The sequence below is a fragment of the Thalassospira sp. A3_1 genome, assembly GCF_017744215.1.
Lineage (GTDB): Bacteria > Pseudomonadota > Alphaproteobacteria > Rhodospirillales > Thalassospiraceae > Thalassospira > Thalassospira lucentensis_A.
This window is the reverse complement of record NZ_JAGHQQ010000001.1, coordinates 1,152,731-1,268,073: the sequence shown is the minus strand read 5'-3', so window position 1 is coordinate 1,268,073 and position 115,343 is coordinate 1,152,731. Positions and strand designations below refer to the sequence as shown.

The 115,343-nt window shown below is 51.7% G+C and carries 111 protein-coding genes and 2 pseudogenes (1 of these 113 cut by a window edge); 68 read left to right on the top strand and 45 right to left on the bottom strand.

What is annotated here, in order from left to right:
* The 3 genes from dut to J7395_RS05680 form a co-directional block, all read right to left on the bottom strand.
* Positions 1-474 (bottom strand): dUTP diphosphatase, encoded by a 474-nt coding sequence (gene dut / locus J7395_RS05690; protein ID WP_209220804.1) that lies wholly within the window; start codon positions 472-474, stop codon positions 1-3.
* 69 nt (positions 475-543) lie between these two features.
* Positions 544-1,761: a bifunctional phosphopantothenoylcysteine decarboxylase/phosphopantothenate--cysteine ligase CoaBC gene (gene coaBC / locus J7395_RS05685; RefSeq protein WP_209220803.1), complete on the bottom strand. Its 1,218-nt coding sequence runs from the start codon at positions 1,759-1,761 to the stop codon at positions 544-546.
* A gap of 145 nt (positions 1,762-1,906) precedes the next feature.
* Positions 1,907-3,025: a polysaccharide deacetylase family protein gene (locus J7395_RS05680; protein WP_209220802.1), complete on the bottom strand. Its 1,119-nt coding sequence runs from the start codon at positions 3,023-3,025 to the stop codon at positions 1,907-1,909.
* Between the two features lie 213 nt (positions 3,026-3,238).
* On the opposite strand from J7395_RS05680, the gene J7395_RS05675 reads away from it, so the two are divergent.
* Both J7395_RS05675 and J7395_RS05670 read left to right on the top strand, forming a co-directional pair.
* Positions 3,239-3,820, top strand: coding sequence for a malonic semialdehyde reductase (locus J7395_RS05675; protein ID WP_209220799.1), 582 nt, complete (start codon positions 3,239-3,241; stop codon positions 3,818-3,820).
* Between the two features lie 246 nt (positions 3,821-4,066).
* Positions 4,067-5,476, top strand: coding sequence for an ATP-binding protein (locus tag J7395_RS05670; RefSeq protein ID WP_209220798.1), 1,410 nt, complete (start codon positions 4,067-4,069; stop codon positions 5,474-5,476).
* 84 nt (positions 5,477-5,560) lie between these two features.
* Here J7395_RS05670 and hslU read toward each other — a convergent pair whose 3' ends face one another.
* Both hslU and hslV read right to left on the bottom strand, forming a co-directional pair.
* Positions 5,561-6,871, bottom strand: a complete 1,311-nt coding sequence (hslU, locus tag J7395_RS05665) for an ATP-dependent protease ATPase subunit HslU (RefSeq protein ID WP_209220796.1) — start codon at positions 6,869-6,871, stop codon at positions 5,561-5,563.
* A gap of 58 nt (positions 6,872-6,929) precedes the next feature.
* Entirely contained in the window at positions 6,930-7,490 is a 561-nt protein-coding gene (gene hslV / locus J7395_RS05660) for an ATP-dependent protease subunit HslV (RefSeq protein ID WP_062960281.1), read from the bottom strand.
* 207 nt (positions 7,491-7,697) lie between these two features.
* On the opposite strand from hslV, the gene ade reads away from it, so the two are divergent.
* From ade to J7395_RS05595, 13 genes are all read left to right on the top strand, one after another.
* The gene (ade, locus tag J7395_RS05655) at positions 7,698-9,428 is read left to right on the top strand and encodes an adenine deaminase (RefSeq protein ID WP_209220791.1); all 1,731 of its coding nucleotides are present in this window, start codon (positions 7,698-7,700) and stop codon (positions 9,426-9,428) included.
* Between the two features lie 122 nt (positions 9,429-9,550).
* Positions 9,551-11,683 (top strand): adenylate/guanylate cyclase domain-containing protein, encoded by a 2,133-nt coding sequence (locus J7395_RS05650; RefSeq protein WP_209220790.1) that lies wholly within the window; start codon positions 9,551-9,553, stop codon positions 11,681-11,683.
* 148 nt (positions 11,684-11,831) lie between these two features.
* Positions 11,832-12,431, top strand: a complete 600-nt coding sequence (gene hisB / locus J7395_RS05645) for an imidazoleglycerol-phosphate dehydratase HisB (RefSeq protein WP_062960284.1) — start codon at positions 11,832-11,834, stop codon at positions 12,429-12,431.
* A gap of 71 nt (positions 12,432-12,502) precedes the next feature.
* Positions 12,503-12,934, top strand: coding sequence for a DUF2628 domain-containing protein (locus J7395_RS05640; RefSeq protein WP_209220789.1), 432 nt, complete (start codon positions 12,503-12,505; stop codon positions 12,932-12,934).
* Positions 12,935-12,939: 5 nt separating this feature from the next.
* A complete protein-coding gene (gene hisH, locus J7395_RS05635; RefSeq protein ID WP_209220788.1) occupies positions 12,940-13,590 on the top strand; it encodes an imidazole glycerol phosphate synthase subunit HisH in 651 nt (216 codons plus the stop codon).
* The gene (locus J7395_RS05630) at positions 13,587-14,141 is read left to right on the top strand and encodes a GNAT family N-acetyltransferase (RefSeq protein WP_247741967.1); all 555 of its coding nucleotides are present in this window, start codon (positions 13,587-13,589) and stop codon (positions 14,139-14,141) included. The genes hisH and J7395_RS05630 overlap by 4 nt, the downstream gene beginning before the upstream one ends.
* Positions 14,138-14,866, top strand: coding sequence for a 1-(5-phosphoribosyl)-5-[(5-phosphoribosylamino)methylideneamino]imidazole-4-carboxamide isomerase (hisA, locus tag J7395_RS05625; protein WP_209220786.1), 729 nt, complete (start codon positions 14,138-14,140; stop codon positions 14,864-14,866). Before J7395_RS05630 ends, hisA begins: the two co-directional genes overlap by 4 nt.
* A 25-nt stretch (positions 14,867-14,891) precedes the next feature.
* Positions 14,892-15,653, top strand: coding sequence for an imidazole glycerol phosphate synthase subunit HisF (gene hisF, locus J7395_RS05620; RefSeq protein WP_209220785.1), 762 nt, complete (start codon positions 14,892-14,894; stop codon positions 15,651-15,653).
* A 2-nt stretch (positions 15,654-15,655) separates the two neighbouring features.
* Positions 15,656-15,982, top strand: a complete 327-nt coding sequence (locus J7395_RS05615) for a phosphoribosyl-ATP diphosphatase (protein WP_209220783.1) — start codon at positions 15,656-15,658, stop codon at positions 15,980-15,982.
* Positions 15,983-16,014: 32 nt separating this feature from the next.
* Positions 16,015-16,386, top strand: coding sequence for an HIT domain-containing protein (locus tag J7395_RS05610; RefSeq protein ID WP_062949974.1), 372 nt, complete (start codon positions 16,015-16,017; stop codon positions 16,384-16,386).
* 57 nt (positions 16,387-16,443) lie between these two features.
* Positions 16,444-16,938, top strand: coding sequence for a DUF6314 family protein (locus J7395_RS05605; protein WP_247741966.1), 495 nt, complete (start codon positions 16,444-16,446; stop codon positions 16,936-16,938).
* A 15-nt stretch (positions 16,939-16,953) separates the two neighbouring features.
* The gene (locus tag J7395_RS05600) at positions 16,954-17,373 is read left to right on the top strand and encodes a VOC family protein (protein WP_062949976.1); all 420 of its coding nucleotides are present in this window, start codon (positions 16,954-16,956) and stop codon (positions 17,371-17,373) included.
* Positions 17,374-17,551: 178 nt separating this feature from the next.
* Positions 17,552-18,511, top strand: coding sequence for a glyoxylate/hydroxypyruvate reductase A (locus J7395_RS05595; protein WP_062960292.1), 960 nt, complete (start codon positions 17,552-17,554; stop codon positions 18,509-18,511).
* An 84-nt stretch (positions 18,512-18,595) separates the two neighbouring features.
* On the opposite strand, the gene J7395_RS05590 is transcribed toward J7395_RS05595, so the two are convergent.
* On the bottom strand, positions 18,596-19,510 hold the full coding sequence (locus J7395_RS05590) for a LysR family transcriptional regulator (protein WP_209220781.1): 915 nt from the start codon (positions 19,508-19,510) through the stop codon (positions 18,596-18,598).
* Between the two features lie 123 nt (positions 19,511-19,633).
* Here J7395_RS05590 and J7395_RS05585 point away from each other — a divergent pair, with 123 nt between their 5' ends.
* The 5 genes from J7395_RS05585 (at position 19,634) to J7395_RS05565 (ending at position 22,528) form a co-directional block, all read left to right on the top strand.
* A complete protein-coding gene (locus tag J7395_RS05585; protein ID WP_209220780.1) occupies positions 19,634-20,377 on the top strand; it encodes an SDR family oxidoreductase in 744 nt (247 codons plus the stop codon).
* 221 nt (positions 20,378-20,598) lie between these two features.
* On the top strand, positions 20,599-21,069 hold the full coding sequence (locus J7395_RS05580) for a GNAT family N-acetyltransferase (RefSeq protein WP_209220779.1): 471 nt from the start codon (positions 20,599-20,601) through the stop codon (positions 21,067-21,069).
* 88 nt (positions 21,070-21,157) lie between these two features.
* A complete protein-coding gene (locus J7395_RS05575) occupies positions 21,158-21,451 on the top strand; it encodes a hypothetical protein (protein WP_062949982.1) in 294 nt (97 codons plus the stop codon).
* Positions 21,452-21,519: 68 nt separating this feature from the next.
* Positions 21,520-21,813 (top strand): phosphoribosylpyrophosphate synthetase, encoded by a 294-nt coding sequence (locus J7395_RS05570; protein WP_209220777.1) that lies wholly within the window; start codon positions 21,520-21,522, stop codon positions 21,811-21,813.
* 151 nt (positions 21,814-21,964) lie between these two features.
* Positions 21,965-22,528, top strand: coding sequence for an SAM-dependent methyltransferase (locus J7395_RS05565; RefSeq protein ID WP_209220775.1), 564 nt, complete (start codon positions 21,965-21,967; stop codon positions 22,526-22,528).
* Here J7395_RS05565 and J7395_RS05560 read toward each other — a convergent pair.
* Positions 22,529-23,200 (bottom strand): annotated as a pseudogene (locus J7395_RS05560) (ATP-binding protein); the annotation flags it as partial.
* Between the two features lie 33 nt (positions 23,201-23,233).
* Here J7395_RS05560 and J7395_RS05555 point away from each other — a divergent pair.
* From J7395_RS05555 to J7395_RS05540, 4 genes are read left to right on the top strand one after another with little or no spacing between them, the layout of a single operon-like run.
* Positions 23,234-24,028: a TnsA endonuclease N-terminal domain-containing protein gene (locus J7395_RS05555; RefSeq protein ID WP_168173392.1), complete on the top strand. Its 795-nt coding sequence runs from the start codon at positions 23,234-23,236 to the stop codon at positions 24,026-24,028.
* A 39-nt stretch (positions 24,029-24,067) separates the two neighbouring features.
* On the top strand, positions 24,068-25,768 hold the full coding sequence (locus J7395_RS05550; RefSeq protein ID WP_083952718.1) for a Mu transposase C-terminal domain-containing protein: 1,701 nt from the start codon (positions 24,068-24,070) through the stop codon (positions 25,766-25,768).
* Positions 25,765-26,658 (top strand): TniB family NTP-binding protein, encoded by an 894-nt coding sequence (locus J7395_RS05545; protein WP_083952717.1) that lies wholly within the window; start codon positions 25,765-25,767, stop codon positions 26,656-26,658. The genes J7395_RS05550 and J7395_RS05545 overlap by 4 nt, the downstream gene beginning before the upstream one ends.
* A gap of 6 nt (positions 26,659-26,664) precedes the next feature.
* A complete protein-coding gene (locus J7395_RS05540; protein ID WP_168173391.1) occupies positions 26,665-27,624 on the top strand; it encodes a TniQ family protein in 960 nt (319 codons plus the stop codon).
* Here J7395_RS05540 and J7395_RS05535 read toward each other — a convergent pair.
* On the bottom strand, positions 27,621-29,618 hold the full coding sequence (locus J7395_RS05535) for a hypothetical protein (protein WP_143588684.1): 1,998 nt from the start codon (positions 29,616-29,618) through the stop codon (positions 27,621-27,623). The two genes, J7395_RS05540 and J7395_RS05535, sit on opposite strands and share 4 nt — an antisense overlap.
* 92 nt (positions 29,619-29,710) lie before the next feature.
* Positions 29,711-30,622 (bottom strand): tyrosine-type recombinase/integrase, encoded by a 912-nt coding sequence (locus J7395_RS05530; RefSeq protein ID WP_063086209.1) that lies wholly within the window; start codon positions 30,620-30,622, stop codon positions 29,711-29,713.
* A 315-nt stretch (positions 30,623-30,937) separates the two neighbouring features.
* Between J7395_RS05530 and J7395_RS05525 the strand changes: the two genes are divergently transcribed.
* Positions 30,938-32,311: a hypothetical protein gene (locus J7395_RS05525; RefSeq protein ID WP_143588683.1), complete on the top strand. Its 1,374-nt coding sequence runs from the start codon at positions 30,938-30,940 to the stop codon at positions 32,309-32,311.
* A 25-nt stretch (positions 32,312-32,336) separates the two neighbouring features.
* Here J7395_RS05525 and J7395_RS05520 read toward each other — a convergent pair whose 3' ends face one another.
* The 4 genes from J7395_RS05520 to J7395_RS05505 form a co-directional block, all read right to left on the bottom strand.
* Complete coding sequence (locus J7395_RS05520; protein WP_063086213.1) at positions 32,337-33,335, bottom strand: Wadjet anti-phage system protein JetD domain-containing protein; 999 nt, start codon at positions 33,333-33,335, stop codon at positions 32,337-32,339.
* A gap of 119 nt (positions 33,336-33,454) precedes the next feature.
* The gene (locus tag J7395_RS05515; protein WP_209220773.1) at positions 33,455-38,176 is read right to left on the bottom strand and encodes a hypothetical protein; all 4,722 of its coding nucleotides are present in this window, start codon (positions 38,174-38,176) and stop codon (positions 33,455-33,457) included.
* Positions 38,176-38,979, bottom strand: coding sequence for a hypothetical protein (locus tag J7395_RS05510; RefSeq protein ID WP_063086218.1), 804 nt, complete (start codon positions 38,977-38,979; stop codon positions 38,176-38,178). The genes J7395_RS05515 and J7395_RS05510 overlap by 1 nt, the downstream gene beginning before the upstream one ends.
* On the bottom strand, positions 38,969-40,381 hold the full coding sequence (locus tag J7395_RS05505; protein WP_063086219.1) for a hypothetical protein: 1,413 nt from the start codon (positions 40,379-40,381) through the stop codon (positions 38,969-38,971). The genes J7395_RS05510 and J7395_RS05505 overlap by 11 nt, the downstream gene beginning before the upstream one ends.
* 165 nt (positions 40,382-40,546) lie before the next feature.
* Here J7395_RS05505 and J7395_RS05500 point away from each other — a divergent pair, with 165 nt between their 5' ends.
* A complete protein-coding gene (locus tag J7395_RS05500) occupies positions 40,547-41,773 on the top strand; it encodes a DUF2235 domain-containing protein (RefSeq protein WP_083952713.1) in 1,227 nt (408 codons plus the stop codon).
* 86 nt (positions 41,774-41,859) lie between these two features.
* On the opposite strand, the gene J7395_RS05495 is transcribed toward J7395_RS05500, so the two are convergent.
* From J7395_RS05495 to J7395_RS05485, 3 genes are all read right to left on the bottom strand, one after another.
* Positions 41,860-43,407, bottom strand: a complete 1,548-nt coding sequence (locus J7395_RS05495; protein WP_063086220.1) for a hypothetical protein — start codon at positions 43,405-43,407, stop codon at positions 41,860-41,862.
* A 69-nt stretch (positions 43,408-43,476) separates the two neighbouring features.
* Positions 43,477-45,465 carry an AAA family ATPase gene (locus J7395_RS05490; protein WP_209220771.1) on the bottom strand — a complete coding sequence of 663 codons (1,989 nt, stop codon included), beginning with the start codon at positions 45,463-45,465 and terminating at the stop codon, positions 43,477-43,479.
* 262 nt (positions 45,466-45,727) lie between these two features.
* Positions 45,728-45,937, bottom strand: a complete 210-nt coding sequence (locus tag J7395_RS05485) for a DUF3892 domain-containing protein (RefSeq protein WP_209220769.1) — start codon at positions 45,935-45,937, stop codon at positions 45,728-45,730.
* A 723-nt stretch (positions 45,938-46,660) separates the two neighbouring features.
* Here J7395_RS05485 and J7395_RS05480 point away from each other — a divergent pair.
* The 3 genes from J7395_RS05480 to J7395_RS05470 all read left to right on the top strand — a co-directional run bounded on the left by J7395_RS05480 (position 46,661) and on the right by J7395_RS05470 (position 49,941).
* The gene (locus J7395_RS05480; RefSeq protein ID WP_198155600.1) at positions 46,661-46,963 is read left to right on the top strand and encodes a hypothetical protein; all 303 of its coding nucleotides are present in this window, start codon (positions 46,661-46,663) and stop codon (positions 46,961-46,963) included.
* Positions 46,964-47,539: 576 nt separating this feature from the next.
* On the top strand, positions 47,540-49,315 hold the full coding sequence (locus J7395_RS05475) for a thiamine pyrophosphate-binding protein (protein WP_063086225.1): 1,776 nt from the start codon (positions 47,540-47,542) through the stop codon (positions 49,313-49,315).
* A gap of 122 nt (positions 49,316-49,437) precedes the next feature.
* Complete coding sequence (locus J7395_RS05470; RefSeq protein ID WP_063086228.1) at positions 49,438-49,941, top strand: MarR family transcriptional regulator; 504 nt, start codon at positions 49,438-49,440, stop codon at positions 49,939-49,941.
* A gap of 15 nt (positions 49,942-49,956) precedes the next feature.
* Here J7395_RS05470 and J7395_RS05465 read toward each other — a convergent pair whose 3' ends face one another.
* From J7395_RS05465 to J7395_RS05445, 5 genes are read right to left on the bottom strand one after another with little or no spacing between them, the layout of a single operon-like run.
* Positions 49,957-50,406, bottom strand: a complete 450-nt coding sequence (locus J7395_RS05465) for a hypothetical protein (protein WP_063086230.1) — start codon at positions 50,404-50,406, stop codon at positions 49,957-49,959.
* A gap of 4 nt (positions 50,407-50,410) precedes the next feature.
* A complete protein-coding gene (gene nadC / locus J7395_RS05460; RefSeq protein ID WP_196871246.1) occupies positions 50,411-51,259 on the bottom strand; it encodes a carboxylating nicotinate-nucleotide diphosphorylase in 849 nt (282 codons plus the stop codon).
* A 29-nt stretch (positions 51,260-51,288) separates the two neighbouring features.
* Positions 51,289-52,281: an ABC transporter substrate-binding protein gene (locus J7395_RS05455; protein WP_175494872.1), complete on the bottom strand. Its 993-nt coding sequence runs from the start codon at positions 52,279-52,281 to the stop codon at positions 51,289-51,291.
* Positions 52,278-53,501, bottom strand: a complete 1,224-nt coding sequence (locus J7395_RS05450) for a Gfo/Idh/MocA family oxidoreductase (protein ID WP_223304935.1) — start codon at positions 53,499-53,501, stop codon at positions 52,278-52,280. The genes J7395_RS05455 and J7395_RS05450 overlap by 4 nt, the downstream gene beginning before the upstream one ends.
* Entirely contained in the window at positions 53,485-54,579 is a 1,095-nt protein-coding gene (locus tag J7395_RS05445; RefSeq protein ID WP_223304934.1) for a PDR/VanB family oxidoreductase, read from the bottom strand. The genes J7395_RS05450 and J7395_RS05445 overlap by 17 nt, the downstream gene beginning before the upstream one ends.
* On the opposite strand from J7395_RS05445, the gene J7395_RS05440 reads away from it, so the two are divergent.
* The 5 genes from J7395_RS05440 to J7395_RS05420 all read left to right on the top strand — a co-directional run bounded on the left by J7395_RS05440 (position 54,568) and on the right by J7395_RS05420 (position 62,601).
* The gene (locus J7395_RS05440) at positions 54,568-55,845 is read left to right on the top strand and encodes a Rieske 2Fe-2S domain-containing protein (RefSeq protein WP_063086236.1); all 1,278 of its coding nucleotides are present in this window, start codon (positions 54,568-54,570) and stop codon (positions 55,843-55,845) included. The genes J7395_RS05445 and J7395_RS05440 overlap by 12 nt on opposite strands.
* Positions 55,846-56,031: 186 nt before the next feature.
* Positions 56,032-57,513, top strand: a complete 1,482-nt coding sequence (locus J7395_RS05435) for an aldehyde dehydrogenase family protein (RefSeq protein WP_063086238.1) — start codon at positions 56,032-56,034, stop codon at positions 57,511-57,513.
* A gap of 88 nt (positions 57,514-57,601) precedes the next feature.
* The gene (locus tag J7395_RS05430; RefSeq protein WP_063086240.1) at positions 57,602-58,585 is read left to right on the top strand and encodes a TAXI family TRAP transporter solute-binding subunit; all 984 of its coding nucleotides are present in this window, start codon (positions 57,602-57,604) and stop codon (positions 58,583-58,585) included.
* The gene (locus J7395_RS05425; protein ID WP_063086242.1) at positions 58,582-60,504 is read left to right on the top strand and encodes a TRAP transporter fused permease subunit; all 1,923 of its coding nucleotides are present in this window, start codon (positions 58,582-58,584) and stop codon (positions 60,502-60,504) included. The genes J7395_RS05430 and J7395_RS05425 overlap by 4 nt, the downstream gene beginning before the upstream one ends.
* A 426-nt stretch (positions 60,505-60,930) precedes the next feature.
* Positions 60,931-62,601 (top strand): HAMP domain-containing methyl-accepting chemotaxis protein, encoded by a 1,671-nt coding sequence (locus J7395_RS05420; protein ID WP_063086832.1) that lies wholly within the window; start codon positions 60,931-60,933, stop codon positions 62,599-62,601.
* 83 nt (positions 62,602-62,684) lie between these two features.
* On the opposite strand, the gene J7395_RS05415 is transcribed toward J7395_RS05420, so the two are convergent.
* Positions 62,685-63,011, bottom strand: coding sequence for a TRAP transporter small permease subunit (locus tag J7395_RS05415; RefSeq protein WP_223305230.1), 327 nt, complete (start codon positions 63,009-63,011; stop codon positions 62,685-62,687).
* 658 nt (positions 63,012-63,669) lie between these two features.
* Between J7395_RS05415 and J7395_RS05410 the strand changes: the two genes are divergently transcribed.
* A complete protein-coding gene (locus J7395_RS05410; RefSeq protein ID WP_223304932.1) occupies positions 63,670-64,170 on the top strand; it encodes a helix-turn-helix domain-containing protein in 501 nt (166 codons plus the stop codon).
* 364 nt (positions 64,171-64,534) lie between these two features.
* Here J7395_RS05410 and J7395_RS05405 read toward each other — a convergent pair.
* The 4 genes and pseudogenes from J7395_RS05405 to J7395_RS05390 all read right to left on the bottom strand — a co-directional run.
* Positions 64,535-65,383 (bottom strand): annotated as a pseudogene (locus tag J7395_RS05405) (magnesium chelatase domain-containing protein); the annotation flags it as partial.
* Positions 65,384-65,471: 88 nt separating this feature from the next.
* Positions 65,472-65,897, bottom strand: coding sequence for a VOC family protein (locus J7395_RS05400; protein ID WP_209220767.1), 426 nt, complete (start codon positions 65,895-65,897; stop codon positions 65,472-65,474).
* Between the two features lie 43 nt (positions 65,898-65,940).
* A complete protein-coding gene (locus tag J7395_RS05395; RefSeq protein ID WP_062960351.1) occupies positions 65,941-66,378 on the bottom strand; it encodes an SgcJ/EcaC family oxidoreductase in 438 nt (145 codons plus the stop codon).
* Between the two features lie 58 nt (positions 66,379-66,436).
* On the bottom strand, positions 66,437-66,910 hold the full coding sequence (locus tag J7395_RS05390; RefSeq protein ID WP_062949992.1) for a VOC family protein: 474 nt from the start codon (positions 66,908-66,910) through the stop codon (positions 66,437-66,439).
* A gap of 133 nt (positions 66,911-67,043) precedes the next feature.
* Here J7395_RS05390 and J7395_RS05385 point away from each other — a divergent pair, with 133 nt between their 5' ends.
* Complete coding sequence (locus J7395_RS05385; protein ID WP_209220765.1) at positions 67,044-67,520, top strand: MarR family transcriptional regulator; 477 nt, start codon at positions 67,044-67,046, stop codon at positions 67,518-67,520.
* A gap of 30 nt (positions 67,521-67,550) precedes the next feature.
* Here J7395_RS05385 and J7395_RS05380 read toward each other — a convergent pair whose 3' ends face one another.
* The 4 genes from J7395_RS05380 to gshB all read right to left on the bottom strand — a co-directional run bounded on the left by J7395_RS05380 (position 67,551) and on the right by gshB (position 71,217).
* The gene (locus J7395_RS05380; RefSeq protein WP_181850483.1) at positions 67,551-67,814 is read right to left on the bottom strand and encodes a hypothetical protein; all 264 of its coding nucleotides are present in this window, start codon (positions 67,812-67,814) and stop codon (positions 67,551-67,553) included.
* A 117-nt stretch (positions 67,815-67,931) separates the two neighbouring features.
* The gene (locus J7395_RS05375; protein ID WP_097051884.1) at positions 67,932-68,552 is read right to left on the bottom strand and encodes a glutathione S-transferase; all 621 of its coding nucleotides are present in this window, start codon (positions 68,550-68,552) and stop codon (positions 67,932-67,934) included.
* Between the two features lie 22 nt (positions 68,553-68,574).
* Positions 68,575-70,032, bottom strand: coding sequence for an alkaline phosphatase D family protein (locus J7395_RS05370; protein ID WP_097051883.1), 1,458 nt, complete (start codon positions 70,030-70,032; stop codon positions 68,575-68,577).
* A 240-nt stretch (positions 70,033-70,272) separates the two neighbouring features.
* Positions 70,273-71,217 carry a glutathione synthase gene (gshB, locus tag J7395_RS05365; RefSeq protein WP_209220763.1) on the bottom strand — a complete coding sequence of 315 codons (945 nt, stop codon included), beginning with the start codon at positions 71,215-71,217 and terminating at the stop codon, positions 70,273-70,275.
* A 232-nt stretch (positions 71,218-71,449) separates the two neighbouring features.
* Here gshB and J7395_RS05360 point away from each other — a divergent pair, with 232 nt between their 5' ends.
* The 6 genes from J7395_RS05360 (at position 71,450) to rlmN (ending at position 77,027) form a co-directional block, all read left to right on the top strand.
* Positions 71,450-72,145: an outer membrane lipoprotein carrier protein LolA gene (locus tag J7395_RS05360; RefSeq protein WP_062960357.1), complete on the top strand. Its 696-nt coding sequence runs from the start codon at positions 71,450-71,452 to the stop codon at positions 72,143-72,145.
* A 481-nt stretch (positions 72,146-72,626) separates the two neighbouring features.
* Positions 72,627-73,307 carry an EI24 domain-containing protein gene (locus J7395_RS05355; RefSeq protein ID WP_209220762.1) on the top strand — a complete coding sequence of 227 codons (681 nt, stop codon included), beginning with the start codon at positions 72,627-72,629 and terminating at the stop codon, positions 73,305-73,307.
* A gap of 303 nt (positions 73,308-73,610) precedes the next feature.
* The gene (locus J7395_RS05350) at positions 73,611-74,108 is read left to right on the top strand and encodes a polymer-forming cytoskeletal protein (protein WP_231858178.1); all 498 of its coding nucleotides are present in this window, start codon (positions 73,611-73,613) and stop codon (positions 74,106-74,108) included.
* Positions 74,109-74,489: 381 nt separating this feature from the next.
* Positions 74,490-74,747: a hypothetical protein gene (locus tag J7395_RS05345; RefSeq protein WP_147253485.1), complete on the top strand. Its 258-nt coding sequence runs from the start codon at positions 74,490-74,492 to the stop codon at positions 74,745-74,747.
* 197 nt (positions 74,748-74,944) lie between these two features.
* Complete coding sequence (locus tag J7395_RS05340; protein ID WP_062950014.1) at positions 74,945-75,493, top strand: invasion associated locus B family protein; 549 nt, start codon at positions 74,945-74,947, stop codon at positions 75,491-75,493.
* A 289-nt stretch (positions 75,494-75,782) separates the two neighbouring features.
* On the top strand, positions 75,783-77,027 hold the full coding sequence (gene rlmN / locus J7395_RS05335) for a 23S rRNA (adenine(2503)-C(2))-methyltransferase RlmN (RefSeq protein ID WP_209220760.1): 1,245 nt from the start codon (positions 75,783-75,785) through the stop codon (positions 77,025-77,027).
* Between the two features lie 153 nt (positions 77,028-77,180).
* Here rlmN and J7395_RS05330 read toward each other — a convergent pair whose 3' ends face one another.
* From J7395_RS05330 to J7395_RS05320, 3 genes are all read right to left on the bottom strand, one after another.
* Entirely contained in the window at positions 77,181-77,546 is a 366-nt protein-coding gene (locus tag J7395_RS05330; RefSeq protein ID WP_062960362.1) for a Dabb family protein, read from the bottom strand.
* Positions 77,546-78,817 (bottom strand): murein transglycosylase A, encoded by a 1,272-nt coding sequence (locus J7395_RS05325; RefSeq protein WP_062960363.1) that lies wholly within the window; start codon positions 78,815-78,817, stop codon positions 77,546-77,548. Before J7395_RS05325 ends, J7395_RS05330 begins: the two co-directional genes overlap by 1 nt.
* Positions 78,818-79,053: 236 nt before the next feature.
* Entirely contained in the window at positions 79,054-79,770 is a 717-nt protein-coding gene (locus tag J7395_RS05320; RefSeq protein WP_209220759.1) for a Tim44/TimA family putative adaptor protein, read from the bottom strand.
* A 382-nt stretch (positions 79,771-80,152) separates the two neighbouring features.
* Here J7395_RS05320 and J7395_RS05315 point away from each other — a divergent pair, with 382 nt between their 5' ends.
* Both J7395_RS05315 and secB read left to right on the top strand, forming a co-directional pair.
* Positions 80,153-80,731 (top strand): FxsA family protein, encoded by a 579-nt coding sequence (locus J7395_RS05315; protein ID WP_209220758.1) that lies wholly within the window; start codon positions 80,153-80,155, stop codon positions 80,729-80,731.
* Positions 80,732-81,120: 389 nt separating this feature from the next.
* Positions 81,121-81,615 carry a protein-export chaperone SecB gene (secB, locus tag J7395_RS05310; RefSeq protein WP_062950026.1) on the top strand — a complete coding sequence of 165 codons (495 nt, stop codon included), beginning with the start codon at positions 81,121-81,123 and terminating at the stop codon, positions 81,613-81,615.
* Between the two features lie 113 nt (positions 81,616-81,728).
* Here the strand turns inward: secB and hemJ are convergent, their stop codons facing one another.
* The 3 genes from hemJ to hemE form a co-directional block, all read right to left on the bottom strand.
* Positions 81,729-82,157: a protoporphyrinogen oxidase HemJ gene (gene hemJ / locus J7395_RS05305; RefSeq protein ID WP_209220757.1), complete on the bottom strand. Its 429-nt coding sequence runs from the start codon at positions 82,155-82,157 to the stop codon at positions 81,729-81,731.
* A gap of 130 nt (positions 82,158-82,287) precedes the next feature.
* The gene (hemH, locus tag J7395_RS05300; protein ID WP_247741965.1) at positions 82,288-83,400 is read right to left on the bottom strand and encodes a ferrochelatase; all 1,113 of its coding nucleotides are present in this window, start codon (positions 83,398-83,400) and stop codon (positions 82,288-82,290) included.
* 176 nt (positions 83,401-83,576) lie between these two features.
* On the bottom strand, positions 83,577-84,614 hold the full coding sequence (hemE, locus tag J7395_RS05295) for a uroporphyrinogen decarboxylase (protein ID WP_209220755.1): 1,038 nt from the start codon (positions 84,612-84,614) through the stop codon (positions 83,577-83,579).
* 667 nt (positions 84,615-85,281) lie between these two features.
* Here hemE and J7395_RS05290 point away from each other — a divergent pair.
* The 12 genes from J7395_RS05290 to J7395_RS05235 all read left to right on the top strand — a co-directional run bounded on the left by J7395_RS05290 (position 85,282) and on the right by J7395_RS05235 (position 94,363).
* Complete coding sequence (locus J7395_RS05290) at positions 85,282-86,106, top strand: pyruvate, water dikinase regulatory protein (protein WP_209220754.1); 825 nt, start codon at positions 85,282-85,284, stop codon at positions 86,104-86,106.
* 33 nt (positions 86,107-86,139) lie between these two features.
* Positions 86,140-86,736: a Maf family protein gene (locus J7395_RS05285; protein ID WP_209220753.1), complete on the top strand. Its 597-nt coding sequence runs from the start codon at positions 86,140-86,142 to the stop codon at positions 86,734-86,736.
* 30 nt (positions 86,737-86,766) lie between these two features.
* A complete protein-coding gene (locus J7395_RS05280) occupies positions 86,767-87,633 on the top strand; it encodes a shikimate dehydrogenase (RefSeq protein WP_209220752.1) in 867 nt (288 codons plus the stop codon).
* A gap of 31 nt (positions 87,634-87,664) precedes the next feature.
* Positions 87,665-88,258, top strand: coding sequence for a dephospho-CoA kinase (coaE, locus tag J7395_RS05275; protein ID WP_209220751.1), 594 nt, complete (start codon positions 87,665-87,667; stop codon positions 88,256-88,258).
* Position 88,259: 1 nt separating this feature from the next.
* Positions 88,260-88,964, top strand: coding sequence for a DNA polymerase III subunit epsilon (dnaQ, locus tag J7395_RS05270; protein ID WP_209220750.1), 705 nt, complete (start codon positions 88,260-88,262; stop codon positions 88,962-88,964).
* Entirely contained in the window at positions 88,888-89,970 is a 1,083-nt protein-coding gene (locus J7395_RS05265; RefSeq protein ID WP_247742039.1) for a transporter substrate-binding domain-containing protein, read from the top strand. The genes dnaQ and J7395_RS05265 overlap by 77 nt, the downstream gene beginning before the upstream one ends.
* An 8-nt stretch (positions 89,971-89,978) precedes the next feature.
* Positions 89,979-90,236 carry an LUD domain-containing protein gene (locus tag J7395_RS05260; RefSeq protein WP_348541208.1) on the top strand — a complete coding sequence of 86 codons (258 nt, stop codon included), beginning with the start codon at positions 89,979-89,981 and terminating at the stop codon, positions 90,234-90,236.
* A complete protein-coding gene (locus tag J7395_RS05255) occupies positions 90,214-90,861 on the top strand; it encodes a Smr/MutS family protein (RefSeq protein ID WP_209220749.1) in 648 nt (215 codons plus the stop codon). The genes J7395_RS05260 and J7395_RS05255 overlap by 23 nt, the downstream gene beginning before the upstream one ends.
* Positions 90,858-91,217 carry a helix-turn-helix domain-containing protein gene (locus tag J7395_RS05250; protein WP_062950047.1) on the top strand — a complete coding sequence of 120 codons (360 nt, stop codon included), beginning with the start codon at positions 90,858-90,860 and terminating at the stop codon, positions 91,215-91,217. Before J7395_RS05255 ends, J7395_RS05250 begins: the two co-directional genes overlap by 4 nt.
* Before the next feature lie 335 nt (positions 91,218-91,552).
* A complete protein-coding gene (gene rho / locus J7395_RS05245; protein ID WP_007088512.1) occupies positions 91,553-92,815 on the top strand; it encodes a transcription termination factor Rho in 1,263 nt (420 codons plus the stop codon).
* Positions 92,816-93,030: 215 nt separating this feature from the next.
* Complete coding sequence (locus tag J7395_RS05240) at positions 93,031-93,606, top strand: GNAT family protein (protein WP_209220748.1); 576 nt, start codon at positions 93,031-93,033, stop codon at positions 93,604-93,606.
* Positions 93,607-93,709: 103 nt separating this feature from the next.
* Positions 93,710-94,363, top strand: coding sequence for a LysE family translocator (locus tag J7395_RS05235; RefSeq protein ID WP_062960378.1), 654 nt, complete (start codon positions 93,710-93,712; stop codon positions 94,361-94,363).
* Between the two features lie 14 nt (positions 94,364-94,377).
* On the opposite strand, the gene J7395_RS05230 is transcribed toward J7395_RS05235, so the two are convergent.
* Positions 94,378-94,680 (bottom strand): hypothetical protein, encoded by a 303-nt coding sequence (locus tag J7395_RS05230; RefSeq protein WP_062950053.1) that lies wholly within the window; start codon positions 94,678-94,680, stop codon positions 94,378-94,380.
* Positions 94,681-94,817: 137 nt separating this feature from the next.
* On the opposite strand from J7395_RS05230, the gene J7395_RS05225 reads away from it, so the two are divergent.
* Entirely contained in the window at positions 94,818-95,369 is a 552-nt protein-coding gene (locus J7395_RS05225) for an HD domain-containing protein (protein WP_209220747.1), read from the top strand.
* Between the two features lie 68 nt (positions 95,370-95,437).
* Here the strand turns inward: J7395_RS05225 and J7395_RS05220 are convergent, their stop codons facing one another.
* From J7395_RS05220 to J7395_RS05210, 3 genes are all read right to left on the bottom strand, one after another.
* Positions 95,438-96,412, bottom strand: coding sequence for a quinone oxidoreductase (locus tag J7395_RS05220; RefSeq protein WP_209220746.1), 975 nt, complete (start codon positions 96,410-96,412; stop codon positions 95,438-95,440).
* Between the two features lie 175 nt (positions 96,413-96,587).
* Positions 96,588-97,073: a methylated-DNA--[protein]-cysteine S-methyltransferase gene (locus tag J7395_RS05215; protein WP_209220745.1), complete on the bottom strand. Its 486-nt coding sequence runs from the start codon at positions 97,071-97,073 to the stop codon at positions 96,588-96,590.
* Between the two features lie 136 nt (positions 97,074-97,209).
* Positions 97,210-99,261, bottom strand: coding sequence for a thioredoxin domain-containing protein (locus tag J7395_RS05210; RefSeq protein ID WP_209220744.1), 2,052 nt, complete (start codon positions 99,259-99,261; stop codon positions 97,210-97,212).
* 287 nt (positions 99,262-99,548) lie between these two features.
* Here J7395_RS05210 and J7395_RS05205 point away from each other — a divergent pair, with 287 nt between their 5' ends.
* From J7395_RS05205 to J7395_RS05175, 7 genes are all read left to right on the top strand, one after another.
* Positions 99,549-99,809, top strand: a complete 261-nt coding sequence (locus tag J7395_RS05205) for a DUF6489 family protein (protein ID WP_062950063.1) — start codon at positions 99,549-99,551, stop codon at positions 99,807-99,809.
* 5 nt (positions 99,810-99,814) lie between these two features.
* A complete protein-coding gene (locus J7395_RS05200; RefSeq protein ID WP_209220743.1) occupies positions 99,815-100,144 on the top strand; it encodes a (2Fe-2S) ferredoxin domain-containing protein in 330 nt (109 codons plus the stop codon).
* A gap of 250 nt (positions 100,145-100,394) precedes the next feature.
* A complete protein-coding gene (gene mnmE / locus J7395_RS05195; protein WP_209220742.1) occupies positions 100,395-101,804 on the top strand; it encodes a tRNA uridine-5-carboxymethylaminomethyl(34) synthesis GTPase MnmE in 1,410 nt (469 codons plus the stop codon).
* A 145-nt stretch (positions 101,805-101,949) separates the two neighbouring features.
* A complete protein-coding gene (mnmG, locus tag J7395_RS05190; RefSeq protein ID WP_209220741.1) occupies positions 101,950-103,848 on the top strand; it encodes a tRNA uridine-5-carboxymethylaminomethyl(34) synthesis enzyme MnmG in 1,899 nt (632 codons plus the stop codon).
* A gap of 50 nt (positions 103,849-103,898) precedes the next feature.
* Positions 103,899-104,693: a 16S rRNA (guanine(527)-N(7))-methyltransferase RsmG gene (gene rsmG / locus J7395_RS05185; RefSeq protein WP_247741964.1), complete on the top strand. Its 795-nt coding sequence runs from the start codon at positions 103,899-103,901 to the stop codon at positions 104,691-104,693.
* On the top strand, positions 104,690-105,514 hold the full coding sequence (locus J7395_RS05180) for a ParA family protein (protein ID WP_062950071.1): 825 nt from the start codon (positions 104,690-104,692) through the stop codon (positions 105,512-105,514). Before rsmG ends, J7395_RS05180 begins: the two co-directional genes overlap by 4 nt.
* Positions 105,511-106,755 (top strand): ParB/RepB/Spo0J family partition protein, encoded by a 1,245-nt coding sequence (locus J7395_RS05175; protein ID WP_209220740.1) that lies wholly within the window; start codon positions 105,511-105,513, stop codon positions 106,753-106,755. The genes J7395_RS05180 and J7395_RS05175 overlap by 4 nt, the downstream gene beginning before the upstream one ends.
* 89 nt (positions 106,756-106,844) lie before the next feature.
* Here J7395_RS05175 and holA read toward each other — a convergent pair whose 3' ends face one another.
* Genes holA through J7395_RS05155 form a run of 4 tightly spaced genes read right to left on the bottom strand, consistent with a single transcriptional unit; the run spans position 106,845 to position 109,666 of the window.
* The gene (holA, locus tag J7395_RS05170) at positions 106,845-107,876 is read right to left on the bottom strand and encodes a DNA polymerase III subunit delta (RefSeq protein WP_209220739.1); all 1,032 of its coding nucleotides are present in this window, start codon (positions 107,874-107,876) and stop codon (positions 106,845-106,847) included.
* A gap of 13 nt (positions 107,877-107,889) precedes the next feature.
* A complete protein-coding gene (locus J7395_RS05165; RefSeq protein WP_114109255.1) occupies positions 107,890-108,399 on the bottom strand; it encodes a hypothetical protein in 510 nt (169 codons plus the stop codon).
* Positions 108,396-109,064 (bottom strand): hypothetical protein, encoded by a 669-nt coding sequence (locus J7395_RS05160; RefSeq protein ID WP_209220738.1) that lies wholly within the window; start codon positions 109,062-109,064, stop codon positions 108,396-108,398. Before J7395_RS05160 ends, J7395_RS05165 begins: the two co-directional genes overlap by 4 nt.
* Positions 109,065-109,096: 32 nt before the next feature.
* The gene (locus J7395_RS05155) at positions 109,097-109,666 is read right to left on the bottom strand and encodes a DUF3576 domain-containing protein (RefSeq protein ID WP_247741963.1); all 570 of its coding nucleotides are present in this window, start codon (positions 109,664-109,666) and stop codon (positions 109,097-109,099) included.
* A 254-nt stretch (positions 109,667-109,920) separates the two neighbouring features.
* Here J7395_RS05155 and J7395_RS05150 point away from each other — a divergent pair, with 254 nt between their 5' ends.
* The 4 genes from J7395_RS05150 to J7395_RS05135 all read left to right on the top strand — a co-directional run bounded on the left by J7395_RS05150 (position 109,921) and on the right by J7395_RS05135 (position 115,230).
* Positions 109,921-110,919, top strand: a complete 999-nt coding sequence (locus J7395_RS05150; protein WP_209220737.1) for a porin — start codon at positions 109,921-109,923, stop codon at positions 110,917-110,919.
* A gap of 433 nt (positions 110,920-111,352) precedes the next feature.
* Entirely contained in the window at positions 111,353-112,378 is a 1,026-nt protein-coding gene (locus J7395_RS05145; RefSeq protein WP_062960392.1) for a porin, read from the top strand.
* A gap of 513 nt (positions 112,379-112,891) precedes the next feature.
* Positions 112,892-113,914, top strand: coding sequence for a porin (locus J7395_RS05140; RefSeq protein WP_209220736.1), 1,023 nt, complete (start codon positions 112,892-112,894; stop codon positions 113,912-113,914).
* A gap of 311 nt (positions 113,915-114,225) precedes the next feature.
* The gene (locus J7395_RS05135; RefSeq protein ID WP_209220735.1) at positions 114,226-115,230 is read left to right on the top strand and encodes a porin; all 1,005 of its coding nucleotides are present in this window, start codon (positions 114,226-114,228) and stop codon (positions 115,228-115,230) included.
* A gap of 74 nt (positions 115,231-115,304) precedes the next feature.
* Here the strand turns inward: J7395_RS05135 and J7395_RS05130 are convergent, their stop codons facing one another.
* On the bottom strand, positions 115,305-115,343 hold the final stretch of the coding sequence (locus tag J7395_RS05130) for a glycosyltransferase family 9 protein (protein ID WP_209220734.1). Its footprint extends 1,182 nt past the window's final position; 39 of the gene's 1,221 nt are visible here — the last part of the coding sequence; its start codon lies beyond the right edge, outside the window; its stop codon occupies positions 115,305-115,307.

Below are 115,343 nucleotides of genomic sequence, written 5' to 3'. Positions count from 1 at the left end.
TCAGTCCGTTCTACCTGCCGGTGCGGCAACACCGGTCGATCCGAAACCACCGGCACCACGCGCCGTTTCATCCAGATCGGCAACCGCATTCCATGCCACCTGCGTCACCGGCGCGACCACAAGCTGGGCAATGCGCATACCACGTTCGATGGTAAAAGCCTCATCCCCGTGATTGATCAGGATCACTTTGATTTCGCCGCGGTAATCAGCGTCAATCGTTCCTGGGCTATTGAGAACCGTCACACCGTTCTTCGCCGCCAACCCCGAACGCGGACGAACTTGCGCTTCAAACCCGGCTGGCAGGGCAATCGCGATTCCGGTTTCGACCATGGCCCGTTTACCCGGCGCGATCACAAGCGTATCGTCAATCGCCGCCTGCAGATCGACGGCCGCCGACTGTGCGGTGGCATAGTCAGGCAGCGGGAAATCTGCACCATGGGGCAACTGTTTCAGATCGACAGTCAAACGCGTCATAAAAGTTCCTTGTCTTCATATTTCTGGCTGCACGCCTTGGACATGCAGCGGGTTATCAAGTTATTCAAATCAGGCAAAATGCCGGGAAATTCGTTGCACAAGCGCACGTGCGACACCGGCCTTGCCCTGCCGGGGCCAGACCTCGTCACTGGCACCATCCGCGCCGGAAATCAGGAAAACTTCATTGTAATCACCACCAAAGGTGCCCGTACCCGGCGTCACATCATTGGCAAGAATCCAGTCGCATCCCTTGCGCGCCCGCTTGGCGCGGGCATGTTCGATGACATTTTCTGTTTCGGCTGCGAAACCAACAACCAAATCCGGGCGTTTTGGCCCTTTCTGGCTGATGGTCGCCAAAATATCCGGATTTTCCGAAAGCTTCAGGTCCGGAATCACACCCGACCCATCTTTTTTCAGTTTCTGACCGGCTTCTGCGGCCACACGCCAATCGGCAACCGCGGCGGCACATACCGCAATATCGGCGGGCAGGGCAGCCTGCACAGCATCCAGCATCTGCCGGGCCGTTTCGATCCGCACAACCTTTACCCCCGTCGGATCAGGCAAGCTGACCGGTCCGCTCACCAGCGTCACATCGGCTCCTGCAACAGCAAGTGCCGCGGCTATTGCATGACCCTGCTTGCCCGACGACCGGTTGGCGATGTATCGCACCGGATCAATCGGTTCGTGTGTCGGACCGCTGGTCACAACTGCCTTTCTCCCAGCAAGCGGCTTTCTGGCTGGCTGACCTTCCAGAAAATCAACAACCGCCGCAATAATTTCGGCAGGTTCCGCCAGACGGCCCGATCCGGTTTCACCGCATGCCAAATCACCCGTCGCCGGACCAACCCGCATTACACCGCGTCCTTCAAGAGTCGCGATATTTGCCTGTGTTGCTGCGTGATTCCACATTTCGACATTCATCGCTGGTACAACCATCACCGGCTTGTTGGTCGCAAGCAGGGCCGTCGTCGCCAGATCGCCCGCCTGTCCAGTCGCCATTTTGGCAAGAATATCCGCACTTGCCGGGGCGACCAGCACAAGGTCAGCCTCACGCGACAGGCGGATATGGCCCATTTCGGCCTCATCGGTCAGGGAAAAAAGATCCTGATAAACCTTGTTCTCGGTCAGGGCGGCCACCGAAAGCGGGGTTACGAATTCCGCACCACCTTTGGTCAGGATCGCTCGGATATTGATCTCCCGGTCGCGCAAGCGTCGGATCACCTCAAGAACCTTGTAGGCAGCAATGCCGCCCGAGATGATCAGAAGGATATTTTTTCCTGCTAGCACTGTGGTTACCAACTATTTACGTTGAAGAAGTGTGGTTAACCTACCTTCTCCGTTGATCCCGTGCAAGCGTCCAAAATGATCAGAAAAAACGCCACAGGTTCGTAAAACCTATGGCGTTGTTTTACTATTTATTTTCAACAATCTATCACGGAACGGTATAAAGCATTCCGAACCAGCGCCACCGGCCATTCGGCCCCATCGAGGTGCAATTGATCCGCCACCGTCCTGACGAAACCGTGGCATCCAGCCGAATTTCAACCCGTTCCTCGCCCAGCCGGTTCATGGTCGGTTCACCCTCCGACGGATAGCAGGCGACATCACCTGTCTTTTCCTTCAACGTGAATCCGAACGCTGGCGGGTTACGTTCAAGCGTATAATTTGGCGGGGTGACATCGCTGACCGGTAGTGGCAATGAATTGGCTGCCAGCGTAAAGCGGTCCATCTCGCCATAATTCTCGTTCATCGCAAAACGCGGCAGATACATTATGTCCGATTCTGTGCTCATGGCACCGCTTTGCTGGCCAAATGCCGCCTTGTAACCGGCCTCCTTGACCGCCGCGATCACATCATCACTGGCTTCCCCGTAAGGATACGCAAAAATGTCCGGAACAAAGCCCAGTTCTTCCTTGAAGCGCCGGGCAGAATGCGCAAGTTCCGCTTTCACTTCCTCGATCGACAAGCTCGGCAAATGCGAATGATGCTGGCTGTGGCCGCCAATGGTAACCCCGTCTTTGACCATCTCGCGCAACATGTCCCAGGTCATGTAGTTCTCGTACCCGGCATCGACCTGCTCGCTCGAAACAAATATTGTCATCGGCAGGTTGTGCTTTTTAAACGCTGGCCACGCAACATCATACACAGACCGGTAGGCATCATCGACGGTGATACCGATAGCGTAATCAGGCAATCCTTTGCCGTTTTGCATGGCATCGATGATTTCGGGGACACCCATCACCGTGTATTTTCCGTTTGTCAGCTCGCGAATATGTGCTTCAAATTGCGGCCCGCGAATATTGGTCGACGGGTAATCGGTTTCCGCAAACCGGTGATACATGAAGACAACGGCCGAGTTTGCATTACCTGACGGTGATTCTGCGGACGTGGTTGCACCACTTGTGCTGGCTTCCTGCGCAATCCCGGGCGAAACTCCAGCCGTCAGGCCAATCGCAAAGGCCGCACCAAATACCATGCAACGAAACATATTCACGCCATTGGCGCACACAACAGCGTCAGAATTTTGCTGCACATTAGTCTGTGATTGCATTGCCACATCCATCTTTATTTGCGACCCCACTCATTGGTCACTGCAGCCCCCAAAACCACAGCCTTGATTTCATGGTTTCCGGTAATTGTGTTTTTTGTGAACGTACCAGCGAACCAATTGTTTTTCCACAATTTCGTCACTGCGCTTGTGTATAGTCCTCCGTAGCCTAACTTCAGGATACCTGTTTCAACCGCAGCATTAACGGAGATTCGCATGCTTGATTCCGACGCACTCGACATCCTTTTCAACAAAGCCCGAACCCACAATTGCTGGCAGGATCGTGACGTCGATACGGCTCTGCTAAAAAAGGCATGGGACCTTACCGTCATGGGTCCGACCAGTGCGAACTGCGAGCCGATGCGGATTAAGTTCGTCAAATCACCCGAAGCCAAGGAACGGCTGAAACCTGCACTTTCTGAAGGAAATCTTGAAAAAACCATAGCAGCACCGGTGACTGCCATTATCGCCCATGACATGGAATTCTATGAAAAACTGCCGCAACTCTTCCCGCATACAGATGCGAGATCGTGGTTTGTCGGCAAGGATGACGCAATTGCCGCTACCGCATTTCGCAATGGTACGCTACAGGCCGGTTATTTCATTATTGCGTTGCGGGCTATGGGCCTTGATTGCGGCCCGATGTCAGGTTTTGACAATGCCAAGGTCGATGCCGAATTTTTTGCCGGTACCCCGGTCAAAAGCAATTTCCTGATCAATATCGGCTATGGTGATGCGTCAAAACTGTTTGCCCGCAGCCCACGTCTTACGTTTGACGAAGGAGCCGAAATTCTCTGATTTGTCATCGAAGGTCATAACCGACGCGGGACAACGGCGTTAACGCATTTGCATATTTATTGGCAAACTCGGCTTATACGCATGTATGATCACAGTTCAGACGACGTATTTTTTCAAGCTTTTCTGATGCTTGAAAACTGTCATCTAACTTTTATTTGATCTTTACTGGCGCATAATCATTTTAGTCCAAATTTTTTGCATGCGTTAACGCGTACCGGCACAGATCCCCGACATCAGGAGCATCCGTTGGGCTTTCGCCAATTGTTAATGACCGCATTTGCGGTTGGATTCCCGACTGCCACGATATTTATCATTCTGGCGGCGATGGAATTGCTTGGCTGGGGCACGGCGATCCTGTGTGCAACGCTGGCATGGCTTGGCATTGCCGGGGTCTTGCGCATCTATTTTGGCGATTTACGCCGTGTAGCACGCTACGCTATGGCTTTGCGTGACAAGTTCCGTGGCACACCGCCCCAGCATCTCTCTTTCGGTGCCGCGTCCGAACTATCGTCTCTTTATACCCAGATCGCCAGCACGTTTCGCGAACGCATCGCCCATCTCGAAGCGCAAACCAGTACGGATGCCGAAATTCTCGACCACCTGCCAAACCCGGTGGTGATGGTGAACCGGCAACGCGTTGTTACCGGCTTTAACCAGGCAGCGCGTGGCCTGTTCCACAATTTGGAAATCGGTCGTGATCTGACACGCTATATCCGCGATCCGATCCTGCTGGACGCCTTTGATGATGTCGCGGGCGAACGCGAGCAGATGAAACATGCCGAATTTATACTGGCAAGTGATGCCCATCGTCATTTCGATGTGCTAACCGCACGGTTGCCCGCAGCAACCGGCGACCGGAACTTTGTTCTGTCCTTCTCGGACCTGACCGAACTTCGCAAGCTTGAACAAATGCGTGCCGATTTCGCAACCGATGCCGGGCATGAATTGCGCACACCACTTTCAGTTTTGCTGGGCTTTATCGAAACGCTTGAAGGCCCGGCCAAAGATGATCCCGACGCCCTGAACCAGTTCCTGCCGGTCATGCGTGATCAGGGACAGCGCATGCAGCATCTGATCGAAGATTTGCTGTCACTCGCCCGGATTGAGTTGAACGAACATACTCCGCCATCCGATGACTGCGATATCGGCAGGATCATCGACAAAGTCGCACAGACTCTCGCCATGAAAGCCGAAGCGAAAGGCATGGAAATCAAGGTTTCCTGCGAACTCGACAACACGGAAATTGTTGGCGAGGAAAAGGAAATGACGCAGGTTTTCGTCAATCTGGTCGAAAATGCCATCAAATACAGTCACCCGAAAACCAGTATTGATGTCTCGATCACATTGGCCAAAAACACCCCCGGTGCATTAGCCCGTTACCGGCATGACCGTGTTCTGGCAGTCGCCATTCGGGATCATTCAGACGGGATCGCACGCGAACATCTGCCACGCCTGACCGAACGGTTTTACCGAGTGGATACAGCGCGGTCGCGGGCCGTTGGCGGCACCGGTCTTGGTCTTGCCATCGTTAAACATCTGGTGCAGCGCCACCGCGGCACAATGACTATCGACAGCGAACAGGGTGTCGGATCGGTCTTTACGGTCTATCTGCCTGCCAAGGCCAGCGATAATATCCGAACCTTGCATCGAGCCTGATTAAGGGAAGACCTGAATATCTCGCATGAAATAAAAAGACCGGCATCAAAATGCCGGTCTTTTGCTTTTCGCTATCGCCAAGGATCAAAGAATGAATTTCGAAAGATCCGCATCCTTGGCAAGCCCATCGACCTGTTCGCGGACGTAATTCGCATCAATCTTGACCGTCTCACCACCCCGGTCGGTCGCGGTAAAGCTGATGTCATCCAAAAGCTTTTCCAACACCGTATGCAGTCGACGTGCGCCGATATTTTCCACGGTTTCATTGACGCTGGCCGAAATGCGGGCAAGTTCATCAACTGCATCGTCGGTAAATTCCAGCGTAACATCCTCGGTTTTCAACAGTGCGACATACTGTTTGATCAGGGACGCTTCCGGTTCGAGCAGGATACGGCGGAAATCTTCCTCGGTCAGGGCTTTCAGCTCGACCCGGATCGGCAACCGGCCTTGCAGTTCCGGCAGCAGGTCAGAAGGCTTTGCCAGATGGAATGCGCCCGAACAGATAAACAGGATATGATCGGTCTTGACCGTGCCATGCTTGGTCGAAACGCTTGTACCTTCGATCAGCGGCAGCAAATCACGCTGGACACCTTCGCGCGATACATCGCCACCGCGTTCGGATCGTGCAGTGATCTTGTCGATCTCGTCAAGGAACACGATGCCGTTCTGCTCGACATTCTCGATCGCCTCGGCAGTAACCTTGTCCATATCCAGAAGCTTGTCGCCTTCCTCGTCGATCAAACGTTCAAACGCTTCCTCGACGGTCATGCGTTTTGGTTTGGTCTGACCGCCGAATGCCTTGCCAAACACGTCCGACAGGTTAAGCATCCCCATCTGTGCGCCCGGCATACCAGGGATATCAATGGTCGGCATCGAGGATGAACTGCTTTCCTGGACATGGATTTCAATCTCCTTGTCCTGCAATTCGCCTTCACGCAGCATCTTGCGGAATTTCTGGCGGGTATCGGCCGATGCATTTTCACCAACCAGACCATCCAGAATGCGTTCTTCTGCCTGCATTTCCGCCTTGGCATGGACTTTCTTACGCATACTTTCGCGCGTAAGGTCCAACGACACTTCCAGAAGGTCGCGAACGATCTGTTCGACATCACGGCCGACATAACCGACTTCGGTGAATTTGGTGGCTTCGATCTTGATGAACGGGGCTTCTGCCAGTTTGGCAAGACGCCGGGCAATTTCGGTTTTGCCGACGCCGGTCGGGCCGATCATCAGAATGTTTTTGGGCAGCACTTCATTGCGCATATTGTCGTCAAGTTGTTGACGCCGCCAGCGGTTGCGCAAGGCAATGGCGACCGCGCGCTTGGCATCTTTCTGGCCGATAATATGGCGATCAAGTTCGGATACGATCTCGCGCGGGCTGAAATGTTGGGTCATTAAATTTATCCGTTAGTTCTTGCGACGGAAATGCGATGTCAGGCCCGAAACGGCACCCTTATTTCGCATCCTCGATCTTTTCCAGCGTAACGCTGTCATTGGTGTAAACACAGATATCACCGGCAATCGCCATGGCTTTGCGGGCAATTTCCTCGGCACTCAGATCCAGATCAATCAGGGCCCGTGCGGCGGCAAGGGCATAGTTCCCACCCGATCCGATGGCGATAATGCCGTCTTCAGGTTCAAGCACATCCCCCATCCCGGTCAGGACCAGCGATACATCCTTGTCGGCCACCGCCATCATGGCTTCAAGCTTGCGCAGATAACGGTCCGTGCGCCAGTCCTTGGCCAGTTCGACACAGGCGCGCATGGTCTGGCCCGGATGACGATCCAGTTTGGCTTCAAGACGTTCCAGCAGGGTAAAGGCATCCGCCGTTGCCCCGGCAAATCCGACGATGATCTCGCCTTTCTGGCCGATACGGCGCACTTTGCGGGCGTTGCCCTTGATTACGGTCTGGCCCAAAGAAACCTGACCATCACCGGCAACCACCACTTCATTGCCCTTGCGCACCGACAGGATCGTCGTGCCATGCCAGCTCGGCTGCGATTGTTCGCTCATAAATAATCCCTAGATTTTCATCCAATGTGTTCGATCAAGAGTTAGCACGCACAACCGCCCGGTCAAGGGCCAAGCCCCGCGAACCACAATTGCCGATTCACAAACACTGTTTCAAAGCGAAAGAGGTTAAAAAATTCAGGGCGTATCGCCGCCACATGCTTTACCCTTGGTCGATAAAAGAATTTCAAAGAATGAAGGACGATAGTCATGAGCAATCCCGACCTTGCCCACACCCATCTTGGCAAATGCATTATGGCCGGTCAGGGCAGGATCAAGGCCGATCTGGTCCTGCGCAATGTCAGATTGCTTGATGTCATCACCGGCAAAGTAACTGAAACCGACATTGCCATTGTCGGCGACCGGATTGTCGGCACCCACGCCAAATACGAAGGTGATCGCGAAATTGACTGTACCGGCAAATTCGCCGTTCCGGGCTTCATCGACACGCATCTGCATATCGAAAGCTCGCTCGTCACACCGCTTGAATTTGATCGCTGCGTCTTACCGCATGGTGTGACCACGGTCCTGTGTGATCCCCATGAAATTGCCAATGTTCTGGGCGCAGACGGAATCAGATACTTTCTGGATTGCGCCGAACGGTCCGTGATGGATATCCGCGTCAATCTGTCTTCCTGCGTTCCTGCTACCGGTTTTGAAACATCGGGTGCGCAGCTTGAAATCAATGATCTTCTGCCTTTCCGAAACCATCCCAAGGTTGTAGGGCTGGCAGAAATGATGAATTATCCCGGTGTGCTGAACCTTGATCCCGGCATCATGGCAAAACTTGAAGCCTTTCAGGATGGGCATATTGATGGGCACGCACCACTGGTTCTGGGCACTGCACTGAACGGCTATATGGCCGCGGGCATTCGCACCGATCACGAGGCAACATCCGCCGCCGAAGCGCGCGAAAAGCTTGCCAAAGGCATGGCGATCCTGATCCGCGAAGGATCGGTTTCCAAGGATCTTGAGGCACTGGCCGAAATCCTTGATGAAAACACTTCAAGCTTCGTTGCACTGTGTACGGACGACCGCAATCCGCTTGATATCGGCGAAGAAGGTCATCTTGATAGCCTTATTGAAAGATTAATCGGTCATTTAAAGGCACGTAATTGCCCAATCCATCATGTCTATCGCGCGGCATCGCATTCGGCGGCCCGTATTTTCGGGCTACGTGACCGCGGCCTGATCGGGCCCGGTTGGCGGGCCGATATCGCGATCCTTGATGATCTGGAAACCTGTGCGGTCAGCGACGTGATTGCCGGTGGACGACTGGTCACCAACGGTCTGTTTGACGCCCGCGAAACCGTTGCGCCAATTGGTTTAACATCAATGAAGGCCAAACCGGTCAACGTCGAGGCCTTCATAACTAAGCCCAAACCGGGTCAGAATCAGACCCCGGTGATCAAGGTCAAACCCGGTCTGATCCTGACCTTCCGAGATGAAGCCACCCTCGAAATTGGTGAAAACGGCCTGACGCCCGATCTTGAAAACGATGTGATCAAGGTGGCCGTCGTCGAACGCCATGGCAAGAACGGAAATATCGGGCGCAGTTTCGTCCGTGGTTTTGGTCTGAAACGCGGGGCAATTGCATCTTCGGTCGGCCATGACAGCCACAATATCACCGTGGTCGGTGCCAATGACGCGGATATGGCCACCGCCGTCAATCGCCTGATCGAATTGGGTGGCGGCTTTGCCGTTGCAGATGGCGGCAGGATCACGGCCGAACTGGCGTTACCGGTCGCCGGACTAATGAGCAGGGAACCGTTTGAGGTCGTCGAAAACGACCTGATCACACTGCGCGCTGCGGCCAAGGATCTTGGCTGTGTTTTGCCCGAACCGTTCCTTCAAGTCGCCTTCCTGGCCTTGCCGGTAATCCCGCATCTGAAAATGACCGACAAAGGCCTGTTTGACGTCGACAAGTTTGACTTTGTCTGACCTTTTGGCACCTTTAGCCTGTTCTAATGGATGGGTTTTCATCCTAATGCGCAATACCACATACCAATCTTCAACCCGGAAAAGAAATATCTGATCCCGGGAATTGACGATGGGGTGAACAGGTGAAGATCAGACTGCAAATAGGTGTGACCACCGCGTTCACAGCAATCGCGGTATTCATGATCGGGATCACTGTTGCCATTCTTTACCAAAGTAATCACCAGCTTGCATTGGAAACAGCGCGATCCGAGATGACCTCCGCGCGGGAAAATACGGTTGAAAACCTGATAAATGTGATCGTCCCGGTCGGGCAAGTGGTTGAAACAACCGTTGATTTTATCAAAACCTTCCCAGAAGCCATAACCGAACCGCGTAGCGGGGCTGTCATGGCAAGCCAGATCAAACCCTATTCCTATATTTACGGCTTGTTCTTTGGCCTTGAGGATCAAGGGCAATTTTATCAGGTCGTACAAGTCCCTGTCGGCGTTGCGGAATTTGGTCCGAACAAGAGCCCGTTACCCGCAAATACCAAAATCATCTATCGCACAATCGACGGACCGACCAATGATATGATCGAAACGTTCCTGTATCAGTCATCTTGGGGAACGGTTACAGGGCGCGAAAAGATCAACGTTGAATATGATCCCAGAACCCGCCCTTGGTACGAAGGTGCACGTAAGCAAGACGAGATTTTCGTAAGTAGCTTCTACATTTTTAATAGCACCGGAAAACCTGGGGTTACCTTTGCCAAACGGGTGACAGATACCGACGGAAAACTCTTGGGTGTTGTCGGCGCGGACCTGACAATGGACAAGATCACAAACATCCTGAACGACATCCGGATAGGCAACGAAGGCCGCGTCTTTCTGCTTGATAGGGAGGATGGTGTCATCGCCTATAGCGGGACACGTGACGATGCCACCGATCTGAAATTTACCGAAGCCGGCAATCGTAAAATTGATGATTCCATTGTCGAAACGGCGATTACGCAATGGATAAAAAGTCGCGAGACTTTCTTCGATTTCACAGGAACCAAAGATGGGCGTAGATACCTGGCATCCGCAGCGCCCATTCCCGAATTATTTGGTATTTCCCCAACACTTGGCTTCATCGTACCCGAAGATGAATTTGTCGGTGCCATCAAGGAAACCACCCGAAACGTTTTGCAGATTGCGGCAATCATCATCGTTGTTACCGTTATTCTGATCGTTATCATATCGCGCATGCTAAGCCGCCAGCTTAATGCCGTAGCGTTGGAGGCCGAGAAAGTCGGCCATTTCGATCTTGAAGGCGACTTTCAGATGTCGTCCCATATTTACGAAGTCAGTGCGCTGGCCAATGCGGTATCGAATATGAAAGTAAGTCTGAAGAACTTTGGCTCTTACGTACCTGTTGATCTGGTGAAGTCGATTGTTGCCTCTGGCCACCCCGTCGAAATCGGAGGTACATCGCGCGAATTGTCGATCATGTTTACCGATATTGAGGGCTTTACCGGCAAGACCGAAAGCTATGCGCCAACGGCATTGATGCTTGAACTGTCAAACTACTTTGCGGCCATGGAAAAGGAAATCACCGCCAATGGCAACGGCACGATCGACAAATATATTGGCGATGCGATCATGGCTTTCTGGAACGCCCCGACAACGGACCCGGATCATGCCGTTCATGCCTGCCGGGCTGCATTGGCCTGCCGACATGCCGGACGGCAATTGAATTCGATTTCCAGCCAGTCGGAACTGTTTCCCCTACGTACACGGTTCGGTCTGCATTGCGATCAGGTCGTGGTTGGCAATGTTGGGTCGAAAAGTCGCATTCAATATACCGCATTGGGTGCAGCGGTTAATCTTGCCTCCCGGATAGAGGGGCTGAACAAAATTTATGGCACCCGCATTCTCGCCAGCGGCACCATCGCCCGAAAAGCACAGGAAAACTTCCTGTTTCGTTTTGTGGACCGCGTTTCCCCGGTTGGCACAACCCTTCCAGTCGATATTTTTGAGCTGTTGGGCGAAAAGGACGAAGCAAATAGTGACCTCTCTGCCACCAAAGAACAATATGACGAGGTCTCCAAGTGGAACGCATGCATGACGCTTTATCGAAACCGCAACTGGCAAGAGTCTCTGGAAGCCTTTAATGCCCTGAAAACGCACGCGAGCGTGGACAAACTTGTTTCGATCTATATCAAACGTTGCCGACAATTCATAAAGTCACCGCCACCTAGCGACTGGGGTGGCGTTTCCCATATCGAAACCAAATAAACCTCCCGCTAAGCAACCCGACCCGGCCAACTGCAGGCTCCGGACATATTTGCGGCCAATGCGTAGCCGGTTAAACTGGCTTTTCGCTGCTGTTATTGCTAAATACGACCCAACAGATGCATCGATACCTGCAGGAAAGGAGCTTTGCATGCGCAAGGCCCGCGTAGAGCGCAATACCAACGAAACACAGATCACGGTCGAGCTTAATCTTGACGGAACCGGCATCTATGATGTCGAGACCGGGGTTGGCTTCCTTGATCACATGCTCGAACAGCTTTCACGCCATAGCCTGATGGACCTTAAAGTCCGGGCCAAGGGCGACCTGCATATCGATTTCCATCACACCACCGAAGATACCGGTATCGCCATTGGTCAGGCCTTCTCTCAGGCACTGGGCGACAAAAAGGGCATCAATCGTTACGGCAGCTGCCTGCTTCCGATGGACGAGGCACTGACACGTGTCGCGCTGGATTGTTCAAACCGCCCCTATCTGATCTGGAATGTCGAATTTACCCGCGACAAACTTGGCGATATGGACACCGAACTGTTCCGCGAATGGTTCCAGGGCTTTGCCCAGGCCGCAGGTCTGACGCTGCATGTCGAAAACCTGTATGGCGATAACAACCATCATATCGTCGAAAGTGCCTTTAAGGCGCTGGCGCGGTCCCTGCGCAGTGCGATCGAAATCGATCCGCGCAAATCCGATGCCATTCCCTCGACCAAGGGTGTTCTCGGCGGGTCGCTTTAACCCGCCAGATGCCCCTGATCTGATCCGAATGACCGGGTGACGCATCACCCGGAACAGGAAGTCGGTTTTCGATGAAGGTTTACACAGTTCATACCCATCCCGGCGATGCCGATCCGATGGAAAATGCGATCCTGATCCGCGAAGGTTTCAATTTCTGGGCCTTTATTTTTAGCGGTATATGGGCGCTTTATCACCGTTTGTGGGCCGCTTTTTTTGGCCTGCTTGGCGTATCGCTGATTTGCAATCTGCTGATCTATGTGTTTGACGGCGGACCGGAAATGGATTTTGCCCTCGCCCTTGCGACCGGCATCGGTTTTGGCCTGATTGCCAATGACTTGCGCCGCAAGAAGCTTACGGCCCGTGGCTGGAAGCTTGTCGAAATTGTCGCTGGCCCCAACGAAAACGCCGCCGAACATCGCTTCTTTGATCGTCTGCGTAGCGGTCAGGCGTCTTACAATAACCCGCAAATTGCTGCACCCACCCCCTTATCCGGGAGCACCTAATACCCATGAGTGTTGCGATTATTGATTACGGCTCAGGCAACCTGCGTTCTGCTGCTAAGGCGTTTGAACGCGCGGCCCGCGAAAACGGCATTTCCACCGATATCATTGTCACCGATGATCCGGAAAAGGTCCGCAATGCCAGCCATATCGTCCTGCCCGGTGTTGGTGCCTATGCTGATTGCCGGGCCGGACTTGATGCCGTTACCGGTATGGTCGAAGTTCTGAACGAACAGGTCATCAAGGGCGGCAAGCCATTCTTTGGCATTTGTGTCGGCATGCAGTTGATGTCATCCGTCGGGCGTGAATTTGCCGATACCCGGGGTCTTGACTGGATCAAGGGCGAAGTGGTTGCGATTGAACCCGCCGACCCGTCGCTTAAAATACCGCATATGGGCTGGAACGAGCTGGTGCTTGATCCGTCGGGCAGGAAACATGCCGTACTATCGGGTGTTTCGGATGGTGATCACGCCTATTTTGTACACAGCTATCACATGCATGTGCAAAACCCGGACGAGCGTCTGGCATCGGTCGAATATGGCGGGGCGCTGACCGCAATGATCGGGCGTGACAACATGATCGGCACGCAATTCCACCCGGAAAAAAGCCAGAAAACGGGACTTACCATCATTGGTAACTTCCTGGGATGGAAACCATGACCGCACCCAGCAATACGATCGAACCCGGTGTTACCGCCGAACGCGTTACGGAACTTAGTGCGGGCGACCTTTCCGACATCGTTGATGCCTGTACCCAGGCAATCATCGAAGGCGGTGGGTTTGGCTGGTTAACACCGCCGGATCGTCCGGATATGGAAAAATACTGGCGCGGCGTTTTGCTGATGCCGGGACGTCATCTGTTTGTATCACGCGTTGACGGTGTGATTTCCGGGGCCGCACAGCTTCTTGAAACACCTTCCAACCTTGAAGCACAGCGCCATTCGGCCCAGATCACCGGCCATTTCGTGGCACCGTGGGCGCGCGGGCGCGGCAATGGAAAGGCCATCGTGCGCAGCATCGAATTTTATGCGCGCGAACGCGGTTACTCTGTTTTGAAACTTGATCTTCGTGAAACCCAGACTGCTGCCATCGCACTTTATAATGGGCTGGGTTATGTCCGCTGGGGTATCAATCCTTATTATGCGATGGTCGACGACAAAATGGTCGAAGGTTACTACTACACCAAGAAAATACAGGACACTGACCAGTGAATCTCTATCCGGCAATCGACCTTAAAGATGGTGCCTGCGTTCGCCTGCTGCGCGGTGATATGGACAAGGCCACCGTATTCAACAACGATCCCGGCGCGCAGGCCGGTGAATTTGTTGCTGCTGGTTGCCATTGGGTCCATATCGTTGATCTGAACGGTGCCTTTGCCGGAGAACCGGTCAATGGGGCGGCTGTCGACAGCATCCTTGCCGCCGTTTCGGACAAGGCCAAAACACAGCTTGGCGGCGGTATTCGCACGATGGAAACGGTTGATTACTGGCTTAACAAGGGTATTACCCGTGTGATCCTTGGCACTTTGGCCCTGCGTAACCCCGAATTCGTCAAGGAAGCCTGTGCAAAATGGCCGGGCCGGATTGCGGTTGGTATTGATGCGCGCAATGGCTATGTCGCGGTCGAAGGCTGGGCCGAAACATCCGAAGTCACCGCCCTTGAACTGGCGCAAAAGTTCGAGGATTGCGGTGTCACCGCGATCATCTTTACCGATATTGACCGCGATGGTGCGATGGGCGGTCCGAATATTGAAAGCACAGTGGCTCTTGCCAGTGCGATTTCGACCCCGGTCATCGTATCAGGCGGAGTTTCATCCCTGGATGATCTGATAGCGGTTGCCAAACATACTGATGCCGGGATTGACGGCGCGATTTCCGGACGTGCGCTTTATGACGGCCGTATTGATCTGGCAGATGCCATCAGGGCATTGTCCTGAACGGACCCAAACAGGATAACCGACCATGTTGAAAACCCGTGTCATTCCCTGTCTCGACGTTAAGGACGGTCGTGTCGTCAAAGGGGTCAATTTCGTTGATCTGGTAGATGCCGGCGATCCGGTAGAACAGGCGCGCATCTACGACGCCGAAGGCGCTGACGAGCTTTGCTTCCTTGATATCACCGCATCAAGCGACAATCGCGATACAATTTTCGACGTCGTCGCTCGCACGGCAGAAGCCTGCTTTATGCCTGTCACCGTCGGCGGTGGCGTACGCACGCTTGAAGACATTCGCAAGCTGCTTCTGGCCGGTGCGGATAAGGTTTCGATCAACACGGCTGCGGTCAATAACCCCGATTTCGTGCGCGAAGCAGCACGCAAGTTCGGGTCACAGTGCATTGTGGTTTCGATTGACGCCAAATCAACCGGCCCGGACAAGTTTGAAATCTTTACCCATGGCGGCCGAAAACCAACCGGAATTGATGCTGTTTCGTTTGCAAAACAAATGACCGAATATGGTGCCGGGGAACTTCTGGTCACCTCTATGGATCGGGATGGCACCAAGTCGGGCTTTAACCTGCCCTTGACGCGATCAATTGCGGATGCCGTACATGTCCCGGTGATTGCATCGGGCGGGGTCGGAACACTGGACCATATGGTCGAAGGTGTTACCGAAGGCCACGCATCTGCGGTTCTGGCCGCATCAATCTTCCATTTCGGGACCTATCGCATCCGCGAGGTCAAAGACCACATGAAAGCAGCCGGTATCCCGGTCCGCGAGGGGTGATTATGACCGATCAACATATCCTTGATCAGCTTTACAATGTGGTCTCGGCCCGAAAGGGCGCAGATCCCGAAACCAGCTATACCGCCAGACTTTTTGCCAAAGGCACGGCAAAAATCGCCCAGAAAGTTGGCGAAGAAGGCGTTGAAACCGTGATCGCGGCCCTTGCCGAAACCCCGGAAAAAGTCGCATCGGAAAGTGCCGATCTGCTTTATCACCTGACCGTGCTTTGGGCCGATCAGGGAATAAATCCGGAAGACGTGTGGAACATTCTGGCCGAACGCCAGGGTATTTCCGGTATTGCCGAAAAGGCATCCCGCACAGATAAGTAGGGTCATATCCCGTCAAGACCAGGAGCATCCCCATGGCCGTCTCTGCCTATGATCCGCAAAACATCTTTGCCAAAATTCTTCGTGGTGAAATCCCGTGTAACAAGGTTTTTGAGGACGATCATGTCCTTGCATTTCACGACATCGCCCCGCAGGCCCCGACCCATATCCTTGTGATCCCAAAGGGTACCTATACCAGCTATGACGACTTTGCGACCAACGCATCGGACGCGGAAATCATCGCCTATACCCGCGCAATCGGCAAAATTGCCGCCGCGGCAGGCGTTGTCGAGGACGGTTACCGTCTGATCGCGAATACCCGCGATCATGGCCGTCAGGACGTCCCGCATCTGCATGTCCATATCATTGGCGGCAAGAAGCTGGGCCTGATGTTGCCAAAAGACTAAGGTTAACGCCCGCGAAACCAGAATTCAGGGCAGGGCAACCAAGGCGTCCCTGCCTTTTTGCTTTATTGGAATGTCATGATCCAACCTGTCCCATCCACCGCAACGATTTTCCAAAACCTCCCGGGTCACTGGACGCTTGAGCGCGACCTTGGTCCCACAGGAAAGTTCAGCGGCAATGTGACCTTCCACATGGTAGAACCGGAAAAGGCAGGTTTTCTGCGCTATCGAGAGGAAGGGATTCTTGAACGCGGCGATGGCAAACGCTTTGACGGTTATCGCGAATATGACTTCGTCCTGCATGAAGACCTACCCGCGATCGAGATGCTGTTTCGTGATCCATTAAGCTTTGGCAATCGCTATGTGCTGCTGCAATTTGATGAGGATACTGCCGACGAAGGATACAGCGCACGCGACATTCACCCCTGTGGGGAGGATTTTTATCATCATTGCATGATCTGGTATGATAAAAATCATTTCGAAATGAAAATAAAAATAATAGGCCCAAAGAAAGATCATTTGTTGCACAGCATTTATCGCAGAAATTTTCCCTAACGTTATGAGGTTCCCATGTCGCTACCCCCGTTCCATCTGGCGTTTCCGATTAAATCGATTGCCGATACCCGCGCGTTTTACATCGACATCCTTGGTTGTGACGAAGGCCGTTCAACCGAGGCGTGGATTGATTTCGATTTCTTTGGTCATCAGCTTTCCGCGCATGTTCGCCCCGAAGCAGGGCAAAATGCCGGTGCCGGAAATGTCGATGGTGACGCGGTACCCATCCCGCATTTCGGCGCAGTTCTGGAATGGGAGAAATGGCATGATCTGGCAGATCGCCTGAAAGCTTCCGGGGCCAAATTCCTGCTAGAACCGAAAATCCGATTTAAAGATGAACCGGGCGAACAGGGAACTTTTTTTGTCGAAGATCCGGCTGGCAATGGCCTTGAATTCAAGACATTCCGCGATCCGGCGATGATTTTTGCGCACTGATTTACCTTATCATGCCGCCTTTGGGCGAGCTGCCAACCGACTTTGATCACAGTGCCGGAACGCTTTGCTCTGCAATGCGTTATATGATCAGGTAATATTAGCGATACTGGTCCCAACCGATATCCGCGACACCCCAAAATCATCGACCCATTTCATCCGCCCGTCAGGAGAATTACCCATGTCTGCCGCCAGCTCCACCGCCAATGCCAACCCGAAAATCCTGATTGCCGCAGCGGGCGTGGACGAAAAATGGAAAGAGGCAATGGTTTCCAGACTGCCGGATGCAAATATCGTCACCCAACACGAAAATTACGATCCCGCAACGATTGACTTTACCCTGTTGTGGAAACAGCCGCAGGGGCTGCTTAAAAGTCTGACGGGGCTTCAGGCTATCTTCTCGCTTGGCGCGGGCGTGGATCATGTGCTTTCGGCCCCCAGTCTTCCGACGGATGTGCCGGTCATTCGTCTTGAAGATGCCGGTATGGCCGATCAGATGGTGCAATATCATCTATATGCTGCCCTGCATTTTATGCGTGATTTCGATATTTACGCCCGCCAGCAAGCCAAGGCCGACTGGACCCAGCATGATGTTGCCCGTATTTCCAAATGCCGGGTTGGCGTGATGGGGCTGGGGGCACTTGGTGCTGCGGTTGCCAGCGCATTGACGCAGCTAGGCTTTGCCGTATCAGGCTGGAGCCGCACGATGAAGGCGATTGACGGCATTACGACCTATGCCGGGTCCGAAACCCTGAGCGAGTTCCTGTCACAGTCTGACATCCTGATTTGCATGTTGCCGCGCACCGCCGAAACCGAAGGCGTTTTGAATGGCAAGACCCTGTCACACCTGCCAAAAGATGCCGCTGTCATCAATGCCGCACGTGGCGCGATGATTGTCGAGGCTGATTTGCTACGCCTGCTTGACACTGGTCATCTGCGCGGCGCGTTCCTTGATGTTGCGGTCACCGAACCGCTACCCGAAAGCCATCCGTTCTGGGATCATCCAAAAATCCGCATCACGCCGCATATCGCGGCCGCGACCCGGATTGAGGAATCGGTCGATCAGATCGCCGAAAATATTGATCGCATCACCCGCGGCGAAACCCCGCGCGGCCTTGTTGATCGTAAAACCGGATACTAAGCCGTAACGACAACACGGAAGGGAAGGGATGAGATGGTATCACTAGCCATTCTGGAGGCCAGTGTTATTCACGGCAAATCTCAATCAGCCTGCCATTAGCCCTTCGACCCCATTGGCAAAAAGCTGCCCCAACCAGTCGGTAAACACACGAACGCGCGGTGAAAGTTGCCTGTTCTGTGGATAAAGCACCGATACAGGCATCGGTTCCGGTGGATATTGCGGCAGGATTTCGACCAGCCGACCGGCCTTCAGATCGGCCACCGCACGGTAATGCGGGACCTGAATGATTCCAAGTCCTGCAATAGCTGCCGCCATATACAGATCCGCACCGGTCACGGAAATATTGGCCGGAATCTCCACCTGCCGCACAAGACCGTTAATTGTGAAATCAAGTGGCATCGGCTTGGCATCCGCCCCGGAAAGGAAGGAAACAACCCGGTGCCCCTGGCCTTCAAAATCCTCGATCCGTTCGGGCATGCCATATTTTTCAAGATAACCCGGGCTTGCAACCGTCACCTCGGGCATTGTTGCCAAACGACGACCGATCATGGATGAATCGACCAACTCCCCACTGCGCAACACACAATCATATCCTTCATGAACCAGATCGACATAGCGGTCACCATCCGCCACCACAAGCGTGATATCGGGATATTCATCCATGAATGCGGGCAGGGCAGGAATGACAAACATCCGGGCTAGTGTCCCCTGAAGATTGACGCGCAAAAGCCCTTTGGGCGCACACGGTCGAAAAAGGCCATCGGCTTCCTCCAGTTCGCCCAGTATCCGGATACAGCGCTTGTAATAGGCTTCACCATCCAGGGTTGGCCGAACCTGTCGGGTGGTCCGGTTCAGAAGCCGCGTGCCCAACCGTTCTTCAAGGCGCTGAATGGTATTGGTCATGGTGGCACGCGGGATCTGAAGATCCGTCGCTGCCTTGGTAAAGCTGCTGCGCTCGACAATGCGAACGAAGTTCCGCATCTCCTCGAACCGGTCCATCGTATTTCCAATTGTTGTAGATAATCGAACAGTATTGTCGATTATGGCGTAATTATCCCAAATGTCATCCGGTTCATACTCCGCCTATCAAAATTGGTTCATCACCAAACAGGAGAACCCGACATGACAAACGCGAATGAAACCAGAACCGCCATCATCACCGGTGCCGCACGCGGCATTGGTGTCGCCCTCGCCAAACGTCTGGCACAGGATGGCTTTGCGGTTGTTATCAACTATGCCAACAGCGCTACCAGCGCGGACGCCCTCGTTGACGAACTGACGGCAGGCGGCCATCAGGCGATGGCAATCAAGGCCGACATCACCAATGCAGATACCGTCAAACAGATGTTTGATCATGCCGAAACCCGTTTTGGCGGGGTTGACGTCATTGTCAATAATGCCGGTATCATGACAACACAGCCAATCTCAGAAATGAGTGATGCGGTCTATGACGCGATGATGGATACCAATGTACGCGGCACCTTCAACATGCTGCGCGAGGGGGCCAAGCGCCTGCGTAACGACGGACGTGTCATCAATATTTCGACCACCGCCCTGCATCTGAAATTGCCGGGTTATGCTGTTTACAACGCAACCAAGGCAGCGGTTGAAGCGATGACAGGTGTTTATGCCAAGGAACTGCGTGGTCGTAACATTACGGTAAATGCCGTTGCCCCCGGCCCGGTTGCAACCGAACTGTTTCTGAACGGCAAGACAGATGAACAAATCGCGCAGTTTTCGAAAATGCCGCCGATTGAACGTCTTGGTCAGCCCGAAGACATCTCTGGCGTCGTTTCCTTTCTGGCCGGACCGGATTCCGGTTGGGTCAACGGACAGACGCTACGCGCCAATGGCGGGCTTGCCTGATCCAAATGCCAAATTGATTGCCTTGCCGCCTTTCCACCGATCCCGCGCGTCAAGGAAATTTAACATGGGTGTCGTCCTGAATAAGGACGGCACCTTTGCCGTATCACGAAAACCCTATTGCCAAAACAGGGACGAGGAACTCGCAAAAACACCGGCATGCAAATTGGCAAGCATCCGATTTTGCCCCATGATGGCGCCCAGCCCCAAGCAAGGATGCCTTTATGACCAATACTACCTTCCGCTATGCCACCCGCGAAGATTTGTCTGCCATCGTTACCCTTCTCGCCGATGACGAAAAGGGTAAAACCCGCGAAGAACTGCGCGATCCGCTACCCGATGTCTATTATGCTGCGTTCGATGCCATGCAAAGCCAAAGCAGCGAAGCACTTCCCAACAAATATCTGCTGGCGTGTCGCGGTAACGACGTTGTCGGTTGCCTGCAACTGACCCTCATTGCCGGACTTTCGCGCAAAGGCCGTCTGCGCGCCCAGATCGAAGGTGTACGGGTATCGTCGAAATGCCGGGGTCAGAAAGTAGGCGAAAAATTGATCATCGAATCCATTTCGATTTCGAAATTACTTGGCGCATCGCTTGTGCAGTTCACCACCGACAAAACCCGCAAGGATGCCCATCGCTTCTACGAACGGCTTGGTTTTGTTGCCAGCCACGAAGGTATGAAAAAGGAAATCTGAGGTTTTCTGCCATAGTGATGGCAATATTTCCCAGCCTTATAGTGCGATGATCGAGATCCCGGAAACACCAGCAAACGGAGCTTAAGCTATGAACCTCTCCGAACTGCAGGAAATTGCCACACTAAAGGGCTTCACCCATCATTTCAGTGCGACCGGAAATCATGTCACCTGCGATGGCAAGGAAGTCAGCTATTCCGCCAATGATCTGACCATTATCGATAGTCGATCCGTCGATAGCGGCACCGATCCTGGGGATGACGCCACGCTTTATATGATTGAAGCCCGCGACGGTACACGTGGCACCCTGATCGTGCCCAGCAGCTTTTACACCGAGCACGACAAGGCGGAACTGATCGATCATCTGCGCAGTCAGTCCCGATAGAATCGGAACAGTCGCATCGCTTCCGCGTTTCAGGAACAGGTATCCCGTAACCAGCAGGAGAGACGACAATGACTTTGGCCGAACTTCAGGAAAATGCCATCCGTCATGGCTTTTCACATCATTTTGTCTACGAGGCAGGCGGCGTACGCTGCGACGGCAGCGGTCCGGTTTATGCTGCTGCCGATCTAAAAATCGTTCATAGCAACAGTGTCGATGCCGGCACCGATCCGGGGGATGACGCCACCCTTTACATGATAGAGGCCCGTGATGGCACGAAAGGCATGATGATCATTCCGTCAAGTTTCCATGCCGACCCCGACAAGGCACAGCTGATCGACGAGCTGCGCAAGAACATCCACTGAACCACACAAAAAGAACACAAACCCGCACCTGTAACGACATGATGAGGATCGATATTTCGTGACAACACGTTGCACTGCACATCTTCCCATCCCCATATAGTGCACCAGTCGGGGAAAATATCGTCATTCGTGGTCAGTACAGGGAACCGCCATGTCAGATCTTTTGCCGTTCTTCCGGGCCTGGGTAGCCGACCCCAGACGCGTTTCGGCCATATCGCCTTCCAGCCCGGCTCTGGCAGAAATGATTACGTCTGAAATTTCCCCCACGACCGGATCGGTATTGGAGCTTGGACCGGGAACCGGTGTTTTTACCCGGGCTCTGATTGCGCGCGGTCTTGATGAAGGTGATCTGACCCTGATTGAAGCCGGGGCGGAATTCGCGCGCCTGTTGGCAGATCGCTATCCGCGCGCCCGTGTTTTTCACACAGATGCCACCCGGCTTGCCCGTAGTGATTTGTATCCTGCTCACGGCCTTGGTGCCGCCATCAGCGGACTTCCTTTGCTGTCAATGCGCCCGCGTCAGGTGATGGGAGTATTGAACGGTGCATTCCGTTATCTCGGATCCGATGGGGCATTTTATCAGTTTACCTATGGCCCGCGCTGCCCGGTACCCTCCGCCATTCTGGAACGGATGGGTCTTAAATCCGTACGAATTGGCACCATTGTTCGCAATGTGCCACCATCGTCGGTTTATCGTATTTCACGCATGTCCTGATTATCGCCGATACACCATATGCCGATAGCCAAGAGCTTCGGCAACATGGCTACGCTTGACGCCATCCATGCCTGCCAAGTCGGCAATTGTGCGCGCAACGCGCAAAACACGATGATACCCGCGTGCCGACAGCCTCATCTGACGCGCGGCATCCTGCAAAAGACCGCGGCCATCAGTATCAAGTGCCACAGCAGTCTGCAGCACTTCACCATCTGCCTCGGCATTAGTTGAAATATGATCATTTTTATATCGTAATGACTGAATGGCACGCGCGGCCAGAACCCGGTCCCGCACGGTTTGCGTCATCTCGCCACCTGAGGGAAGGTCAAGCTCTTCAGGACGGACGGCCGGAACGTCGATCTGAATGTCAAACCGATCCAGCAGGGGCCCTGATATTCGGGCCTGATAGTCCTCGCCACAACGCGGTGCCCGCGTACAGGCAAGGTCATTGTCGCCCAAGTATCCGCACCGGCAAGGGTTCATCGCCGCGACCAGTTGGACGCGCGCGGGGTAAGTCACATGGGCATTGGCGCGTGCCACAGATACCTGCCCGGTTTCAAGTGGCTGGCGTAACGCATCAAGGACATTGCGCTGAAATTCCGGTAATTCATCCAAAAACAGCACACCATTATGCGCCAGCGAAATCTCGCCCGGGCGCACCCTGTGTCCCCCTGTAAAGAAACATAAAATATGAGACTTACAGGTATGAGTAAAAACAAAGGCTTATGGGTGGATTGGCTCACTAAATATGAGACTGAAACACAAAATATGAGACTCGGCAAAAATTACAGCCTTGCTGAGAGTCTTTTTGAAATCCTTGATGACATCTCCGCTGAAACACGCGGCGCACGTGAAATTCGGCCAACCGACCGATCAATAACGGGTTTACTAAAAGTAGCCCCTGACCAACCACAAATACCCTTCGAATCGTCACTGGAACGCGATTTTGCTATCTTGATGACCGGAAGAAGGGGTGTTTTTTCAATCGAAGCTCAGCCGGTCACCATCAGATATCTGGATGACCTGGGCAAAGAACGAACCTACACGCCCGACTTTCTAATCACGCGTTATCGTCATGAGTTGGAGCGGCCGGAATCTGGCCTGCACACCATGCTGGTGGAAATCAAATACACTTCCGACCTTGATGGTAAAAATCAGCCAACCCTTTTGCAAAAATTCAAGCACGCAAAACAATGGACCGAGTTCAAAGGCTGGTCCTTTAGCGTCTTCACCGAAAAAGAAATCCGAACATCAGAACTTGAACGTGCTCGTGAGCTCCTGCCCTATCGCTTTCTGGATTCTGATACTCCGGTAGAATCTGCAATTGACCTGTTTGTCCAGCAGCACAAAGTTGCGACAATCCGGCAAATCACAGATGCTCTTCACAATTTTTCTGAGGAACAAGTTCACACAGAAGTTCTCAAGATGCTTGCGACACATCAGCTTTTTGCCGATGATGAAAGTAGATTAGATGCTGATTTATCGATCTATTTATTATAGTTTCGATATCGTTATGTTTCTTTTGCGTAGGCTAGGAATTTGACATTCCAAAACACTCAGCCAGACAAAATTGACGACGAGCGTTGGGATAGCGCGCTCGAACGTCGGCAAGTTATTGAACGATGGCTTGAAATTGCCAGCCCGACCAAAGAACTGGCTGCAGATTTTGCTGCTAAATTGAATTGCAGTGTCCCGACGTTTTACCGCTGGGTAAAAAATTTCAGGAAGGATCATCAGACTTCGAGTCTTGTGGTTGGCCTTAACAGAGGCAACAAGACCAAACAACGCCTCCATCCCGACGTCGAAAAAATTATCTCTGATGTAATTAAAAACCTTTATCTGACAAAAGAGCGTCCGATACGGGCACGTGTTGTCGAAGAAGTCGAGTTGCAGTGTTTCAAAGCCAAACTTTCACCTCCTTCAAAACCTACCATTTATCGTCGAATTGCAGACGTCCCGGCTTTCATAGCGACAGAACATCGCTATTCTAAAAAGAAAGCGAAACATCTTTTTGAGCCACACAAGGGTTCTGCAACCACGGCAACTCGTCCTCTCGAACAAGCCCAAATCGACCACACCCCGACCGATATTACTCTTGTTGACCCTAATGAACGCGAAGGAATTGATAGAGCCTGGATCACGTCGGCCGTCGATTCATACAGCCGCGCCTGCACGGGCTTTTATCTTTCTTTCGGAGCGCCAAGCTCACTATCTACCGCCCTCTGTCTGACACAAGCTGTCCTACCCAAAGAGCAACTGCTGCGTGAACATAAAATCTCGGGCAATTGGTCAATGCAGGGACTTCCGGAGAAAATTTTCGTCGATAACGGCTCAGATTTCCATAGCGCAGCCTTCAAACGAGGCTGCGATCAACACGGTATTTCCCTTGACTATCGTCCTAAAGGAGCACCGCAATTTGGTGCTGTGATTGAGCGTTTCATCAAAACGCTGAACCATAGATCCCATAATATTCCCGGTACGACTTTCTCCAGCAGTCATCATCGGGGCGAGTACGACTCCCAGGGACGAGCCTGTATGACCCTCAAGGAGTTGGAAGGTTACCTTCTGGAGTTTATTGTTAACGTCTACAATCAGAGGCTCCACCAAGGTATTGGCATGCCTCCCGCTGCAAAGTTCGAACAGGGTTTTGGTGAAAATGATCCCCGTTCAATTGTCCGGCGCCCACGTTTGCCCAGCAATCAAAAAACATTCCTGATCGATTTTCTACCTGTCATGACACGCACCGTTCAGCGATATGGCGTACGTGTTGACGGCATCAACTACTATTCTGACATTCTGGGACAGATATTGTTTGATGGGGACAAGCGGAAGTTTGAACTTCGACGCGACCCTAGAGATATTTCGACGCTGTATCTCTATCACCCAGAAGACAAGACATACTATGAGCTTCCCTATCGCGACCCGAGCCAGCCTCCCATGAGCATTTGGGAGCTCAGACATATCAAGGATAGGATGCGGCGAGAGGGTAAAGACCAGGTCGATGAAGGGCGTATTTTTGCCGGTTATGAAGCTATGCAGAACCGCATCGCAGAGTCAGTGGCTTCCACTCAGAAGGCAAAAAAGCAGCGTAGAACCGAAAAGCGCCGCATGAATCCTCATGCGTCGCAAACGCACGCGGCCAAGCCTGCTCCGACCGAGCCTCGGGAGACGCTATCCGATGACGATCTGGAATTTGAATTCGATCCCTCAATGATTGAATCGGAGATCAAAATTCGATGACTGAGCACCTTCATAGTGAAGCGGCAAAATATCTGGAGGCATCACGGGACGAACAGATTCATTGGCTGAACACCCCTAAATGGTTCCCTTACGATACTGGCAATCGAATGCTTGAAAAGATCGAAGCAATGATCAAGCACCCGCCAACGCACCGCATGCCATCCATGATGCTGGTCGGCGAAACCAATAATGGGAAAACCATGATTTTGGAGGAAGCTCTGAGCCGTCATCCGCGTCGCTCAATTCCAGAGGAAGAAGCTGACCAAATCCCGGTTATTTTTATCACGATGCCACCAGGGCCTGAACTTCGACGATTCTACAAACAGGTCCTCGATAAAGTTGGAGCTGTTCACCGACCCAGCGATACAACAGCAAATCTCGAAAGCCAGGTACTGCACGTTCTTAAGGGCGTCGGTACGCGCCTCATCATTATTGATGAACTTCATAACATCTCGGAGGGCAAATTTACCCAGCAGCGTCAGTTCCTCAATATGCTGCGCTTTCTGAGCAATGAGCTTAGGCTTTCCTTTATCTGTGCCGGCACCAAGAAAGCCATCCGGACCATCCAAACCGATGATCAGCTGGCTAATCGCTTCAAGCCATATAACCTTCCTGAATGGAAAGACGGAAAGGATTATCGAAGGTTTCTCTATTTTCTCGAATCTACTTTGCCACTTCCAGAGCCATCGAACCTGCATAAATCTGAACTGGCGAGGACCATTCTAACAATTTCAGAACGGACCGTTGGAGAGATGGTTTCGTATGTGAAAGAAGCGACTTTCATTGCGCTTGATGAAAGTTCCGCTCATCTCAAACCACATCATTTTGAAATTGCGGACTATACATCACCTTCACGCCGCAAAGCAGAAGCCGAACAAATTGCCGGGTAAATGACCATGTTACCGGTTCGCCCAAAGCCTCAAGTCGATGAGTCTTTCACAAGCTGGCTGATCCGCGTCGCGAACGCAAACGGCATACCTGTCGGTACCTTCTGCCATTTCCTGTCAAAGCATCAGCATTTTTTTACACGGGATACTGACCGACCAACAGATAAACAGATTGTCTGCGACCTTGCCCGTCTGACAGGCACGCCAATTTCAGCGGCCGCCGAAACAACCATCCATCTTTTGGAACGACGCGTGTTTCCCATGCTGAAGCCGAACAATGTGCAGCAGATGATTACAGTTCTGGGAGTTTATCACAGAACCCATCGTAAATATGGCCAAGCCTTCTGCCCTCAATGTTTGGCTGATGAGGGTTACTACCGATTGTCGTGGCGGCTTGTGTTCATTACTCAATGCACAATCCATTCTCAAAGACTGCATGATCGATGTTGGCAGTGCGGCGAGCCTGTATGTCTTCATCGCAGTCCTTGGCATACCTGTCATTCTTGCGGGTTTGATCGCCGGGAAGCTGAAGCTTTACCAATAGACAGTCATGCAGAAAGACTGCAGAAAAGGCTCGAACAGGGTTTTCGTACAGGAACACTTTTCTGGGATGTACCGATGCCATCCCCTCAATCGTATGCCAAACTCGTTTATGACCTCATGAGCATATTGCATCATCGAGCACCTCGTGTCGCAAGGTTACGGGAAGTCATACGAGAAATGTCAGGCGGCCCCGAATTTAGCTTTGAAGGGGAACAAAAATCGCAAAGGCTGGAGAGCCTCAGTTGTGAAGATAGACACAAACTCATGGCCATCGTCGGCCGGGCACTTCAAGACTGGCCATGGCGGCTTATTGCATATGCGATGCGTGCAGATTGCTGGCATTCGTTCCTGCTTAAAGATTTAAAAAATCCGCATCCGGCACTTAGCGAAACCGCCACACGTTACCTGACATTTTCTCCAAACTAGGATAGCTGCAAAAGTTCTTCAATGATCAGGGGCATGTTTTCAGGCTTGGGATCGTCACGTTCCAATCTTTTGGCGTAGCAGTTCACGGTACTCAACAAATCTAACGTGGTAGGCCAACCGTTCATCCCGTCTACTTCGTGGTCCGCCCGCATCGTGAAATACAGAATATCCCTAATCAAACGGACAGGAAGCTTCAACAAAGTGACTGGATGAGCGACAAATGCTGGGCGTCCTTCATAGAGGCCGTTGCGCAATCTTCGCTCAATAAACATCAAATAACTAAATTTTCCGCGGTTGGGCACCCGACAAACCATCACCAGTAAATTTCGGCCGTTGCCAGCCTTTCTGAGTGGAATACATCCCGGCCATTCGCGTGTACTCGGAAACTCAATTACAGCAAATTTACCGTCAGCTACAGGAATCCAATCATCTCCGAGTGTTGCGATTCGATTTCCGGTTTTTCTCTGGAGAGTTGCCAAAGCTCTTGCCAAATCAGGTAACGGGTAATCGATCGGATCCCCACCTGGCTCTGGCCGCAGCTCTTCACTTTGACCATCGTCCACCAATTCAACGAGGTGAAAAGGTAAAGGGATTTTCGGTGAACAACCGAACAGGTCACGCGCGACCGTCGCTTTTCGTTTGCGTAACTGCTGCGCTATTTCGATGTCTACATCTGGAGAAAACTCCAGTGTTGAGTGCAAAGTCCCGCTCGAGAAGGGCTCCGCAAATGACCCGCTTGCAACATCACCCTCAACAAACTGGTATTTTGGACCTATCTGGTTTTGCTCCAGCTCTTCCAAGTGCTTTTCAATGCGAATGTCTGCGTTTGGCGGAACAAAGTCACTGGCTTCCAGATTCAGAGTTTCCCCATCAAACCCCAGATCAGCCGGCTCGGACGTTACACCGATGATCTCTTGCCCACCGGCTCTCGTGACTGAAAATACTCCATCTTCCGTTTCAAACGCCATTTTCTCAGGCTTTGCCGGAACAACGACCTGAATCGTAGATGCCAAGCGCAACGCTCTAATTCTCTGAATTTGAAGAACGTTAATCGCATGGGAGCTTTCGGTGATGTCATATTCCAGAGGTAGGCGAATGTCAGATGTAAGGCCTGCTGAGAAGCCCGCGAACTTGATTTCAAACGGATCGCTAAATGGCAAAATCAATCTTGGTGGACAAATTGGCCAACGATACGGGCTTAACCCCTTCAAAATCAGCGAACCACATTGCCCCAAAAATGCTTCCGCATTCTTTCCCATTGATAAAATGTTAGCCAACTCAATCGCCGCCGCAAATTTGGCGCCAGCGTTGTAGTTTTTTGGATAGATTCGAATATGCCCATGCTCAAGCTCAAATGGCTCACGGTAAAACCGTTCGACAACGGGCTGCGTTTTCCCGTTCATCAGGCCAACTAACAGCTCAGAACAATATCCAGTCAGATACCAGAGAAAATCTGCACAACTCATAATGAATTGTGTTTGGTGATCTGCCCCCTTTAGCCGACCGGAAACGAGTAATCGGGGAGAGGGAAGTTCTAATGGACCAAACTTCTCCAGATTGTCTGGAATATTGATCCACTGATAGTGGTCTATACTATGGGTGAGCCACTCAAGCCGCGCAGTCTTGGGATCAAGAGTCGCATGGAAGACTTCCAGATCAGGAATAGGTGAGTGAATGCGATTATTCCAAACACGCCCCTCTCTCATCAATCCGAATTCTCGCACTGGAAACTTGCGGTAAACCCAGCTCTCGGTTTGCGCCCGAGCAGCCAGATACGTAACAACATCAATTCCCGATTTATTCTTCGATGTCGGAAAAACGTCCTCACAAGGCGCAAATTTGGCGAGACCCCAAATCTGGTCTGCACGATAGCCAAGATTTGGAGATTCTATGGGATCATGTGTGAAACCGACGACATCGAGAAGAATGTGGGGGGTTCTAAAAGGAGCAGTACGCAGTTGCGGTGTTTCAATAGACGGGATGCGATCAGACATGGACCCCCAACATGTGTGTTTTACCAAATTCATCAGGTGTCCCGTGTCTGAAAGCAACACCAGACGACAGAATATATTGTGCGCTTAACAAACTATTTTCTCGATCCTGCGCGTCCTCCTTCATTATCGAAAGATCGAAAAATCTGTTCATGCAACAGGCCATCTTTGGGCTGCAGATAAGGTAAAAGGCCACCGGTACTTTTGTGGCGGGTAATCTTGCGGATATCCGCATCCGAGAGACCCTCCCAATGCGCAGTTGTTGCTATTCCGCTTCGTAGTGAGTGTGCGCCGAACTCTTGGGGAACCTTGTCACACAACAACAGCAATCGCTTTACCAGACGATTTATGTAGCGGTCAGAAACCGCTCTTTTTTGAATTTTTCCATCGCGGATTGCAGGAAAACAGGGACCATCAATGGGTCTGTTACTCAACTGGTACCAGTGTTCCATCGCATTAAAGGCGCAAAGCGACGACGGCACTTTGGGTATCCACTGGAAGACGGCATCGCTGTGGTTCTTTGATGGCTTCAGACGTACGATCAGGTGAGCATCTTCAAAAACAATGTCATCCCAACCGATTGCAACAATCTCGGAGCGCCTTAATGCCAGAGAGAATCCGATCAGCAAAGCGGCCCTATCCCGGGACGCCTTTGGACCGTTCTCTGGCAAATGATCCAGCATTTGCCCCAATAACACGGGAGCGATCATGCGTTTGCGTTTGGGATCATGACCTCGCTCCCGGCGAATACCTCGCATGAAACGACGCAAATAGTTTCGAGGATCCTTAAACTCCAGACCGTTCATCGCACACATAAAGTGGATGGCCGCGAGATCTTGTTCGAGAGCACTTTGTCCCACTTTGGCTGAGCGCTCTGTCAGAAAGAGCGTAATCGTCTTAGGGTCGGAATTTGGCTTTTCAATGCCCTTGGCCGCACACCAGGCTTCGTATCGTCGCCAGGATGCGAGATACCGTGTGCGCGTTGAAGGTGCCAGCGCCTGATCCATAATGCGTCCCGCCCGGTTGGCGAGTTCGAGAAAGGAGTTACCTGATTCGATCGTTCCGAATCCTGTATTAAGAGCAAATCGTTAGAAAAAGACGGTAACAGAAAAAACAAACCAAGAACAATTGATAATTTTTGACCTAAAATCAAAACTTCAATGGGAAAATGAAACGATAATCTGTTTATGAACTCTGACCAATGACGTCAGACTTTATGTCCTCATTGATCTATTATCCTGTTACAAAATATACACCAATAGTTGCATAATTAAATTAGATGCATCAAATTAACAACCGTATCCAAGGTTGGGAGGCTAACCGTGTTCAACAACTTTTTTTCAGGGGATCCGGTTATTGAAAAACCGAGAGCCGTTTACGCAAAACTCGATAAAATTGAGTCTCTCGACGGGGTAGGCTCACAATCCGACTCATATGTATATTTTGATACTGTTGACGCAGACTGGTTCAACCGTACTTGGAAAAAATATCGTTCTGAACGAAAACACCAAGATGCTTCAATAAACTGGTTTAAGGTAGCGCCCATATCGATCATTGTGGGAAAAAGAAGCCTGCTCTTTGGAAAATATGTCTCAACAGATGAGCTAGATTCACTGAGACATGAAATAGATGCCCCAACAGATGAAATAGAGGAGAGAGGTAACTGGTATCTTCTAGAATTTGCGAACGATGGCATCCCTGTTGATCAATATTTTGGCCTGTTCTCTCCTCCAGTTTCAAGGGTGATAGCGTCACCTCAAAGAGTATCTGCTGAGTTTGAAAAAAGTCTCGGAGACTGCTTTGACCTCGATGACATTAAAGATGCGACGGTGAGTGATATAAAGAAGACCCTCAATCCCTCGTGCAACTCGGTTGAAGGTGTAGCGGTCTACGATGTTGGTCAGGGTAACTGTAATGCACTGCTTAGAAACGTGTATTCCCCAGCTCCAACATTGTACTTTGACTTTGGAGGAGGAGCTCTGGCTAACCAATCGACCTTTCCGACCAAACTGCGTCACTTCTGCAAATCACTTAAGCAGCCAGTAATTCTATCTCACTGGGATTGGGATCACTGGTCATCGGCTCAGAGAGACTCAGGCATTCTTCAACATACTTGGATTGTACCACGCCAAACATTAGGAGCTGTGCATCGCACATTAGCCGCCAACATAGACAGCAAAGGAAAATTACTGATTTATCCAAATAATATAGGAAGCATACGTGTAGGTTCTGTAGAATTGATCAAATGCCAGGGGCGAGGACGGAATCATTCTGGGCTAGCTTTGATCGCAACTCATCAAATTCTGGATAGGCGTATATTGCTCCCGGGCGATGCCAGATACAACGTTATACCCAATTGTCTGAGTAGAGCTATTACAGCTTTTACTGCACTTGTAGCACCACATCACGGTGCAGATATGCGATTTAGGCGAGTTCCAGGCCCAGACTACTGCGGCTTTAATCGCATTGTTTATTCTTATGGTCCCCAAAACACTTTTTATCATCCGCGACAAATCACTATCGACCGCCATAAAGATGAAGATTGGGATCACAAGCTGGAGACTGCTGAAGCGCGTAAACGCTCTCCCACTCAACTTGGGCATTTGCTACTGACATTTGATAATAGCTATGTGCCAAACACAAGACTGTTTCCTCCATGCGGGGGCAACTGCCAACTAGATCTTGTTGAAGGATAAATTCTTTTCTCGGAAACCTGTCGGCTCATTCCCAAACGTCACCAACAATGTCCCCTAACCAAGGATCACACACGGCTTCTTGATCAAATGCGCGAGATCTAACAAGGTCCATAATCAAACGGAGCTTATCTGAGGCATCTGATGCGGTCCGCTGCTGGCCGCTTTTTCCTGAGAACGCTCCATAGGGGTGACCACCACGGCGCTCAAATTCCTCGATCATATAGCCGTAAGCAGCAGACAATCTCAGCTCGGGAATCCTGTATCTAAGCTTCTCAAAGATTCTGAGCGCTTCTCGATCCAAGTCCCCCCAGAATAGTTTGGTCTTATCGCTTTTGATGAGGGTGGACAACTCTTGGCGCGTATTGTCCACAGGACAAGACACGACCTTACCCATCAGCAATCTCTCGCCAAGATTTTCCAACGAGATGCCGTACCCGAATGAACAGATTCCAATGATCGAACGTTTAGACGGAGACTGAGAAAAGGCAGTAAATGCGGCCATATTTTCTATGAAAACGATAGCATCTGCATCTTCTAGTCTTGGACCTGCTGTCAGGACATATTGAACCCGATTATATCCGGCGTCTTTGGCAACCCCAAAGGCCTCAGCCACTGGCGCACCCAGTGTGTCCAAAGCCTTGGACGAGCCAAGCAAGTGTTTCGCCGAAGTGATATATGGATCTCGGTGACTTACCCCTTTATCGTTGAAAATTGCAATCAAGCCTTCGAGTATTGATATTTGATCAGCTTCGGACAGTTCCAACACTGAGGATGAGACACGCTGTAGTGCCGCTTTTTGTGGAACATTCAGTTTATCTTGGTACTTCGCAATAACCTCTTGCCATCGGGCATACTCGGCAGGGATGTCTTCTCGTTTGAGATCAAGTTGGACGTTGCGCAGGGGCCTCATACCATGGCTGAACACGCCCCGAAGCTCACCCAACGCTTGGAGCTCTCGCAATGACTCTATGATCATTGGTGTATCAAAGCGCTCAGGTAACCTCTCTTCGAGAAGTACCCACAATCTCGACTTCCTTATAGTTCCGGTTCTTGTGCCTGATCGCAGTGCGGCACGCACAATATCGAGATCACCATCTTGCAACAGAATACTCATATCAGCCCTAAAGCCCCAAAGAATTGAGTTTAATGCGTTGCCGATTGATCATCGAAAAGGTCGTCGATAACCTGATTCCTGTTTTGCGTAGCGTCTTTCTGTCTTCGTTGGCCCTGCATATTTGCCATCACCACTTCCCCTGGCCTGATTTTCAATTTGGCCCCGTTTCCGAGCTCAATATCGACATTCGTCCATACGTGCTCACCGTCCTCGCCGATGCCACCTGCCGGCTTACCAACGATAAAACGAGGGAAAATGTCGAAATTGTTCCGGTAGTGAGGAGGGTGAATAAAGCCGATAATCTGAAGGTTACTTTGGAGTTCCAGACTACCTCCGAGAGACAGATCAATTAAGCTTTCATCTGACAAATTGGAGAACAGACCATCAATTATCAAAATGCCCTGCGCCGCATTTTCAGCTTTCCTTCTTAGAATCGGTGACAGCCCTAGCGCCGAGCCCTTTTCTAACGCGTCTCTCTTAAAGGCAAATTCAGCGAGCTTTACAGTCCACAACAATTCCAACGCCGCATATTGACCTTCACTCACACCCTCCCGGTCAAAAGGAAAGGGCCTTCCCCCAATCGAGTTGTGTTGCACCGCAATTTTTGCTTCTGGAAACAGCCGCGGATAAATGATTTTTGCAATTCGATCACGTGCTTGAGCTCTGTTACGTGTCAATTCCGCGGAAGTTGGTTCGCTCTTGGTATTAGCTTCCCGCTCTTCGGTTATCTCAATCTCTTCAAGAACCTGCTCAAGAATACTCTCCCATAGCTCGGGAGCAGCGGTTTCAATCTCGATCTTGAACGTTGCATCTGGCGTTTTTGCGAGGACTTCTTTGAGATATCCAAGATGTACATTTACGCCGTCATCAAGAAGCGTTTTCCACACCTTCATCAAGCTGTCTTTATTCTTTTTGACGTCCCGCTGGATTGCTTCGAGAAGCTCCCTTTGATCATCGATTTTCCCCTTTATCTCGTCAACCAGAGTCCTTACATCAGATGGTTCGGCGCGTGCGATACGTCTAAAAATAGGACCTTTGATATCGTCATCTGCTTCACCAGTGTTGGAGAGCTTTTCCTTTTCCGTCATGAAAGCCTTACGTGCCGATTCCACGGCCTTTAACGCGTCTCTAGCCAAACGCTCGGCCTCACTTCGTTTAGTTCCAAGCTCGTCGCAAATCATGCTGACATGCTCAATAAAGCCCTCTTCTTCGATAAAATATCTATCTTTATCAACAAGGTATCTTCTTATGAATTCGAACCTCTGGAACAAGGGGTCCTGTGCCAGCCTCCCATCTGATGCACCTTCTTTGTCCTTGAAATTCTGCACGAAGCCATAGGCGTCCACATAACGGTAGCAGATTGCGGACACCAGCTGATCGAGCCGCCCTTCCAAAACTAGCGCGCGCTCAATCTTTGCCCGCAGGAGGTTTACATCTCCTTTTGCCTGAGAAACTGCACCACTCAGTTCTTCGTGTTTTGCCTGCGTTGCCTCAAGCTCGTCCTTGATGTTTTCAATGTCCTGTTGACAATCTACATATTTCTGGGCTTTTTCGAAATTAATGCCACGCAACCGATCTCGGTTTTCCTTTAGAATCGCCTTTTGCGCTGCAATTTCAGCCTCAGCATGCTTGAGCCACTCAAATTCCCCTTGATCAAGTAAACGCTGCCATTCTTTCAGAACTTCAATCATTGCCAACTGTGAGGTGAATCCTAACAGTTTCTCTTCAGCGGCAGTCTTTTGGACAGACCTGTGTTCGACGGTTTCACCCAGGTGCTCACGCTGGGCTTCTAACTCTTCAATCTGATTCGTAAGTGATAGGTAATCTCTCTTCAAGATCGTCAGGTTTTCAGCTCCGCCCGCTTTGAGGAATTCCCGTCGATTGGAGATAAGTGTAAATGCTCGTCTTGTGATCCGCTGCTTTGCCAGAGCGGACGCCTCTTCCAAACCGACGATGGAACTCTCAAGTGAGGCCATCGCTTGATCACCACCGGCGTTTTTAAAACCTGATAAAGCAACTGCTGACAAAGATAATGAGCTTTGCTCACCTATGCGCTCAAGCTCTTCTCTAGTATGCTCAAGCCTTGCTTCACTTGACTTAATGTCTGCACGCAATTGCTTTTTCCGACGCTCAAGTGCTTCCGGTTCAACGAGCGCTGCGATCACATCGTTATACTCTCCCAACATCAAACCTGACGAGACACCGCCTTCCCAGGATATCCCGTTTGTTTCCCTGTTCAGAAAGTCTTTGAGGCCTTCCTCAAGAAAAACAGGAACCTGCAAATCTTCTCTATCCAATGCCTGGCGCATAGCCAATGCATCTTTAGGATTCTTGAAAACGGGAACAGCAAGGAACGCCCCGAATTGGCTCGCGAGCTTTTTGCGTTCCGTGTCACTGGAGATACATTCAAGGATCACATCGCTCACCGATTTGTAGCTTTGATCCTCAGTTAGAAGCGAGAACGCACGTAAAACGTCGCCAGATGGGGACACACATGCGTGTTCGAGGCTTCTGAGTTGGAGATGTAAAGTGGTCTGAGTTTCCTGTTCGTGACCGATATCGACGATCAACTGGCCACGTTGGTTACGGGCCCATTCCAACCAGGTATCTGGCTCTGCCTCTGGGCATTCTATCTCAAAGAGCGAACTCGATTGTTTAAGACCAGAAAGGTCATGATGGTTTCGCCGTGCGTCATCTAGTGCTTTGTTACTCTTGAACGAAGCGTCAAGTAGTTGATCTTCAAACGAGTCATTGGGCTCAAGGTCGCCAAACAGAGCTGTGTATTCGCTGTCTTCTGACGCAAAAGTTTCAAGCCTCTTCAACTCAGTATGAAGCTGGTCGATCTGCTTCCTATAGGCATTTAATTTGTCCTCGCTCGACTTAAGCAACTGTTCGCTTTCGCTGAGATCGCGCTTGCACTGCTCCAGTCTTTTCCCCTCCGCATCACAGTTCTTTTGAATCTGATCCGCATGTTCAATTGGAGACCAAGAGAGACCTTTTTCGTGTTTTCTTCCAAACTGATGGAATGCCTCAAAAGACTTGGACAGTTCTGCTTTTCTGCCGACCTTATCTTCGACTTCAGCGTCCAGGCGATCATTTTCGTTCAGGATTTTCTCTTCAGTCCGGATCGGCGCAGACAGTTCTTCAGCAGAGAATCCTCGCTCAACCATGTCATTGTAAGACCGGCGTAAATCCTCAGATTCTTTATGTTCGAGTTTTCGGCGATCGAGACGCTGCTGGGTGTCTGCCAACTCTTGCGCGAGCAGAATTGATTTTTCCGACAGATGATGTGCATCTGCTTCCATTTCAGATCTGTGTTTGCGTAGAGGGTTGGAGTCCATCTGGCTGGAAAGAATATCAAACGCATGATTGATCGCCTCGATCAGTGCGGCTTTTGAAATGCTCCAGCTATCATGTCGCTCTATCACTTTGAGCAGATCACCTAAAACCAACCATGTCGGCTCTTTACCGCCACTATGTTTGACAGGTTTTCCCGAGTCGACCCCAATGTACAGTGTACTTTCAATAACTTGCCGCGCCTTCTTCCCATAATTCACGCCAAGCACATTTTCTAGGAATCGTCTATAATTAAATTCGGGATCGGTGGCGAACTTTTTAAACAGATATGCTCCCCATAGGGCGGGTGCACCTTCGGTATTTGAGCCCTCAAGGGCTGGTACCCAGACGACATTGGCGAGTACCTCTCGCACCAGTTCATTCTCAATAGTCGTTGTTGGTGAACGCAACAAACCTGGCAGCGGATTTTCGTCAACGAGATCACGTAGCAAGACTACAGTTTGCGCCACAACAGACATACGTTCATTCAGCTGTCTTTCCGCTTTTTGTAGAGCGTCCCCCATATCAGCCAGAGGCTGTAAGTCTTTGAGCGTTGCCTCTTGCTCCTTTAGTTCCGTCTCGCGCAACCGCTGCTGTCGCTTTGTACGGCTGAGCTTTCTACCCGAGGCACTGACGTTATCTTCGAAGTATGGGCTTTCTTGGCTCCAATCCCCGTCTGCCCCATTGATGATTTCTCGAATGCGCGGACCCGCCATGAGCTCGGGCGCTATATTTTGCCAGAAGAAGCTGGTGCCAAAGTCCCTGCCCTTAACTCTTTCCGTTTTAAATAACGGCTCGGAATGATCGCCAGCTCCACGCAAAATATGATTGACGTTTCGCTCGAGAACATTTTTGGGCATATAAGCGTAAACTAGGGATCGCCACTCAATGCGATCCTTCCTTGGGCGCACATTCCATTTACTGCCAGGGATAGCTTTTATCGCAGCCTCGACTTCAGAATTTGCATATAGCTCTTCTGCCCCATCGTCTAACAGGCGAGAAATCGGTACCGCATCCAAATCACGGGGGTAGTAGTAGTATATGACGTCTCCGTTGGCATACCCGCACGCGCCAAATGTGACTCTTTTTCCCGGTAAATCCTCTCCAAATGCGCGATGCATATAGACCGGCTGATGAATATCCACCTCAATGAATTCAACACGAACATGGCTCCAGACACCCGCACTTTCCGGTGCCATCCGTTCCTTCATGCGTTTGCATAGACGAGCGTCCAAAGAGAGAATACCCAGCACACTTGACACGATAGAGGTCTTGCCTTTCCCGTTTGTCATCTGGACGGCTGTGTTAAATCCTCCAAATCGAAAACGCGTTGCGCGAAACCTTGGCCTCCATGGCTTCCCGGCCTTTTTGATATTCAGGAAATTTGACGTCTCAAACGCACCAATCAAAGCCATCAATCAAACTCCTCGGAATCCGATTGGCCCACAATATTGGCATTTGGATCCTGCACTGTCGCAAGGTTCAGGGTTCCTTCAACTGGGTCTTCTAGCGGGATTTCAAACAAGTCACCCAAACCGATTTCGACAGAATGTGCGGCTTCTTTAGCCGCAAGGAGAGTTTGCCGAAAAACATCATCACCAACTTGCTCTAGCAATCCCGCTTCCGTCATGGTCATTAAAAATGAGTCGACCCTGATCTGAACTTCTCGATGCGGATCCACCTCAAGGAGTATTTGTGCAAAGATCGCCCGTTTGTCCGGGGCGACGTCAATTCTCGACAAAGTGTCAATGCCTGACATAACCAATCCAACCAGATGCTCTCTTCTAAAATCCGCCCCGGTAAAGCGGGAAACCTCAGTTAGAGATCTTCCATCATAAAGTAGGGCCATGTGATGCGACCAAATGAATATCCACCACGTCCTCGCCGTCTGTTGGGTTTCGTTCTTTTGACGCTTCATCGCCTCCAGCGCGCTATGGCTCCCACCAAACTCCGGCATTCCTGATTGCGGGTTGCGCAAGAACAGGAATGTACGCTCGCCGATTTCCGGGCGTCCCGGACCACCTTCAACAATTTCAAGTTTAAACCCAAATGCCTCAGCGAGTTTTCCAAGAACATCCCATTGCTGAATGTCCAGATCGTCTAACGCCTTTGCAACATCCAGCTCCCCCGGGTGGCTTTTCCGTGTTCCTGAGCCAAGACGCGCCTCTCTGTGACGCAACATAAATGTCAGCAAATGCCCGAGGTTATCATCGATCACTCGGCACCTCTTCGCACTTTACAAGAACGATATCGTTACCTCTGAAATCACCATCGACGAGCGACAACTTCACTTGATCATGAAGCGCTACCGCTACACGAACTTGTCCAATTTGAAAGAAGGGTGGAGCACTAAAATCTGATATCAACTCCTCAACTAAGCGTATCGAGCTCTCTTCAACCCAACCATTCATAATAATCTCGGATAACGGCAGAGGTCCTTCTGCAAGTCGCTGTTCGAAGCGCTTGGCATAAGCATCGATACACTTGAGTTCTTTAAGTGAGAGATTTTCGTCTGCGGGCGGTAGGAGAACTCGGTTGGATTCAGTCTTGGTTGTCCGGCTGATGATAAAGTTTCTAAAATCCACCGGATGAGGTGCAACCGTCCGCGGCAATTGCGGCATCAGCAAATCAACCATGCCCATCATTTCTGCTTCGCTTAAAGGGTCATACGCAAAACGTAGTGCCAGCCTTGAAAAGTCAACGTGGCGTGCAATAACCGCGCCGCGGTCTTGCATTCTGTCAATACATTCAAGAAAGCGCTTCAAGAACCCCTCGAGTGACTGCGCCAGTTCACGCGGTGCACGACGGATCTGGTCCCACAGCACAGCACCCTCGCCATATTTTTCGGTATATTGTTGAAATCGTTCTGCGCAGGATGTCGTGGCAAGGTGTTCGCGCACCTCAAGAAGCGTCTTGAGTGCTCCTTCTATGGTTTCCTGATAGGCACCTCGGTTCTCAAGATAGTAACGCCGCAGTTGCCCAAAACCCGGTTGCTCGGTTGCTGCAACCAGCTGTTCAGCTTCACGATTAATACTACGGACCATCTGGCCGCAAAGGGCGATCATTTTACCAAAATCGCCCAACCTCAACGCTTTGACGACACCATCACTAAGATCTCCAGTATAAATCCATTCTTTGGCGGACTTAGCGATCTGAACAGTTTGATGCCCTCGCGCACTGAGCCTCACGAGCCCGCCAGACCTCGAACGCTCCAACAGTGCGGTATCTTTGGTAACGAATGATTTTGGATTGATTTCTTCCTCTCGCCCCGAGAGGAAATGCACCTCTGTCGGTCGTGCCAAGACCCTTACGACATACTGCACATCCGTCACGCCGAGTTCAGGATGGCGCTGCTGGATTTGATCAATGAAGGGATCTATCGGAATAAATGCCCCTGGCGATTCAAAATCTGAAACGGTTAAATAGTTAAAGAGCTCTAATGCGACATCAAGCCAAAGTCCGCGCAACTCACGGCCAGGGCGTGCTAGTACGACATCTTGCGCAGGTACTCCCACAGCATGCGCTGAGTCATGCAAGTCTACCAACCGGAATGCGCCCAACAACCACTCTAGGTCTTCGGGAATCTCGTGGTCAGAATTCTGCGAGAGGTCGTGCGGCATCTTCACAGCTCAGTGCAAGTTTTATGTGAATTCCGAAGTATAAATAGTTGCAACCAAAGATAGAATATACTTTCATAATTAACACATAGGAACAACTTGAAACTGTTCGAGATCCTATCGGAGCTCCCACGTTTCAGAAAAATCGCCACAGCGTCAGGTTAGGCCATGACAGATACCCCATCCAAAACGCGCATGTCGCGCTCCAGCGTCGGCCCAGGCAGGAATCTTGTTGTCTGTTGCGATGGCACCACCAACGAAATTGGCAAGCAGCTTTCCAATGTGCTTAAGCTCTATCGGATCGCAGAAAAGAGTGAACAGCAGCTGGTCTTTTACCAACCGGGAATTGGCACTGTTGCAATGCCAGACAGTTGGGGAAAGTGGCGGCAAAAGGCCCATGCCACTTTTGAAATGGCGACCGGGAAAGGTCTGGATCGCGACGTATTGGCAGCATACCGCTTTCTGGTAGAAAACTACCGTGAGGGCGACCGAATATATCTGTTTGGCTTTAGCAGAGGCGCATATACGGTTCGCGTATTGGCTGGCATGATCTATCTTGTAGGTTTGTTACGCCAACATCAGGCTAATTTTGCAGGCTATGCGCTTAAAGCCTACAAAAATGCCAAAGAGGATAGTAATTATGCTACCGCCCATGAGTTTCGCGAGATCGTGCGTCCCTATGCTCAGGTTCCGATCGAGTTTCTTGGCGTTTGGGATACGGTGTCCTCAGTCATCGTTCCGGTATGGCTCAGCATCTTTCCAAAGTTCCACCTTGAAGAACTACCATTCGCCTCGATAAATCCGGCAGTCAAGGTGGTTCGCCATGCCGTGGCTATTCATGAATACCGCCGGATGTTCCGCCTGAAAAACTGGGCGAACAGTCAGAAGTTCCAACCGAACCGATATTCACAGGCCACTAATCACACAAAGCAAGACCTGCGCGAGGTCTGGTTCAACGGTTGTCATTCAGATATCGGCGGCGGCTTTGTCGAAGAAGAAAGTGCGCTGTCCAAGTTCCCGTTACGATGGATGCTAGCGCAAGCACGAAACAGGGGCCTGAGAATTCGCACACAAATGGTCAACCATATCGTACTTGGCCACCCAAGGGTCAATGCGCGCCAATACACCAAACCATCGGCTGATGGCCTTTTACACACATCCCTCACGACCGGCTGGAGACTTCTGGAATTTCTGCCCAAGAACGCACATCGCCAAGAATGGCATGAACGAAAAATCTGGTGGAAACGGTTTTATTTTCCTAGGGGGGAGCCCCGCCATATTCCACCAGATAGCCTCATACATATATCCGCCATCGAGCGCTTCAAAGACAATGAAAAGGAACGCCCAAGAAATTGGCCTGCTTCATACGTTATTGAAAAGGCGGAAGGCCCGTGAATAATCCCAAGACTGTCGGTGCCATGAGTCCTCGCGGCCATTCTGCAGCATCCCTTGAGATCGCGCAATTTAAGCAGTTGGCTTCTTTAACGTGATTTACTCGGGCTTCGTGCAACACACCGAAACACAATCACTACGATACACGTTGGATACATAGCGTCTTCGGGATATCGACGTTCAAGAGTGGTCACGCAGTTCTCCAAACTTACCACCGATGCATCCTCCTCAGGGAGATCAAGAACCAAGACGAATCCCAAACGCGAGATGGCGGCATAAGATGCAGCTTGCCCACCTGGAGGGAAAGCTTTCTCAATATCGGCCAAATCTATTGGTTTTTTGCGTCCGCGACGTACTTTCAGTTCAATGGGGATTGAATCATCAAACAGTATGTCTGCCTCTCCACCGAAGCGTTCCGGCTTTTTGACGACGCGTGCGCCAAATTCACTCCGCAGGCGCTCATAGATAAATGGTAGAAAAAACTTGTCTTCAATCTGAAGAGTTTTTTCGTCTTTATGCTGCTCCAGCCAAACTTCGGCTAGCTCTCTCATGAGACTCGGTTCTTCGATACAAAACGAGGCTCTTCGAAGAAGCCCTGAGCATATTGCACCAAACGACTGCTCAAGTTCGGCTTTCCCACCAAACACTAATCCCTGACGTACGTGCTGATGTAAACGATGATACAGAACGAGCTCAGTTTCATTCAGCAAAGATCTCGTTTGGGGACTAAGTCCCGCATCCACAGCACCAAAGATATTTTGTTTTGCTGGCCGCCGAACAAAATAGCGAACAACAACATCGTTTCGCTCGCGGGGATCACTCTCCAAATCAAGGTCAATCAGATCAAGATAACCGTTCACTTCTAGGAACAATGGTAGAAGAATTTTATCCTCTAACCCCGAAGTGCCAATTCCAAGCATTGTTAAATCCATGTTGTCAAAAACTTGGATCGCCCACCTAAAGGGAATTCTATTAGACAGCAGGGTGAATTCCGTTTCTCCCGTCGTATCAAACCGTTCGTCTAATTGATTTACGAGAAGCTCCACCTGCTTTCTGAAATCTATACGCGGCCCAGAATCTCCGGGTCGATTCTGGGCTGTCGCAAGGAGCATGAGGAGTTTTGAAGAAAGCTCCAAAGCAAAAGGGATACGTTTGGAAACCTCTTCACATAGAACTTTCGGGCAGACCGCTATGTCAAAGACTTGCAGTCCATCAACTTCCGCACATGAAACACGCTCTACACACGGAGCAAGCTCATCAACCTCGCTACCTGTTTCCAGCCATTTGAGTCGAGTTGCGATATGATCTTGGTAATGCTCAAGAAGGGTTTTCTCTTCTCCTGTGGGGCTCATTTCAACTCCAGTCAGAGCTGACAGAGCATCACCGACAAGTTCTGACATTTTATGCGTATGCCTAATCGTTTCAGCTGCGAGACTAGACACCAACGCTTCTTTGCTGACCTTTCGAAAGAAATCGCAGAGAGATAGCTGAACAGTTATTGTTCGCTCAAGTTTAGGGTCTGGGCATTTCATCAAAACGAGCCGTGCAAAGAAGGTCTCACAAAGTTCGGTAAAGCGGAGCTTATGATGCTCGCGGGCAATGAAGCCCCCCATTTTCTCCGTATCATTTTCGGTCATCAGATTGCCTCTAAGGCTTGTGTCGTCACCAATTTTGTTTGCAAGAAACTAGAAGAGTTGTTGATCGTGTCACCCTGCTGATTGAGCTTGGGGACTCCCCGTTAATCTCACATTCCCATCTTCCCCATGTTGCGCTGCCCACTCCGACAACTGCTCGAGCAACTGGTCAAGATGTGGTTTCTGCGAATCGTAACCATCTGGATCCGGTGAGCCTTCAACGTATAACTCAATCATTCGGTCAAGAACCATTTCGCCAACTGCTTTGTCAGATGTCACAGCCTTGTAGGCTTCATAGGGTTTGTCTTTGCCAAGCTCCTCTCCACCAAGAAACCGTTCAAAGTCGGGAATACTCCAACGATGTCGAACATTGATACCGTCTTGACGACACGCGATAACAGCTTCGCGAATAGAGTTGTTAATTGTCCACATGGGGTTGTGGCTCTCGCCAGACTTGGAGAAAGGCCAATCAACATCATGAACAATCCCAAAGTCTGTCTTGAAATGATGCAAGATCTTCATGAGCGGTATCAGTATCGCTTTGCCTCGTGCTCGAATGATGCTGGCACTCCGCTTCAAATTGGAGTCTTCATTCTGAACAGAGCCAAGGAACGCAGCCTGTTCGGTATCTCCCTCCACCAGGATAGGATAACTGCCAAAAAAAACTTCAGCCAAACTGACATCCGTCAATTGCAGTGCCTTCAGGTTTTCTTTCTCATCAGGGGAGAACGACACCTGGTCTGCTACATAGATAAGCGGCGAGATCGATTTTCCGTCGACAGACCGCTCCAATCTTGCGATCGTCGTGTGATCTTCCAACGGGTTGATGAAATAAGGCGAGTGCGTTGTGATAAGCACTTGCCAATCTGGATGATTGGCGAGTGCATAGAGATGCGTTTGAGCCAAACGGGCCGCCATCGGATGCAACGCATTTTCCGGCTCGTCCATGAGCAATATATAGCCGGGCAATGCAGGGTCTTCCGCGTCGGCAGGAAAATCTCCGGTACCGTCTAAGGCAGCAAGTGTCGCAGCTAACTGTTCTATTTTGGCCTCATCTCTTGTTTTCTTCTTTTCTTCGCTGATCAAAGCCTTCTCAACAGCGGTACGACGCTCCTTGTCACGCTCCATCTCGTTATGGACCTGTAGCATCGACCAAAAAAGTGCTCGGCGCGCTCCCGTGCCTTGCTGGGTAAGCTGAGACTTTCCACTTGCCTCCTCGATCCTTATTCCTGATCCCTGTTTAAGTAAGGTCTCAATTTTCAAATCTGGTGGTGGCATTTCCACTTGCAGCTTTACCCCGAGATCAGGAAATACAGCTTGCAAGCTCCCCATCACTTTTTCTGAGATTTCATTTATCCGTGCTTCGTGCGGTACAGCCACTTTATTCACTGTATCGGCAAGTGCCAGTCTTGCTTTAAACAGATCCGAATTCTCGTCCTTCGCGGACGCCTTTAACTCGGTCACGATGGGGCTCAAAGCCAAAGTGAGGAGCACTTCTTCCGTTTTGATCGCGTCATCTAGAGAACCGACACGCATTGGCTTTGGTAAACGAGACTTGAATACATTGTCGGCCCCGCCGGCCTTACCATCACTTGCCCAGTCCTCGACCTCTGGATCCCAAGTCTCACGCGTAATGCCTTCACGATCTGCAGGCCATATCCAGCGACTTCGTACGATGCGCAGACCGTTGCCGTCATCAAATTTCCATTTCTCGTCAACATTGCCCATACCCTCAGGGATATGCACATCAAGTTGAATTTCCGACGCTTCACCTTCGGGAGCCCAATTGCAACGATCCTTGGCATAATCGAATGAACTCGGCGTGTGCGCCAGCTCGTAGGCTCTCAGGATTGTAGTCTTTCCGGCGTTGTTTGCACCAACCAGGCAAAGAATATTGTCCAGCTTAACGGTCAATGTCTCGCTGCCAATACATCCGACATTCTTTACGGAAATACTTACTAGTTTTGATCTCATCTCTCCCCCCATTTGCCAAAGGAACGTCCCAATCAGAAGGTATGAAAAAACCTTCCAGATCGATTTGTGCAATTTGATGGGAGCCATTCTAGACCAGAAGCAAACGTCAATGCTTGATCAACCACGCCCCAATTAAGAGTAGGGGGGCTATGCAAAGGTGGTTAATGGTTTGCTGGAAAGTGCCAAAACTATTGGTATCACAAAATCCGCTTCAACTGGGTTATCCCACTACATATTTTGTCATGGGTAGCACTCCTGCCCTCAATTCGGCCAACATCTCGGAAGAATAGCAGAGTTTAAACGGCAGCAATTTCGCCTTTAGTACTCGTGTCAGAATGTGCAATGAGACTTAACGGTTCACATTGTCTTTTTTCGAGCGATCAGGATTGTCGCGCGCGTATTCCCGACCATTGATCTTCACAACATGGGCGTCAGGATGCTGACCTTTTTTAATCTCGTTCACTATTTGCTTACGCGGAACATTCTTACGAGGTCCAACGTCGTAGTGCTCGTTGCGCCCACCGGGACCGTCGTTCTTTCCTTTGATCTTGGTCATCATCAAGCTCCTTGGAAATCTACTGAAAGCACAGAATAAAACAACTTCAGCGAATCTTCACTTAAAAATAATCAACCAAAAGACACTATTCACCTATTTGCGCCACCGATGATCGAAACAGGGCCCTGCCATCTGCCTTTTCTTCTTGGCCGAACAGTAGATGAATTTGTCCGTTAAAAGACCTTAACGGACAAATTCACAGCCGAAACGATTGCCCGCCTGCTTGACAGGGTATCCTCTCCACCCAACATCTCAATTCTGGGCTGTCGGCACCGTTTGGCTCTAAGCCTCCCCCGACAGACAATGGCCAAAGCTCGCCAATCTCCGGCGGGCTTTGGCTTCTCCGAAACGATCGGCTCGCCGAGAGGCCAGGCCGCACCGCGCCGCCTATCTTTCGCCCAGGGAAAAGGGTCAGTCCGGCTTCGGGTGCTTTTCCAGATATTCGCCGATCTTTATGCCAATGAGCAGCAGGACGAAAAAGGCCCCGGTGCCGAAGAGAAAAAGATTGATGCTGGTGGAATCCATAGGGACCTCCCTTGTCATGCATCCAACTCTCGACCCATGTCACCCTTGTATGATGGGCGAAACGGGACGACATTTCCAGCTTGTTGACGGGCAGAAGAGATAAAACGGGAGGCACGGACCACGGCAGCGCACTTCAGCCAGAACCCCAGAGCGACTGCGGTCGCGCTCAAGGCCTATCGCAATATTGCACACAACTGGGCATTGTCCGCCCGTCAGGCGGCAGCCCTTGCCGATATGTCCCCGGGCAAATGGCGCGGCGCGCGCCGCCCGAATTATCGCGGCCGGATCAATGTCGATCAGATGCTCAGGCTGAGCGCACTGATCGGCATCTATCGCAGCCTTGAGCTGTATTTTAACACGCCGATCGCCCGCTCCTGGATATTGCTGCCCAATCAGGGGCCGCTGTTTCTTGGGGCGAAACCCCTTGATGTCATGATCGCAGATGGATTGCCAGCTCTGCTTACAACCCGGCAATATCTAGACAACTGTCTGGACGGACAGTGATAGCGCGTATCGGTTTCAGATCAGATACCGGCAATAGCCAAGATTGCTTTGAAACTGTTGACCAAGGTGAGTCATCTGCCATCGAGGCGAAATGACTCTCCGAACCGAGATACTGGCTGGTCGACTCCCTCTCCTGCATGTCAGACTGCTCTTAGAGTTTATTCCTCAAACAGTGCCACGCATTCGTAGCATTGAGCACGATTGCGGATACGGAGTTTGGTCAAGGGTGGAGCCGCCATTGGTCCAGTAAAGGGACAGGGTTTTGCGGCGTGTAAGAGCAGGTCTGTTTATCGTCTAGGGCAGCACGTCGCAGTGACATCACGAACCGCGCATTTATCGACCACCTCTTTCCAGTGCACATTCAAGTGCCCGGCGACGGCCTCACCATCCGCTCCCAAACAAGCAGGAAGTCCCGCTTAGCTACCCAGACGGAAAAACAGAAGCAGATTGCTCCGTCACGAGGATCAGAGCCGCAGATAGCATCGGAAAACCCGTTTGACATGATATTAGATATCGAAGTACTTAAATGGGAGACTATAAAGAACACCAACTAAAGTAAAAAATCGGGAGGAAGAGATGGAAAAGGTCGAGCGGCCTGTCATATCCGAGACAACAGGCTTGTGGGGGAGCGATCTGATCGCGGAGATGCTGCGTGCTCTCGATGTCGAATATGTAGCGCTTAATCCCGGTTCCAGTTTTCGTGGGCTGCATGACAGCCTTGTTAATCATCTGGGCAACGAAAATCCTCAAATGCTGTTGTGCCTTCATGAAGAACATACCGTCGCAATTGCACATGGCTGGGCGAAGGTAACCGGACGGCCTATGGCCGCGATTGTGCATGCAAATGTCGGTTTAATGCATGCGACAATGTCTATCTACAATGCCTGGTGTGACCGAGTCCCTGTTATGGTCTTTGGGGCAACCGGTCCTGTCGATGCGACGGAACGACGACCTTGGATAGATTGGATCCACACGTCGCGCGATCAGGCGGCGATTGTTCGGCCATATGTCAAATGGGATGATCAACCTGCATCGTTATCTGCTTCGCTTGAGGCCATGATTCGCGGCGCTTTAATTGCAAAAACAGCACCCATGGCTCCTGTGTATATTTGTTTTGATGTTGCAGTACAGGAAGAGGCTGTCACAGCCCCGATCAAGACACCCGATCCAAGGCGTTTTAAGTTGCCTATGTCACAGGGATTATTGCCCGACGCGCTTGCGGAACTTCACACGCGGCTAAAAGAGTCCCGGTCCCCAGTATTTCTTATGGGCCGAGTTTCTCGGTCTGCAGATGACTGGGCATACCGAGTGGCTTTGGCAGAGCATTTCAATGCTCGCGTTCTCACCGATATCAAACTGGGTGCGGCCTTTCCGACAGACCATTCTCTTCATTCCGGAACGCCAGGATTTTTCCTTTCCCCTGATGGTGCAAAAGTCCTCAACGAAGCTGATTTGATTGTCAGTTTTGACTGGGTAGACGTTGCGGGCACACTCAAACAGGCTGGCGCTCAGGCCGAGAATGCACCACTCGTTCAGCTATCGGTTGATCACCAACTTCACAATGGCTGGAGCCTTGATCATCAGGCCGCGGTTCGAGCTGATCTGCATATTGCGGCTGAGCCCGACATCGTCATACGTACACTATGTAAAGAGGTCGGTTTAACACCCCAATTGAAACCGCAGAACTTGCCGGCTTTCAGTACCGGAAAGTTGACAGATGATTTGGGACCTATGGATGTAGATACCCTTGCTGCGGCCCTCGGCGATGGGCTTAAAAACGAGGTTGTGTCTCTTGTTCGTCTGCCATTGAGTTGGGGCGGGGATTTGTGGCATTTCCGTCATCCACTTGACTATCTTGGCTATGACGGTGGCGCAGGTATTGCCTCAGGGCCGGGTATGCTGGTCGGGGCAGCACTGGCACTGAAGGGTACAGATCGGCTACCCGTTGCCGTGTTGGGGGATGGCGATTACCTTATGGGTGTTTCGGCCTTCTGGACCGCGGCCCGTTACGGTATCCCTTTCCTCGCGATCATTGCCAATAATCGATCTTTCTATAATGACGAAATCCATCAGGAAAAAGTTGCCGTCAGCCGTGAACGTCCAGTTGAAAACAAATGGATCGGTCAGCATATTGGAGGACCTGATATCGATCTTGCCGCCATGGCCCGCGCGCAAGGGGTAAAGGCCATTGGTCCCGTGACCAATGCGCGTGATTTGAAATCGGCAATTGAGGTGGCACTCGAGGATGTCAGACAGGGCAATGCTGTCGTTATCGATGCACGCATCACCCCAGGTTACAGCAAAGCAATGTCTGCGGGAATGACCCGCACGGCGGATGAAACAGCAGAGTAAATATGGCATGTGTCAACCATGCTTGATATGCTGTGTATCAAGCATGTTTGACTCCTCTATACGACGACTGTATCAGTCAAACGCAAAATATTTCAGTTGGCTTTAAGGGCGTCGTTTTGTTCATGACCGATAAAGAAAACAGAGTTCCCAATTCGCGAGAGCGTCTTGCTCATATTATCCGGTTGGCAACTCGGGGTTTTAACCGGTCTTTGCAAATACGTTTGGCCTCTCATCATGTTACGTTCGGGCAGTGGATATTTTTACGCATCCTGTGGGAGCAGGAAGGTCTGACACAACGTGAGTTGAGTGAAGAAGCCGGATTAACTGAACCCACAACCCACACGGCTCTGCAGCGGCTTGAAGCGCTTGGTTTTCTTGAAAAAAGAACGCTAGCCGGAAACAAGCGAAAACAGCATGTGTTTCTGACCAAGCGTGGCAAAGAACTGCGCATCGAACTTGAACCGCTTGCCGTAGAGGTGAACGAGGTTGCGCTGGCAGGATTGTCATCTTCCGAGTTGGATATAATCCGTAAGGGGATGCTTCTGATTCTGGATAATCTTGAAGAGGATGAGCGAAAAGCAGGTGAAGAGGGGCGAAAGGTCCCTCCTACCCGCATTCCGACTTAAGTTTTTTTCAGGTATTTAACACGGCGCGGTCGCAGAAAGCCTCTCGATAAAGGTATCGGTCGTGGTTATTTCGCGAAGCGGCATGTTTTCGCTTCCGGCATCTGGATTTGCATCATAATTCAGTCCTTCACCATCCCAGAACCACCAATAGACAACATTTCCTTGTCGGTCCCTGATGGGAATACGGAATGTCGGGAAGGTGCTGTCACTGGAGGGGACCTTCGTGCTTGTCACTTTTCGCCCTTCAAGCATGCCTCGCTCGATTGCGGAAAATAACGGCAGCATAACCGTGAAGACTGATTGACCTGATGCGAGTTCGAGAATGTTTTCCGGAGGTTTTTTGTAGTAACCCGGCAATGCACGAATGACTTCTGGATAGGCCGGGTGATTATGTGTGATCTGTACATAGGCAAAACCACCCGGAAGTTTGACCTCAATCACATCGCCTGGCTGAAACTGTTTCATTTTCCTATCCCAGTGTTACGTCGAGGCCAATATCAAGGGTTGGTGCCGAGATCGTGATTTTCGAGCTTGAGATATAATCAACCCCGGTTTCAGCAACGTCCTTGATGGTGTCGATATTGATGCCACCGGATGCTTCGATCCGCGCACGGCCGGCATTAAGGGCAACCGCCTCTTTCAGACCGTTGATGCCGAAATTATCAACCAGCACCGTTGATGCGCCCGCTGCAAGGGCTTCTTCAAGCTGTATCAGCGTGTCGACTTCGATCTCGATTACGACAAGATGGCCGACATAATTGCGGGCAGCTTCAATTGCGTTGGTGATAGATCCGCAAACGGCAATGTGGTTGTCTTTGATCAGGACGGCATCATCAAGACCAAAGCGATGGTTGGCACCGCCCCCACAGCGCACCGCATACTTTTCAAATGCGCGCAGGCCCGGTGTGGTTTTCCGCGTACAGCAAATGCGTGCCTTTGTATGAGCAATTAGATCTGCGAACTTTGCGGTTGTCGTTGCGATGCCTGACAGATGGCACAGGTAGTTTAGCGCAACGCGTTCCGATGACAGTATGGCACGTGCATTGCCGGTCACCCGGGCGATTTCATCACCCGGGGCCAGAACATCTCCATCCTTCTTGAATGCCTCAAACGCCAGCCCCGCACCGGCAAGTGCAAAGGAACTTCGTGCGAAATCGACACCACATAAACGCCCGGCTTCACGCGAGACCAAAGATACTTTTGCACTGAGATCAGGACCAATTGTTGCATCCGTGGTCAGGTCGCCGGCGCGTCCAAGATCCTCCTTAAGGGCGGCGCGAACGCCTTCCTCGATCAGAATGTGCGGCAAGGAGGGCATGACTGCAGATGTTTTTGCGATGGTATTGGTCATAGGCTGAAGACCTCACGCGTGGAGGGGTGGAAAAGCTCGTCGATCGAAAGTTTGCGCGGTGAAAGTCCTTGGCGGTAGTGATAGTCAAGGAACGTCTCGATGACTTTGCGGTTTGGCGCAACGCCATAGGGCCAAAGATCATCACCCAGAAGGTTTTTCGCGCGATCAAGCGTGTCTTCGACAAACGGCATCGTGACCTTCGTCGCGGACGTGTCGCTCAGCGCATCAAGCGCCATCTTCTTTGATTGCGAGAACGCCTTAAGCAGCGCCCCGGGAAGCCATGGATGCTGCTCAGCCAAGCTTTTGCGGACACCCAACACATGCATGATCGGGAAGATCGATGTACGTTTATAGTGGTCTTCTGCCGCTGAAATGCTGTCAGTGAACAGGCGCCCGACATGCGGGTGACCTTCGTTAAAGCATTTTGGCCAACGCGGACCAATGAAACCATCAATCTCACCGTCCATCAGCATCTGATTAAGCGTCGCACCGTCTGGCGCCTGGGTCATTTTGACATCATCGGGCAGATCAACCTTGATCTTTTCCGGCCGACCCGGCGTGTCCATGCCACCACGTACCCAATGGATGTCGGATGGTTTTACCCCATAGTCATCCTCAAGAATGCCTCTCACCCAGACATTTGCCGTCAGCTGATATTCCGCAATACCGATGCGGCGTCCTTTGAGGTCTTCGGGGCTATTGATGCCTTTGTCCGTCCGGATGTAAACCGACGTGTGGCGGAAGGCGCGCGACAGGAAGACCGGAATTGCCACATAGTGAGATTCTTCTCGTGCGAGTTTTACGCAGTAGGACGAAAATGAAAGCTCGCTGACATCGAAATCTTCGTTACGGAATGCCCGGAAGAACATTTCTTCCGGGGACAGCAGCATTGATACGGGATCTACGCCATCAATTTTGACGCGTCCATCAAAAATCGGCCTGGTGCGATCATAGTCTCCGTAGGCAAGTGAAAGTGTCAGATTACTCACGAGTTTCCTCCAATATTTGTTTTTTGTGTCTGTATTTGATGAAGCAGCTTGACCGGTGCTGCCGCTTCTGCGGATTGCAAAATCGCGTGGCACGCTTCAAGCGTGGCAAGGCCCCAGCGCCCGGTTTGTGATGGCGGAGCGTTAAAGCGGACAGCTTTAATCAAGGCGGAGTTAACGCCGGCGCGTGGGCCCATCTCCAGCGGTGCAGGAATGTATTTCTGTTCGAAATGGCCGTGCAGCCAAACCCCGTTGGGCGTAATCCGCAGATCGCCGCCGTCACACGAGACAATGATCGGGCCAAAATGTTCGTGGTTTGGCGCGGGTGGTCGTGCCGGGGTTTCGCCATATGTTCGACCGGATTTCAGGGCGGATTCTTCTTCCGGGCTTGAAACCTTGGTCAAGGCTTTGCGGGCTTGACCGTAGCTTTCAGGGTCCTTCGGATAGCCAAGTTCGCCAACCCAGCCTTGCCATACATCGGAATCAAAATGCGCGTAGCCCGAATAGGTCAAAGAGGCAAAGGCACCGCCTTCAAATGTAGCCAATGCGCTATATGCGCCTTCAGTCGGGCGGGCCGGATCCCAGTTCCCGGTGGCCGCAGTGATGGTTTTCATCATGCCGCCACCCAGAAGCCTAACAATATCAAGCTGGTGGACAGCCTGACTGAAAATCACTCCGCCGCCTTCTTCTGTGACGAGTTCCTCCGGTCGACGCGGACGATATAGGAAGTCGGTATAGTTCATTGCATGAATCATGCGGACGTTGCCGACATCGCCAGACTGAATGATCTTATGGGCCAACATTACAGCCCCATCAAAGCTGTGGCTGGGGCCCACAATCAGTTGCACGCCCGCTTTCTCACAGGCTTCGACCATTTTGATGCCGTCTTCAAGATGGATCGCAAGTGGCTTCTCAACCAAAACATGCTTTCCGGCTTTCGCAGCAATTTCCACGTGATCGACATGCATTTGATGCGGTGTGGCGATATAGACGGCTTCGACGTCCGGATCGGCGCAAATATCCTCGACGTTCTGATAGGTGCGCCCGCCAAACTCCTGCTCGAACGCCGCACGTGAAGATTCCCGCGGTGCGCATGCCGCAACAAGTTGCACCCGATCATCTGCATTGATGCTTGGCAATGTCAGCATGAACCCGCGACCAAGCCCGATGACGCCAAGGCGCAAGGGCGCCTCAAGCTTCGGCTGATTAGAGTTCGATGACAAGATTTCCCTCCCTTGCGCGGGAGACACAAATCATGATCTGGCTGTCTTTTTCTTCATCCATCAGGACCATGTCGCGATGGTCAACATCCCCTTCGATCAGCTTGCAGCGGCAAGTGCCACAGGTGCCGCTTTCACAAGAGCTTACCGTTTTGATGCCATTATCACGAAGTGCTTCGAGAACGGACCTGTCAGCAGGAACCGTGATGGTGGTATCGAGATTGGCGACTTTCACTTCAAACGGTTTATCGTCTTCGCGCACGGCATCGACGGCTTTGAAGTCTTCGAAATGCACACGCCCTTCCGGCCAATGGCCTGAGATGGCTTTGATTTCTTCCATCAAGGGGGATGGACCGCAGCAATAGACATGCCCGGCACCGGGCTCTTCGAAGTGATCCCAGAAATCATAAACCTGATTGAGATCGCCATTGTCGTGATGAAACTTAACGCGTGATCCGAATGCGTTTTTGATATCATCCAGATATGCAGTTTCCTCGGCAGATCGGGTGCAGTAGATCATCTCGAACGGCTTGCCCTGCGCAGACAGGTGATTGGCCATTGCGTAAATTGGAGTGACCCCGATTCCGCCTGCAATCAGCAAATATTTCGGTGCATTTTTGAGTGCGAACGAGTTCTCGGGTGCCTGAATTGTAATCTCGCTACCTTCAGTAGCTGACTCGTGCATTGAGGATGATCCGCCACGCGATTCAGGCTCGCGTTTCACGGCAATCACGTAGGTTTCCGGAAATTCCCCATCATTAACAAGCGAATAGCGGCGCATCGCGCCGGATGGCGTTTCGACGGTGATATGCGATCCCGGCGCAAAGGCAGGGAGTTCGATCTCATCCACGGGGGAAAGCGTAAACTCGCAAATATAAGGCGTTAGCTGACGCCGTGCCTCTACGCGCATTTTTATGCTTTCTAATTCTGTTGACATTTTTTCCTCCCGAAGTAACTTTGATGAATAAATTAGATATCTAATAATTCTTGTCAAGTCACTAGATGCCTGTAATGATGTGATATTGATTCTTTGATATCTAAGAAAACACAAAGGAGGAGAGTTCACGTTATGCTCAGCCATGAAGAGAATGACCTGTTAACCCGCGTCTCGGGTGATGCGCCAATGGGGAAGCTGATGCGCCAGCACTGGACGCCGGTTTGCCTCATTGAAGAAGTTGCCGAAGCGGATGGCAAACCGCTGCTGGTGGAGGCGATTGGCAATCGCTATGTCGCCTTTCGGGATTCAAACGGAAAGCTTGGTCTTCTTGATGAGCTCTGCCCGCACAGACGTGCATCTCTGGTTTTTGGTCGTAACGAAGATTGCGGACTGCGGTGCCTCTATCACGGCTGGAAGTTCGATGTTGAAGGCAACTGTGTTGCCATGTCGTCCGAACCCGAAGGCAGTCCGCTACATGAGAAGGTAAAGCACAAGTCTTACAAGACCGTCGAATGGGGGGGCTTTGTTTGGGCATGGCTTGGCGAAGAAGAAGACATGTATCCGTTTTCGCCACCTGCATTTGCCCCGACCGAAGATACCCAGGTTTCAATCCTGAAAATCAGGATTCCGGCCAACTGGGCGCAGATTACCGAAGGGCAGATCGATTCCGCACATTCGTCCAGTTTGCATTCATCGGATATGAAGCCGGCCCGCGTTGAAGGCGCTTCCGCGGATGATCAGGCATGGTACCGCCCTTCGACGGATAAATCTCCGCGCATGCAGACCCAAACGACCAGCTACGGCTTCCACTATGCTGCGATCCGTAAGCCGATCAAAAATCCTAGTACCCATAACTATCTTCGTATTACCGAGTATATTGCACCCTATACATCTCTGATCCCGCCGAATAACAATTATAATGTTGCGAGTGTTATCGTTCCTATTGACGATGAAACCACTCATTTCCATTTCATTGCCTGGGGTGGAAAGGCCTGTCCGACAACCGAAGAGTGGCGAAAATTCAATCACGCACAAAAAGGCATTCACCTTGATGATCGTTGGGTCTCCCAGCGTCAATTGCACAATAATTTCCTGCAGGATCGCCAGGCTATGAAGCTCGGGAGTTTCACGGGTGTTAAGGGTATTCCCAATCAGGATATTGTGATGTGGGTATCTATGGGTGCCATTGTTGATCGATCGGTAGATATTCTTGGGGCTTCCGATCTCGCGATTGTCGAGTTTCGCCGCTTGATGGTTGATGCAGCCAGAAAAGTTGCTGCCGGTGGCGATGCGATCGGTACCGTCGAGCCAAGAATTCCGCATGCAGACATCGCTTCGCGCGAGGGGGTCTATCCGCAGACAGTGGATTGGCGAACTCTTGTGGAAGAGAAAAGTGTCGCTGCCGAATAAGGTTTTGATAGCAGGTTCGTTTGTGAGCCTGCTATTTTTTTCGAACAAAACTAAGATATCTAATTTTATGGTTGACTGATCTCCTTTGCTGCCATTTAATTTAGATATCTTATAAAAAAGACCAGAGAGACCTTTCCGTGATTACAAAAAATAATAAACACGGAAATTCCCGGGAGGAAAAATCACATGAAGCAGGTAGTCGCCGCTTCTGCAGCCCTGGGCACATTGCCCAACAAACTCCCCCAAGGGGTTTATTATGGTGGAGCTTGGCATAGAAGTTCTAGCCAGCAGATACCGGTTTATTCCCCATCGACCGGACAAGAAGTTGCCAAAGTTGACAGTGCCGGCGAGGAAGAACTTGAAGCCGCTGTAAAAGCTGCAACTGCAGGTCAGAAAATTTGGGCGAAGACGATCCCTTTGGAACGGTCGCGTGTTATGCGCGAAGCTGCAAGCAAGATCAAGGAGCACAAGGAAGAACTCGCGCGACTTGACGCTCTCGACAGCGGTAACTCGTTGCGGGGGATGCTGTTTGACGTGGATATCGCAGTTACCTTGATGGAATTCTTTGCGGGCTTGGCCACGGAGATTAAAGGTGAGACCGTCCCGGTTGGGGCGGGGAAAGTGAACTATGTTGTGCGAGAGCCTGTTGGTGTCGTGGCACGCATCGTCCCATTTAATCACCCGCTGATGTTCGCCTGCGCAAAGCTTGCGCCGCCAATCATGGCTGGCAACAGTGTGATCATCAAACCATCGGAAGAAACACCGCTTTCAAGCCTAAAGGTTGCCGAACTTATTGGCGGACTTTTCCCACCAGGCGTTTTGAATGTGCTGAATGGCGGCCCTGATCTGGGGGCAGGACTTTCAACCCATCCCGGTATCGCCAGCGTCAGCGTTGTCGGCAGTGCCGCAACCGGGCGTGCCGTCATGCGTCAGGCTGCCGATACACTTAAACATGTGTCATTGGAACTGGGCGGAAAGAACGCACTCGTCATGTTCCCGGATGCGGATGTTGAAAAGGCTGTTCAAAGCGCGGTCAAGGGCATGAACCTGCCATGGACAGCAGGACAGTCTTGTGGCTCGACCAGTCGGGTATTCGTCCATGAAAGCCTATATGATCCCGTCGTTGATCAGTTGGCCGCCGCATTTGATGCAGTAAAGCCGGGCGATCCACTCTCACCTAGTACCGAAATGGGCTGTCTCTCGACGCGCGGTCAGTATGACAAGGTCCGCGGTTACATAGAAATAGCGCAGAATGAAGGTGCCAGGATGGTGGCGGGCGGCGATGTACCCGAAGAGCTGTCTCATGGCTTCTTTGTTCGACCGACTGTATTTGCTGACGTCACCCCCGATATGCGCATTGCGCAAGAAGAAGTGTTCGGACCGGTGCTGAGCGTCCTCAAATGGAGTGACTATGACTCCCTGATCGAAGCGGTAAATGGGGTTGATTACGGGCTCACTGCCTCGGTTTGGACGCGCGATATCTCACAAGCTATGCGTGCAGTTGATGACATTTGCGCCGGGTATGTCTGGGTCAACAATTCCAGCGACCATTTCCTTGGCACACCGTATGGCGGGATGAAGCAATCCGGCATCGGACGCGAAGAATGCTTGGGCGAGATGCTGTCTTACACCGAGCAAAAGAACGTCAATATCACTTTCGAGGCCTGATGCCGTTCCAGTGGGACCTTTGACGGTCGGCATCCAATAAAAATAACAGAAATTATAAATTGAGATCTTACCCATTAGGGAGGAAAGAATGAGGCTTTTGACTCTTGCCGCGGCTATTGGACTGGCCTTCGGCGTTAACACTGCACAGGCTGAACCGGTAAACCTGACGCTCTCAGGTGGCAATCCGGGTGGCTTGTGGTCCCTTCTCGGCGCAGGTATCGACCGTGCCGTAAAACAATCAGACCCAAATTCCGTTGTAACATATCAGGCAACTGGTGGTGGATTTGCAAATATTGGTTTGCTGGGAGCAAACCGGACGGATACGGGATTAGTTCACAACGCTGAAGTGAAGATTGCTCTGGCAGGTGAAGAACCCTTCAAGGCTCCTGTAAACAACATGCGTGCAATTGGTTACATGTATAATTGGGCGCCGATGCATTTCTTCTTGGCGAAGTCGATTGCCGACGAATACAACATCGATAGCCTCGACGATCTTGCAACAGCAAAAGCACCGGTGCGTATTGGTGTAAACCGTTCGGGTAACATTACGTCCAACGTAGCGTTGTTCATGCTCGAACAAGCTGGGTTAACCACGGAAGCTGTTGAGGCAAATGGTGGACGCATTGTTCAGGCCGGGGCAAACGACCAGGCAGAACTGCTGAAGGATGGTCGTATCGACATTGTTACCAATGGTGTCTTTGTTCTTCATTCCTCATTCCGCGCAATTGACGAAAACAATGAAGTCATTGTCCTCGACATTCCCCAGAATGTAATTGATGCCACGAATGCCCGTTTCGGAACTCAAACTTATACAATCCCCGGAGGAAGTTATTCCAATCAGCCAAATGATGTCGAAACGTCGGCCCTTGGTGCTCTTCTGGTGGCGACGGATCAGATGGAGGAAGAAACTGCATATGACCTTACCAAGGCTTTGATTGCAAATGTTGACGAGATCAAGGCGGTTCACGGTTCTATGAAGGCGCTGACCCCGGAGCTTATGGCTGATCAGGATGTTCTGCCGTTCCATCCCGGTGCAGAACGGGCATATCGCGAGGCAGGACTTCTCAAATGATGAAGTCACTTGTAAACACAGGCCGCAAACGTACGTTTGCGGCCCTACCCCACAAAGTTCTGATCAGCTTGGCGGCGCTATTTGCGATCGGGGTTATTTACGGCAACCTCTTCGTTATCTCGGACCCGCTTATAATTGGCATTCTGTTTCTTAGCGCCTTGTTCTCGATGCTCTTCTTGGTGGTCGGTGCAACAACTAATGCACGGGACAAACCGACCATTATTGATTGGGTGTTAAGTGTACTGAGCCTCGCTACCGGAGTGTTTTTCCTTGTGAATGCAAGTGTGATTTCAAGCCGGATTACTTTGCTTGAAGAGCTTACACCTGCTCAACTTTTCTTCGGGTCGTCACTTCTATTCTTGTCACTTGAAGCGACGCGTCGCACGACGGGTGCAGGTCTTACGATCGTTGTTCTCGGTTTTATGGCCTACAACCTGTTCGGTCACTTGCTACCCCCGCCCTTTGGGCACGGAGTGATCGAATACACCTACCTGCTGGATGCGCTAATCTTTACAACGGACGGTGTCTTTGGTGTCCCGATCCAGGTTGTCGCTAGCTATGTTTTCCTATTTGTTCTGTTCGGGACGTTGCTGTCATTTGCTGGCGGAGGGGACTTCTTCTTTAACCTTGCTGCCTCGCTGACTGGAAAGAGCCCCGGTGGTCCAGCAAAGGTCGCTGTTATCTCATCAGGCATGTATGGAACGATTTCAGGCAGTCCCGTATCTGATGTCGTCGCGACGGGCTCGATAACGATCCCAATCATGAAGCGCCTTGGCTATTCATCGCGTTTCGCCGGCGCAGTTGAAGTTGCTGCATCCACAGGTGGCAGCGCCATGCCGCCTATCATGGGCTCAGCCGCGTTCATTCTTGCTGAGTACACAGGGTTTGCGTATCGCGAAGTCGTCTACGCCGCGATTATTCCAGCGATCCTTTACTATCTTGGCGTTTTCTCGCAGGTTCACTTGCGCGCGGTCAAACGCGATCTGCGCTCCTATCCAGATGATGTCCCTACGCTTAAGGCAACCCTCATTAATGGCTGGATGTTTATTGTCCCGATCGCGGTGATCATACTCGCACTGTCGCTTGGTTATTCGCCAACCATGACGGCAGGCTTGGGAGCTGCTTCTGTCGTCATTGCAGCGGCTTGCTCTGCGCGAACCCGCATGAGCGTTTGGCGTGTAGTTGAAGGCCTTGGTGAAACCACACTGCGCATCCTCCCCGTTGCTGGCGCGTGCGCGGCTGCGGGACTTGTAATCGGAGGTCTGTCTATGACGGGCCTTGGCATGAAAGCGGCAAACGTGATCATGACAATCAGTGGTGCGGATCCGGTTATCACCTTGATGATTTCCGCTGTGGTGACCATCATTCTCGGTTTAGGGATGCCAACACCAAGTGCTTACATTCTTGCAGCAGTTCTCGTTGGGCCAGCACTTTCAAAGTTGGGATATCCGCTTCTTGAGTCTCATATGTTCTTGCTTTACTACGCGATCCTGTCGGCCTTGACGCCACCGATTGCGGTTGCGGCGCTGGCGGCAGCGGCCATTGCAGAAGAGGATCCATTCAAGATTGCGTTTGATGCAGTCAAACTTGCCGCAGTCGGCTTTCTGCTGCCATTCGTCTTTATTTGGAATCCTGCTATCATCGGTTCCGGTTCATCCATTGAGATTGGGCTTGCCGTGATCGGCGGTGTTATCGGAACGATTTCACTGGCGGCTGCAATAGAGGGCTATATGAATGGCACTCTGTCGCGGCTAATGAGAAGCCTGTTCATTTGCGTCGCTGTTGGCAGTGTCGCGCCGTACATGCTCGTATCTTTGGGTGCGATTGTTGTGGGCAGTGCACTACTTGCACGAAACTACTTCTCAACGTCACCCTCCTCAGCGAAAGAGGCGAAGGATCAAAAAGTTCCTGGAGCTTGATGCGTTCCAGTTGTGCAAGGGAGGTGTGCGCATATGCTTCATGCCTCCCTTTTTTTCGCGATGTCATAGGGCTGTTTGATATTGCATTTTCCCGAGATTGGACTTTTTACCGGCAGCTTTATGCTGCGGAGCTCATGGTCACTGCATTTTACCGATCCCGTTTCGTCTATAGTTATCCCAGTGCTGCATCCCGACCGTCGATTAGGGTAAGCGTCGCGGTTAGTTTTGTGCGTAGCGGATTACTCGCGTGCGCATGTCTATTTCCAGCCTCAGGAGATGTTTATCCTGGCTGACGCGACTTCATTTACTGAAATAAAATGGCATAATATCTTCGATCTCTAATTATAAAAGGGCCAATGACACATCTGGCTTAGAATAACAATTGGAAGCAGCAGCCAGCGAATGCTGGCCGTTCGGAGGAAAGCGATGACTAATCTAATGCGTAACTTAAAAATCTCGACAAAAGTTTTCGGAGGCTTTGCGCTCATCCTGTTGCTTCTGGCAACCGTTGCCGTGTTAGGCGTCGTTTCCATGAGTAGTGTGGGGACAGACTTTACGCGTTACAGAGAAGTTGTTCTCCAATCAAATCAAGCGGTCCGTGTGCAGGAGAAGCTGTTGGAGGCACGGGTGGCAGTTAAAGATTATCTATTAAGCAATAGCCCTGAAGATGCCCAAATAGTACTTGATATGCTCGACACGACTAAGCTGTTGAATCAAGAACTAGGGTCTTTACTGTCCGAAGGAAACCGAAAAGAGGCCTCGAGAGTAGTTTCAGATAACTTGACAGCATATTCTGAATCTTTTGAAGAAATCGTTTCGCTCTCGGTTTTTGATCCAGTACGTGGCGATTTGGTTTCCAATGAGTTAGAGCGTATCGGGCCGATTGTTGCCAGTGAGTTAGAAGACCTCAAGCTTGACGTAAAAGCAGAGCAAGATGAGATCGGCCCGCGCGCTGCTGCTGCATCTAAAAGATCTGTTTTGATCAGCGAGATACTAGCGGGTGCTGCAATCATCATTGGTGTAATTTTCGCGTGGTTAATTGGGAGGGGCATCTCTCAACCTATCGTGCAAATTACTGAAGTGATGAAAAAGTTAGCTGCGGGGGACAAAGAAGCAAATGTTCCAGGTGAGCATCGTGGAGATGAAATTGGAGAAATGTCTCAAGCAGTATTGGTGTTCAAAGAAAACATGATTCGTGCTGATCAGCTTGCCACGAAAGAAGCTGAAGCGCTAAAATTAAGAGAAAAACGAGCCGAGAAGATAAGCGAACTTACCGCCGAGTTTGACAGTGAAATGGCTTTTGTGCTCAAAGCCCTCGTAACTGCGGCCAAGGAAATGCAATCGACTGCGACTGGAATGACCAATACTGCAGAAGAGACAAGTCGGCAAGCTGGGATAGTTGCGACAGCGGCCGAACAGGCCTCGACTAACGTTCAAACAGTAGCGAGTGCAACTGAAGAGTTAAGCGCTTCGATTAGCGAAATAAATCAACAGGTGGGGCAGTCATCCACGGTTGCAGCTCGAGCCGTTGTAAATGCGGAAGAAACGAATGTCCGGGTACGTGGGTTGGCGGATGCAGCGCAAAAGATTGGTGACGTTGTTGGACTGATTAGCGATATTGCCGAGAAAACTAACCTTCTTGCTCTAAATGCGACGATTGAGGCTGCTCGTGCTGGTGACGCGGGTAAGGGTTTCGCTGTGGTGGCTGCAGAAGTCAAGAATTTGGCGACAGCGACATCAAAAGCAACTGATGAGATTACTGCGCAGGTTTCAAATATCCAAAGTGAGACTGATGGTGCGGTTGAGGCAATCGCTGCAATCTCTTCCACTATCTCGGAGATTAGTGAAGTTTCGGCAGCAATTGCAAGCGCTGTTGAGCAACAGGGAGCTGCTACACTCGAGATCACTCGCAACGTCCAAGAAGCCGCTGGGGGTACCACCGAAGTCACTAGTAGTATTATTAGTGTGAATGAAGCTGCGGTTTCGACAGGTGGAGCAGCTGAACAAGTATTAGATGCTTCGGGCAGTTTATTACATGAAACAGACAAATTGCGTGAGAAAGTGCAAGCATTCCTGAGTTCTGTTCGAGCAGTCTAACTGTCAAACATCCTTTCGAAGTGTCAGGGCCGAGATAAAAGTTATTTGAGTGATATCCGTTGCTTGTGATTCATTTGTCTTTGTCATGGAAATGGCGGGGTGAGCGCCCTCGACTTACCTTCAATCAGTTCAGTGCGCAGTGCTGTCAGTAATGATAAAATCAGTCTCCGGATCATGCTGTAAGAGGCGGGGATAACTGACCGCGCCCAAGGGGGCAGGAAGAGTTTTCCTCCATAATAGATTAGCGCAATGGCAAATATAATCCCGAGGGCCATGGCAATCGCATGTAACGCCGGAACGTATTTTTCCGGGACAAAAGCATCAAGGAGATCGACCGAAATATGACTTCCGAGCCGGATGCCGATACTGATACCCACGAAGCTCACGACAATGATTGCATAGCCAACAATTGTTTCAATCTAGAGACGGAGCATTATACCGGTTATGAATGATACCCGATGTTCAACCTGATTTTCTTTTTTGTTTCATGATGAGAGTGACTGCATGTCAGTCTGATTTCAAAGGTGTTGTTTTGAGCACGCTTAATGGGCGATTTATTGATTGTACAGACCTCATACCTGGGGTGTTTTGTGATCGGGGATTTATTGACAATACCGTCAATAAATCACACATTGGTTCAGCTGATACCGAGTTGGTTCTATCTAAAGCAATCACCTCTCAATTAGAGAAGCCGCCTTTGATCCAGACTAACCACCTGGTAGGCGGCTTCTTGCGTTTTAGAAAGGTCAGCGCGCCAACGGATTTTCTGCAGTAGCCTATCTAATTGTCAGCAGATAACCGAGACGAAAAGCTTTGCAATCCTCCACGCAAAACGTCCGATAGTTTCTCCCACACCCCGTTTGAGGAAGGATGATTGAGAGCTCCATTCTCAGAAAATTTGAAAGGCAGCACAATGTAGATAAGCTGATTGCGCTTTAATAGTGCAGAAGAGAGCTGATCACTTACATTTCTTCACTATCAAAATGCTCAAACATGAATAGCAACAGCTCCCGAATTTGCATTATTTAGAATATTATTCTCTCAATGCGTCCGCGGAATCAGACAAGCATGCCTTCTAAACAGCCAGACGATAATCGCCGTCGCAAACCAATGCGTAACGGACGGCGAAAAACAAAAACAGTAGGACCTCACCCAATTGATCTTCATGTCGGTAGAAGATTGCGCGAGCTCCGCATGCTTAACGGTTTCGGGCAGACAGAAATTGCTAAACTTTTGGGTATTACTTTCCAGCAGGTTCAAAAGTATGAGCGGGGAACCAATCGAGTAAGTGCATCAAGGCTATATGATATTGCCCAAGCACTCAAAGTTCCGGTCAGTTATTTCTACGATGACATACCACGCGATCTTACTGACAAGTCTATTGCTCAACGCAACAAGATTGTTACTCAACTCTTCGTTTCTCGTGAGGACCCTATGCAGCGGCGAGAAACTTTAGAACTTGTACGCAGTTATTACGGTGTTGAGGATGATGTGTTGCGTGAACGGATATTTGAACTGATAAAATCGATCTCGAAATACAACAGCAGCAAAACAGACAGGGGTATCTGAATAGCTAGCCGATACGACGGAGTTCTCAACGGATCAAAGCGATCCCGAAAACTCCGTTTGATACGATCACTAGGGCGTCCGCATCGGATAAATCAAGTTAAATAAAAAAAGCGGCGCAACCTAAGTCACCCGCTCCAATTCTCTTGCTGCAGGGTTTTCTCGCTAGCACGAGGGAACTGATCCCGCAACTCACACTATGACTAATATAAAAATTATATAGTGCTGTTCAATTAAATTCGTATGTGAAACTGAATACTGTCTTCACAACGAAAATTTGAGATTCACCCGTACCATTTTGGCATTCTCATATTTTCCGACACAAGTTCTCATATTTAATTTTACAGTCTCATATTTTGTGTTCATTTACACCCCCACCAACAAGTGCTGGCATGGATGCTGAATGGTGCGGCGAACGAAAGGGACGGGTACGAATAAGCCCGCCTTCAGGCAACATACCGGAAACCGAATGGATTACTGTGGTTTCAAGTGCCTGTCTGGCATCCAGTTCTGGCAAAAGCCCCGGCAACCTTGCCGCCAGCATCGATTTCCCCGAACCGGGAGGACCGCTCATCAGTAAATTATGCCCTCCGGCCGCGGCAATCTCAAGCGCGCGTTTGGCGCTTTCCTGCCCTTTGATATCGCGAAGATCGGGCAGGGAGATGGGCGATGGTTCAGTCTTGGGCATCTTTGGTCGCGGGAGGATTTGTGTGCCCTTGAAATGATTGATCAAGGTGGTCAGGCATGATGGTGCGAGAATTTCAAGCTCCCCGGCCCAAAGGGCCTCCGTACCATTGTCAACGGGGCAGATAATTCCCCTCTCCATGCTGTTCGCCTGCATGGCTGCTGGCAAAACCCCACCAACACCTGTAACGCTGCCATCAAGTCCCAGCTCACCCAGCACGACAAAACTGGCGATATCCTCGTGCCCTATCACATCCATTTCGGCCAAAAGGCCAAGTGCAATCGGCAGATCGAAATGCGATCCTTCTTTCAGCAAATCAGCCGGGGCCAGATTAATCGTTATGCGTTTGGGCGGCAATGCCAGCCCCATCGCCGAAAGTGCCGACCGTACACGTTCGCGTGCCTCGGAAACTGCCTTGTCAGGCAAACCAACCACGGTAAAGGCCGGTAAACCGCTTGCCATCTGGACCTGCACATCGACCGGAATTGTATCAATCCCGGCAAAGGCGACGGTCGTAACCCGTGCTGTCATATGGTGCTGATCCCCGTAACCCCAAGTTCTATATACCACTTTGGCGGGAAACGGGGATCAAGGCAACAAGTCGTTTATCCGCGACAGATCAGGCGTAACCAGCGCCGCCTTCCGGCGACATATCAGTATTGATCATCCAGGGTGTACCGAACTTATCGGTAAACATGCCATAGCCCGGCGACCAGAAGGTTTCTTCGAACGGCATGGTCACCTGGCCGTCTTTGGAAAGGGCATCGAACATCTTTCTGGCATCGGTCGCATTTTCAAAATGCAGGGATGCAGTCATACCCTGCATCTTGGTGAAATATTCCGATGGGCAGTCGGATGCCATTAAATGCCAGCCATCGCCCATCAGGCATGCATGAGCAATTTTGTCATTATGCTCAGGCGAGTCAGCAGCCATCGGTGTATCGCCGAACGGCATCACAATCAGTTCACCACCCAGGATGGATTTATAGAATTCAAATGCCTGGCGGCAGTTCCCATCGAAATTCAGATAGGTGATCAGTTTCATCGGAGCGTTCCTTTATGTGTAAAAATCTGGTTGGTTTGGAGATTTACGGCTGCAGCCCGAACTGGGCGGCACCGTTTTCAAAATCAAAGGGCACGGAAAAATGTTCATGCGCGATGCGCCATTCACCACCCTGCTTTTCAAGGTGATAGCTTGACCGCATCCAGCTTGCCTGCTCGGTTCCGTCTTCCTTGCGCATGCCGCACCGGATCAGGAACCGTGCAACCGCCAGATGACCGGAAACACGAATAGTCGGTTGCTGCGGTTCCATGATGAATTCATCATCAAATGCCATGCAGCGGTCCCAATGGGCACGGTAGTCTTCCCGGCCACTGAATTGCAGCGGACCGACTGCGTCATAGGAGCAGATATCATCGCTATATAACGCCATGATACCGTCGAGATCCTTGTTGCGCGCTGCCTTTGACCAACGGGTGAAAATCTCACGAATGGCCGCTTGATCTTTAATTTGTTTATCAGTCATGGGGGAATTTCCTTGCCTTGGTGGTGCGAGGGACAGGCTAAAGTTTTGTGTGGAGTTTTCAGATGCCTTTGGCGGCACGTTCAATCCCGGCGATGTCGAATTTGTCCATCGACATCATGGTTGTTGCGACCCGGGCGGCTATGTCGGGATCCGGATCGTTCATTAGTTCGATAAGGCGGACCGGGGTGATCTGCCAGAAAAGGCCAAATCTGTCTTTTACCCATCCACACTGTCTGGGTTCCCCATCTTCGGAAAGGCAGTCCCAGTAATAATCAACTTCTGCCTGGTCATTGCAGGATACGGTGAAGGAAACAGCTTCGGTAAACCTGAACTGCGACCCGCCATTAAGAGCCGTGAACTGCAGACCTCCCAACTCGAAACTTACGGTTAAAACATTGCCTTCTGGTCCGGGTCCTGCCTTGCTGCTGCGCAGGATTTTGCCGATCTTGGCATTTGGAAAAACGGACACATAAAAATTGACGGCCTCTTCGGCGTTGCCGTCAAACCACAAAAAGGGGCTTATCTTCTGCATTGGGCTTCCTCCTTGCCTCTCAGAAGGTTGTCGTAAAGATCAAAGGCGTGGTGGCGCTTTTGAACCAAAGGGTTGATCAGTTTTTTCTTATTTTCCCGTTTGACAAATACGTTGATATCAACATAATTAATTCATGTCAAAGAAAGATTTCAACCAGAACGATAAAGTCCCGTTTTCATCGACATTGATGGTGCGTGACAGTTGTCTATGCCTGCATGTCCGCCGGGCCGCGCGCACGATTGCGCGACGGTTTGACGATGCATTTCGTTCACTTGATCTGACCAGCGGGCAATTTTCCCTGCTGATGTCACTTAACCGACCCGAACCACCGCATATGCAGGATGTCGCCAATTTGCTGGCAATGGATCGAACGACACTAACGGCCAATCTCAAACCGCTGGAACGACGTGGATTGGTTAATATTCAGCCGGACCCGAAGGACAAACGCGGTCGCCTTCTGACCCTGACCGACCCGGGCATGGCGCTTCTGATGCGCGCCTTTCCGATCTGGCAAAAAACCCAGGCTGAACTTGAAAGCATGGTTGCCGGTCCGGATTCGTCACAGCTTCTGGCTGATCTGGTCAGCTTGTCACGGGAACATGCCGGCTAATCCGGTAAAGTGCGTCAAGCCAATCACAGCTTAATCTTCGGACGCTGCCTTATCTTCATCAGGATTTTCGCCAACATCCACGTTTTCATCGCGTGGTGGCAGGAATTCCTTGCGGCATGGGACGGCAACGCCATCGACCACGGTCCAGCCAAAATTGCGGAACTTGCCAAAACTTTCCTTTTTCATCGTGATGCCGCTCGCACGGTGCTTGCGCACTTCGGCGGAATCCTCGCCCTGGATTTTACCGGCCCTGGCCCAGGCCCGTTCACGCATGGATTTGGTAATTTCGGTCATGAAACCCGTTTCATCTGAAAAGTTGCTGCCCGGCATCATAGCACATTTGGCAGCCGGGCCACGCTATAGCCGGTATAAACTGCGCGGGCAATATTGCATCCATGCAGGTCAGGTCTGTCAAACCGGCAAAAGATGATACCGCGTGGCGATCATTGATGGACGATCTGCTAGTGCCGCCATCCAGTGACGCAGATCATCCGAAATGGCAAAGCGCCCGTCTGGCCAGCGAAAATCGACATATTCAAGGGCGGCTGCGACGGACAGAGTGCCGATATCGGGCCGGTCTGCTGCAAGACTGAGGATGCCGCCTTCTATGGCGTCAATGCTTTTTTGGACTGCTGCATGCTGCCGATCCATTACGAAATCGGAACGTTCATTTTCCGGTCGTCTGCTATCGGCAAAAAGTCGACCGGTTGCCGCCATCATGCCGTCAGATAATCCCTGCCACTGCAGGGCATTAAGCCGTTCGGAGCCTTCCTGCGGAATGATGCCGGTCCCATCACTATTCGCACGGGCAACTTCATCAAGGTAGTCACAAATCACCGCAGACTCGAACACCGCCATCCCGTTTTCAAGTACCAGAGTCGGTACCTTCGCCAGCGGATTGTGTTCGCGTAACGCCGCATCGGTCCAAGGATCGATCATGATTTCGGCGATCTTGCCTTCAAGACCCAATTCACGCGCAATAATCCGGACCTTGCGCGAAAATGGCGAAGTCGGTGCGTAATAAAGCTGCATGGTGGGTACTATGCGATCCTCCCTAAATCTTTAAATCCGGCGTCCAGCCGATATTTTCCAGATGCCAGTTGGCCCGCCAGTTTTCATCCTCGCGGTCCAGTGTCAGGTAATTGCGCGCCGCGCAATAGGTGCCAAATCGCCCCGGAAGCGGTTTAAGCTTGGTCGGGCGACCGGGCAGGGGATTGTCGCCAATCCACGCCAAAAGGCCAAGAGCCCTTGCGAATGCCACCGGCGGAGCCGTATGTGAGATGCCCGAGGCCACCAGCTGATGGATGGTTTTGCCGCGCGTTTCAAATGTGCCGCGTGTTGCCACATGAATTTCCCCCGACAGCAGAGTGATATCGTGATTGCGATCATTCGCAACGTCTTCAAGCGTTTCCAGAAAACGGCACCATTCCTTGCGATGCCAGCGGCTTTGCCACTGATCGCGCAGGTCATCTTCGTATTTCTGGGCACTGGGCATCAGGTGCAAAATCGCCTCGACCAGCGACAGGCGCGGGCCGATCACTGGCACACTCGACATCAACAAAATACGATTATGTTCCGGAACAGTATCGAGTGTCGCAATCATGTCCCGCCAGCCATGTTCGCCCATGATCTCATGCGGGGTCCGTTCCGACCGGAGGTCGGGCGCAATCACCGAAAATCGCGGAAAATCCGTCCGCCAGCCAAGGCTTTCCCCACTGCGATCAATAATCTTGCCAGCCAGATCGTCGGGTGCCGTGCAAAGCTGCATCAAACAGAATGCCTCGCGCGCGCAGTCAAACATGCCCTTGGCAACCATACTGTCATGGAACCATTTCTTGTGGCTGCCCCAACCATCGAAAATATCGTGATCATCCCACATCATTAAAGACGGCACGCGCGCCAGCATATGGCTGATCTGCGGCTGGCCATAAATTTCAAGATAATGTTCAAGATAGAACTTCAGAACGCCGTCATGCATGTCCGGCGTGAAATCTGTCGCCAGTTTCTGGCGTTTTTGCACCTTTTGCCACGCGACAATATCTGGATGGCATTCCCAAACACCATCGGCATAAATCTGGTCCCCGCCATGCAAAAGCAGCGAAAAGGGCCGTTTCTCATGCTCGTGACCAAGATCAATCCAAAGCGCGTTGCGATCCGTCAAAGGCCGGTCCAAATCGCCATCTTCCTGCCCGTTGCACGAAACAAACCCGATCCGAAGGTCATGCGTCATATCGGTATTCACATGATATGTTTCGGTATCGAAACTGTAACGCGCATCCGATGCAACCGGCAGCTCGAAATCATAGCGCCAGTAATCGCGTCCAAACCGCGTCGCGAGCTTTGCCGGGGTCACAATGTCCTGATCCATGATGCGAAACTCGGCCGGATCGTCCCCTTCCTGCGTCACCACAAGGGCGGCCAGACGGGCTGTTTTATCGTCGCTGCCACGCGCAAACAGAAACGGACCAAAGGTGCCATTCGTTGAAATTGCGCTGTTTTGCTTATCCGCCATGCAATCGGATTCCGCTTTGTTGATGATTGATCCCCAAAATCATACGCAGAAACAGGCATTTGGTTCCAGCCTGCGGGCATGAATTCGGTCACATCAACCGATATGGGCAGAAAACTGGTGCAGAATTGATGATAAAATCCGGCCATTTCACGGCTATCCGTTTCAACCAGACCGAAAAACCAGAAAAAAGGCCAAGTGGTTAAACCACTTGGCCCCAAATCGTACCGTCCTGAAATCCGTTCAGGATAGGCGGGTTTCAATCGCATCCCAGATCAGGGATTCCAGTTTCGATCCATCAAACCGGTTCACTTCCTGGAGTCCGGTAGGAGAGGTAACGTTGATTTCCGTCATATAGTCACCAATCACATCAATCCCGACAAAGATCAGATCGCGCTTTTTCAGTTCCGGCCCGATGCGTTCACAAATCTCAATCTCACGCGGGGTCAGCATGGATTTTTCGGCAACCCCGCCGACATGCATGTTCGACCGTGCCTCGCCCTCTGCCGGAACGCGATTGATCGCACCGACCGGTTTGCCATCGACCAGTATGATGCGCTTGTCGCCTTTGCGCACGTCCGGCAAATAGGCTTGGACCATCAGCGGTTCGCGCGACTGGACGGCAAACAGTTCCAACAGCGAATTAAGGTTCTCATCCCCCGGTTTCAGGTGAAACACGCCAGCCCCGCCGTTGCCAAACAGCGGCTTGACAATGATATCCTTGAATTCCTCGCGGAAATCGCGAATGCGCGCAGCTGACCGGGTAATCAGGGTCGGCGGCATCAGGTCGGGGAACTCGGTGACAAAAATCTTTTCCGGTGCGTTGCGCACATGGCCGGGATGGTTAACCACGAAACTTTCCGGATGAACAGCTTCAAGCAGATGGGTTGCCGTTATGTAATTCATGTCAAACGGCGGGTCCTGACGCATCAGGATCACATCGGTTTCCTTTGCAAGATCAATGATCTTTGCATCACCAAGATCGTAATGGTTGCCCTTTTCGTAACGAAGCTTCATCGGGCGGACTTCGGCCTTTATCCGGCCACGATCATAAAACATGTCATCAGGATGATAATGCAGAAGGTCATAACCGCGTGCTTGGGCTTCGAGCCCCATGACAAAGGTTGAATCCCCTTTGATATCGATCGATGCGATCGGATCCATCTGAATGGCGACGGTGCGACTCATGAAACGCTTTCTCCTGTTGCCGGAAAGCCGGTCACTGCTGCAAATGCGGCCAAACCCGGCCAATTGTGATCATTTGCGGGCGCGACTTGACCCGGCTGGCCTTCCCGGCCAAATGATGCGATATGTTGTACATATTGTGGTTGGTTACAATTTGGCTGAATTTTTATCATTCGCCATTCGGGTTTCGCAATCGCGATCACAGAATTTCTTAAACGGGTAAACAGGCTGTCAAATGGCGTTCTTCAGCAAATTCGGCAAATTCCGCATCAAACAGATGGGCGCGCGCTTCCGCACCATGACGGCGGCATCGGTCTTTGCGACCGCCTTTGCGATTGCCGCACCGGCTTCAATTAGCCTGACCCCGGCAAATGCACTTGCACAATCGGGAGCGATTGATCAAGCAACCATCGACAAGATCGAAAACTATCTCGAAGACATCACCACGCTGAAAGCAGATTTTGTCCAGATTTCGTCGGATGGTGGTGCTGCCGAGGGGAAGCTTTATATGGAGCGCCCCGGCAAGATGCGATTTGAATATAATCCGCCGGCCCAGATTCTACTGGTCTCGACCGGATCCGATTTCATCTATTATGACAAGGAAATCAACGCTCCAACCTATTTTGACATCGACGAAACCCCAGCCGGAATCATTCTGGCAAAAGACGTCTCGCTAACGCGCGAAGTCAAGGTTGTCGATTTCAAACGGACTGCAGAAACCATGCGCGTCGAAATGGTCCGCAAATCCGATCAGGGTGCTGGCAGTGTCACGCTTGTATTCCAGGAAAACCCGATGCAGTTGCGCCAGTGGATTGTCACCGACCCCGCCGGGATCGAAACGACAGTGACCCTGTTCAATACAGAAGAAGGTGTCACGCTCGACCCGGAATTATTCAAGTTCGAACGTATCTGGCCCAACCAGCGCGGCTGATTTCAAGATTTCCCATCGACTTCACGAAATTGTCAAAACCGTCTGACAGAACGGTTAAGCATTCCGATTCAAGCTCTTGCAAATATTGTCGTTTCGCAACGATCAATCAGATTGTAATTTTTCACCTGCATGCATGAAATTTATGGCCGATATGCGGCTCTGATCTATGGCAGATGCAGCTTTCAGTCCCTATATAAAAATCTGTCACAAGGTTCCCGAATTTTGATGTGGGAGCCAAGTGTGAGGAACAGGTCTCCCCTACCTTTCCTCACGCTCCAGATCATCGGAGCGCTGGCGTCCGGTTCTCCCCCCTGGCCGGACGCCTTTTTTCTGCCTAAAGCGTGGGTTATCCGACGCTTCGGGCTAAAAATCTGTCAAATTCTCCTCTGATTTCACGGCCTGTTAATTTTGATTGCCTAGTAATGTTTGACATGATTCCCTTGTGCGCAATCGTGACCGTGCCAGCAGGATAAAACCGCCAATGATCAATGATTTTCTGAAATCCGTTTCCCAGTTTTCCGACCCGCGATTTCGCAAGGTTGTGTTGATCGGTGTTGCCGGCGCCCTAGCGATAATAGTCGGGCTTTGGATGCTGATCGGATTCGGGTTGAACTCGATCACCTTCTTTGCCGATGGTGGCTGGATGGAAACGGCGGCTGACTGGCTGCTTGGCGTGGGTCTTGCGTTTCTGGTGCTGCTAATGTTTCCGGCTACCACTGTCCTGATCTCGAGCCTGCTGCTTGATCAGATCGCCGATGCGGTCGAAGACAAATATTACCCGACCCTGCCTGAAACACGCCCGCAACCGATTTCCGAGGCCCTGATCAGTGGCCTTAAATTTGCGCTGACGGCGCTGGCCCTTAACATCCTGATCCTGCCGCTTCTTTTAGCAGGTCCAGTATATGTTATCGCGTTTTATGCGATGAATGGCTATCTGCTGTCGCGCGAATATTTTGAACTGGTCGCCGCACGTCGTTATGATGTTCGCACGGTGAATGCCATTCGCAAAAGTTGCCAGACGAAACTTTGGTTTGCCGGAATCGGCCTGACATTCCTGATGACCGTGCCGCTGGTCAACCTTGTGGCGCCGATTATCGCGACTGCCTTTATGGTGCATTACTCCGTCCGTCTGGGTGCATTCGAAAACCGGATCACCGTCTGACGCCATTCCGGTGGGCATCGGATAGAATGGCGGAAACCTGAAACGAAACTGCAAGACAAGGATTTGGTCATCCCCATGTTCGGAAAGAAAAAAGCCAACAAAACAGTCGACAGCAGCCCGACTTCGTCAGATACATCTTCTTCCAGATTGAATTCCGGCGGTCTTTCCGACAGCGCAGCTTCCTCGCCGATCAAACAGGCTTCGAGCGAAAGTGCGAGTGCCAGCAACGATACCGCCACAAAAACAGAAAAACGTAGTGAGCCGCAGCTGTTTACTCAGCCGCGCACAAAGGAAGAACCGAAAATGTCCAGCAAACCGCATTCCACCAGCTTCCGTCCGGAAATCCCGAAGCGCCCGCTTGAAATTCCGACCCGCGGCAGTGCTGGTCGTCCGAGTGCCACCCCAAGCCACACCGAGGGCAAAAAACTGACGGTTGGCCGCGATATTCGTCTGGCTGGTGAAATCGGTTCCTGCGACGTCCTCGTCGTTGAGGGCCATGTCGAAGCCCAGATCAAGGAATGCACCCGTCTTGAAGTTTCCCAAGGCGGCACCTTCGTTGGTACCGCGCAGGTCGACGAAGCCGAAATCAGCGGCACTTTCGAAGGCGACCTGACGGCACGTCGTGTCATTGTCATCGGCTCGGCAGATATCAATGGCAAGATCACCTATGGTGCGCTTCAGATTGAAAACGGTGCCCGCATCAAGGGCTCGCTGGAATATGTTGAAGGCAGCGACGACGGTACCAGCCGTACCGGCCATTCAGCTGCAATCACCATTCCACGCAAAAGCGACGATATCTGATCCGTGACCGGCATAAACCGCTCACTGACCCAAACAACCCCGATACAGCCCCGGCGCGGTAAACTCCCCGCCGGGCTTCTCTGCGCGATGATACTGATCGCGACGTCGCTGGTGGCATGTGGTGGGAATGCTGTCCCGCCTGGCAGCACAAATCAGAACTATGGCAAGGCCAAGTCAACCAGTTCACCACGCGTGACCCAAGATATCCCGAAAAAATCCGGGAATTCTGTTTCTGGCGGTACAGGGACCGCAACTACGAAACCGACCAACACTTCAACTAAATCTGCTGTAAACCCGACCGGCACTGCCAAATCGCAATCCCCCCGCATAACGGTTGCCATTCCGCCCGTTCCCTTTAAGTCGATCAGGGCTGAAACCCTGATGGGTCTCTCGGAGGATGCGGTAGAGCAAAAAATCGGCGAACCCGAAATGACCCGCGGCGAGGGTCCTGCACGGGTCTGGCAATACCGTTCCGAGGAATGTTCTTTTGATGCGTTCTTTTTCCCGGCAGCAGAAGGGGAAACACGCAAGATGACCCATATGCTGGCCCGCAAACGCAAAAGTGCCGATAAAATCTCTGTCCAGGATTGCCTTGATCAGGTGGTCAAGGCCCGAATTGCCGCGGATAACAAAGGTTAAAACCCCAGAAGGAACAGCTATTTGCACCATTTTCCCATATCGCTGTCGATTTTTTCAAGTTTCGCGATATGGCGGGATTTCCTTGGTCGAATATTTACCTTTTACCGGCACTCTCGGGTGAAAGTTCCTCATAAATCCGCCACATCGGGCGGGTTTAAAGTCATCGTTCCGAAACTTCAGACACGATACGCGAGCCCATGAAAAAACACGCCCATCGTCTTGTCAGAAATTCGCTGGCAGGTGCAGCTGCCGCCCTCGTCGCTTTGGTCTCTCAGGCTGCGATTGCGCAAAATGCGCCGCAACTGATTGATGTATATGGAAAATGGGAAGCTTATAGCTATTCCGAAAAAGGCAAAAAAGTTTGCTATATCGGTAGCCAGCCGACCTCCGCCAAAGGCGATTATACCCAGCGCGGCAAAATCTATGTCATGGTTACGCACCGCCCGGCGCTAAAACTGTTCAACGAAGTCAGCTTCATTACCGGCTATACCTATGAAAAGGATAGCGATGTTGACCTTCGAATCGATTCCAAAAGCTTCAAGCTGTTTACCTACGAGGACTCAGCCTGGGCCGTGAATGGCGAGGAAGATCGCAAACTGGTTAGCGCCATGAAGGCCGGCAGCAATATGGTTGTCGTCGGCAATTCATCGCGAGGGACGAAAACTACCGATACTTATTCACTTTCCGGGTTTACCGCAGCCTATAACGCGATTTCAAAGGCTTGCGACGCCAAACCGGTTAGCTGAGCGAACGACGAACCGATAAATCCCTGCGGTTTGAGGCGCTTGTAAACCTGCATCGCGTCCGGCAAATAGCTGCAATGTGAATTTTATCGTTTGTAAATTGCCCCGGCCCCGCTATATGCGGGGCCATGGTTTATGCGCCAAAAGCATTTCGCGGGAAAATCTGTTATAGTCCCGCCCCGTTGCAAATCCGGCGCGCATCGGATGCACAAAGCCGGAAACGGTGCTGATGCCGCCTGATGACCAAGAACAAACGCCGATAAAACTGCCAGAACCAAAGAGAGAGCCCGGGATGACCGACGTCCTGACCGAGAACGCGACCACAAATGCCGCAGCCGCCAACAGCCAGAGCGGCCCGACGTTGACCGACTTCGTAACGCGCGCCGCAAACGGGCAGGCTGCCGACGGACGTCGTGATCTCGTGGGACTGTCGCGTGATCAGCTGACCGAACTGCTTGGCGAAATGGGCGAAAGCAAGTTTCGCGTCAAACAGATGTGGAACTGGATCTACAACCGCGGTGTCAAAGATATCGAGGATATGACCAACATTTCCAAAAAGCTGCGCGATCGCCTGTCACAGGACTTCTATATCGGCCGCCCGGTTCTGACGGCCGATCAGAAAAGCTCGGACGATACTCATAAATGGCTGATGAAGTTCCACGACGGCAACGAAGCCGAAACCGTCTATATCCCGGATCGCAACGAAGATCGCGGGGCTGTCTGCATTTCCTCGCAGGTCGGCTGTACACTAACATGCAAGTTTTGCCATACCGGTACCCAGCTTCTGGTTCGTAACCTGACACCCGGTGAAATCATCAGCCAGTTCATGGTTGCCCGTGACAGTTACGGCGAATGGCCAACCCCGGCAAACGGCATCCGTCGCCTGTCGAACATCGTCATGATGGGCATGGGCGAGCCGCTGTTTAACTATGAAAATGTCCGCGAAGCGCTGAAAATTGCCATGGATGGCGAAGGTATTTCAATCTCGCGCCGTCGCGTCACCCTGTCCACATCGGGTGTGGTGCCGGAAATCGTACGTTGCGGCGAGGAACTTGGTGTTGGTCTGGCGATTTCTCTGCATGCGCCCGATGATGATCTGCGCAACGAAATCATGCCGATCAACAAGAAATATCCTCTCAAGGAACTGATGGATGCCTGCCGTCATTATCCCGGCATGTCCAATTCGCGCCCGATCACCATGGAATATGTGATGCTTAAAGGCGTGAATGACAAACCGGAACATGCGCGTGCGCTGGCAAAGCTGGTCAAGGGCGTCCATTGCAAATTCAACCTGATCCCGTTCAATAAATGGCCGGGTTCGGACTATGAGTGCACGCCGACCAACGATATCAAGAAATTCGCCCATACGCTGCTTGAACTTGGCTACGAAGCACCGATCCGCTGGCCGCGTGGCCGCGATATTCTGGCCGCCTGTGGCCAGTTGAAATCCGAAAGCCAGCGCCAGCGTAAATCGCGTGTCGGCGGCTGTGGCAATGCTTCCGGCGACGAAAGTACCAATGTGGTTGCCGCACAGTAACTACCGCGCAGAATACGGTAAACATCTGGAATTACAAACGGGCAGGTTCATCCTGCCCGTTTTCTTTTTTGGTGGAAAATATCCACCTTTGTTACTGCCAAGAAGAAACATCTTTTATAAAAATAAAATCAATCATTTATATCTGATTGATAATTATATCCATTTCGCCTGAAGTTTCTTCGGAGGTAAGTCGTCGGGCGTTTTCATATCCGAAATATCGAGATTGATTGCCAGGACTCCGCCTAGCCCACCGACCGTCATTTCTGAAATACGGCGACCGACCCCGTCCTTGTCCAGACCGGAAAGATACGCATCACGGGCCGCCCCATCGACGAAATCAATGGTCAATACATGGGTGAAACCCTGACTAAGCCCGCTCCCCAATGTTTTGGGACCCGCAGCAAAGGCCAGAATTCCCGGCGTTTCAAGGGCAACTTGCGATAATTCTTCAAGAAGGTCCGTGATCTGTGCTGCCAAAACACCGTCTCCGATCTGTAACAGCACGATGTGACGCAACATCAGGGTTTGGCCTCCGCCAGTTTGGCCGGATCAACAGATGCCGGCAGCAAAACAAATTTACGTCCCATGCGGTTCATATGACCGGCATGCAGGGCGGCATCTTCGCCTGGACCAAAGAAGATATCCCCGCGTACCGGGCCACGAATGGCGCCGCCCGTATCTTGCGCAACCATCAGACGATGAAATCTGGCATCGGCATTCATCGCATCATCGGTTTCAAGCCAGATCGGAACTCCCATGGCATGGAAACGCCGATCAACGGCCAATGACCGCCCTGGTTCCAGCGGTACGCCCTGCGATCCAAGCGGCCCGGCATCAGGGTCATCCGGATCGGTTTTCAGCGGATTGAAAAACACAAAGGATGCGTTGGTATTCATCACATCATCGGCCTGATCCGGATGGGTGGATAACCATTGCCGAATGGTTTGCAGCGATACGGTTTCGCGCGTCAGTTCACCCCGTTCAATCAATTCCCGACCAATGGCGAAATAGGGATGGCCATTGGTGGCGGCATATCCGATGCGCAATACACTGCCATCTGGCAACACAACCCGGCCTGATCCCTGGATTTGAAGGAAAAATGCATCCACCGCGTCATCAACCCAGACAAGTTCAAGATCACGCCCGGCAAGAGCACCATTTTCAATCGCTTCTCGGTCATAATACGGCTTAACGCTTTTACCCTCGATCCGGCCAACCAGCGTTGTGCCCTTAAGGTCCTCGCGAAACGCACCAAGATCAATGGAAACCATATCTTCGGGTTTCAGGTAGATCGCCGTCTGAAATGGTCCTTCGCGCGTCAGGTTACCACGCAGTTCCGGTTCGAAATAACCGGTAAACAATCCTTCTGGATCATTGTTATTTCCGACCAGATATGGCTTGAACCCACTTTGGAAAAAAGTTCGTGCATCTTCCTTACGGATAGTATCGGGCTCCAGCGCCAATGCGGTTTCACATAATCTGCGCCAGTCGCCAACCGTTCCCATCCGCGGGTCCGGGCCGATATCGCGTTCATCTCCTCGCTTGATCATTGCCGCACAGGACCGCTGAAACGCTTTCAGGCTGCCACGCATATCGTCTGTCTGCCAACCATCAAGCTGGCTGAAATCGGTTGCGTTAAGCGTCAGCGTATCAGCAGGTTTTTCAACCACGTCGCCCAGTCCGAGAAGACCGGCGATATCGGTCCAAAACAGCCAGACAAGGGCACCAGCCGCCCCGATAAAAACCGCAAAAAATGAAAGAAGGCGCGACAAAACCAGACGTCTTTTCAAGGCAAAACCCGTTATCTGCAAATTCGGATCAAAATCGGCATGATTGTTTGATCAATACTCGAATATTTCGATTATTTGCCGCGATTGTCCAAAAACATGTTTAACAAGCCGATAATCGAAACCTGCCGGAGGCCATCAAACCGGTAAAATCAGGCAATAAAAAAGGCGATCCGTATGGATCGCCTTTGTCTTTTTGTCCCGCAATGCGCCAAGCCATTGCAAAATCCTAGTGAAACCTACTGCGTGGTTTCTTCTTCCGGCGTTTCGGTCGCAACCAGCTGCCAGTTGGGATCGCGGCTTTCGATATTGCGCGCAAATGTCCAAAGGTCTTCGGCCTCGATCACCTGATTCGGATCGCCCGAAACCACATCGCCGTCATTGTTGCGAATGACCGATACTTCCTCGGACACGAACTTGATCGTAATATAGGCGGTTCGGCCTTCAAGCGTGGCGTCGTGGATGGTAGCACTCTTGATACCGACCAGGGTGGTTTCCTCGCGCTCGCCCTTTTCGGCGCGGGCATCAATGGCTGCGGCAAAATTCTTGTAAACCTCGGCTGAAAGAAGCGGGCTCAAACCATCCTTGTCGCCCTTGGCAAAATATTCGACAATCATTTCGAATGCCATTCGCGCCCCGTTCAGGAAATCCTGCTGGGTAAAGTCGGGATCGGCTTTCTGGATTTGCTGCAATACGCCAAAGGTGCTGCTGTCGGCTGCGACCGTTCCGTCAGCCTTTCCGGCTGCCTTATCGGCATCGGGCAGGCGATATACATTATCCGTCGGTTGCGGCGCGCCATTTTTGGCACCTTTGCTGTCATCCTCGTGTGAACGACGGCCAAAAACATCCGTGGGACCCTGCTTTTCCTCGCCATTGCGGCGCCCAAGGGTACTGCGCAGGCGCAAAACCAGAAAAACAGCGATCAATGCGAAAAGAATGATGTCGAAATACTGCAAGCCCGGACTCTTGATCTGTAAGGTTTCGAAAAACGCCAAAAACAGCAAAACTGCCGTGGTCGAGAAATGGTATGGACCGAAGCGAATGCAAGGGCAACTCCCGATCGCATTTAAAATGTGATCGGTTTCACCATGTTCATTCGCACAATCATCATATTGTCGCGAACACGGTGGTAAACTGCCGCATTTTCGTCCAGTTATACCGGTAGTTTGCCGCCAAATTCAGAAAGTATTTCAGGCAAGATTAAAGCGAAATACCTGAAAACCAACATGTTTATGCAATACTGCGCTTTGCGGACCGGTCCTGTCAAAGTATGTTTGCCTGACAGGCTGTGATCAAACCTAATCATATCGACCAAATGCAAAGCCGAGCGGAGCAAAAATGGGCTTTTATTTTCTGGCCATCTTCGTGGCCATGCCGATCATCGAAATTGCCGTCTTCATTCAGGCGGGCGAACTGATTGGCCTGTGGCCGACGATTGGCATCGTCATCCTGACCGCCGTGGTCGGAACCTCGCTGATGCGCGCCCAGGGTTTGCAAACCCTTGCCCGTGCACAGGCCCAGATGGATCAGGGCGAAATGCCGATTGGTGAGCTGTTTGACGGCATCTGCATTCTGGTTGCCGGTGTGCTGCTTCTGACTCCGGGTTTTGTCACCGACACCATGGGCTTCCTGTTGTTGGTCCCACCACTACGCAGGGCGGTTGGTGCCGGCGTCATTATGAAACTGGTTCAGTCAGGTAATATCCGCACCAATTTCTCTCGCCGAACCTATGGCAATCCGGGCTCGTCATCAGGCGGTGCTTCTGCTCGTCCCGGGCGACGTCCAGGCAGTGGTCCGATCATTGATGGTGATTTCGAAAACGTCAGTCCAGCCAACGGAAATGGCGAGGACCGAGATGGAACGGGTCACGACACCAATGATGATGATCCCCGCAATCTGCCACCCAAAAATTTGTAATATCGATCTTCCGCCTCGTTTGGTGTAACCGATTGCATTGATCGATATCGACAGGACCTTTGGCCATGCGCCGGGTCCTGTTTTCGTTTTAGTGGCACGTTCAATGCCTTGCAAGACGCTCTTTAAACCTGACCAACCAGACCGCAGACAATCACATACCAAATGCCCATGTTGCGCCATTTATGACGTTACGGGAGGTTACGGCGATTTTCTTGCCCGTACCCGGAAGACATGCTAGGCCATGAGAAGACATGCCGCAGGGTTGCGGCGTCAGAAACAAGCATATCAGCCAGTTTCAGATTATCTGACCATGTAGCCAATGCCTTGGCAGATACATTCTGAACGGCTTGTTTCTGATCAAGACCAAGATTTAAGGGAGTTAGACTTTAATGGCCGAAAACACCACCGGTGCAGCACAGGGCGGCGAAGAACAGAAGCCGGCTGGCAACCCGATCACGATCCATACCCAGTACATCAAGGATCTTTCCTTTGAAAATCCGAATGCACCGGAGAGCGTAGCCCTGCAGCAGCAGCCGAAAATCAACATCGACGTCGATGTTGAGGCGCGCACCACGCAGGACCAGAAACTTCACGAAGTTACCGTCAAGATCAACGTCAAGGCCGATGTTGCCGACAAGGTCGCCTTTATTGCCGAACTTCAATATGGCGCGGTCGTAACACTTAATGTTGCCGACGAACACCGCCTTCCGGTTCTTCTGATCGAAGTTCCGCGTATGCTGTTCCCCTATGTCCGCAAAATCATCTCTGACCTGACGGCCGATGGTGGCTTCCCGCCCTTGATGATGCAGCAGATTGATTTTGCTGATCTTTTCCGCAAAAAATTCGCCAAGCAGATGGAAGGCCAGCCAGCCGGTAACGCCTGATTTCCTGCTTTGAACCATTTTAGTACGATATCAAAACAAAGGCAGCCGGTTTGGCTGCCTTTGTTATTTCAATACCGGAATAAAGTTAACAATCAAGCTTGGATCATTCTGGATCAAAACGGCCGTGCGATCACCATAAAGACAATGATCACCATTAAAACCGCCGGTACTTCGTTGATAATACGATAAAATTTTTGTGGCTTCGTATTATTGTCCGCTTCAAACTGGCGACGGCATCGCGCCAGTATCATGTGGATGCCGGTCATGATCACAACGCACAAAAGCTTTACGTGGAACCATCCTTCGGTCATCGCACCGCTGGCATGGATCAGGTAACCTCCGAAAATCCAGGCCGCAATCATCGCGGGATTCATGATCGCACGCAGCAATCGACGTTCCATGATCTTGAATTTCTCGGCCGCTTCCGAATCTGGCGCCACTTCGCAGTGATAAACAAAAAGCCGCGGCAAATACAAAAGTCCTGCCATCCAGGCAATGATGCTGATGACATGCAGGGATTTGATGACGCTATAGGTATCCATGTCTCTCTCTTCTGGTCGATCCGGGATCATCGATATCAGGCGATTTCAAACAGAATAACCTCTTGAACGGCATGCGGAAATGCCCAAACATATAACCACCTGCCGCATCGCGCCTGGGATCAGATTTCTATCACGCTTTTCCCGCACCCAGCGGCTGCTTGGCAACGGCACAGCTATGCTCGTCCGGGCACCACCAACCGCGCGTTTCCATCGCGTAATCATCGGGTCCGTTCTGATCAAGTGTCTGCTGCGTCTCGTTGACCACTTCAACCAGTCCGCTAATAAAGCGCGGATGTGAACACACGGTACGAACCCGTTCATAAACCGGGATTTTCAGCTCGTCGGCAATCTCGCGATATTCGATATCGAGCTCGACCAGCGTTTCGGAATGCTCGGTGACAAAGGCAATCGGAACGATCACGAGCGGTACACCATCCTTGCCAGCACGTTCAATCTCGTGCTCGGTCGAGGGGCCAATCCATTCCATCGGGCCAACCCGGCTTTGATAGCAGACCAGCCAGTCCAAATCCGCAATCGCCATCTTGTCGACCACGGCCTGGGCCGATTTTTCAATCTGCGACTGATAGGGATCGCCGCGTTTGGTAATCACGGCCTTTGGCACCCCGTGGGCGGAAAACAGCAGGCGCGGCTTGCCAATGCCAAGCTCGACCGACTTTTTCAGGGCATTTTCATATCCGGCCTTGACCATTTCGGCAGATGCTTCAACAAAACCCGTATTGGTCGGATAACAGCATGCGGTTTTTATCGGCGCATTCAAGCCAATTTTATGGCAAGCCCGTTTCCAGTCCTTGACCGACGATCCACTGGTGGTCGTTGAAAATTGAGGATAAAGCGGCAGCAAAATCTGTTCATCCGCACCCCATGCCTTTACCGCAGCCGCACTGTCATCGGCAAACGGTTTCCAGTAACGCATCGCAATGAAACAGCGGTTTTCATAACCGTCATCAAGCCCGTTAAGCGCTGTTTCAAGCGCATCTGCCTGATCCTGGGTCAGTTCCAGCAACGGCGATTTTCCGCCGATATGATCATAAATCTCGCGCGCAATAGGTGCGCGGCGGCTGGAAATAAGCTTTGCCAGAAAATACCGGAACGGATTGGGCAAACTGATAATCGCCGGATCATTAAACAGATTGAACAGGAACGGTTTCACCGCATCCGGTCCATCCGGACCACCCAGATTGAAAAGAATGATCGCGCGTTTTTTACGCTTCGTCCCAGACATCGGCATATCCTTCATGGCGTTTTGAAACTGTCCGGTTCATTCCGGAAGCCTCGTTTGGATAGACCCGTCCCGCTTCTTTTATCCCGCGGTCATAATGGCCAAACAGGATAGAAGCGCAACGGGTTTAAGCCATTTTACGCATTGAATTTTTCAATCGATTTGATCGATTTCAATTATCACCGATAATTTCGAATAAATTCGACCAGTTTACCGACATTTTCAGGCGATGTTTCCGGCGTGATGCCATGGCCCAGGTTGAAAATAAACGGACCATTGCGCAGCGTATCAAGAATACGGCGGGTTTCCTCGATCATCTCGTCCCCGCCCGTAATCAGATACATCGGATCAAGATTTCCTTGTACTGGCCCTAGTGGCTGAAGGTTTTCCGCCACCCATTTCAATGGAACGCCACTATCAAGACCAACCGCATCCACACCAGTATGCTGTTTGAAGTCGATCAGATGCAAACCGGCACCCCTTGGGAAGCCAATTACCGGCAAATCTGGATGTACTGCCTTGAGATTTGCGACGATTTTTTTGGTCGGCTCAATCACCCAGCGTCTGAACCCGTTTTCCGACAGCACCCCGCCCCAAGTTTCAAACAACTGGATGCATTCTGCGCCAGCTTCGACTTGTTTCAGCAGATATTGCGTCGTGGCTTCTACAAGAATGTCGATCAAACGTGAAAATCCGTCCGGATCGCCATAGGCAAACCGCCTGATATTGGCAAAATCCTTACTGCCTTTGCCCTCAACCATATAGGTTGCCACGGTCCATGGTGCCCCGGCAAAGCCGATTAGGGAAGTATGTGACGGAATGGATGTCGAAAGCTTTGCCACTGTCTCGTAAACCGGGCCCAGCGTATCGTGAATGCGATCAACATTTAGGATACCGAGACCGGATGCATTGCAAATGGGGTCCAGCTGCGGACCTTCTCCCTGTTTGAAGGCCAAATGCTGTCCAAGTGCCTGTGGTATGACGAGGATATCGGAAAACAGAATTGCCGCATCGAAGTCATAGCGCCTGAGCGGCTGCAAGGTAACTTCGCAGGCAAGATCAGGATTATAGCAAAGATCGAGGAATGAACCTGCCTCGGACCGTGTTGCGCGATATTCCGGAAGATAGCGACCCGCTTGGCGCATCAGCCAGATCGGCGGTACCGGCAATGTCTCACCGGCAAGGGCGCGCAAAAAGGTCTTGGTTGGTTTGGGCATGACGTTTCCTGTTTGACTGCCCGGAACTGCCTTTCAAGGGGGCGTTTCCGGGTATGCTAGTCCCGATCCTTTTTGTCAGGCACGATAGCCTGACGTTTATGTCCGGTTCCCTATTCCTGACCCGTGAATTGTGTCCTGAAGCCTATCCAGGCCGTTTTTCCACCGTGTCTCTAACAAAACCTTCTTTAATAAAAAAGGATGTTGTTTGTTAGTGGTTCCCTGTGGATAACGGGGATCAAATTTGGTGCACAGTTTATCCACATTGCGACTCGGGAAAAATGATTCATCTCAAATGGTCTTGGGGAAAACTGGGGACGACTCCGAACGACTCCCAAAGGTAAGCTTGGGAAAAGCCGTTTTTGAATAATGGGGATAACGGGGATTAATCTGGTTTTTGCCTTGTTATCCCTGCTATTAGGGAAAAAATTTTCCGACTATCCCCCGTGGGATGGTTGCTTTGAGAAATTTTGTATGACGTGCAGGATAAAATCTGTGGAAAAAAATTGGCCGGAGTCGCCCCCGTTATCCACAATTATCCACAAGCCCGACTCCGTCGGTTTAATTTGTGGTTGGGATTGCAGTGCCCTGTCAGATGACAGATGATCGAAATATCGAACACCGGGTTTCGGTTAAGTGATGTGAAACGCTGGCAGATTGCAGGACTGCGATGATTGACGACGACAATATCTTTCACCTTCATCTGGTATCGGATTCCACCGGTGAAACCGTTGACGGGGTTGCGCGTGCCTGCATCGCGCAATTTCCCGATGTACGCGCACATGAACATGTCTGGTCACTGATCCGCACTGATGCGCAGCTTGCCCGTGTTCTGGCCGATATCGAACGCAACCCGGGCATTGTGCTTTATACGGTTTTCGATATGGATATTCGCCGCAAGCTCGAAGAAGGTTGTCGTCGTCTGCAGGTTCCGCACAGTCATGTACTCGACAACACCATCACCATGATGGCGGGTTATCTGGGGCAGCAATCGCGCGGCCGTACCGGGGCTCTCCATAAAATGGACGAGGATTACTTCAACCGGATCGAAGCCATTGATTACACCCTGTCCCATGATGATGGGCAATCTACCTGGGATCTTGAAGAAGCCGATGTCGTGATTGTCGGTGTATCGCGCACGTCAAAAACCCCGACCTCGGTCTATCTGGCCAATCGCGGTATCAAAACCGCGAATGTGCCGTTTGTTCCGGGTTGCCCGTTACCACCGGAACTCGACAAACTCAAAAATCCGCTGGTGGTTGGCCTGATCAAGGATGCGGATCAACTGGTATCGATCCGCAAAAATCGCTTGCGCCAGATCGAACGGGGTGAGGGCGGGGATTATGTCGACCCGGTTGCCGTACGAAACGAAGTCCATCAGGCACGCCGTTATTTTACGGATCGCAGCTGGAAGATTATCAATGTCACACGACGCTCGATCGAAGAAACCGCTGCCATCATTCTGTCGACCATGTATGACCGGCGCGGTCATTAATTAAGACATCACGTAATTACAGGGTACCAATACATGACCAGACTGATTCTGGCGTCTAGCAGCAAAGCCCGACATTCCATGCTGACAAATGCCGGTGTGGATTGTGAGGCAATTGCCTCGATGATCGACGAAGACGGTTACAAGCAATCGATGAAGGCCGAAGGTGCGAGTGCTGCCGAAGCCGCAGAAACACTGGCGGAAATGAAGGCACTGCGCATGTATAGGCAGCAACCCGATGGTATCGTTATCGCCGCCGATCAGATGCTGGAATGCAACGGGATCTGGTTTGACAAGCCGCGCGACCGGGATAATACCTGCGCCCAGCTGCGCGCCCTTCGCGGTAAAACCCATCAGCTGGTTTCAGCAGCGGTGATTTACAAGGAAGGTTCGCGCATCTGGGGTACCATCGATACCGCCCATCTGACTGTCCGCAACTTCACTGATGAATGGCTCGAAGACTATCTCGATGCTGCCGGGGAAGAGATTTATAACTGTGTTGGCGGTTATCAGCTTGAAGGTATCGGCGCACAGCTTTTTACCGAAGTCCGCGGTGATTATTTCACTGTGCTTGGTTTGCCGCTTTTGCCGCTGATTGGCTTCTTGCGCGATCACGGTATTCTCAAAGCATAATAAACGACATTAAGGCAGGAAATTTTCATCATGACTTCGCGGATTCCTTATCGAACGCTGTCAGGTACCTCGCGCCTTGCCGGTGTGATGGGCTGGCCGGTGTCACATTCCAAATCGCCGCGATTGCATGGCTACTGGCTGGCAAAATACGGGATCGACGGGTCCTATATGCCGCTTCCGGTTGAACCAAAGAATTTTCAGGATGCCTTGAAATCCTTGCGCAATTTGGGATTTTCCGGGGTCAATGTTACCATTCCGCAAAAGGAAATGGCGATGCCCGAATGTGATGAACTGTCCGATCGTGCCCGTCGCATCGGGGCAGTCAATACCGTGACCTTTGCCAAGGACGGCCGCGTATTGGGCGATAACACCGACGGGTTCGGCTTTATCGAAAACCTTCGCCAGGAAGCTCTGGATATCGATTTCGCATCAGGTCCTGCCGTGGTGTTGGGAGCGGGAGGGGCTTCACGGGCGGTTTTGGTTGCCTTGCTTGACGAAGGAATCCCTGAAATCCGCATCGCCAACCGGACACGTAAACGCGCCGCTGATCTGGCGACTGAGATTAATGATCCACGCATCAAAGTGGTGAACTGGCCGCTTGATCCGGCGGATTTGGCCGATGCGTTGCTTGTGGTCAATACCACAAGCCTTGGTATGGTCGGGCAGCCGAAACTTGAAATCGATCTTGAAGGTTTGCCAAAAACCGCCCTTGTTACTGATATCGTTTACGCGCCACTGATCACCGATTTGCTGGCTCAGGCCAAAAAACGTGGCAATCCGGTAGTTGATGGGCTGGGCATGCTGCTGCATCAGGCACGTCCGGGATTCCATCGCTGGTTTGGGATTGATCCAGAAGTCACGCCAGAGCTTCGCGAATTTGTTCTTTCGCCGGATTAATCCGAATTAAGATCACAGGTCACTATTTATTATGGTTATTTTGGGACTAACCGGGTCCATCGGCATGGGTAAATCGACCGCGGCGGGGATGTTTCGTTATCTTGGCGTGCCGGTCCATGATGCCGACGCGAGCGTCCATCGTTTGATGGTACCGGGCGGGGCGGCGTTTGATCCGATCATCTCGGTATTCCCCGATGTCCTGAAAGACGGCCGGATTGATCGCCAGATACTAGGGACAATCGTTTTTGCCGATTCCGATGCGCTGAAACGTCTTGAAGCCGTCCTGCACCCGCTGGTTCGGGCTGAAGAAAACAGTTTTCTCAAACTTAACCGTTTGGCGCAAAGATCAATGGTTGTGCTGGATATTCCACTTCTGTTTGAAACAGCAGGTGAAAAACGCTGTGATCACGTTGCGGTAGTATCGGCACCGAAATTCGTTCAACGCCAACGTGTTATGGCGCGATCAGGGATGACGGACGCTAAATTTTCCGCCATTCTTGCTAAACAGATGCCGGATCGCGAAAAACGTCGCAAAGCTGATTTTATCATTCCGACAGGCTTGGGTCGGGCTATAACTTTCGCTACGATACGAAGCATCGTTGACCAACTGGAAAATCGGACCTGATATGCGTGAAATTGTCCTTGATACGGAAACCACAGGCCTTGATCCCTACGCTGACCATCGCCTTGTGGAAATCGGGTGTATCGAGCTTTTCAATCACATGCCGACCGGGCGGCAATATCATCAATATATCAATCCGCAGCGCCCAATGCCCAAAGAGGCATTCGATGTCCACGGCCTTGGCGACGATTTCCTCAAAGACCAGCCGGTCTTTGCCGAGGTGGTTGACGATTTTCTCGAATTTATCGGTGATGATTCACATCTCGTGATCCATAATGCCGCGTTCGATATGAAATTCTTGAATGCGGAACTTGAATGGTTGAGCAAGCCGAAAATAGCGATGGACCGCGCTATTGATACCGTGCAGATGGCGCGCAAAAAATTCCCCGGATCCCCGGTCAGTCTTGATGCGCTATGCCGCCGCTTCAAAATTGATAACTCGAACCGTACTTTGCACGGGGCGCTACTCGATTCCGACCTTCTTGCATTGGTTTATCTTGAACTGCTGGGTGGTCGGCAGCACGGCCTTTCGCTTGATTCCAAGGTTACTAAAAAGGTTGTCATTGATACGCCGCGTATTGTGGGGCCAAAAGAAAACTATCTGGAACCAAGACCACATATTCTCAGTGAAGATGAGCTTGTGGCGCACCAGACCTATATTGAGAAAAAGTTCTCTGCTGCCATCTGGCTCAAGCGCGAAGAAGTTTGATGTGACCGGCATGTTTTTCCGATATGCCGCTTTTTCGAAATTTAGCTCTCTTCGCCAAATCCTCTCGTCACTTTTTCAACGTCTGTTCTTGGGCCGGTCGGTTTTTAAAGGGTCGGACATTATCGGCTGTTCGGTGATTGCTCTGCTGGTGTTGGCATTTGCGGTACGGGATGTTCGAGCGCAATACCTGCCCGCCGAACCCGAAATTCCGGTTCAGCCGCAGACAACAGACAGTTTTATCAATGGGAAACTTGCTTATACCATCCACCGGTCAGAAGGTGGTGGTGATCCTATTCGTCCCGAACCTGGTTATTTCGATGATCTTGTCGTCTCGGTCTTTCAGGATGCCGATCTGCCTTATGTCATTGCCGAGCAGGCGCCTTGGAAACGCGTCATGGAACAGGCAATGCAGGGAGCCCGGCATGTTATCTATCCGACAACTCGCACGGCTGACCGCGAGGACAGCTTTAAATGGGTTGGCCCGATCAGCCGCACGATCTGGAACCTGTATGGTTACGCGGATGCGAAATGGCAAAACATGCCGTTCGAGGAAATCCTTGCTTCGGCCCGGATTGGGGTTTTGCTGGGATCTGCTCGCGAACCCTATTTGCGTCGACGCGGGGCACAGCAGCTTGTTATGGTGCCGCGTGAAGACCTTCTATTGCCGATGCTGCAGGCCGACCGAGTTGATCTGATTGCGATTGGTGGTTCTGTATTGCGACACTATCGCGACATTGTTGATCCCAGCGCACAGCAACGCGACATTGACGGCGTTTTGCCCTATCGCAGTTGTTTCCTCTATATGGCGATCAGCAACGCTGCTCCGATTGATGAAGTAGAAACCCTACAAAATTCCCTTGATAAGAATAAGAAAAGTGGTCAATTCATCGAATTACGCGAAAAACATGGCCTATCTTCGGATACCGACAGTGCCTTTTTGCGGGCAATGTTGAATCTCGATAATAACGGTGTCGCCTGTCTTGATCTTTTCGGGCGAGATGACTGACACAGTTTGTGAAGACGCGGATATGCCTTATACGCTTCCCGATACCGCATATTGCGGTATCGAAAGCCAGCGATATCGTTGGAACTTATGAAGAAGTATGGCCGCGGTTGCGCGAACGGGAAGGAAACGGCAATATGCCGCGAACATTCCTTTGGGTGACGGGCCCGTCGCGAACAGGCGATATCGAACAGACGATACAGCTGGGTGCGCACGGACCGCGCCGTTTGCATATCGTTCTGGTGGATGACACAAAAGAAAACCCATAAAAGACGGCGCTCCGTTAGCGACGAAGAAAAAGCACTTTGGGAAATCTTCACGCGTGATGTCAAACCCTTGCGTTCCAAACAGCGAAAGGGCAGTGAAACCGTGTTCGAGCTGGACAACGATCATCCCAAAAGCGATACGGCGATGCCGCTTCCTGACGATCTGCAGGGTGAAATCAACAAGGCTGAAGAAGTCCGGGCCGCGCGAAACCTGCCGTCCGCGCGTAATGCTGATCACGGACCGCAGATCAAAAACCGCGCCTTGGTCGAACTTGAACCGGGTGTTACCGACAATATCGATAAATCGACGGCCAAAAAATTCCAGAAAGGCCAGATGTCAATTGATGGTCGTATTGATCTGCACGGTATGACCCAGGATGTAGCCCATCATGCGCTTAACGCGTTTATTGAAGATAGCTGGCGAGCCGGAAAACGTTGCGTTCTGGTGATCACCGGTAAGGGATCGCGCGCCGACGAATATGGCCGCACCGGTCTTTTACGACAACGCACCCCGCAATGGCTTAGCGCGCCACGCCTGCGTACCCGCATTCTTGCCATCAGCGAAGCCCGTATCCAGCACGGCGGATCGGGCGCTTTTTATGTTCTGCTGAAACGGAGACGCCCGTGACACCCTTTGGCAATCGTATTCGCGAATTACGGGCGCGGCACAATGTCACCCTGACAGATATGGCAAACGCCTTGCAGCTTTCGCCGGCTTATCTTTCTGCCCTTGAACACGGGCATCGCGGTCGGCCAAGCCCTGGTCTGGTGCAGCAAATCTGCGGTTATTTCAATCTCGTCTGGGATGAAGTTGACGAAATCAAACGTCTGGCACAGCTTTCCCATCCGAAGGTAACAGTCGATACAGCGGGGCTTGAACCGGAGGCAACCGAACTGGCCAATCTTTTGTCGGAACGGATTGCCGGTTTAAGCGATGATCAGCTTGCCCGAATGCTGGCTATCATCAGCGAACGGGTCGGTTGAGCAGAATGCACATGATCGGTTCGCCGGTTGGTTGAAGGATATCTTTCGCCGCTTGGAGCCGGGTAGACGGCGTAGGGATGGCAGTTCTGCAACAGGTACAGGTGATATTGCCTTAATGGCGTGAAACACGGTTTGACTATTGGTTCAATCGGAGTTATCAATCTGTGGTGTTTCACACCTGAAACATGAAACAGTCCTGCCTGCTTCACAACTACAAGGTTACGACCGGTCCGCAGAAACTATGATCTGCCTGACCGTCAACCGCATTCCTTTCTTTACACCTCCTCCTTCAATCATCGCCCTTCCCGGCAATCACAAGATCATTAAACGCACATATGCATCTTCAGGAACTCAAAAAGAAATCCCCGACGGAGCTTCTTGCCCTGTCCGAGGAACTCGAAATCGAAAACGCCAGCACGCTCCGTAAACAGGAATTGATGTTTGCAATTCTCAAACAGCTGGCTGAAAACGATCATGCTATTTTCGGCGAAGGCGTGTTGGAGGTTCTGCCGGACGGCTTCGGCTTCCTGCGCAGTCCCGAGGCAAACTACCTTGCCGGTCCGGACGATATCTATGTCTCGCCAAGCCAGGTGCGCCGCTTTGGTCTGCGCACGGGTGACACGGTTGAAGGCCAGATTCGTTCGCCCAAGGAAGGTGAGCGTTATTTCGCGCTGCTCAAGGTCGACAAAGTCAACTTTGATGCGCCCGAAAAAGTCCGCCATCGCATCAATTTCGATAACCTGACCCCGCTTTACCCGGACGAGCCGCTCAAGATGGAGCGTCACCTCGATCAGGAAGGCAACAAGGACATCACCAACCGTGTGATCGAACTTGTATCGCCTTTGGGCAAAGGTCAGCGTGCCCTGATCGTCGCGCCGCCGCGCACCGGTAAAACCGTGATGCTGCAAAACATTGCGCATGCGATTGAGGAAAACCATCCGGAAGCCTATCTGATCGTTCTTCTGATCGATGAACGTCCGGAAGAAGTGACCGACATGGATCGTTCGGTGAAAGGTGAGGTCATCAGTTCGACCTTTGACGAACCGGCACAGCGTCATGTCCAGGTTACTGAAATGGTTCTGGAAAAGGCAAAACGCTTGGTCGAGCACAAGCATGATGTCGTCATCTTGCTGGACTCGATCACCCGCCTTGCACGCGCTTACAACACCGTTGTTCCGAGCTCTGGCAAGGTTCTGACCGGTGGTGTCGATGCCAACGCCCTGCAGCGTCCGAAACGCTTCTTCGGTGCCGCACGTAACATTGAAGAAGGCGGCTCGCTGACCATTATCGCAACCGCGCTGATCGATACCGGCTCGCGCATGGACGAGGTCATCTTTGAAGAATTCAAAGGGACCGGTAACTCTGAGCTTATTCTGGATCGTAAACTGTCTGACAAGCGTATCTTCCCGGCGATCGATATCCTTAAATCGGGTACCCGTAAGGAAGAATTGCTGGTCGAGAAAAGCGCGCTTTCCAAAATGTGGGTTCTGCGCCGTATTCTCAACCCGATGGGTCCGCAGGACGCGATGGAATTCCTGCTTGGCAAACTCAAATCGACGAAGAACAATGACGATTTCTTCGATTCAATGAATGGTTAATCGCCGTTCGATCCTGTAATCGAACTATCATTGAAAACCCCCGGCAATCTGCCGGGGGTTTTTGTTTGGTTCTGGCTCGCTTCGGTAAAGCAGTCTGCGTCTGCTACAAGCGGGTCCATTGTGTAGGCGTGCCAAACCACTGTGATCTACTTCGCTTGAAGCGGGACTAGCACCTACCTACATAGCGCAAAGCATAAATAACATATTGTTTTGCAATGAAAATTACGTTTCCCTCTACACCGATTCAGACAAATCGCCTGTCGCTTCGCCCCTTCATGGCGTCCGATTTTGACCAATATGCTGCCTATCATTCCCAGCCATCGGTCTATCGCTATCTTTACGCTGCACCTCCAGCGGCAAATGCGCTGACAGAACAGTTTTCCATCGTGCTGACCGCGCCCTTTGATGCTGAAGGCGATGTATTTCGTTTGGCGGTAATTAACCGGGACGATGATACCCTCCTAGGAGAGGTTCTTTTGAAACTTGCCAGCATTGCAGCCCTTCAGGCTGAAGTCGGTTATATCTTCAATCCGGATTTTTCAGGCCACGGCTATGCGACCGAGGCCGTATCGGCGATGATTGATCTTGGTTTCAATCATTTCGGGTTTCACCGAATTTTTGCTCGCCTTGACACCGAAAATATCGGATCGGTCGGCATTGTTGAACGGCTTGGCCTGCGATGCGAGGCGCATCTGATCGAAAATGATCGTTTCAACGGTGTCTGGGGTGATGAATATATCTATGCGGTTCTGGCCGCCGAATGGCAGTCACGCAGCCGCAACCGGGCTTGATCGGCTACTTCCTCGTGGAATGTTTCATGTCAAACATTGGCGTTTGAAAATTCCTTTTGCGCGGTGATAGGGTTTCCTATCAACAGCAAAGGACTTTGGCGTCATGTATATGATGGAACTCGGGACGGTGATGGTCGGGATTGCCTTGGCACAGATATCGCCGGGGCCAAACATGATGGCAGTATCATCAGCTGCACTTTCCGGCGGGCGGCAGCCCGGATTGCTGAGTGCTGTGGGAGTTGCCACCGGCGTTTTCATATGGTCGGTGCTGTTTTCCTTTGGCATTGGCGCGGTCATTGATGCTTTTCCTCAAAGCCTGACGGCGATGAAGCTGGTGGGCGGGGGATATTTCCTTTATCTCGCGCTGAAATCGTTGTGGTCTTGCTTGAAAGGTTCTGGTTCGGTTGGTAGCGCGCGCGATAATCTGTATAGCCCCGCGTCAAAGATTGGTTTCACTGCCTATCGCACCGGCTTACTCGTTGTTCTGACCAATCCCAAGGCTGCATTGATGTGGGTGGCGGTTTCGATGTTTCTGGCCTCTGCCCAGGGCACGCATCCTGCATTAATCGTTATCGGGGTACTTGCGTCGTGTTCGGCAATGGTTATTTACGGTATCTATGCTCTGCTATTTTCCACTGGTGTTGCCGTTCGGGCCTACCAGCGGTTTTTCCGCGTTGTTGACGGGATTTTTGGCGCAGTATTCGGCGTAATCGGCAGCAAGATTTTGATTGATGGCATGCGCGATCTGCGTAGTTAAGCTGATTGCTTTCCCTAAGCTAAAGCCAATGTCAATTCGGCAATGTGACCGTCAAGCTTCTGCCGGATCAGTTTGCTGTCACCTGGTTCGACCTGAAGCTTTCCATTGCCAAGATGAAGCCCGATATGATGCATCCCGTATCGCAGGGTGATGGTGAGTTCGTCAGCCGCAACGATTTCGCAATCGGATTGGCTATTGGCAGCCAGATGATGGGGTGGGGCGGATTTCCAGCCGGTTTGCGGTGCCAGACTGGTCAGATGCAGGGGTTCGGTGCCGGTATTTTGCAGGATCAGCTTAAGGTTCATTTCCCCGGGCATGTCTCTCTCGCCTCCTTGATTTTGGCTCTTTCCTGTATGTAAGGCGCAGATTTTCGATGTCGATAGCCATCAATGCTTGCAGTGGCCGCAATCACATGTGACTCTGGTGCTGTTCTTCCACTACGTTTTCAAGGCTGATGCAGCTTTTACTGAAATCCGTCGATTTTGCCGCCCGAGCGCATCGTGACCAACGCCGCAAGGGCCCGGCTAATGAACCCTATATCAATCATCCGATTGAGGTTTCGCGCCTAATCGTCGAATGCGAACCGGGCACGGACGAATATGTGCTGTGTGCCGCGGTTCTGCATGACGTGATTGAGGATTGCGGTGCGACCCGCGATGAAATTGCCGCCTGTTTCAATGAAATGATTGCCGATATCGTGCTTGAGGTCAGTGACGACAAAGCCCTGCCACGCGATGACCGTAAAGCCCGCCAGATCGAAACCGCTCCGCATCTCAGCGACGGCGCAAAACTGGTCCGTCTGGCGGATAAGGTCGCCAATGTCGGCGCGATGCTGACCGATACGCCGGTCGGCTGGGACCGTGAACAGATCCTGCGCTATGTCGATTGGGCCGAGGCCGTAATTGCACCTTGCCGCATTGCTAGTCCTAGTCTGTCGGATCGTTTCGATGCCATCGCACGTGATGTCCGCGCCTGGCACACCGAAGAAGAAGAGGTAGGGGTTTAACGCTACCTCTGGTTGCAAACGGTCATTCCCGCGAGGGCGGGAATCCATGTTTTCAATGGCATTCTGTCTTATGGCTTCAAAATCACCGAGCCGGTGGTTTTGCGGCCTTCAAGATCGTCATGGGCCTGTTTGGCGTCCGCCAAGGCATAGGTCGCACCTATGTCGATCTTCACCACACCGGATTTCAGCACGTCAAATAGCTCGTTCGCGGTTGCCAGAAGCTCTTCGCGAGTGGCGGTATACTGAAAGACGCTCGGACGGGTCAGGAAATAGGCTCCGGGTGCGAGAGCTTTAAGCGGGACGGGAGGGACGGCGCCTGATGACTGGCCGAAACTGACCATCATGCCAAGACGTTTCAGGCAATCCAGCGAGTCGTCAAAAGTATCCTTACCGACGGAATCATAAACAACTTCAACGCCTTGGCCGTTGGTGATCTCTTTGACACGCTCGGATACCTTCTCCTCCCGATAGAGGATTGGATAATCGCAGCCCTTGGATTTGGCGATCTCGGCCTTTTCCTTCGATCCGACGGTGCCGATCACGGTGGCACCCAGATGTTTGGCCCACTGACAGACAATCTGGCCAACCCCGCCTGCTGCCGCATGGATGAGGATCGTATCGCCTTTTTTGACGTGATAGGTTCGGCGCAGCAGATATTGTGCCGTCATGCCCTGCAACATGGCGGCGGCTGCAAGATCAAAGCTGATTCCGTCGGGGATTTTAACCAAACCCTTGGCCGGCATTACACGTGCCTCGGCATAGGCGCCAAGCGGCTGTGCGGCATAGGCAACCCGATCACCAACTACAAGGTCGGTTACGCCGTCACCAACCGCCTCGATCACGCCCGACCCTTCAAGCCCCAGGCCCGATGGGAGGGACGGGGCCGGATAAACCCCGGAACGGAAATAGATATCGATATAGTTCAGTCCGATGGCTTCCTGTCGGAGGCGAACTTCACCGGTACCTGGTGCACCAACCTCGACATCTTCAAAACGCAGGACATCGCTGCCGCCGGTTTCATAAAATCGGAAAGCTTTGGTCATGGAGACCTCCCGTTAATGCGCCATTTTGGCGCTTGTCTGATCAATGGACCAAGTCTATGTCAGAAAACGGCATTTTGCTATCCGGCAGGTTTGGTTTTGCCCGTTCCGACGGGTGTTAAAAGACGGTATTTCATCTGATGGAATGCCAGACAAAATTGGCTGATAGCTGCTTTGTTCAGAACAGATTGCCCTGATCGCTTGGGATAACCAGATCAATGCCTTCTATTTTCAAAAGCGCGCGTTTGGTTTCAAGTCCGCCATCGCCGGAATAACCGCCCGGTTTGCCGCCGCTCGCCAGAACACGGTGGCATGGAATGATTATGGGGATTGGATTAAGCCCGCAGGCCGTACCAACAGCCTGATAGGCCGTTGGCGCCCCGGCTGCAATCGCCAGATCCTTATAGGTCGCGGTTTTGCCCAGCGGGATTTTGCACATCGCCTCCCATACGGCCTTGTGGAAATCGGTGCCATCAGGGGCCAGCGGCAGGTCAAAGGTATCGAGCTTACCGGTGAAATAGGCGTTAAGCTGCGCCTTCGCTTCGTTCAGGACGGGACTTGGTTCCATATCCTCGACAAAGCCCCAGTCGACCGCGACAATTTTGTCGTCAAACTCGAAAACCGTAATCGCCCCGACCGGGCTGTTCATCGAAATCTGGGGCATTGGCGAAATCCTGCGGTTCGTGCGGGGCAAAAGGTAAAATAGAGATAGCGGGGCGTAAGGCGGGCGGGGTAGGTCTCATCCATCCGATGTTTCACGTGAAACATCGGAAATGGACAGGCGCCACATCACCGGTTCTTTATGCCGCGCTGGTCGGTAGATCGGCAAGCAGTTTGGCAAGGTCCGGGGCATTGGTTACCGGCGTAGAACAGACAGGTCCCTGACAGACATAGGCGGTTTCATGGCCATCGATCGCGGTTTTGCCCTTGGCCGGGTGAAGATCGGGCAGGGCATCGGTATCGGCAAGGATGGTAATCGCCCGGTTCGGCAGATAGGCGGCAAAGATTGCGTGGCGCATTTCCAGATAAATCTGGCTGCGTTCCTTCGCGACCAGTACGATTTGAAGTGGGTTTTGTAGCATTTCGGCTGCCAGAAGCAGTCCCGGCATATTGGGGAATTGTTCGTTTAATCGCCCCGAAAAGGCGGCAATGGTGACTTCCGCTCGGTCGCGATATCTGGTATCGCCGGTCAGCGCATAAAGCCGGGCCAGATTTTGCGCCATTACCGAATTGCCAGCCGGAACAGCATTATCCATATGTGGTTTCTGCCGAACCACCAGATCGTCGGCATCCGAGGCCGATTGGAAATAACCGCCCATGGCATCGGCAAACAGGATTTCGACCGTTTCGCACCACTCGGTGGCTTCGCGAAGATATGCATCTTCGCCAAAGCATTCGTACAGCCGAAGTGCTGCCCGGATCATATGGGCGTAATCTTCAAGCATCCCGGCATGTTGTGCCTTGCCATTGCGATAACTGTGCAGAAAGCGACGGTCATTCTGATCGCCGGTCATCAGGCTATTGATCACGAAATTATAGGCAAGTTTGGCGTAATCAAGCCAGTCTGCGCGTTTGAATACCATCGCTGCCTCGGCCAGGGCGGCGATGGTCATTGCGTTCCAGTCGGTCAGTGCCTTGTCATCCCAACCCGGCCAGATGCGCTTGTTGCGCACTGCCAAAAGCTTTGTCCGTATTTCTGAAAGTTTCTTTTCCGTCGTCCGGTCCGCAAGGCCAAGGCCCGATTGCGTGCGGTTCAGGATATTTTTATGTTCCCAGTTTCCCGAGGGACTGACGTCATAGATATCCTTGAACAGGGCGGCATCATTGCCAAGAATGGCGTTAATTTCGGCTTCGTCCCAGACATAGAACTTGCCTTCTACACCCTCGCTGTCGGCATCAAGGCTGGCGGCAAAGGCTCCGCCGGGGACTCGCATATCGCGCAGGATCCAGTCGATGGTTTCGGAAATGCGGGCTTCATAAAGCGAATTACCGGTTTCACGCCAGACATCGCACAAAAGATCAATCAGCTGCGCATTGTCATACAGCATCTTTTCAAAATGCGGTACCAGCCATCGGTCATCCACGGCGTAGCGGGCAAAACCGCCGCCGACATGGTCATAGATACCGCCCTGACACATGCGATCAAGACTATGGCGGACAATGCGTTTAAGCTCCGTATTATTGGTGCGAACACCCATACGCCAAATAAAGGCCAGAAGGTTTGGTTGTGGGAATTTCGGTGCGCCATTGGTGCCGCCATTTTCCCCGTCCATAATCTGCAAACAGCCATGCCCGCACTGATCGATCATTGCAAGCGATGGCACCGAGCCGGTGGCACCGCTATTCATTTTAACCAGGGCCTGACCGATTTGCGTGACGTTATGGCGGATATTTTCGGGTTGTTCGGCATAGATTTCTGCTACCGATTTTAAAACATCGCCAAATCCCGGGCGGCCATAGCGTGCTTCCTTGGGGAAATAGGTCCCCCCCCAGAAGGGTTCGGCGTCCGCCGTCAGGAACATGGTCAATGGCCATCCGCCCTGCTGGCCTAGCGAGGCCAGGGCATTTTGATAGACGCTATCAAGGTCGGGGCGTTCTTCGCGGTCGAGCTTGATATTGACGAACAACTCATTCATCAGGGCTGCGATGCCATCATCCTCGAAACTTTCATGCGCCATGACATGGCACCAGTGACATGCCGCATAACCGACCGACAGAAGAACCGGTTTGTTTGCTGCCTTGGCGGCGGCCAGAACTTCTGAACTCCACGGTTGCCAATGCACCGGATTGTCGCGGTGCTGCAAAAGATAGGGGCTGGTTTCCGAACCGAGATTATTCTGTGCGAGTTTCATGGCATCGTGTCCTGTGCCCGTCCGGTTTTACTATGTGGGTGGCGAGCTTTTTATGGTTTGCGGGAAGGGTGGCGTTCCCATTTCTCATCTTTTATAGATGTAAGGGTAAAGACCCTGAATGGAAAGGCAAGAGGGCCAAATGGATGGGAATGGCAAAATATTGCGATTTTATCGGATTTTAACCGATTGGAGCGGAACGGGGGACGATAGTGATTGAGAAAGCAACGCAGGGGCGTCCATAATGGGTGTAACAAAAACCATAAAATCAAACCGAGGAGATCAGGGCGATGAAAGTTTCCGTGGATATCGATTGCACACCGGAAGAACTGCGCACCTTTTTTGGTCTGCCTGATGTGCAGCCCATGCAGCAGGCCTTAATGAAAGATATCGAGGACCGTATGAAAGCCAATCTTGCGGCGATGGATCCCGAAACCATGCTCAATACGTGGCTGCCGCAAGGCATGCAGAACTGGGAACAGCTCCAGAAAGCCTTCTGGAGCCAGTTTAACGCTGCCGGCAACAGCACTGGCAAGAACACCAAGGACTGATCAGCTTGACCACCGAGGCACATTTTTATCAGGCGCATGTTTTCGTGTGCCAGAACGAGCGTCCCGTGGGACACGAACGCGGATGCTGCAATACCAAAGGCGCGACAAAGCTTCGCAATTACATGAAAACCCGCGCCAAAGAACTTGGTTTGCCGATGACCCGGATTAATACCGCCGGGTGCCTTGATCGCTGTGAATTGGGCCCGGTGATGGTGATTTATCCCGAAGGGACCTGGTATCGTTACGAGACAATGGAGGATGTCGATGCCATCCTCAACGATCATCTCGTCGGTGGGAAGGTGGTTGAACGGCTGCGGCTAAGCCCGGATCAATAACTCTGGCAGGCGGGCGTAAATACTCACTACCTCTTCAATAGAATGATGACTCCAAACGGCTCCAGCAGGGGCCGTTTTGTGTTTTTCGGAAACCGGGGCCGGAAGGGGTGGATATACCGCTTTGATATTCTTTTGTGGCCTTAAAGCCCTGTTTGCAATTGCAGCTATATGTTGACCTGTGCGGGATGCTGACCGATATGGACAGCCAACAGCATTTTCCTTTGGATGGCGGACGGATTAGGCAGGACGGATGACGATTAACGTGACCCACATTGGAACCCCGATCCAAGGGGGCCAGACAGATACCATCTTTGCCCTTTCCAGCGGCGCGGGGCGGGCCGGGGTGGCGGTAATCCGGTTATCCGGGCCAATGGCGGGGCCGACGCTCTGTGCGCTTCTGGGGCGCGATAACCTGCCAAAGGCGCGCCATGCGATCTATGCGCCGATCTGTGATCCGAAAACGGACGAACGGCTTGACGATGCGGTGGCGATCTATTTCGCTGGACCGGCTAGCTTTACCGGGGAGGATGTTGTCGAGCTTCATACCCATGGCGGGCGTGCGGTAATTGATGGTGTTCTGGAATGTCTGGCCGCACAGCCCGGTCTGCGCATTGCCGAGCCGGGCGAGTATACCAGACGTGCCTTTGAAAACGGCAAGATGGATCTGACTGCGGCCGAAGGCATTGCCGATCTGATTGACGCCGAAACCGCCGCCCAGCGTAGGCAGGCCGTGCGGCAGATGGCGGGCGAGTTGGGCGCGCTTTACGAAGACTGGCGCGCGCGTTTGATGAAGTCATTGGCCTATATTGAGGCCGATATCGATTTCCCTGACGAGGATTTACCCGGTGGTATTGTACCGGTGGTGCGCGGTGATCTTGCATCTGTTTATGGCGAAATGATCAAGCATCTGGCTGATAATCGCCGCGGTGAACGGCTGCGTGAAGGGTTCCAGATCGTCATTCTCGGTGCGCCCAATGCAGGGAAATCGAGCCTTCTGAACCGGCTGGCACGGCGCGAAGCGGCTATCGTATCCGAGATTGCCGGAACCACCCGCGATATGATCGAGGTCCATCTTGACCTTGGTGGTTTCCCGGTCACCATGGTGGATACCGCTGGCCTTCGAGAAAGCGGCGATGTTATCGAAACCGAAGGGGTTCGGCGTGCAACGGCGCGGGCAGAGGATGCCGATCTGCGTCTTGTTGTCGTGGATCGGGGCGATTGGCCGCGCATTGATGCAGAGGCAGCGCGCCTAATTGATGGGAATACGATCCTGTTGGTCAACAAGGTTGACGGGGCGGACGCGGGGGATGTTCCGACGGTCTGGTCCGGGCAATCGCTAGGTGGTGATCAGCTTGAGCTTCCCGTTTTGCCCATATCGGCCATGACCGGGCAGGGGATGGAAAGCCTCTTGCAACTGCTGGAGACTCGCGTAAAAGAGGGGCTCGATTTTGCGGGACCGGTACCCCTGACACGGCTGCGGCACCGCCAGGCACTTGAACGTGCCAGTGATCATCTGGATCGCGGATTGCAGACTGATATTGCCGAACTGGCGGCCGAGGATATTCGCCTCGCCGTGCGTGAAATCGGCAAGATCACCGGACGCGTCGATGTGGAAGACCTGCTTGATATTATCTTCGGCGACTTCTGTATTGGCAAATAAGATTATCAAAAATTGTTTCACGTGAAACATTGGCACTGTCGATGGCGCGTGATTGTGAATTAAGACCTGAACAAGACGCGCAAGCTGTATGGCTTTGGCCTGATATTACAGCTTTGCGCGATCAAGGAATTCAACGAGGAATTCGATGTCGGATAACCGTTTTGATGTGATTGTTGTTGGTGGTGGTCATGCCGGGTGCGAGGCCGCGGCAGCGGCTGCGCGTATGGGCGCGAAAACGGCACTGTTCACACATCGCGCCGATCGCATTGGCGAAATGTCGTGCAACCCGGCAATTGGCGGGTTGGGCAAGGGCCATATGGTCCGGGAGGTCGACGCGCTTGACGGTGTGATGGGGCGGGCGATTGACCGGGCCGGTATCCAGTTCCGGATGCTTAACCGGTCCAAGGGGCCGGCTGTGCGTGGCCCGCGGGCACAGGCAGATCGCAAGCTATATCGCGAAGCCGTGCAGGACATTCTGGCTCATCAGGAAAACCTGACGATCATCGAAGGTGCGGTTCACGACCTTAAAATTGCCGAAGGCGAGGACAACCGTGTGACCGGTGTCATCACCGAAAATGGACGCGAATATGACGCCGGGGCGGTGGTTCTGACAACGGGCACGTTTCTGCGCGGTCTTATTCATATTGGCGAAAGAACCACACCGGCGGGCCGCATCGGCGATGCGCCGGCTCTTGGTCTTTCGGAGACGCTGGAAAAATTCGGCTTCCGTTTGGGGCGCCTGAAAACCGGCACTCCGGCACGGCTTGATGGCCGCACCATTGATTGGGCGAGCCTGCAGGAACAGCCGGGGGATAATCCGCCAGATCCATTTTCATTCCTGACCAGCGAAATCACCGTGCCGCAAATCCCGTGTCACATGACCTGGACGACCGAGGCGACGCACGAAATTATTCGCGCGAACCTGCATCGAGCACCGATGTATAGCGGCCAGATCAAGAGCAGCGGCCCGCGTTATTGCCCGTCCATTGAAGACAAGGTCGTGCGTTTCGCCGAAAAGAATCAGCACCAGATTTTCCTGGAGCCGGAAGGGCTTGATGATCCGACGGTTTATCCGAACGGTATTTCGACCTCATTGCCTGAGGAAGTTCAGCTTGCGATGCTCGCCACTATTCCGGGGCTTGAGAAGGTCGAGATTTTCCGCCCTGGCTATGCCGTCGAATATGATTTCGTTGATCCGCGCGAGCTGCGCCATACGCTGGAAACCAAGAAAGTCGGTGCGCTGTTCTTCGCCGGGCAGATCAATGGCACGACAGGTTATGAAGAAGCTGCCGGGCAGGGACTTGTTGCCGGTGTCAACGCGGCGTTGGTTGCGGGCAGTACTGCAGGGGCGGTTGATCGTGAGTTTGTTCTGGATCGCGCCGATGCCTATATCGGTGTGATGATCGACGATCTGGTGACGCTCGGTACGCGTGAGCCCTATCGGATGTTTACGTCGCGCGCTGAGTATCGCCTGATGCTGCGTGCTGATAATGCTGATCAGCGTCTGACTGGTCGCGGTCTTGAAATCGGTTGCGTTGCCTCGCACCGCGCGCAAGTTTGGGGTGACAAGAAGCTTGCCCTTGAGGCGGCCAAGCGGACGGTTTCTGATCTGACGGAGACGCCGAATGGTCTCGCCAAGCACGATATCAAGATCAATCAGGATGGGGTGCGGCGCTCTGCGTATGATCTGCTGGCCTATCCGGACATTGATTTCGATACGCTGACTCGTGTCTGGCCGCAGCTTTCGGAAATTACTCCGGAAATCCGCGACCAGGTGTCAATTGATGCTCAGTATAAAGGTTACCTCGAACGACAGTCGGCCGATGTTGCGGCCTTCCGTCGGGACGAGGAATTGCGCCTGCCGCGCGATCTTGACTTCGACAGCGTTGGTAGCCTGTCAGCGGAAATCCGGTTGAAGCTCAAAGAAATTCAGCCTGAAACCATCGGTGCGGCATCACGTATTCCGGGTGTGACTCCGGCGGCAGTGACCGCTTTGCTTGGTCATATCAAAAGCCACAAACACAAGATTGTTCGTAGCGCCTGAGACTCTATCAGACAATTGGGTTAGTCATAAGGTTGGGGCAGCACACATATATGTGTGCTGCTTTTTTATTGTCTGTTGAAGCCGGTGAAATGTTTCACGTGAAACATTTTCTTTCTTTTGCCAAAGTTTTCCGTTTTCGACGCGGGAAAAAGTGTTTGTTAGAAAAATCAAGTCTGGTGCGATTCGTTAACGCGGATTATAACTCGAGTATGCAATCCATTTCAGAACCCGTAAAAACATGGTTTGAGACCGATTTGAATGTTTCACGTGAAACATTGGATCGACTCAGCCTTTATGCTGATCTCGTTGTCAAATGGCAGCCGAGGATCAATATCGTTGGTGCCAGCACAGCGGAAGACGTTTGGCCGCGCCATTTGCAGGACTCAGCGCAGCTTTGGCCATATCTGAATGAAGTAGCTAGAAGCGGGAAGATCGTTGATTTCGGCTCCGGGGCAGGGTTCCCGGGCATCGTTTTGGCTATCTTGGGCGCAAATGACGTGACTTTAATGGAATCAAACACCAAAAAAACCGTGTTTTTGCTGGAAGCGGCGCGGGTTTGTGGTGTGCTGGAGCAGACAAAGATTGCCCGCGAACGGATCGAAACCGCTGCACCACGTGAAGCGGACGTTATTACGGCCCGTGCGTTTGCGCCACTGCCAAGGCTTCTGGAACTTGGTCAGCGTCATCTGAAACCGGACGGGTATTATGTATTGCTGAAGGGACGTGCCTTTGAGGATGAACTGGCTGAAGCACGTGCGGCCGGTTGGACATTCACTGTAACCACCCATGCCAGTCTGGTTGATCCCGAAGGCGTGGTGATGATTTTGCAAGGAGTTGACCGGTGACCGACGTTATTGATCTGCCGCTTTCAATCTCTTCCGAGGCCGGTCACCGGCCGCGGATCATTGCCGTTGCCAATCAGAAGGGCGGAGTCGGCAAGACCACGACCACGATCAATTTGGCGACCGCACTGGCGGCGGTAAACCAGCGGGTTCTGATCGTCGATCTTGATCCGCAAGGCAATGCCAGCACCGGTTTGGGCCTGCGTCCATCGGAACGGCAGATCAGTTCCTATGACGTATTGATCAATGGTAATACTCTTGAAGAGGCGCGCAAGCCGACCGCCATTCCGCGGTTGAGTATCGTGCCTTCGGGTATGGATCTGTCAGGCGCGGAGATTGAGCTTGTCGATTTTGACCGCCGCGAAATGCAGCTTAAGGAATCGCTGGGTCGCTTACCGCATGATGTTGATTACGTGCTGATTGATTGTCCGCCATCGCTTGGGTTGCTGACATTGAATGCGCTGGTGGCGAGTGATGCGGTATTGGTGCCGTTGCAGTGCGAATTCTTTGCCCTTGAAGGAATCAGTCACCTCGTGCGCACCATCAAGCGGGTGAAAAAGGCGTTTAATCCGGCGCTCGAAATCCAGGGCATCGTTTTGACGATGTATGACAAGCGCAATAATCTGTCGGCACAGGTTGCCAATGACGTGCGCGATTATTTCGGTGATGTCGTTTACCGCACGGTGATCCCACGCAATGTTCGTGTGTCCGAGGCGCCGAGCCATGGAACGCCGGTGCTGGTTTATGACATGAAATGTCCGGGGTCACGGGCATATCTTAATCTGGCAAGCGAAGTTCTGAAACGCGAAGGGGTGAAGGCATGAGCGAGGCAAAGAAGCGCGGTTTGGGACGTGGACTTTCGGCCCTGCTGGGCGAGGAAGACGAGGATGTCGGCGCAGCGGTTGCCGGTGGCAACGAGAATACAGCTCATCCCGGCCCAGGTGGTACTACACAGCTGATTGCTATCACCGACCTGAAACCGTCACCATTCCAGCCTCGTAGCAATTTCGATGATGAGGCGATTGACGATTTGGCGGCATCAATCCGCCAGAAAGGCATTATTCAGCCCATTTTGGTGCGTGCATCCTCTACGGGCGAAACAACATACGAAATCATTGCTGGCGAACGGCGCTGGCGCGCGGCACAGCGGGCACAATTGCACGAAGTACCGGTTCTGGTGCGTGATTTTGACGACCGGGAAACCGCCGAGATTGCTCTGATCGAAAACCTGCAACGGCAGGATCTGTCGCCGCTTGAGGAATCCGAGGGGTATAGCCGCCTGATGAGCGATTTCTCGCATACTCAGGAAGCACTGGCCCAAGCGCTTGGCAAAAGCCGTAGTCACATTGCCAACAGCCTGCGTTTGTTGACCCTGCCAGCACCGATCAAACAGATGTTGTCGGATCGGGTGTTAAGCCCAGGTCATGCACGTGCGCTTTTGGGGGCGGATAATGCGGTTGAGCTGGCGACCCATATCGTCAGGAAGGGCCTGAACGTTCGCCAGACCGAAAAACTGGTGAAGACTGATGGTGGTAAAACTGCACGCCAGAAGAAGTCTTCATCGACACGTGGGATCGAAAAAGATCCAGATACAGTGGCTTTGGAGCGCGATCTTAGCAATATGTTGGGGTTAGCGGTAAATATCGATTTTGACGGGGCGGGGGGTAAAATCTCTGTCCGGTATGAAACGCTGGAGCAGCTTGACGATATTCTGAAACGGCTTAGTCAGGGACGGTTAGGCGAAACGGCGCAAAGCTCCGATGATGATGATCCGCTCGTTCCACAGAGTGAAGGTGACAACGAATTCGACTCGATGTTCATCGATGATGAAAACGATAGCGATGGTGATCTTCTTACCGACGAGCTCGAATCGATTGCCGATGCAACCGACATAGTGTTTGACGTGGATGAGGACGCCGAAAGTGCGTTTTCCGATGAGCTGGAAGGTGACATGCCAATCGAACAAGACGAAGTCGGTGAAGAGGCGCTTGAGACTTTGTCGGATGCGGAAATTGTGCAAAATCATCGTCTGGCAGAAAAGAAAGCGCAAACGCGAGGAAGCTGACCAGGTTTTATCGATCTTTCGTTCACGTTAAACTGCCCTTTGCCACTCCATCGCCGAGGCCGTTTTCCTTTGCAAAATATTTGGGATTGTTAACGTCTGCCCTGTTTTTGACGGGCGACGGCGACCTTGATCATGGCGCGGTGTGCGATGGTTTCCGGGATGGCGAGACCGCTTTTGCAGTCCTTTTCTGCTTCGAGCAGGATTTGCAGGGCGCGCTGCAGATTGTTAAGAGCCCAATTGTTCAAATTGGCGCGAAACTGATCTGCAGCTTTGAAAAACAGGGGTGGGCGTAGCGATTTCATTGCCTGTTCGGCATTGGTGCCCTGTGCCATCTGGCCTTTGACCAGATGCAGTTTCTGGAAATAGCCGATCATCATGCGAAGCGCGCCAACCGGATTTAGGCCTTCTTCTACCAGCCGGGTCAGGGCGCTATCAAGGTTTGTGACATTGCCCTGTGATACGGCCTGGACAACATCATCATAGTGGCGGGCAGAACTATCGCCCACACAGGCCATGGCGTCGGCCAATGTGATCTGACCTTCTTTCAGGGCGTAAAGAGCCAGCTTTTCAAGCTCGCTTCGGGAAATCATACGATCGGAGCCAAGATTTCCGACCAGATACCGAATAGCATCGCGGTCAATACGCAGCTTGTGATCTTCCATTACGGAATTAATGAGGGTCTCGATATCCCTACTGCTATCCGCATAGCAGGGTAGTGCCATGCCATTGCCCGCTTTTTCAACCGCCTGACGCAACTTTGATTTGGACGGAAGGCTTCCAGCTTCTATCACGATCAGGGCATCACCAGCCGGATCGGCAAGGAAATCGGCAATCACAGGAGCCTGTGCCTCGCCAATGTCGCGGATGCGGATGACACGACGTCCGCCGCCGAAACTCATAGCGGCTGCTTCATCGCGCAGACGACTCGCGTCTTCCTTAAGCTGGGCAGTACCAAGCTCAACAACGCGAAACGGGTCCTTAAGGTCTTCGACCACGGTTTTGGCAAGCCTGACTGCACGTTCGCGTACAAGCCCTTCATCCTCACCATAGATCAGGATGAGTTGTGCCTTGGCATTGGGAGCGCGAAGGAAATTTTCAACCTGTGCTGCCTTGAGCTTCATAACGAAATGTTACCTAACGCCCGCTGCGCAGGCCGACTGCGACTTGGTTGGCTAGTTGACGGGCAAGGTTGCGGGCGGCGTCAGACCGCGCGGCGGATTCGGCTTCCAGAGAGGCAAAGTCGGACTCGACGAGGTTGTAAGTGGTGCGTGCGCGCAGCGTACCCGTACGGAGGACTTTGGAATCAGAAATACGAGAAAGCCGATAATTGGCACTCAAGATATAGTCCGCGATGGTCGCTTCGTTGTCCTTGGTATAGCCCAACTCGGAGACTGCTTCACTTAAGCCAATATCGAGGGAATATTCAGGGCGGGACGTCTGACCGCGCGGAGTTAATGTTTCGACCAAAACGCTACGTGTCAGTTGACCGATCCGGTCTTCCATCATTGATATTTTGACCTTGGCCATATCGGCGGCCGTGCTGTCACCACCCTTATCCTCGGCATATAGCGGGCGGAAACCACAGGCTGTGAGGCCGGTGAGGGCAAGCAGGGCAATAATCGATATCAGAGAGCGCAACGTCATTCCTCGCTGTCTTTTGCGTGATGGTTTGTGCCGTAAGGTTCATAACCAAGACGGTACAATAGTTCCGTTCCGATCAAAGGGCAAAACAGAGTTAGGTTCCGGATGAAAGAAAGTCTGGAATCGAGATCCCAAGATGCATCTTGCGAAAACCGTAAGCTTTTGAACTCGGAGCGCAAGGCTGCAATCGCAGTATTAAAGCGGCCTCTGGTTATTTCATCGGTCACGTCGTTCTTCGGGCTTCTCTGCAATTCAGGTGATTCTAACCTTGATGCCTCAGATACCTTTTGGGTGCTCAAATACGTCCATACCTGACGTAGCCAGCGCCAATGGCCAATCAGGCTGCTTTGGGTAATATGAAGCGGGTGATCAAACGGGACATCGGCAAGCAGCGTCAGGCAGATAATATCGCTACCCACCTGTTGGTGCAGCGATGCCGGATCATTATCTATGGTGTCGGTTGATACTATGCCTGCATGGTGCGGAAGGTTCGCTGTAGGCTTCGGGAGACTGGCCTGTATGTTCTTCGCAATATCAAGGCGAGCGGTGCTTAAATCGCCACTTTGAAAAGCGAATGCCGGACAAATGTCAGCCAACACAAACCCCCATTCACGAGTAAGCGAATGGGGGTTGTAATTTTGTGACACATATAAAGGTGTGTCGGTCATGCTTTTGCCCGGCGATTATCTGAATATGATGCTTACTGAGACTGTGCCGTAGCGCTGTCGATGCGCAACTGGCGTGCACGAGTCAGTATCGAATCTTCCATTGCGGTCACGGTGCCAGGTTCAACCACTGCATCGGTCCACTGATCTGTCCCAACACGGACCTGCCGGAAGACAGATACCTTGATTGCGTCAGAGCGAAGGGCAGTACCAAGGATATAGCCTGTAATCTTGAAACGCTCGTTTGGTGTTTCCGGCGGGCTGTACCAGTCGGTAATGATTACACCGCCAAATGGATCGGCCGAGTTGAGTGGCATAAAGGACAGTGTATCAAGCGACGCGCGCCAAAGGAAGCTGTTGACGCCAATACCAGTGCCGCCGCCTTGCTGTTGATTATTGTCCTCGCCGAGGAAGCTGAAGCCGTCCGGTCCAAAAAGCGTACCTTCTCTTTTCTGGTCGGCAAGTGTTTGTGAGCGTCCTGTTGTCCCTACACGTTTGTCGCCGGGGGCAGATCCGGGATAACTGTCATAATCTGATTGGGAGCCAGCACAGGCTGCCACGAACATACAGATCATCGTTGAGGCTAATAGTTTTACGAGAGACAATCGCACGGTCCGTTCCTTGAATAGAAGACGACATATATACGTGCCCGCACTATAGGGCCGACATGGCTTTCAGCAAACAAAAACATGTGTGCTAAATTTGCAACTTTCCTGCGTAAATGTCGCTTTTGGATCACAGTGTTGTTGACGGGACGCTCTTTTGCTGGCTCCATTCACCACGAACCGAACGGCGGAAAAGTCGTTCACCTATTTTTGTTAGGCGGTTTTCCGCACTTGCAAAGACGTTGAGGGAAAAGATGAAAAAGATTCTGTTTGCTTCCAGCGCAATCGTCGCTGTTGCTTTCGCAGGCCAGGCTTCGGCTTCCGAGAAAATCAAACTCGCCGTTGGCGGTTACATGGAACAGTGGGCTGGCTTTGCTGATGAAGACAACACCGTTTCTGGTGGTCGTTACAACGCATTCCAGTCCGATACCGAAGTTTATTTCCGTGGTTCGACCACCCTTGATAACGGCATTGAAATCGGTGCCGTAATCGAGCTTGAAGGTGAGACCTCAACCGACCAGGTTGATGAACAGTATATGTTCGTTAACGGCGGCTTCGGTCGCGTTGAAATGGGCAAGAACGACAGTGCAGCTGACGCGATGGGCGTTACGGCACCGGCAGTTGGCCCGGTTGGTGTTAACGATGGCGACATGTCTAACTGGGCAAATGTCGAGCTGATCGATACTGTTCCGTCGAGCGGTGACCAGAAACGCGTTACCTACTATTCACCGGTTCTTGGTGGTTTCCGTGCAGGCATTTCCTATGCCGATCAGGATACTTCAACCAACGACAACGAAAAAGCCAATAACGGTGAAAACGTTGTTTCTGTTGGCCTCGAATACAAAGGTGACTTCGATGGTTTCTCGCTCGGCCTCTCGGCTGAAGGCGAAAACAACAACGAAGGCAACTGGTATGGCGCAGGCGTAAATGTTGGCTTCGGCAACTTCACCGTTGGTGGTTCTTACGGTCTGACCGAAGACGACTACAACCAGGCCAATGGCGCAGCTCCGCGTGCTGATGACACCGAAGCCTTCGACATCGGTGTTTCCTACGCAATGGATGCTGCTGCTGTTTCCCTGACCTATGGTTATGAAGAAACCGGCGACAATGAAGTTCAGGCTGTTGACCTTGGCTTTGCATACACCCTTGGTGCTGGCGTTGCTTGGAAATCGTCGGTCTTCTGGTTCGACGAAGAAGATACCGTAGACAACGACGGTTACGGCGTTGTTACCGGTATTCGCCTCGACTTCTAATCCATTCAGGATTAGCTAAAGCGAGAAGGGGATGGTTTTCCATCCCCTTCTTTTTTGTCTGCGGATATGTGTGGTTTTTTCGGTGGGCGTTTGTTGGCGGCGTTATCGAACACGAGCCCTTAGACAATCAATCAAGCTCCTCGACAGGAGCAGGCCATTTTAATGAATTTTGGTCATGTATATTATTAATTTTAAATTTTTATCAGATGTTCGGCTGACTTATTTATATTACCGACGTTCGGTCAGGAATAATGGCAAAAATATGCCAAAATTAGTGACTTAATTATCACACTTAACCGTATAACTGGTTTATGGTCATTTAAATCAATTGACCATAAGTCATTATATCCGTTTTACTCTCTTTCAGTGATCGGTCGCCGCGATGTGTGGTCTGCGGTGTTACCGATCGGCTACAAATCATCAAGAGGGTAAGATGAAAAAGATTCTTGTTGCTTCTACCGCGCTCGTCGCTGTCGCTTTTGCCGGTCAGGCAAATGCTTCCGAAAAAATCAAACTGTCGGTCGGCGGTTACATGGAGCAGTGGGCTGGCTTCGCTGACGAAGACAATACTGCTGCTGGCGGTCGCACAAACGCATTCCAGTCCGACACCGAAATCCACTTCAAAGGTTCGACCACCCTTGATAACGGCATCGAAGTTGGTGCGACTGTAGAACTCGAAGGCGAGACCTCTGGTGACCAGGTTGATGAACAGTACCTGTATATCAATGGTGGCTTCGGTCAGGTCAAACTTGGTAAAGACGACAGTGCAGCAGACGATATGGGCATCACCGCACCGTCCGTTGGTCCGGTTGGCGTCAACGATGGCGACATGTCCAACTGGGTCAATGCGTATCTGATCGACACCGTTCGTTCGAGCGGCGATCAGAACCGTCTGACCTACTACACCCCGTCGATCAGCGGTTTCCGCGCCGGTGTGTCCTTTGCTGACGACAGCAACCGTAACGGTGCAAACGGCTATGACAACCAGTCTGGTTCGGGTGACAACATCGTTTCGGGTGGTCTTGAATACCTGAATGACTTTGATGGCTGGTCACTTGGTCTGTCTGCAACCGGTGAAGAGTCGGGTGATGGCGCATGGTACGGTGCCGGTGTGAATGTTGGCTTCGGCAACTTCACCGTTGGTGGTTCGTATGGTCACACCGAAGACGATTACGGTCTGTCTGATGGTCGCGAACTTGATGCGTATGACATCGGTGTTTCCTATGCTCTGGATGCAGCAACTGTCTCCTTGACCTATGGTTATGAAGAAGTTGACGGCGAAGGCGACATCAGTGCTGTTGATCTCGGTCTTGCCTATGCTCTTGGCGCAGGCGTAACCTGGAAATCTTCTGTTTACTGGTTCGACCAGAGTGCTGACAGCACCAATACCGGTGTAACCGACCTCGACGGTGATAATGACGGCTACGGTGTAGTTACAGGTATTCGTCTCGACTTCTAATCCATTTGGACTGGCACAACTGGAAGGGGGCGGTTTACCGTCCCCTTCTTTTTTGTTCTGGAGATCCCGTTAGCTTATTGAAAGTACGAGATTTTTTTGGCTTTCTTGCCTGATTTCAAATAACATTCTGGGATTTCTTTGGGCGGCTAGAAATTTGTGTCCGGATAAAAGTTCGCGCAGGCATGAGGGTATGCCTGCGCGATTGTCACCTTTGGCTGAGTGTGGCAGCCGCATTTTCGAGACTGTTGCTTCAGGTTTGGGATTTAAATGACTATTGATCATATATTTTATGTGTCGAAGTTTTGCAAGGTCCTTCTTGAACGTTCTGTATAGCAGAATAGCCAGCATATTTCGGCATGAAAGTGATCAACATGCAACACTCGCATCAGGAAAAGATATCCTCCTCGTTAAATTAATTGACCGTTGGTCATTTTAATTGTTCTCTTGCTTTGGAGAGTTCGAACATATCGGGGTTGGATATGTTCGATTCACACATGAATCCAAGAGGGTAAGATGAAAAAGATTCTGATTGCTACGAGCGCGCTCGTAGCTATTGCTTTCACAGGCCAGGCGAAGGCCTCCGAACCGATCAAACTGTCGGTTGGCGGTTACATGAACCAGTGGGCTGGTTTTGCCGATCAGGAAGTCGGTGATCGCAACAATGCCTTCCAATCCGATACTGAAATCCACTTCAAGGGTTCAACCACCCTTGACAATGGGATTGAGGTTGGTGCGGTTGTCGAGCTTGAGGGTGAAACCTCTGGCGACCAGATCGACGAGCAATACCTGTTCGTTAACGGCGGCTTTGGTCGTATTGAAATGGGCAAAAACGATAGTGCTGCCGATTCAATGCAACTTGTTGCTCCTGCGGTTGGTCCGGTTGGCATCAACGATGGGGATCTGGATATCTGGGTCGATTCCTACCTGATCGACACGACAATCCCGACCGGTGACCAGAACCGCGTGACCTATTACACGCCAAGCTTTGGTGGTTTCCGTGCCGGTGTGTCCTTTGCTGATGACAGCAATCGCAACGGTGCAAACGGTTATAACAACCAAGATGGTTCGGGCGACAATATTGTCTCCGGCGGTTTGGAATACGAAGCTGATCTGAACGGCATTTCCCTTGGTGTTTCTGCGATTGGCGAAAACTGGGGTGAAGGCAACCTCGTTGGCGGTGGCTTGAATGTCGGCTTTGGCAACTTCACCGTCGGTGGTTCCTATTCCCATACCGATGATGATTATGGCTTCAGCGAAGGTGACAGCGACCCGGATGACACGGATCAGTTCGACATCGGCGTTTCCTATGAAATGGATGCAGCCGCTGTTTCCCTGACCTATGGCTATGCAGAATATGGTAACGGCAGCCGTGGTGATGGCACCGGCGAAATCAGTACAGCTGATCTCGGTCTGGCCTACACACTTGGTGCCGGTGTTGAATGGAAATCGTCAATCTTTTGGTTCGACGACGAAGTTGACGGCGCGGAAGACAACGACGGTTACGGTGTTGTGACCGGTTTTGCACTGACCTTCTAACTCTTCTGAATTGGCGTGATTTAAAAGGGGGCGGATTTTCCGTCCCCTTTTATTATTGAGTTAAAATGTGCGGTGGAGCGTCATATCAGAAAGCGTTCTGGAACTGCATTTCAGGTCTTGCCAGCAGTTTTATTAAATAACATAGGCATAAGTGTTGCTGCAATGCAACATGGTTGCGAATAAGTAACATTTACACACAATTGTAATTGCCCCGTAATCGGGAAAGTGGCTCCATCATAGTGGAGGGCTCATCAACGAAAACGAGATGGCTCGATCTTGATCTCAATCAGTCATTTTTGTGCGGGGGTAAAATGAAGAAGATTCTTGTTGCGTCTACTGCGCTCGCTGCTGTTGCTTTTGCGGGTCAGGCTTTTGCATCCGAACCGATTAAGCTATCGGTCGGCGGCTTCATGGAACAGTGGGCGGGCTTTTCTGACGAAGATGGTGCAGGTATTGACAGCGAAGGTCGCCCGAATGCCTTCCAGTCAGATACAGAAGTTCACTTTGACGGTTCGACCACCCTTGATAACGGCATCGAAATCGGTGCAACTGTTCAGCTTGAAGGTGAAACCTCTGACGACCAGATTGATGCGCAATATCTGTATGTGAATGGCGGATTTGGCCGTTTCGAGATGGGTAAAAACGACAGTGCTGCCGACGCAATGGGAATCATTGCTCCGGCTGTAGGTCCGGTCGGTGTAAACGATGGTGATATGTCGAACTGGGTTGATGTATATCTGATTGACACCGTTCGTTCGAGCGGGACCCAGAATCGTGTAACCTACTATACTCCTATACTGAGCGGTTTCCGTGCAGGTGTATCTTTTGCTGACGATAGTCAGGCAAACGATGAAACCTATAACGGTATCAATGGTGCAGGCGACAATATTGCTTCCGCCGGTCTTGAATATCTGAGCGATTTTGATGGCTGGTCGCTTGGCCTATCGGCAACCGGTGAAGAATCGGGGGACGGTGCCTGGTACGGCTTTGGTGCCAATGTCGGGGTTGGCAACTTTACCGTTGGTGGTTCCTATGGTCATACCGAAGACGATTACGGTCTGAATGAAGATGGTCAGGACCTCGACGCGTTTGATGTCGGTGTTTCCTATGCCATCGATGCAGCATCTGTCTCGCTGAGTTATGGCTATGAAGATTTTGGGACTGGCGACGTTCAGGCTGTCGATCTTGGTCTGGCCTATGAACTGGGTGCCGGGGTGGCTTGGCAGTCATCCGTCTTCTGGTTTGACGAAAAAAATGACACTGATCCGGATAATGACGGTTATGGCGCTGTAACCGGTATTCGCCTTGATTTCTGATCTGATCAGGTGAAACATAGGATTAAAGGGGGCGGATTTCCGCCCCCTTATTTATTCTTCCGTCGAATTCCGGTTTAAATCCCGAGATCCTTGCGCAGGAAGGCGAAAAAGGG

Excerpts from the sequence above, each read along its gene's own strand:
- dut (WP_209220804.1), bottom strand. The coding sequence starts at position 474 with ATGACGCGTTTGACTGTCGATCTGAAACAGTTGCCCCATGGTGCAGAT.
- J7395_RS05680 (WP_209220802.1), bottom strand. The coding sequence starts at position 3,025 with ATGCAATCACAGACTAATGTGCAGCAAAATTCTGACGCTGTTGTGTGC.
- J7395_RS05675 (WP_209220799.1), top strand. The coding sequence starts at position 3,239 with ATGCTTGATTCCGACGCACTCGACATCCTTTTCAACAAAGCCCGAACC.
- hslU (WP_209220796.1), bottom strand. The coding sequence starts at position 6,871 with ATGACCCAACATTTCAGCCCGCGCGAGATCGTATCCGAACTTGATCGC.
- hslV (WP_062960281.1), bottom strand. The coding sequence starts at position 7,490 with ATGAGCGAACAATCGCAGCCGAGCTGGCATGGCACGACGATCCTGTCG.
- ade (WP_209220791.1), top strand. The coding sequence starts at position 7,698 with ATGAGCAATCCCGACCTTGCCCACACCCATCTTGGCAAATGCATTATG.
- hisB (WP_062960284.1), top strand. The coding sequence starts at position 11,832 with ATGCGCAAGGCCCGCGTAGAGCGCAATACCAACGAAACACAGATCACG.
- J7395_RS05640 (WP_209220789.1), top strand. The coding sequence starts at position 12,503 with ATGAAGGTTTACACAGTTCATACCCATCCCGGCGATGCCGATCCGATG.
- hisH (WP_209220788.1), top strand. The coding sequence starts at position 12,940 with ATGAGTGTTGCGATTATTGATTACGGCTCAGGCAACCTGCGTTCTGCT.
- J7395_RS05630 (WP_247741967.1), top strand. The coding sequence starts at position 13,587 with ATGACCGCACCCAGCAATACGATCGAACCCGGTGTTACCGCCGAACGC.
- hisF (WP_209220785.1), top strand. The coding sequence starts at position 14,892 with ATGTTGAAAACCCGTGTCATTCCCTGTCTCGACGTTAAGGACGGTCGT.
- J7395_RS05615 (WP_209220783.1), top strand. The coding sequence starts at position 15,656 with ATGACCGATCAACATATCCTTGATCAGCTTTACAATGTGGTCTCGGCC.
- J7395_RS05610 (WP_062949974.1), top strand. The coding sequence starts at position 16,015 with ATGGCCGTCTCTGCCTATGATCCGCAAAACATCTTTGCCAAAATTCTT.
- J7395_RS05600 (WP_062949976.1), top strand. The coding sequence starts at position 16,954 with ATGTCGCTACCCCCGTTCCATCTGGCGTTTCCGATTAAATCGATTGCC.
- J7395_RS05595 (WP_062960292.1), top strand. The coding sequence starts at position 17,552 with ATGTCTGCCGCCAGCTCCACCGCCAATGCCAACCCGAAAATCCTGATT.
- J7395_RS05590 (WP_209220781.1), bottom strand. The coding sequence starts at position 19,510 with ATGGACCGGTTCGAGGAGATGCGGAACTTCGTTCGCATTGTCGAGCGC.
- J7395_RS05585 (WP_209220780.1), top strand. The coding sequence starts at position 19,634 with ATGACAAACGCGAATGAAACCAGAACCGCCATCATCACCGGTGCCGCA.
- J7395_RS05580 (WP_209220779.1), top strand. The coding sequence starts at position 20,599 with ATGACCAATACTACCTTCCGCTATGCCACCCGCGAAGATTTGTCTGCC.
- J7395_RS05575 (WP_062949982.1), top strand. The coding sequence starts at position 21,158 with ATGAACCTCTCCGAACTGCAGGAAATTGCCACACTAAAGGGCTTCACC.
- J7395_RS05570 (WP_209220777.1), top strand. The coding sequence starts at position 21,520 with ATGACTTTGGCCGAACTTCAGGAAAATGCCATCCGTCATGGCTTTTCA.
- J7395_RS05565 (WP_209220775.1), top strand. The coding sequence starts at position 21,965 with ATGTCAGATCTTTTGCCGTTCTTCCGGGCCTGGGTAGCCGACCCCAGA.
- J7395_RS05555 (WP_168173392.1), top strand. The coding sequence starts at position 23,234 with ATGAGTAAAAACAAAGGCTTATGGGTGGATTGGCTCACTAAATATGAG.
- J7395_RS05545 (WP_083952717.1), top strand. The coding sequence starts at position 25,765 with ATGACTGAGCACCTTCATAGTGAAGCGGCAAAATATCTGGAGGCATCA.
- J7395_RS05540 (WP_168173391.1), top strand. The coding sequence starts at position 26,665 with ATGTTACCGGTTCGCCCAAAGCCTCAAGTCGATGAGTCTTTCACAAGC.
- J7395_RS05535 (WP_143588684.1), bottom strand. The coding sequence starts at position 29,618 with ATGTCTGATCGCATCCCGTCTATTGAAACACCGCAACTGCGTACTGCT.
- J7395_RS05530 (WP_063086209.1), bottom strand. The coding sequence starts at position 30,622 with ATGGATCAGGCGCTGGCACCTTCAACGCGCACACGGTATCTCGCATCC.
- J7395_RS05515 (WP_209220773.1), bottom strand. The coding sequence starts at position 38,176 with ATGGCTTTGATTGGTGCGTTTGAGACGTCAAATTTCCTGAATATCAAA.
- J7395_RS05505 (WP_063086219.1), bottom strand. The coding sequence starts at position 40,381 with ATGCCGCACGACCTCTCGCAGAATTCTGACCACGAGATTCCCGAAGAC.
- J7395_RS05500 (WP_083952713.1), top strand. The coding sequence starts at position 40,547 with ATGACAGATACCCCATCCAAAACGCGCATGTCGCGCTCCAGCGTCGGC.
- J7395_RS05495 (WP_063086220.1), bottom strand. The coding sequence starts at position 43,407 with ATGACCGAAAATGATACGGAGAAAATGGGGGGCTTCATTGCCCGCGAG.
- J7395_RS05490 (WP_209220771.1), bottom strand. The coding sequence starts at position 45,465 with ATGGCTCCCATCAAATTGCACAAATCGATCTGGAAGGTTTTTTCATAC.
- J7395_RS05485 (WP_209220769.1), bottom strand. The coding sequence starts at position 45,937 with ATGATGACCAAGATCAAAGGAAAGAACGACGGTCCCGGTGGGCGCAAC.
- J7395_RS05475 (WP_063086225.1), top strand. The coding sequence starts at position 47,540 with ATGGAAAAGGTCGAGCGGCCTGTCATATCCGAGACAACAGGCTTGTGG.
- J7395_RS05470 (WP_063086228.1), top strand. The coding sequence starts at position 49,438 with ATGACCGATAAAGAAAACAGAGTTCCCAATTCGCGAGAGCGTCTTGCT.
- J7395_RS05465 (WP_063086230.1), bottom strand. The coding sequence starts at position 50,406 with ATGAAACAGTTTCAGCCAGGCGATGTGATTGAGGTCAAACTTCCGGGT.
- nadC (WP_196871246.1), bottom strand. The coding sequence starts at position 51,259 with ATGCCCTCCTTGCCGCACATTCTGATCGAGGAAGGCGTTCGCGCCGCC.
- J7395_RS05440 (WP_063086236.1), top strand. The coding sequence starts at position 54,568 with ATGCTCAGCCATGAAGAGAATGACCTGTTAACCCGCGTCTCGGGTGAT.
- J7395_RS05445 (WP_223304934.1), bottom strand. The coding sequence starts at position 54,579 with ATGGCTGAGCATAACGTGAACTCTCCTCCTTTGTGTTTTCTTAGATAT.
- J7395_RS05435 (WP_063086238.1), top strand. The coding sequence starts at position 56,032 with ATGAAGCAGGTAGTCGCCGCTTCTGCAGCCCTGGGCACATTGCCCAAC.
- J7395_RS05430 (WP_063086240.1), top strand. The coding sequence starts at position 57,602 with ATGAGGCTTTTGACTCTTGCCGCGGCTATTGGACTGGCCTTCGGCGTT.
- J7395_RS05425 (WP_063086242.1), top strand. The coding sequence starts at position 58,582 with ATGATGAAGTCACTTGTAAACACAGGCCGCAAACGTACGTTTGCGGCC.
- J7395_RS05420 (WP_063086832.1), top strand. The coding sequence starts at position 60,931 with ATGACTAATCTAATGCGTAACTTAAAAATCTCGACAAAAGTTTTCGGA.
- J7395_RS05410 (WP_223304932.1), top strand. The coding sequence starts at position 63,670 with ATGCCTTCTAAACAGCCAGACGATAATCGCCGTCGCAAACCAATGCGT.
- J7395_RS05400 (WP_209220767.1), bottom strand. The coding sequence starts at position 65,897 with ATGAAACTGATCACCTATCTGAATTTCGATGGGAACTGCCGCCAGGCA.
- J7395_RS05395 (WP_062960351.1), bottom strand. The coding sequence starts at position 66,378 with ATGACTGATAAACAAATTAAAGATCAAGCGGCCATTCGTGAGATTTTC.
- J7395_RS05390 (WP_062949992.1), bottom strand. The coding sequence starts at position 66,910 with ATGCAGAAGATAAGCCCCTTTTTGTGGTTTGACGGCAACGCCGAAGAG.
- J7395_RS05385 (WP_209220765.1), top strand. The coding sequence starts at position 67,044 with ATGTCAAAGAAAGATTTCAACCAGAACGATAAAGTCCCGTTTTCATCG.
- J7395_RS05380 (WP_181850483.1), bottom strand. The coding sequence starts at position 67,814 with ATGACCGAAATTACCAAATCCATGCGTGAACGGGCCTGGGCCAGGGCC.
- J7395_RS05375 (WP_097051884.1), bottom strand. The coding sequence starts at position 68,552 with ATGCAGCTTTATTACGCACCGACTTCGCCATTTTCGCGCAAGGTCCGG.
- J7395_RS05370 (WP_097051883.1), bottom strand. The coding sequence starts at position 70,032 with ATGGCGGATAAGCAAAACAGCGCAATTTCAACGAATGGCACCTTTGGT.
- gshB (WP_209220763.1), bottom strand. The coding sequence starts at position 71,217 with ATGAGTCGCACCGTCGCCATTCAGATGGATCCGATCGCATCGATCGAT.
- J7395_RS05360 (WP_062960357.1), top strand. The coding sequence starts at position 71,450 with ATGGCGTTCTTCAGCAAATTCGGCAAATTCCGCATCAAACAGATGGGC.
- J7395_RS05355 (WP_209220762.1), top strand. The coding sequence starts at position 72,627 with ATGATCAATGATTTTCTGAAATCCGTTTCCCAGTTTTCCGACCCGCGA.
- J7395_RS05350 (WP_231858178.1), top strand. The coding sequence starts at position 73,611 with ATGTCCAGCAAACCGCATTCCACCAGCTTCCGTCCGGAAATCCCGAAG.
- J7395_RS05345 (WP_147253485.1), top strand. The coding sequence starts at position 74,490 with ATGGGTCTCTCGGAGGATGCGGTAGAGCAAAAAATCGGCGAACCCGAA.
- J7395_RS05340 (WP_062950014.1), top strand. The coding sequence starts at position 74,945 with ATGAAAAAACACGCCCATCGTCTTGTCAGAAATTCGCTGGCAGGTGCA.
- rlmN (WP_209220760.1), top strand. The coding sequence starts at position 75,783 with ATGACCGACGTCCTGACCGAGAACGCGACCACAAATGCCGCAGCCGCC.
- J7395_RS05330 (WP_062960362.1), bottom strand. The coding sequence starts at position 77,546 with ATGTTGCGTCACATCGTGCTGTTACAGATCGGAGACGGTGTTTTGGCA.
- J7395_RS05315 (WP_209220758.1), top strand. The coding sequence starts at position 80,153 with ATGGGCTTTTATTTTCTGGCCATCTTCGTGGCCATGCCGATCATCGAA.
- secB (WP_062950026.1), top strand. The coding sequence starts at position 81,121 with ATGGCCGAAAACACCACCGGTGCAGCACAGGGCGGCGAAGAACAGAAG.
- hemJ (WP_209220757.1), bottom strand. The coding sequence starts at position 82,157 with ATGGATACCTATAGCGTCATCAAATCCCTGCATGTCATCAGCATCATT.
- hemH (WP_247741965.1), bottom strand. The coding sequence starts at position 83,400 with ATGTCTGGGACGAAGCGTAAAAAACGCGCGATCATTCTTTTCAATCTG.
- hemE (WP_209220755.1), bottom strand. The coding sequence starts at position 84,614 with ATGCCCAAACCAACCAAGACCTTTTTGCGCGCCCTTGCCGGTGAGACA.
- J7395_RS05290 (WP_209220754.1), top strand. The coding sequence starts at position 85,282 with ATGATTGACGACGACAATATCTTTCACCTTCATCTGGTATCGGATTCC.
- J7395_RS05285 (WP_209220753.1), top strand. The coding sequence starts at position 86,140 with ATGACCAGACTGATTCTGGCGTCTAGCAGCAAAGCCCGACATTCCATG.
- J7395_RS05280 (WP_209220752.1), top strand. The coding sequence starts at position 86,767 with ATGACTTCGCGGATTCCTTATCGAACGCTGTCAGGTACCTCGCGCCTT.
- coaE (WP_209220751.1), top strand. The coding sequence starts at position 87,665 with ATGGTTATTTTGGGACTAACCGGGTCCATCGGCATGGGTAAATCGACC.
- dnaQ (WP_209220750.1), top strand. The coding sequence starts at position 88,260 with ATGCGTGAAATTGTCCTTGATACGGAAACCACAGGCCTTGATCCCTAC.
- J7395_RS05265 (WP_247742039.1), top strand. The coding sequence starts at position 88,888 with ATGAGCTTGTGGCGCACCAGACCTATATTGAGAAAAAGTTCTCTGCTG.
- J7395_RS05255 (WP_209220749.1), top strand. The coding sequence starts at position 90,214 with ATGACACAAAAGAAAACCCATAAAAGACGGCGCTCCGTTAGCGACGAA.
- rho (WP_007088512.1), top strand. The coding sequence starts at position 91,553 with ATGCATCTTCAGGAACTCAAAAAGAAATCCCCGACGGAGCTTCTTGCC.
- J7395_RS05240 (WP_209220748.1), top strand. The coding sequence starts at position 93,031 with ATGAAAATTACGTTTCCCTCTACACCGATTCAGACAAATCGCCTGTCG.
- J7395_RS05235 (WP_062960378.1), top strand. The coding sequence starts at position 93,710 with ATGTATATGATGGAACTCGGGACGGTGATGGTCGGGATTGCCTTGGCA.
- J7395_RS05230 (WP_062950053.1), bottom strand. The coding sequence starts at position 94,680 with ATGCCCGGGGAAATGAACCTTAAGCTGATCCTGCAAAATACCGGCACC.
- J7395_RS05225 (WP_209220747.1), top strand. The coding sequence starts at position 94,818 with ATGCAGCTTTTACTGAAATCCGTCGATTTTGCCGCCCGAGCGCATCGT.
- J7395_RS05220 (WP_209220746.1), bottom strand. The coding sequence starts at position 96,412 with ATGACCAAAGCTTTCCGATTTTATGAAACCGGCGGCAGCGATGTCCTG.
- J7395_RS05215 (WP_209220745.1), bottom strand. The coding sequence starts at position 97,073 with ATGCCCCAGATTTCGATGAACAGCCCGGTCGGGGCGATTACGGTTTTC.
- J7395_RS05210 (WP_209220744.1), bottom strand. The coding sequence starts at position 99,261 with ATGAAACTCGCACAGAATAATCTCGGTTCGGAAACCAGCCCCTATCTT.
- J7395_RS05205 (WP_062950063.1), top strand. The coding sequence starts at position 99,549 with ATGAAAGTTTCCGTGGATATCGATTGCACACCGGAAGAACTGCGCACC.
- mnmE (WP_209220742.1), top strand. The coding sequence starts at position 100,395 with ATGACGATTAACGTGACCCACATTGGAACCCCGATCCAAGGGGGCCAG.
- mnmG (WP_209220741.1), top strand. The coding sequence starts at position 101,950 with ATGTCGGATAACCGTTTTGATGTGATTGTTGTTGGTGGTGGTCATGCC.
- rsmG (WP_247741964.1), top strand. The coding sequence starts at position 103,899 with ATGTGTGCTGCTTTTTTATTGTCTGTTGAAGCCGGTGAAATGTTTCAC.
- J7395_RS05175 (WP_209220740.1), top strand. The coding sequence starts at position 105,511 with ATGAGCGAGGCAAAGAAGCGCGGTTTGGGACGTGGACTTTCGGCCCTG.
- holA (WP_209220739.1), bottom strand. The coding sequence starts at position 107,876 with ATGAAGCTCAAGGCAGCACAGGTTGAAAATTTCCTTCGCGCTCCCAAT.
- J7395_RS05165 (WP_114109255.1), bottom strand. The coding sequence starts at position 108,399 with ATGACGTTGCGCTCTCTGATATCGATTATTGCCCTGCTTGCCCTCACC.
- J7395_RS05160 (WP_209220738.1), bottom strand. The coding sequence starts at position 109,064 with ATGACCGACACACCTTTATATGTGTCACAAAATTACAACCCCCATTCG.
- J7395_RS05150 (WP_209220737.1), top strand. The coding sequence starts at position 109,921 with ATGAAAAAGATTCTGTTTGCTTCCAGCGCAATCGTCGCTGTTGCTTTC.
- J7395_RS05145 (WP_062960392.1), top strand. The coding sequence starts at position 111,353 with ATGAAAAAGATTCTTGTTGCTTCTACCGCGCTCGTCGCTGTCGCTTTT.
- J7395_RS05140 (WP_209220736.1), top strand. The coding sequence starts at position 112,892 with ATGAAAAAGATTCTGATTGCTACGAGCGCGCTCGTAGCTATTGCTTTC.
- J7395_RS05135 (WP_209220735.1), top strand. The coding sequence starts at position 114,226 with ATGAAGAAGATTCTTGTTGCGTCTACTGCGCTCGCTGCTGTTGCTTTT.